The sequence below is a fragment of the Pseudomonas sp. Arb-4-2C genome (assembly GCF_055755015.1).
In genome coordinates this window covers 5,810,380-5,924,152 of sequence record NZ_CM146899.1, presented here as the reverse complement: position 1 = coordinate 5,924,152, position 113,773 = coordinate 5,810,380, and the positions used below count along the sequence as shown (strand labels likewise).

Genomic DNA, 113,773 nt, shown 5'->3' with positions numbered 1-113,773 from the left:
GAGGATGATCAGACCGGCCATGATTCGCGGGCTCATGCCGATGCGGCTGTACAGCGGCAGCATGGCGGCCACGCAGATCATGTAAGTGGTCGCGCCGTCACCATCCAGGGAAACGACGAGCGCCAGCACGGCGGTACCGACCGAAACTTTCAACGGGTCGCCTTTGACCAGTTTGAGGATCTTGCGCACGGCCGGGTCGAACAGGCCGGAGTCGATCATCAGGGCGAAGTACAGAATGGCGAACATCAGCATCACGCCGGTCGGCGCGAGCTTGGTGATGCCTTCGAGCATCATCGGGCCGATCTTCGGTGCAAAGCCACCGAACAGGGCGAACAGAATCGGGATGATGATCAGGGCGATCAGCGCAGACAGGCGCTTGGTCATGATCAGGAACATGAACGTGATGACCATGGCAAAGCCAAGGAAAGTCAGCATGGGAATACTCCAGGCGTAGCGCGGCGAGTGAAGTGAGCGGATCGGACGGGATCAGCGCAGAACGGGAAGCACGAGGCGTACGGGCGGAGTTGGAGCGAGGAGGCGGGTTACAGAGGACATCAGAATCACCATTGTTGTTGTTAATTGGGCCTGACGTGCGAGCAATCACACGCATCGGCCAACCGGTCTGTTGCCGGTAGTGGCGGCGATCCTAATCGGGCAACCTTTCAGCTACCTTTCGCTGAAGAAAGCGTGGGGCGAATGGTCAACCGGCCGTCGGATGCGGCTAGAGTCAATCAATTCGGGGACGGGAGGGCGCAGACATGGGTGAATTGCACAACGGTGGCTGCCACTGCGGACACATTCGCTATCAGTTCAGCGGGACTTTACGTGACATCGCCCACTGCCATTGTTCGATCTGCCGCAAGGTCAGCGGTGGCATCGTCACCACGTGGATCACGCTGCCAGCGGCCAGCTTCCACTGGCTGGCCGGGACGCCTTCGCGTTATGACTCGTCGAGCAGCTGCGCGCGTTACTTCTGTTCGCAGTGCGGCGCGCAGCTGGCGCTGGTGACCCTGCTCAGCCCCGAGAGCATCGATGTGACCATCGCCACGCTGGATCACCCGGAGCACGCAGCGGCCGAGCGGCATATCTGGACCGACAGCCAACTGCCGTGGCTGCACCTGGACGAGCATCTGCCGGGTGAACCGCAAGAAACCCTGTAGGTTTACAAAAGCCTGATCAAAAAACAGACAGGTCCAGCGGGCGTATCGCGCCCATCCAGATCGCATGCTCGGTGTGGTCGAGCAAATCATCGCCAGTGTCCGGGTGCAGGAACACCACCAGCCCCTTTCGATTGAGCGCCAGCCACGGCAGCACCTCGCCAATCAGCTCCGGGCCGAAGGCCAGTTGGCAGCTCCAGTCCGGGTGCGGGCCGACCGGGCGTTCGTGCATCCGGCCCATCTTCAAGGCAAATGTCTGCGCGGCCTGTTCGCACAGGGCCCGGGCCTGGGCGATGGTGCTGGCGTCGTAATAGATATGGGCGTGGTAGCCCTTGATCGTGTGCATGTTGCAAGCCTCTGAATCGATTCGAACCCTCGCCGTTTCCTGTGGGTCACACGCCATATGACAGGAACAGGAGCTCAGCCATGAAAAATGCCGAAACCCCGACGGTGAAAGTGGTGCTGTATGGTGCCATGGCCAGCCTCGGCGGCGCGTTGATGGCTGAATTGCTGCGCAGGCAGCACGAAGTCATCGCGATTCTCGACGATTTGAACGTGCTCGCGCCACGTCCCGGCCTGCGCACCAAAAGCGGCGATCTGTTCGACGCCGAGCGGGTCAAGCAAAGCGTCGCGGGCAGCTCGGCGGTGATTTGCCTGCTGGACGCGCCGGGCTTACCGTTCAGCAGCGACCATGTGGAGCGCTCCGTGGTGCTCGGACCAGTGGAACAGGTGCTGGCGGTCGATGCGTTGGTCGACGGCTTGCAGGCGGCCAACGTGCCACGGCTGTTTCTGGTGGGGAATTTTGCCGTCCTCGATGAACCGGATCTGGACGACGGCCTGCAACGCCACGCCGCCGAAGAAATCCACGAAGCCCTGCAAAGCAGCCCACTGCAATGGACACTGGTGAACGCGCCCCATGGTGTAGCGGGGCTGACCATTGAGCATTTCAGCCAGGTCGGCGGCAATCTTGAGCCGGGGCTGGCAGAGCCGCTGGAACGGTTGAACCGGGTCGCGGTGGGGATTGCCGATGAGCTGCGGCTGAATCTGCATGTGGGGCAGCATGTGAATTTTGTCGCCGCCTCGGGTACGTAAAAAGCCTCTCAAATCGCAATCGAAGGCAACGCCACGCTTGTCAGGGATTCGGCGCTGCTGGCCTGCTCGGCCATCAACCAGTCGACAAACTGTTGAATCAACGCACCACGGCGTTTGCGTTGCGGCAGCACCACGTAATAACCCAGACGCGACAGAGTGGTCTCGGCGATGGGCCGGCACAGCAACCCCTGAGTCAGCAAGTTATCCACAAGGTGACGCCAGCCGATGGCGACGCCCTGACCGCCAATCGCTGCTTGAATCAACAGCGTGTAATTGTCGAAACGCAATTGCCCCGGTGCCGGCGGGGTAGTGATGCCCAGTTCGCGAAACAGTCCGCTCCAGTCGAACCAGTTGCTGCTGTTTTCACCGCGCAGGTGCAGCAGCGGAAATTCCAGCAACGCCTGGGCGGGCAGGGGCAGCGGCCGGTTCTTGAGCAATTGCGGGCTGCACACAGGAAACACTTCCTCACTGAACAGCCAATGGCTTTCGCCCTGTTTGAAGCGCCCGTCGCCAAACAGCACCGCAACATCGATGTCGGTGCGCAGCATGTTGTGGTTGCGCTCGCTGGTCACCAGGCTGACATCGACCTGCGGATTGGCTTCATGAAAGCGGTGCAAGCGCGGCATCAGCCAATACGCGGCAAAGGCGAAGTCGGTGGCGACCTGCAATACCTCATGCTGTTGTTGTGTGCTGATTGCGCTCAATCCTGCATCGATATTCTGCAAACCGAGCTGAACCTGCTCGAACAGAATTGTCCCGCCCTCGGTCAGTTCAATGCCCCGGTAGATTCGGTCGAACAGCCGCGCGCCCAATTGCTCTTCCAGACGCTTGATCTGTTGGCTGATGGCCGGTTGCGTGGTGCCCAGTTCTACCGCCGCCGCAGTAAAACTGCGATGGCGCGCCGCCGCCTCGAAGGCGCGCAACAGGTCGAGCGACAGGTTTCCGAGGGCGTCATACATAAGCTGTGCTTATCCTAGTCATTGTCCGGCGCGGGCTTTACCGGACTGGGCATGGGCTCCATGCTCGATCGCAGCAATTTCGCATAAATATTCACTATGGAATGCCGCGATCACATGAAGCGCAAGAACATTCTTTTCATCATGGCCGATCAAATGGCCGCGCCAATGTTGCCGATCTACGGCCCGTCGCCGATCAAACTGCCGAATCTCTCGCGCCTCGCCGCCCAAGGCGTGGTGTTCGATGCTGCCTACTGCAACAGCCCGTTGTGCGCGCCGTCGCGTTTCACCCTGGTCAGCGGCCAGTTGCCGAGCAAGATCGGCGCCTACGACAACGCCGCCGATTTCCCCGCCGACATTCCCACCTACGCCCACTACCTGCGCCGCCTCGGCTATCGCACGGCGCTGTCGGGCAAGATGCATTTCTGCGGCCCGGATCAACTGCACGGTTATGAAGAACGCCTGACCAGCGACATCTACCCGGCCGACTACGGCTGGGCGGTGAACTGGGACGAACCGGACGTGCGCCCGAGCTGGTATCACAACATGTCCTCGGTGCTGCAGGCCGGGCCATGCGTGCGCACCAACCAGCTCGACTTCGATGAAGAGGTGGTGTTCAAGGCCCAGCAGTACCTGTTCGACCACATTCGCGAGGACGGCGACCAGCCGTTCTGTCTGACCGTGTCGATGACCCACCCCCACGACCCGTACACGATTCCCAAGGCGTTCTGGGATTTGTACGACGACAGCGACATCCCGTTGCCGACCACCCCGGATCAACATTCCCTCGATCCACACTCACAACGTCTGCTCAAGGTCTACGACCTGTGGGACAAGCCGCTGCCTGTGGCCAAGATCCGCGACGCACGCCGAGCGTACTTCGGGGCTTGCAGCTATATCGACGCCAACGTCGGCAAACTCCTGCAAACCCTCGAAGATACCGGGCTGATCGACGACACCATCATCGTCTTCTCCGGCGACCACGGCGACATGCTCGGCGAGAAAGGCCTTTGGTACAAAATGCACTGGTACGAAATGGCGGCCCGCGTGCCCCTGTTGATAAGTGCCCCAGGTCAGTTCGCTGCCGGGCGGATCAGTGCTGCCGTGTCCACCGCAGACCTGTTGCCGACCTTCGTCGAGCTGGCCGGCGGCAGCCTGGAACCGGGCCTGCCGCTGGATGGGCGTTCATTGGTGACGCATCTGCAAGGGCAGGGCGGCCACAACGAAGTGTTCGGCGAATACATGGCCGAAGGCACGGTCAGCCCGCTGATGATGATCCGTCGCGGCGCGTACAAATTTATCTACAGCGAAAGCGACCCTTGCCTACTCTTCGATGTGCACAACGATCCCCATGAGCTCGAAGAACTCAGCCAGTCGCCGCAACATCGCCAGCTGTTCGACGACTTTCTCGCCGAAGCACGGGCCAAGTGGGACATTCCGGCAATCCACCGCGATGTGCTCGCCAGCCAGCGCCGCCGCCGCTTCGTCGCCCAGGCGCTGACCCTCGGCAAGCTGAAGAGCTGGGACCACCAGCCGCTGGTAGACGCCAGTCAGCAGTACATGCGCAACCACATCGACCTCGACGATCTGGAGCGCAAGGCCCGTTATCCACAACCCTGCCAAAACCAATAATGTTAAGGGGAAGTCCATGCGCAAGTTATCCACAGCACTGACGATCGGCCTGTTGGCCCTGGGCAGTGCCTCGGCCTTCGCCGAGCAAAGCTGCGAAACGGTGAAGATGGCCGATCCGGGCTGGAGCGACATCGCCGCGACCAACGCCATCGCCGGTTTTTTGCTGGACGGCATGGGCTACAAGGCCAAGGTCGACACCCTCGCGGTACCGATTACCTTCGGCGGCTTGAAGGACGGCCAGGTGGATGTGTTCCTCGGTAACTGGATGCCGGCGCAGCAGGGCTTTTACGACAAGTTCGTCGCCACTGGCGACGTGACGCAACTGGCGAAGAACCTCGACGGCACCGAGTTCACTCTGGCGGTACCGGACTACGTGTGGGACGCCGGCGTGCACGATTTTGCCGACCTGAACAAATACGCCGATAAATTCGAGAAGAAGATCTACGGCATCGGCTCGGGTGCGCCAGCGAACATCTCGCTGCAGGAGATCATCAAGAAGAACGACTTCGACCTCGGACAATGGAAGCTGATCGAGTCCAGCGAACAGGCGATGCTCGCCGAAGTCTCGCGGGCCGTTAAGAAACAGAAATTCGTCACCTTCCTCGGCTGGACCCCACACCCGATGAACGTGCAGTTGAAGATGCATTACCTGAAGGGCGGCGAGAAATACTTTGGCGACACCGGCAGCGTGTTCACGTTAACGCGCAAAGGCTACGCCGAAGCCTGCCCGAATGTGGGCAAGTTGCTGAGCAATCTTGCGTTCACTCAGGAAATGGAGAACAGCATCATGGCTGAGGTGGTGAACAAAAAGGTCAGCAATGCCGATGCGGCGAAGGCGTGGATCAAGGCCAATCCGGCGGTGCTGGACAAGTGGCTGGACGGGGTGAAGACCGTGGATGGCAAGGATGCGTTGCCTGCGGTGAAGGCCAAGCTCTGATCCAGCAAAGAGGAGCGCCTCACAGATATCTCTGTGGAAGCGGGCTTGCTCCGGGCGGCGTTCCGAAGAATGCGGTGGATCATCAACATCACTGATGACTGATACACCGCATTCGCGAGCAAGCCCGCTCCCACAAGTTTTACCCTGTTAAGCTTTCGCAAAACTCAACCGCGAGGACCCATGGCCCTGCCCAGTCGCCGCTCACTCTTGCCCTTCCTGACCTGGCTACCCCGGCAAACCCGCGCCAGCGTCGGACGGGATCTTGTCGTTGGCCTCAGCGGTGCAATTCTCGCGTTACCGCAGTCGATCGCCTACGCGCTGATCGCCGGCCTGCCACCGGAATACGGCCTCTACGCCGCGATCATTCCGGTGTTGATCGCCTGCCTGTGGGGATCGTCGTGGCACCTGATCTGCGGCCCGACGGCGGCGATTTCGATTGTGCTCTACGCCAGCGTCAGCCCCTTGGCCGTGCCGGCCTCCCAGGATTACATCACCCTCATTCTGCTGCTGACCTTTCTTGCCGGGATCTTCCAGTGGCTGCTGGGGTTGCTGCGCTTCGGCGCCCTGGTGAATTTCGTCTCGCATTCAGTGGTGCTGGGGTTCACCCTCGGCGCGGCGGTGGTGATTGCCATCGGCCAGTTGCCCAATCTGCTGGGGCTGGATCTGCCAGCGAAAGCCACGGCACTGGCCAGCCTGATGGATCTGCTGCAACACCTGCGAGCTGTGGATAGACCTTCTTTGCTACTCGGCGTCGCGACGGTGGTGGTCGGTGTGGTATTGAGACGACTGCTGCCCCGCTGGCCGACCCTGTTGATAACCCTGGTGCTGGGCAGTGCGGTGGTGTGGTTATGGCCGTCGATGTTCGGCCACGTGCACCGGGTCAGCGCCTTTGTCGGGCGTTTGCCGCCGTTCAGTGGCTTGCCGCTGGATCTGGATCTGATTCTGCGTTTGCTGCCGAGCGCGGTGGCGGTGGGCATGCTCGGGCTGGTCACCAGCCTGTCGATTGCCCGCTCGATTGCAGCGCGTTCGCAGCAGTTGCTCGACGCCAATCAGGAGGTTCGCGCGCAGGGTTTATCGAATATCCTCGGGGCGTTCTTTTCCGGATCGCTGTCGGCCGGCTCGTTCACCCGTTCAGGCCTGAGTTATGAGGCAGGCGCCTGTTCGCCGCTGGCCGGGGTGTTTTCGGCGATCTGGGTCGCCTTATTCGCGATGTTCGGCGCCGGACTGATTGCGCACATCCCGATTCCGGCCATGGCCGGCAGCATTCTGTTGATCGCCTGGGGGTTGGTGGATCATCGCGGGATTCGCTCGTTGCTGCGGGTCAGCCGCGCCGAGTTCGTGGTCATGGCGCTGACGTGCCTCGCGACCCTGTTGCTGGAATTGCAGACGGCCATCTATGCCGGGGTGCTGGCATCGCTGTTCTTCTACCTCAAGCGTACTTCGCAACCACGGGTGCAACATTGGCGCGATGGCGAGGACGATGTGCTGCGGGTCGGCGGCTCGATCTTTTTCGGCGCCAGCCATTACCTGCAAGTGCGTTTGCAACGACTGCACGGCGCGCGGGTGGTGATCGAGGCGCAGCAGATCAACTTCATCGATTATTCGGGAGTGGAGATGCTGCACCAGGAGGCCCGGCGTCTGCTGCGCCAGGATCGCAGCCTGACCCTGCGCCGCGCACGGCCGCAGGTGGTGGAGGAGTTGAGGAAGCTGGAAGGGGCTGAGAAATGTCCGATCCGGTTTGAGGATTGATTCAACAAAACACTGCACAACCCGGTGGGAGCGAGCCTGCTCGCGAAAGCGGTCTGTCTGACACATCATTGCTGGATGTGCTGCCGTCTTCGCGAGCAGGCTCGCTCCCACAGGGCTATTTATTGGGCGAGTTGGCGACGTAGCTCGGCCAGTACCGGCGCCGTGTCCGGACGCACCGCGCGCCACAAAAAGAACGCCTCGGCCGCCTGCTCGGCCAGCATCCCCAAGCCGTCCATCGACACTGCCGCACCATGCTCACTGGCCCAGCGGCAGAACGCGGTCGGCTCTTTGCCGTACATCATGTCGTAGCACAGGGTCTGGCCCGGCTCGATCAGGCTCGGTGCAATCGGCGGCACCTCGCCGCTGAGGCTGGCGGAGGTGGCGTTGATGATCACGTCCACCGGTTCGCGCAGCCAGTCGAAACCACTGGCCGACACCGGCCCCAGATCGCAGAACAACTCGGCCAGCAGCTCGGCCTTGTCTACCGTGCGGTTGGCGATGATCACCGACGCCGGTTTTTCCGCCAGCAACGGCTCCAATGCCCCGCGCACCGCACCACCGGCACCGAGCAGGAGGATGCGTTTGCCGGTCAGGCTGAACCCGGCGTTCACCGTCAGGTCGCGCACCAGTCCGGCGCCGTCGGTGTTGTCACCGAGCAACGAACCGTCGGCCAGTTTGCTCAAGGTGTTCACCGCACCGGCCCGTTGCGCCCGGGCGGTCAGGCTGTTCGCCAGGCGGTAGGCGTCTTCCTTGAACGGCACGGTGACGTTGGCGCCGCGACCTTCCAGGAAGAACGCCGTGGCGCAGCCGGTAAAATCGTCGAGTGGCGCCAGCAGAGTGCTGTAGTCGAGGCTCTGCCCGGTTTGCTCGGCGAACAGTTTATGAATCATCGGCGACTTGCTGTGGCCAATCGGGTTACCGAAAACAACGTAACGATCCATCAACAGTCCTCAGGCCTGGGCCAGCCAGTCGCGGTCTTGCAGGAAATAGTCGGTCAGGCGCGCCTCTTCGCTGCCGGGCTCGGCTTTGAAGTCGTAGGCCCAGCGCACTTGTGGCGGCAGCGACATGAGGATCGACTCGGTACGCCCACCCGACTGCAGGCCGAACAATGTGCCACGGTCATAAACCAGGTTGAACTCGACGTAGCGGCCACGGCGGAACTCCTGGAATTCACGCTGCTTGGCGCTGAACGCATCATGCTTGCGGCGCTGCACGATGGGCAGGTACGCGTCGATGTAGGCGTCGCCGATGGCGCGCATGAAGGCGAAACTGGTGTCGAAGTCCCACTCGTTCAGGTCATCGAAGAACAGGCCGCCGATGCCGCGTGGTTCGTGGCGATGCTTGATGTGGAAGTAGGTGTCGCACCAGGCCTTGTAACGTGGGTAGACATCCGGCCCGAACGGCGCGCAGGCCTGCTCGGCGACGCGGTGCCAGTGGATGCAGTCTTCTTCGTTGCCGTAATACGGGGTCAGGTCGAAGCCACCGCCGAACCACCAGACCGGCTCTTCACCTTCCTTTTCGGCGATGAAAAAGCGCACGTTGGCGTGGGAGGTCGGCACGTGCGGGTTGTGCGGGTGAATCACCAGCGACACGCCAAGGGCTTCGAAGCCGCGTCCGGCCAGTTCCGGGCGATGGGCGCTGGCCGAGGGTGGCAGACCGCTGCCGAACACATGGGAAAAGTTGACGCCGCCCTTTTCGATCACCGTGCCGTTTTCGATCACGCGAGTGCGACCGCCACCGCCGGCAGGCCGGGCCCAGGCGTCTTCGACGAAGCGCGTGCCGCCGTCCTCGGTTTCCAGTGCGGCGCAGATGCGGTCTTGCAGGTCGAGCAGATAGGCCTTTACGGCGTCGGTGCGGGTCGTCATGGCTTCACCTTGGATCAGGGCATAGCTACGCGGGCGCCCCGCAGGCGGGGGTCGGCGCAAATGGGCGCGTAGCATAACACCGCAGACCCGAGCGCCGCAGTTGACGAAGATCAAGCAGGGGAGTTGGATAGGGGGCTCGCAAACGACCCAAGGAGAGCAGGCAGATGGCAAAGCGTATCCAGTTCCGCGCCCATGGCGGTCCCGAAGTGCTCGAGTATGTCGACTATCAACCCGCCGCGCCCGGCCCGAATCAGGTACGGGTGGCGAACAAGGCGATCGGCTTGAACTTCATCGACACCTATTTCCGCAGCGGTCTGTATGCCCCGCCAGCCTTGCCGTCCGGCCTGGGCGCTGAAGGCGCCGGCATCGTTGATGCGGTGGGCAGCGACGTCACCCGGTTCAAGGTCGGTGATCGCGTCGCGTACGGCAGTGGCCCGCTGGGCGCCTACAGCGAGTTGCACGTCCTGCCCGAGGCCAATCTGGTGAAGCTGCCAGACGAGATCAGCTGCGAAACCGCCGCCGGGGTCATGCTCAAGGGTCTGACCGTGCAATACCTGCTGCGCCAGACCTATGAACTCAAGGGTGGTGAAACCATTCTGTTCCACGCCGCTGCCGGGGGCGTCGGTTCGCTGGCCTGCCAATGGGCCAAGGCACTGGGCGTGAAACTGATCGGCACCGTCAGTTCCAAGGAAAAGGCCGATCTGGCCAAGGCCAACGGCGCTTGGGCAACCATCGACTACAGCCACGAAAACGTTGCGCAGCGGGTGCTGGAGCTGACCGACGGCAAGAAAGTCCCGGTGGTCTACGACGGCGTCGGCAAGGACACCTGGCTGACGTCCCTCGACAGCGTGTCGCCACGTGGTCTGGTGGTGAGCTTCGGCAATGCCTCCGGCGCAGTGGACGGGGTCAATCTGGGGATTCTCTCGGCCAAGGGTTCGCTGTACGTGACCCGGCCGACCCTGGCGACCTACGCCAACAACGCCGAAAATCTGCAACGCATGGCTGACGAGCTGTTCGAGATGATCATCAGCGGCAGGATCAAGGTCGACATCAGCCAGCGTTATCCGCTGGCTGATGCAGCGAAGGCGCAGACCGAATTGTCGGCGCGACGCACCACTGGCTCGACCATTCTGCTGCCCTGACACCTCGCTCGGCGTCTTGCCAGTCGGGTTTCAAACCACGGCTGGCAAGACTGTTGGAGCGCGTTCAGAACCTCTGCGGATGACACGCCAACGGTTTTTGCACCAAGTGGCCCGCATCCACCTGATCCGGTTGCTGAACCGCTGCAAGGATTTGCCGCCATTCGGCTGACAACGCCCAGTACTCACCGCGTGCGCGCTGTTCAATATGCAAGGGATTGGAAGCGATCGGCATCAGGCCAAAACGCTGGTAAAGGCGCAGCTGTGGCGACCTGCACAACGCGGTCACACCCTGGTAGCCGTGTTTTATCGCCCACTCGGCAGCGGCCGCCAGCAGGCCGTTGACCGCGATGGGCAGCTGGTTGTGCGATTGCGCGATCAAGCGGCTGAACTCGACATGGCGTGATAACGCCACCGTGGGCGAAACATGTTGCTGCGCCAGCGATGCCCATTCGAACGGTGCCGGAGTCGCCCTCAATACCGCCAGCAGTTGCTCATGCCGATACAACAGAAAGTGAGTGCTGCGTGACCTTGTCGTCAGTCGCGTTTCGAGCATCCGCGCCCTCGAGGTCAGCATGTAATGCTGCAGCCGCAGCCGAAATTGCCGATCGATAAACCGATCGAATTCCTGGGTATCCGACCCCGCTTCAAGCATCACGATGCGGCAGCCTTCATGATGACTTTTCAGCGTCACCTGAAGCGCCTGCAGGTAATCCGTGAGTTGCAAATCCGTAGTGTCCATTCTTTCTCCGCAGACCTGACTTATCGAAGTGTTTCTAGTGCAGGGAAAGGATGGTTGCTTTTGACGATAGCGCCACGGAACGTGGTCTGAGAATCAGGTGGGAAAAGTCAATGAATCCGAGCACTTGGCGACTTTTCCGACACGAGAAAAAGCGTTATTGCAGGAAAAATCGCAGGCACGCGTAGTACTCCTCGCCATCAAGCCGAGGAGTACTCACATTACCAACGTTTGAGGCCGAATCAGTCAGGACGAATGACGTTGCCGGTTGCCAGATCACGGATCACGCTGGGGTTCTTGCGCCCACCCAACTGCCCGCCGAGGATCAGATCGATCTGCCCACGGAAATACTGCTCGACGCGCAACCGCGTGCGCGCCGCCGGGCGCCCCTGCGGGTTGGCCGAAGTCGAGATCAACGGCCCGACCATCGAGCACAGATCCCGCACCTGCGGATGATCGCTGACCCGCAGTGCCACGGTGTCGTGCACGCCCGTCACCCACTCCGGCAACAGGTTCTGATGCGGCACCAGCCAGGTGTTCGGCCCCGGCCAGGTGCTGGCCATGCGGTCGATCCACTCTTGCGGGAAATCTTCGAACAGGAAGTCGAACTGGCGAATGTTGTCGGCGACCAGGATCAGGCCCTTGTCCACCGAACGGTTCTTGATCGCCAACAGCCGATCCACCGCCTCTTCGTTCCACGGGTCGCAACCCAGCCCCCAGACGGCTTCGGTTGGATAGGCAATCACCGCCCCGGCGCGAATCTCTCGTGCGGCTTGTTGCACACGCCAACTGTTGACCATGAAAAAACTCTCCGAAAACAGGTTTCGCGCAGTTTACCGATCTTCCCCGTAAAACCTAGCTCACCCGCGCAAACCAGCGGCCGTTTTCATTCACAGCCCGGCCCTCCATTTCCAGCTCGGTCAGTGCAGCCAGGACTTTGGGCAGCGCCCAGCCGCTGCTGTGGGCCAGCGCCTCAGTGGTCTGCGGCGCGGCATGCAGCAGGTCGAGCAAGGGCTGATCGGTGCTCGGCGTGTCTGTGGATAACGGCAGATGCTGCCAGCCGCGCAAGGCTTCGAGGATGTGTTCGATGGTTTCCACCAGCACCGCACCATCACGAATCAACTGGTGGCAGCCGCGCGCGCCGGGGTGATGAATCGAGCCGGGAATCGCATACACCTCGCGCCCCTGTTCCGCCGCCAGCCGTGCGGTGATCAGCGAACCGCTGGCAACGCTTGCCTCGACCACCAGCACCCCAAGGGACAAACCACTGATGATTCGGTTGCGCCGCGGGAAGTTGCTCGCACTCGGGCCGGCGTCCAGGGGAAACTCCGACAGCACCGCGCTGCCGGAGGCGATCATCGCGTCGGCCAGGCGTTGATTGCGCTGTGGATAAAATTTTTCCAGGCCGGTGCCGAGGACACCGACGGTTTGCCCGCCAACATCCAGCGCGGCCTGATGTGCAGCGGCATCAATGCCTAATGCCAGACCGCTGGTGATGACAAAACCGGCCCCGGCGAGGCTACGGGAAAATGCCGCAGCGGTGTCCATTCCCGGGCGCGAAGCGCGGCGACTGCCAACCATCGCCAACTGCGGTTTTTCCAGAATCAGCGGATCACCGGCCACGAACAGCAATGGCGGCGGGTCGGGAATTTGTGCCAGCAGCGCCGGATAATCCGCTTGATCCCACATCAGCAAATGCTGCTGCGGACGCTCTAGCCAGCGTAATGCATGGCTGGCGCCGTCGCGCACTTCAGGGCTGCGCCGCGCCTCGGCACACGCCGCCGGCAATCCCAGCGCACGCCAGGCACTGGCCGGCGCACTGATGGCTTTTGACGCCGATCCGAAGGCTTCGAGCAATTTGGCAAAGCGTTTCGGGCCGACATCCGGCAAACGGTGCAGGCGCAAACGCGCTTCCAGTTCCGCAGGGGAAACCGGCGTACAGGCAGACAGCATCATGGATCATCCTTGATCGTTATAAGTCCCGAACCATTCGGAACAAGCTGTGGATAACTCTGTTGGTAACTTGTTAAGCCTGCTAAGGGTTTCGCACCTTGTCGAGCACCGCCAGCGAGCGTGAAGCGTTGAGGACCAAGCCGTAACTGAGCTTGTCGTAGGTACGGAACACCATCAGCAGCCCGGCCCGTTCGTCCGGAATTTTCAGGGGCTGGCCAGTGATCCGGTCGCGCACGGTTTCCCCGGTTTTCATCACCACCAGCACATTGCCTTCGGCCAGGCCGTCGCGCTTGCCTTTGTTCAGGGTGACCACGTCCATCACGCCAATCTGCGTGACGCCGCGCGGCACGTCGATGATCAGGCCGTTGATGGTGCCAGCCGGGGCACTGGGCATGAACGTCGAGTTGATCGAGCGCTCTTCGCCGCTGAACAAGCGGTCGCCCAGCCGCACTTCCTGGGTGGTGCGTTGCAGGGCGAGGGTGGCGACGTCACCTTCGGTGGCGACGATTTCGCCGCCGCCGATGTCATCGGCGTTGATCCCCAGGAACTCCTTGGTCTGCGGGTCGGTGTAGACCTTGCCCTGGCGGAAGATGCCGTACACCGGCCGATTCGGGTCGAAGTGGCCACGGGCGAAGATCCGGTCGCCGGTGCCGCTGAGCACACGTTCGGCATCGCCGGCGACGATGTACGGCGCCTTGTCGAAATCCTCGACTTTGTCGACGATGCGGTTGCTCAACAGAAAACTGTTGATCGACTTGAGTGGAATGCTCGGAATCGCCTCGGCCACCGGGCTGGTGCGGATGCGCGGCGACAGTTTGATCGTGCCCCGTGACTCGCCACGGTTCAGGGTCAGTTGCGGCTGGCCGTTGACGTAGCTGAGCGTCAGCGTGTCGCCGGGGTAGATCAGGTTGGGGTTTTCGATCTGCGGGTTGGCCCGCCACAGCTGTGGCCACTGCCAGGGCTCGCGCAGGTATTTGCCGGAAATGTCCCAGAGGGTATCCCCCGAAACCACCGTGTATTGCTGTGGAAAACCATCCCTGAGTTGCACTTGCCCTTGTGCAGCACCGGCCGAGGCCAGAAGCAGCAGGGCGAGTAGTGTTTTCCTCATGCAGCGAATCCCTTTATCATGTGCGTTCGCGTGAACCGTCAGAGCCCCCGTGGCTCGCTACTGCAAACTGCATTAGCTACGCTTCACAACGGTAGCCTGCATCTTCGGACCTGCCAGGCCATCGACCCGACTTTACTCAATACGTGCAGCAATCAGCCTATGGCCATTTTAAACATCCTCGAATTCCCGGACCCGCGTCTGCGTACTATCGCCAAGCCTGTGGCTGTAGTGGACGACGAAGTGCGTCAGTTGGTCGATGACATGTTTGAAACAATGTATGAAGCGCCGGGCATCGGCCTCGCCGCGACCCAGGTCAACGTGCACCAACGTATCGTCGTGATGGACCTTTCCGAAGACCGCACCGAACCCCGGGTGTTCATCAACCCCGAGTTCGAATCGCTGACCGAAGAAATGGACCAGTATCAGGAAGGCTGCCTCTCGGTGCCGGGCTTCTACGAAAACGTCGACCGCCCGCAGAAGGTCAGGATCAAGGCGCTGGACCGCGACGGCCAACCTTACGAACTGATCGCCGAAGGCCTGCTCGCCGTGTGCATCCAGCACGAATGCGACCACCTCAACGGCAAGTTGTTCGTCGACTACCTGTCCACGCTCAAACGCGACCGGATCAAGAAGAAACTGGAAAAGCTCCATCGCCAGAACGCTTGATGCCCCTCTTCAAAGGCTTGCTGCGGCAAGCCTTTTTCTTTTTATGAGACTCCTTTCATGACTGAGCCACTGCGCATCGTTTTTGCCGGCACTCCGGAATTCGCCGCCGAACACCTCAAGGCCCTGCTGAACAGCCCTTACGAGATCGTTGCGGTCTACACCCAACCGGACCGTCCGGCCGGTCGTGGGCAAAAACTGATGCCGAGCCCGGTCAAACAGCTCGCGCTGGAAAATAATATCCAGGTGTTGCAGCCGCCGACTTTGCGCAACGCCGACGCCCAGTCCGAGCTGGCCGCACTGCAGCCGGATTTGCTGGTGGTGGTTGCCTATGGCCTGATCCTGCCGCAAGCGGTGCTGGATATTCCACGCCTGGGCTGCATCAACAGCCACGCCTCCCTGCTGCCACGCTGGCGCGGTGCGGCGCCGATCCAGCGCGCCGTGGAACACGGTGATGCCGAAAGCGGCGTGACCGTGATGCGCATGGAAGCGGGCCTGGATACCGGGCCGATGCTGCTCAAGGTCGTGACCCCGATCAGCGCCGACGACACCGGCGGCAGCCTGCACGACCGCCTCGCCGAAATGGGTCCGCCCGCCGTGGTCCAGGCGATTGCCGGCTTGGCTGCCGGGACCCTGGAAGGCGAAGTGCAGAACGACGAGCTCGCCACTTACGCGCACAAACTGAACAAGGACGAGGCACGCATCGACTGGAGCCGTCCGGCGGTCGAGCTGGAGCGACTGGTGCGCGCCTTCAACCCATGGCCAATCACCCACAGCACCCTCAACGGTGAAGCGCTGAAAGTACTGGCCGCGACACTCGCCGACGGTAAAGGCACGCCGGGTCAAATCCTCAGCGCCAGCAAGGACGGCCTGATCGTCGCTTGCGGCGAGCAGGCGCTGTGCTTGACCCGCCTGCAATTGCCCGGCGGCAAGGCGCTGAACTTCAGCGACCTGTTCAACAGCCGTCGTGAGAAATTCGCCGTCGGTACCGTGCTCGGCGCCGTGGTGGATGCGCAATGAACCCGCGTCTGGCCGCCGCCAAGGCACTCGCCGCCGTCCTCAGCGGCAAGGCTTCGCTGAACAGTTCGCTGCCGACACAACTGGACAAGGTCGAGGATCGCGATCGCGGTTTCACCCAGGATCTGGCGTTCGGCACCGCGCGCTGGCAGCCACGGCTGTCGGCACTGGCCGAAAAGCTCCTGCAAAAGCCGTTCAAGGCCGCGGACGCTGACGTCGAAGCGCTGCTGCTGGTCGGTCTCTACCAATTGCTTTACACCCGCGTACCGCCTCACGCCGCCATCGGCGAAACCGTCGGTTGCGCCGACAAGCTGAAAAAGCCGTGGGCCAAAGGCCTGCTCAATGCCGTGCTGCGCAATGCCCAGCGCGAAAGCGAAACGATTTTCGCCGAGCTGGAACGTGATCCAGTGGTGCGCACCGCTCACCCGCGCTGGCTGCAAAAGTCCCTGAAAGCCTTCTGGCCTGAGCAGTGGGAAGCCATTTGCGCGGCGAACAACGCGCACCCGCCGATGATCCTGCGGGTCAACCGCCGCCATCACAGCCGCGATGCCTATCTCGGTCTGCTGACTGAGGCGGGTATCGCTGCGACGCCATGCGTTTACAGCCGTGACGGTATCGTCCTCGACGCCGCCGCCGACGTGCGCAGCCTGCCGGGCTTCGCCGAAGGCTGGATCAGCGTGCAGGACGAAGCGGCACAACTGGCCGCCGATCTGCTCGATCTGGCCCCGGGCCAACGCGTGCTCGACGCCTGTTGCGCCCCGGGCGGCAAGACCTGCCACATCCTCGAAGCCGAACCGGCGTTGGCCGGCGTGGTCGCGGTGGATCTGGAAGCCAAGCGTCTGGTGCGGGTGAAGGAAAACCTCGAACGCCTCGGCCTCAACGCCGACCTGATCGCCGCCGATGGCCGTGACACCGCGACCTGGTGGGACGGCAAGCCGTTCCAGCGCATCCTGCTCGACGCGCCGTGCTCGGCTACCGGGGTGATCCGTCGTCACCCGGACATCAAACTGACCCGTCAGCCGGACGACATCGTTGCATTGGCGCAACTGCAAGGCGAACTGCTCGACGCCCTGTGGAAAACGCTCGAGGTGGGCGGCATTCTGCTTTACGCCACCTGCTCCACCTTGCCGACCGAGAACACCGAAGTCATCGCCGCGTTCCTTGAGCGCACGCCGGGGGCCCGTGAACTGGATCTGGCGACCACGGCCGGAATCAAACAGCCCCATGGTCGCCAATTGCTGGCCCAGCAGGGCGGGCATGACGGGTTCTACTACGCCAAGCTGATCAAGATCGCTGCCGCGCGCGGCTAAATGGATTCAACGGAGTGACTGGATGAAAATCATCATCCTCGGTGCGGGGCAGGTCGGCGGTTCGCTGGCTGAACACCTGGCGAGCGAAGCCAACGACATCACTGTGGTCGACACCGACGGCGAGCGCCTGCGCGATCTCGGCGACCGTCTCGACATCCGCACCATTCAGGGCCGTGGCTCGCTGCCGTCGGTGCTGCGCCAGGCCGGCGCCGACGATGCCGACATGCTGGTGGCGGTGACCAACAGCGACGAGACCAACATGGTCGCCTGCCAGGTCGCCCACACCCTGTTCCACACCCCGACCAAAATCGCCCGGGTGCGCGAAGCGTCCTATCTCAATCGCGAGGAACAGCTGTTCCAGAACGAAGCGATTCCGGTCGACGTGCTGATCAGCCCCGAGCAGGTGGTGACCAATTACATCAAGCGCCTGATCCAGCATCCCGGCGCCTTGCAGGTAATCGACTTCGCCGAAGGCCAGGCGCAACTGGTGGCGGTGCGCGCCTATTACGGCGGGCCGCTGGTGGGTCAGCAACTGCGCCAGTTGCGCGAGCACATGCCGAATGTCGAAACCCGCGTGGCTGCGATCTTCCGCCGAGACCGGCCGATCCTGCCGCAAGGTGACACGGTGATCGAGGCCGACGACGAAGTCTTCTTCATCGCCGCCCGTGAGAACATTCGCGCAGTGATGAGCGAAATGCGCCGTCTCGACGAAACCTACAAGCGCATCGTCATCGCCGGTGGCGGGCAGATCGGCGAGCGTCTGGCCGAGGCCATCGAAAGCCGCTATCAGGTGAAGATCATCGAGATGAACCCGGCGCGCTGCCGCTATCTCTCCGACACCCTCGACAGCACCGTGGTGCTGCAGGGCAGCGCGTCGGACCGCGACCTGCTGCTGGAAGAGAACATTGCCGACGCCGACATCTTCCTTGCGCTGACCAACGATGACGAAGCCAACATCATGTCGTCGCTGCTGGCCAAACGGCTGGGGGCGAAGAAAGTGATGACGATCATCAACAACCCGGCCTACGTCGACCTGATTCAAGGCGGCGACATCGACATCGCCATCAGCCCGCAACTGGCAACCATCGGCACGTTGCTGGCCCACGTACGGCGGGGCGATATCGTCAGCGTGCACTCACTGCGCCGCGGTGCAGCAGAGGCCATCGAGGCGATTGCCCACGGGGATGCGAAATCGAGCAAGGTCATCGGCCGGCCCATCGAGAAAATCGGCCTGCCGCCGGGCAGCACGATTGGCGCGATCATCCGCAACGAAGAAGTGATCATCGCCCACGACGATACCGTGATCGAAACGGGCGACCATGTGATTCTGTTCCTTGTGGATAAAAAGCATATTCGCGATGTGGAGAAGCTGTTTCATGTGGGCCTCAGCTTCTTCTGAGGTTTGCGCTGACGGCACATGCCCCTTCGCGAGCAGGCTCGCTCCCACATTCCCCTGTGGGAGCGAGCCTGCTCGCGAAGGCGGTATCCCTAAGAAATACACATCCCTGACACAACCCATTCAAGGAATCACCCATGCTCGAATCCCTGGAAAAAATGCTCGCCAAGGGTGTGGATAACTCGTTGCTGCGCTTTGGTCTGGGCAAGGGTTACCTGGATCTGGGCGAAAACGCCAAGGCTGCCGAGCATTTCCAGCGCTGCGTAGGCTTCGACCCAAAGTATTCGGCTGCCTGGAAACTCCTCGGCAAGGCGCATCTGGCACTGGGCGATCACGCCGCGGCACGTCAGGCATGGGAACAGGGTCTGAAAGCCGCCCGCGCCCACGGCGACAAGCAGGCCGAAAAGGAAATGACGGTGTTTCTGAAGAAGCTCGATCGTCAGGCGCAATAAGTCAGCGGGCGTCGCTCACAAATAGCGCAGGCCGATGCCTTCGGCGTCCACCGTCACCACTTCCATTCGCACCCGCGGCGCCCCTGTGGGCAAATCCTGCACCTGGCCATAAACCACCGCGCCCTTGGGCAATGACGCCAGGCGCGGGTGCTGGACATACACCCCGGTGGGCGACAGATTGCGCGTCTGGCCCAGGCATTCGCCAAAGCTGTCGTGGGTGATTTTGATGCGAAACGATTTGCGCTGTTCGGACATCTTCTTGCGCCCTTGAGTGAACGGTTGTGCATAACCTCGGCAGTGAGGTTATCCACAGATCATGCCAATCTCGTCAATCCAGCTCAGTACCAGCGCGCTTCGCCCGGCGGGCGCTTCTTGAAGCGCTTCATGCTCCACATGTACTGGCTCGGATACGCCGCCACATAACGCTCGACCACTTTACTCATGGCCGCGCAGGACTCAGTGGTATCGGTGCTGTACATGGCCTCTGGCGCCGCCTCGAGGATTACTTTGTAGCCGGAACCGTCCGGCAGGCGCAGGGCATGCAGGAACACGCCGACCGCTTTGCCACCGGCGAGCATGTTCGGCACGAATTTGCTGGTCAGTGCCTGCGTGGCGAAGAACGGCACGAAGATTCCGGCGGATTCGGCCGGTTCCGGGTCAGCGGGGATACCCACTGCACCACCTTTGCGCACTTCCTTGATCACGCTGAGGATGCCTTCCTTGGTCGAGGCGGCCACCTTGTTGCCCAACTGCACGCGCTGTTTGCGCAGCAATTCGTCCACAGCCTTGAGCTTCGGTGGACGGTAGAAAATGATTGGTTTGCACTGGCTGCAATAGAAGTGGTTGAGCACTTCCCAGTTGCCCAGGTGGCTGGTGATGCCGACCACGCCTTTGCCCGAGGCCAATGCGTCCTTGAGGATGTCGAGGCCTTCGACTTCACGTACCAGATCGATCGAGCGCTGGGCCGGCCAGATCCATGCACAGGCGCTTTCGGTCAGCGATTTGCCGATGTCTTTCAGGCTCTGGCCGACCAGACGCTCACGCTCGGCCGGGTCCATCTGTGGAAAACATTTGGCGAGGTTGATCCGCACCACGTCGCGGGAGCGGTTGGGGGTTTTCCACATGATCCAGCCGATCGTCGAACCCACGGCCTGCACGGCCCGCCATGGCAGCAGGGCAAACAGCCGCAGAGCGCCTACCAGCAAGGCGCCTTTAAACTTTTCCACAGGTCACTCCTGATCTTGTGCTGTGCGCGAGGCGGCCATTCTAACCGCCGTTTACCAGCTGCGCGTAGCGGTCGCAGTCCCGGGTGTGATCCATGACCATGCCCGAGGCTTGCATCAGCGCGTAGCAAATGGTCGGGCCGACGAACGTGAACCCGGCCTTTTTCAGGGCTTTGCTCATCGCCAGCGCTTCGGGGGTGATCGCCGGGACTTCGCTGCGATCCTTGAAATGATTGATGATCGGCTGGTTGCCGACGAACGACCAGAGGAACGCCACCGGGTCTTCCAGCGCCAGCCAGGCCTGAGCATTGCGCCGGGCGGCATTGAGTTTGAGGCGGTTGCGGATGATCCCCGGATCGAGCATCAATTCGGCTATTTCGGCGTCGCTCATCTGTGCCACGCGCTGCACGTCAAAGCCGAACAACACCTCACGATAACGCTCGCGTTTGCGCAGCACGGTGATCCAGGAAAGCCCGGCCTGGAACCCTTCGAGCAAAAGCAACTCGAACAAACCCTGCGCATCGCGTAGCGGCGTGCCCCACTCCTGATCGTGATAAGCCATGTACAGCGGATCTTCGGTACACCAAAAGCAGCGTGGCATAAGGCTCCAGGGGGTGGAGGTGCGACTGAATCGGGTATACTCCCGCTCTTTAAATCGCAGCCCAAGAAACAGGTGAATTTCGTGAGCCAGCCTACGCCAGCCGTGCGTACCTTCCAAGACTTGATCCTCGCGCTCCAGCAATACTGGGCCGAGCAAGGTTGTGTGGTACTTCAGCCCTACGATATGGAAGTAGGCGCCGGCACTTTCCACACCGCGACATTCCTGCGTGCCATCGGCCCGGAAACCTGGAACGCCGCTTACGTGCAGCCAAGCCGCCGTCCGACTGACGGCCGCTACGGTGAAAACCCGAACCGTCTGCAGCACTACTATCAGTTTCAGGTCGTCCTGAAGCCGAACCCGGACAACTTCCAGGAACTGTACCTGGGCTCCCTCAAGCACGTCGGCCTGGACCCGCTGGTCCACGACATCCGCTTCGTCGAAGACAACTGGGAATCGCCGACCCTCGGCGCCTGGGGTCTGGGCTGGGAAGTCTGGCTGAACGGTATGGAAGTGACCCAGTTCACTTACTTCCAGCAGGCTGGCGGCATCGAGTGCTACCCGGTAACCGGCGAGATCACTTACGGTCTCGAGCGTCTGGCCATGTACTTGCAAGGCGTGGACTCGGTCTACGACCTGGTCTGGGCTGACGGCCCGATGGGCAAAGTCACCTACGGCGACGTGTTCCACCAGAACGAAGTGGAGCAGTCGACCTACAACTTCGAACACGCCAACGTCGACAAACTGTTCGAACTGTTCGACTTCTATGAAAGCGAAGCCAAGCGCCTGATCGAACTCGACCAGCCGCTGCCGTTGCCGAGCTACGAAATGGTCCTGAAGGCTTCGCACACCTTCAACCTGCTGGATGCGCGCCGGGCAATCTCGGTGACCGCTCGTCAGCAATACATTCTGCGCGTACGCACCCTGGCGCGTTCCGTTGCGCAAGCCTACCTGCTGGCACGCGCCAAGCTGGGCTTCCCGATGGCGACCCCGGACCTGCGTGACGAAGTACTGGCCAAGCTGGAGGCAGCACAATGAGTGCGCAAGATTTTCTGGTTGAACTGGGCACCGAAGAACTGCCACCCAAAGCCCTGAACACCTTGGCTGAGGCGTTTCTCGCCGGTATCGACAAGGGCCTGCAAGCCGCCGGCCTGAACTACGAAAGCAAAACCGTCTACGCCGCGCCGCGTCGTCTGGCCGTGCTGATTACCGCGCTGGCGACCCAGCAGCCGGATCGCAGCATCAACCTCGACGGCCCGCCGCGTCAGGCTGCGTTCGATGCCGAAGGCAATCCGACCCAAGCGGCACTGGGTTTTGCCAAGAAGTGCGGCGTCGAGCTGAGCGAAATCGACCAGAGCGGTCCGAAACTGCGCTACAGCCAGAGCATCGCCGGCAAGCCGACCGCAAGTCTGCTGCCGACCATCGTCGAAGATTCGCTGAACGACCTGCCGATCCCGAAACGCATGCGTTGGGGTGCGCGCAAGGAAGAGTTCGTGCGTCCGACCCAGTGGCTGGTGATGTTGCTCGGTGACCAGGTCATCGACTGCACCATCCTTGCGCAGAAGGCTGGCCGTGACTCCCGTGGTCACCGCTTCCACCACCCGCAAAACGTGCGCATCGGTTCGCCGTCCAGCTACCTCGCTGACCTGCGTGCCGCTTATGTCCTGGCCGACGCCAATGAGCGTCGCGAGATCATCAGCAAGCGCACCGAAGAACTGGCAACCCGTCAGGAAGGCACCGCAATCGTGCCGCCGGCGCTGCTCGACGAAGTGACCGCGCTGGTCGAATGGCCGGTGCCGCTGGTGTGCTCGTTCGAGGAACGTTTCCTCGACGTGCCGCAGGAAGCACTGATCACCACCATGCAGGACAACCAGAAGTACTTCTGCCTGCTGGACGCCGACGGCAAGTTGCTGCCACGGTTCATCACCGTCGCCAACATCGAAAGCAAAGACCCGCAGCAGATCATCGACGGTAACGAGAAGGTGGTTCGCCCACGTCTGACCGACGCCGAGTTCTTCTTCAAGCAAGACAAGAAGCAGAAGCTCGAAGCGTTCAACGATCGCCTGCAGAACGTGGTGTTCCAGGAAAAGCTTGGCAGCGTCTACGACAAGGCCGAGCGCGTTTCGAAACTGGCGGCCTACATCGCTGCACGTATCGGCGGCAATGCTTCGTGGGCTGCCCGCGCAGGCCTGCTGTCCAAATGCGACCTGGCGACCGAAATGGTCGGCGAATTCCCGGAGATGCAAGGTGTCGCCGGTTACTACTACGCCCTCAATGATGGCGAGCCAGAAGACGTCGCGCTGGCGCTGAACGAGCAGTACATGCCGCGTGGTGCCGGTGCTGAACTGCCAGCGACCCTGACCGGTGCCGCTGTCGCGATCGCCGACAAGCTCGACACCCTGGTCGGCATCTTCGGTATCGGCATGCTGCCAACCGGCAGCAAGGACCCGTATGCCCTGCGTCGCGCGGCACTCGGTGTGCTGCGTATCCTGATCGAGAAGAAACTCGACCTCGATCTGAACGATGCTGTGGCTTTCGCCGTGGCCGCGTTCGGTACCAAGGTCAAGGCTGCCGGCCTGAATGATGCAGTGCTGGAATTCATCTTCGACCGTCTGCGTGCGCGTTACGAAGACGAAGGCGTGGATGTCGCGACCTACCTGTCGGTACGTGCCCTGAAGCCAGGTTCGGCGCTGGACTTCGACCAGCGTGTGCAAGCGGTTCAGGCCTTCCGCAAACTGCCGGAAGCGGCGGCACTGGCGGCGGTCAACAAGCGTGTGTCGAACCTGCTGAGCAAGGTGGAGGGCTCCGTGCCGACCGACGTTCAGGCCAAATACTTCGACAATGCCAACGAGTTCTCGCTGTACTCGGCGATCCAGCAAGCGGATCAGGCTGTACAGCCAATGGCCGCGGCGCGTCAGTACAACGAATCGCTGGCGCGCCTGGCTGCCTTGCGTGAGCCGGTGGACGCGTTCTTTGACGCAGTGATGGTCAATGCCGAAGACGCCAATGTACGGGCCAACCGCTACGCGCTGCTGGCGCGCCTGCGTGGCCTGTTCCTGGGTGTTGCCGACATTTCGCTGCTGGGTTGAGGGATTGCTGTTGAAACTGCTGATTCTCGATCGGGACGGAGTGATCAATTACGACTCCGACGCTTACATCAAGTCGGTGGAGGAGTGGATTCCGCTGCCCGGCTCGATCGAGGCGATTGCGCAGTTGAGCAAGGCCGGCTGGACGGTGGCGGTCGCCACCAACCAGTCGGGTATTGCTCGCGGCTACTACGACCTCGCCACCCTCGACGCCATGCACGCGCGCTTGCGCGAACTGGTAGCGGAGCAGGGCGGTGAAGTCGGGCTGATCGTTTATTGCCCGCATGGCCCGGACGAAGGTTGCGATTGCCGCAAGCCGAAACCGGGAATGTTGAAAACCATCGCCGGGCATTACAACGTGGCGCTTGCGAATGTCTGGTTCGTCGGCGACAGCCTTGGTGACCTGGAAGCGGCCAAAGCCGTCGATTCACAGCCAGTTTTGGTAAAGACCGGAAAAGGCGAAAAGACTCAGGGCAAAACCCTGCCGGTTGGCACTCTGATTTTTGACGATCTGGCGGCGATTGCCGCAGAACTTATCCACAACTAGAGTACTTCTGAAGTTCCTGACCAGGGATTGATCGGGAGTGCGCTTGAACAGCCGGGGATTGCCCCGTAACGGTAAACGTCACTATGTCGATACTGCGGGCCATCAGAATCTTTCTCTTTTACCTGCTGCTGGGCACCACCTCGCTGCTGTGGTGCAGTTTGAGTTTTTTTATCGCGCCCTTTTTGCCATTCAAGGCGCGTTATCGTTTCATCAACGTGTACTGGTGCCGTTGTGCCTTGTGGTTGACCAAGGTGTTTCTCGGTATCCGTTACGAAATCAAAGGCGCAGAAAATGTGCCGGATCGGCCCTGTGTGATTCAGTCGAACCACCAGAGTACTTGGGAGACATTCTTTCTCTCCGCTTATTTCTCGCCCTTGAGCCAGGTGCTCAAGCGTGAATTGCTTTACGTGCCGTTTTTCGGCTGGGCGATGGCCATGCTGCGGCCGATCGCGATCGACCGCGACAACCCGAAAGCCGCGCTCAAGCAAGTGGCAGCCAAAGGCGATGAGCTGCTCAAGGACAACGTTTGGGTACTGATCTTCCCTGAAGGCACCCGCGTTCCCTACGGCACCATTGGCAAGTTCTCCCGCAGTGGCAGCGCTTTGGCTGTGAATGCGGCGCTTCCGGTACTGCCGATTGCACACAATGCCGGCAAGTTCTGGCCGAAAATCGGCTGGGGCAAGAAGCAGGGCGTAATTACCGTGGTCATCGGTGAGCCGATGTACGCCGAGGGCACTGGCCCACGTGCCATCGCCGATCTGAACGACCGGGTCCAGGCCTGGAACGAGCAGGCTCAGCGCGAAATGGGTTCCCTGCCACCGGCCCCCCAGACACCGGCGGCAAATGATCAGATGGCTGTCTGAGATTTTGTGGATAACCTGTGTACGGTTTTGTTGAAAAAGCCTGAATATTGAAAGTAAATCATTGATTTACTTATATATTTCTCAAGCTCATAAAACACCGTAAAACGTGCATAAGTTTTTTTCGGAAGTAAAAAAACCGGCTGATATAGCCGGTTTTTTTGTGCCTGCTCACTCTGCAATCAGCGGTAACTGCAGCCGGAACGTTGTGCCCTGATCGATGACGCTGTGACATTCGATGCTGCCACCATGATGATCGACCACCGCCTTGACCATCGATAGCCCCAGGCCAACGCCATCAATGCCCTGCGCCGATGAAAAACGTCGGTATTGAGTGAACAGATCCGGCAGTTCTTCGGCGGCAATGCCTTTGCCCTGATCGGTCAGTTCACAACGCAGCCAGTCGCCCTGACAACTGGCGCTCAACTGAACCGTGGTGCCTGCCGGGCTGTACTTGATCGCGTTTTCCAGCAGATTGAACAAGGCGCGCGTCAGCAGCCCTTGGTCGGCCTGAATCAGTCGCTCCTGAGAGGGCTCATCCATCACGTGCAGCAGTTTGATGTTTTTCTGCTGGGCGATGGGCAGGGCCTGATCCAACACGTCCAGCACCAGCATCGCAAACAGGCTGGGCTGGAACTGGTAAGCCTCGGATTCCGCCCGCGCCAGCAATACGAAACCGTCGGTCAATTCCAGCGCGCGACGAACCTGGCGCTCGATCTGCTCGAACAACGGTGAATCCGCACCGGCCTGATGGCGATGCACATCGAGCAGGGCAAGGATCGCCGAATGTGGAGCACGCAGATCGTGGGAGAGAAAACGCAGCAATACACCGCGCTGTTCTTCAGCCGCGCGTTCGGCACTCAGGTCGGTGAGGCTCAGTAGCCAGCCGATGGGCGTGTCACCGTCCACCGGCAGCAATGCCGCACGCTCCAGGCGCAGGCTGCGTTCCTTGTAATCACGAAACTCCAGCAGCGCCAGCGCGGACAATGCCGGGTGGGGCGCTGTGGACAACTCCGGATAACCGAGACGGGCCAGTTGCTCCAGCACGTCGTCACCCACCAACGGGTGATCGAACAACACGCGGGCCTTGCGGTTGCCCAGCAGGATCTGCCCCTTGGGATCGCTGATCAGCGTCGCTACCGGCAGGTACTCCAGACCGTCGGCGATGAAACGCCGGGTATCGCGGGTGCGGCTCATGGCTTGTTCCAGGGCCATGATCTGCCCCTGCAACTGGTCAGCGCTGGTGAATTGCGCGCGGCGACGTTCCGGGAAGACTTTCGGCTCGCGGTCCAGCCGCGCCAATTCCCAGCCAAAGTACGTCAGCACCACACTCAGGCGTCGCCAGTTCCAGATCAGATAGCCGAACAACATGCCGAGCGCCGCCGGGGTCGGTGACCACCAGTGCCGGACTTGCGCCAGCCCGGCGCTGCTCAGCAACACGCACGCCACCCCGCCCAGCGTCACCCAGATCGCCCAGCGCGGGCGCCACAGCAGCAAACCGAGGACACACGCCACCAGCCCCACCGAGAGCAGCGCGCTCCAGCCCGGTACCGCGTCGTGCAGATTGATCTGGGCGCGATACGACAACAGCGCAGTCAGCGGCAACAGCACTAGACTTATCCACAACCACTCACGCACCAGCCGCCGAAACAGGCGCTGGACCTGACTCGGCTCGCGACTTTCACGGCGACGCGGGCTATTCATGGCAAACGGGGCGGTGGGCAGTGAATGGTTTCATGGGTCACAGGTCTGAAGACGTAGATCCGAAGAATCATAGCGGACGTCGACCGACGGCGGACGGCTTACTTTCACTGCACAGGCCAGGCCGTTAAGGTTGTCGGCCACTGCCCAAGCAACAAGGAACCCACGCGTATGCGCGTTGCGATACTGGACGATGAACCTGCCGAACTGCGCCGGGTCGAGCAAACCCTGCAGCAAATGGCGGTCGCGGGCGACCAGCCATGGTCACTGCACAGCTTTGAGCGGGGAGAGGACCTGTTGCGCCAACTGCGCCGGGACACTTTCGACCTGCTGATTCTCGACTGGCAACTGCCCGACCTGACCGGCCTGGCGCTGCTACGCTGGACCCGCGAACACATGGAGTCGCCGCCCGCCGCGATCATGCTGACCAGCCGTGACGGCGAAAGCGATATCGTCCAGGCCCTGAACGCCGGTGCCGACGATTACGTCAGCAAACCGTTCCGCCCCAACGAACTCAAAGCCCGAGTCGCTGCCGTACTGCGCCGGCACAGCCAGCAACGCAGTACCGCCTCCGAAGTGCTGAGCTTCAATGACCTGACCTTTGACGACGCCGAACTGACCGTCACCCGCGACCACAAACCCATCGTCATGACCGAACGCGAATATCGCCTCGCGCGCTGCCTGTTCAGCAATCTGGGCCGGCCGTTGTCACGCGAGTATCTTTACGAGCGGTTCTGGCCCCATGAAGAGGTGGTCTCGTCGCGACCGCTGGACACGCACATCTACCGTCTGCGCAACAAACTGGGGCTGACGGCGGATCGGGGTTGGCAACTGTTGACGATTTATGGGTATGGGTATCGGTTGGAGAGTGTGGCGGCAGCGTCCGAGTAAACACGCAAGTCGCCAAGACGACGTCGTTGTTTGTGCTCGCCCAAAAAAAAGGCCAACGCTAATGCGTTGGCCTTTTTTCGGGGGGTGTCGGCGGGGATCAGAAATCCAGGTTGGACACCGCCAGAGCGTTGCTCTCGATGAAGTCACGGCGAGGTTCGACCGCATCACCCATCAGGGTGTTGAAGATCTGGTCTGCGCCAATGGCGTCTTCGATGGTGACTTTCAGCATGCGACGCACACTTGGGTCCATCGTGGTTTCCCACAGCTGATCCGGGTTCATTTCGCCCAGACCTTTGTATCGCTGGATGGTGTGACGCTTGGTGCTTTCAGCCATCAGCCAGTCCAAAGCTTCCTTGAACTCGGTGACCGCTTTCTTGCGCTCGCCACGCTGGATGTACGCGCCTTCGTCGAGCAGGGTGCTCAGTTGAGCGCCAAGGGTGACGACAGTCTTGTAGTCGTTGCTGCCGAAGAAGTCGCGGTTGAAGGTGACGTAGTTCGACAGGCCGTGGGAGATCAGTTCGACCTCTGGCAGCCAAACGCCACGCTCACGGTCCTCACGCAGGCTGGCCTTGTAGACCAGGCCCGACTTCTCGACGGTGCGCAGACGGACTTCGTACTGGGCCAGCCAGTCCTGCATCTTGGCATGGTCGCCGAGCATTTCCAGGCTGACAGCCGGCAGGTAGATGAAGTGCTCGGTCAGCTCCTGCGGGTACAGGCGCGACAGACGCTTGAGGGTCTTCATCACCATGCGGAAGTCATTTACCAGACGCTCCAGGGCTTCACCGGAAATACCCGGGGCCTCTTCGTTCAGGTGCAGGCTCGCATCTTCCAGGGCCGACTGCGTCATGTACTCTTCCATGGCGTCGTCGTCTTTGATGTATTGCTCTTGCTTGCCTTTCTTGACCTTGTACAGCGGCGGCTGAGCGATGTAGATGTAGCCGCGCTCGATCAGCTCCGGCAACTGACGGAAGAAGAAGGTCAGCAGCAGGGTGCGGATGTGCGAACCGTCGACGTCAGCATCGGTCATGATGATGATGTTGTGATAACGCAGCTTGTCGATGTTGTACTCTTCGCGACCGATGCCGCAGCCCAGCGCGGTGATCAGCGTGCCCACTTCCTGGGACGAGATCATCTTGTCGAAACGGGCCTTTTCGACGTTGAGGATCTTGCCCTTCAACGGCAGGATCGCCTGGGTCTTGCGGTTACGTCCCTGCTTGGCAGAGCCGCCCGCGGAGTCACCTTCCACGAGGTACAGTTCAGACAGTGCCGGGTCTTTTTCCTGGCAGTCAGCGAGCTTGCCCGGCAGACCGGCGATGTCCAGCGCGCCTTTGCGGCGGGTCATCTCACGGGCTTTACGCGCCGCTTCACGGGCACGCGCAGCGTCGATCATCTTGCCGACGACCAGCTTCGCTTCGTTCGGGTTTTCCAGCAGGAAGTCGGAGAAGTACTTGCCCATTTCCTGTTCGACCGCTGTCTTCACTTCGGAGGACACCAGCTTGTCTTTGGTCTGCGAGCTGAACTTCGGATCCGGTACTTTCACCGAGATGATCGCGGTCAGGCCTTCACGGGCATCGTCACCGGTGGTGGCGACTTTGTGCTTCTTCGCCAGACCTTCCTGCTCGATGTAGTTGTTCAGGTTACGCGTCAGGGCCGAACGGAAGCCCACCAGGTGGGTGCCGCCGTCGCGCTGCGGAATGTTGTTGGTGAAGCACAACAGGTTCTCGTTGAAGCTGTCGTTCCACTGCAGGGCGATTTCCACGCCGATGCCGTCTTCACGCTGGATGTTGAAGTGGAACACCTGGTTGACCGCAGTCTTGTTGGTGTTCAGGTATTCAACGAACGCACGCAGGCCGCCTTCGTACTTGAACAGTTCTTCCTTGCCGCTGCGCTCGTCCTTGAGGACGATACCGACACCGGAGTTGAGGAAGGACAGTTCACGAATGCGCTTGGCCAGGATGTCCCAGCTGAAGTGAATGTTCTTGAAGGTTTCGCTGGAAGCCTTGAAGTGAATCTGGGTACCAGTGGTTTCGCTGTCGCCAACGATGGCCATCGGAGCCTGAGGTACGCCGTGGACGTAGGTCTGTTCCCAGATCTTGCCGCTGCGACGAACGGTCAGCACCAGCTCTTCGGACAGTGCGTTCACCACCGACACACCTACACCGTGCAGGCCGCCGGATACCTTGTAGGAGTTGTCGTCGAACTTACCGCCAGCGTGGAGGACGGTCATGATGACCTCGGCGGCGGAAACGCCTTCCTCTTTGTGCACGTCTACCGGGATGCCACGGCCGTTGTCTTTAACGGTGATGGACTCATCCGGGTGAATAATGATGCTGATGTCGTCGCAGTGGCCGGCGAGGGCTTCGTCGATCGAGTTGTCGACCACTTCGAACACCATGTGGTGCAGACCGCTGCCATCGTCGGTGTCACCAATGTACATACCGGGACGTTTGCGTACGGCATCCAGGCCTTTCAGCACTTTAATGCTCGTTGAGTCGTACGTATTTTCTTCGCTCAATGCCTTCACTCCCGATGGTCGTGGGTCTGGGTGATACGGCCCTGTTCCACGTGGAACAGAGCGACTGGCGTTTCCGTCTGCCAGCCTTCCCTCAATAATTCGTGATCTACACAGGTGATGAACACCTGGCAGCGTAAGTCTTCCAGCAAACGGCACAGCGCGCGACGGTGGCTCTCGTCCAGCTCGGACGGCAAGTCATCCACCAGATAAATACACTGACCGCGACGGGCCTGGCTCACCAGATGCCCTTGGGCAATACGCAGCGCACAGACCACCAGCTTCTGCTGACCTCGGGACAAGATGTCCGCGGCGTTGTGTGCGCCCAATCTAAGACGCAAATCAGCCCGTTGTGGCCCAGCCTGGGTATGACCCATTTGCTGATCCCGTTGCACGGAGCCAGCCAATACGGCGCTCAATTCCCGGTCTTTGTCCCAGCCTCGGTAATAGCTGAGCGTCAAACCTTCGAGCTCAACCAGTTCGCTCAAGGTTTGTTCAAAGACTGGTTTCAAGGCTTTGATGTAAGCGCGACGGTATTCATCGATTTCAGCGCTGGCCTGGCACAGTTCCCTGTCCCAAACCGCTTGCGAAACGGCGTCAAGTGTACCATGCCGCAGCCAGGAGTTTCTCTGGCGCAAGGCCTTCTGCAAACGCTGCCAGGTCGCCATGAACCGTGGTTCGACGTGGAAAACGCCCCAGTCGAGGAACTGCCGGCGAATCTTCGGCGCACCTTCAAGCAGGCGGAAGCTGTCGGGGTTGATCAACTGCAGCGGCAGGATTTCCGCCAGCTGCGCGGCGCTGCGGGCGTTCTGTCCGTCGATGCGGATCTGGAACTCGCCCTGACGGTCGCGAGATATCCCCAACGCACTGTGCCCACCCTCGGCCAACTCGACCTGACCGAACACGGTGCAGGCGAGTTGTTCGTACTGGATGACCGGCAACAGCCGCGTGCTACGAAACGAACGGGCAAGCCCCAGCAGATGAATGGCTTCCAGAACACTGGTTTTGCCGCTGCCGTTGGCGCCGTAAAGAATGTTGATGCGGGGGGAGGGGGAGAAGGTCACCGGATGCAGATTGCGCACCGCGGTGACCGAAACACGACTTAAGGACATCCAGGGTCAGCTGATTACAGACGCATCGGCATGACAACGTAAGCCGAGTCGTCATTGTCGGACTCTTGCACCAGCGCACTGCTGTTGGAGTCGGACAGGATCAGGCGAACCTGCTCGGTGGTCATCACGCCCAGCACGTCGAGCAAGTAGCTCACGTTGAAGCCGATTTCCAGCGAACCGCCGTTGTATTCAACGCCTACTTCTTCTTCCGCTTCTTCCTGCTCCGGGTTGTTGGCCTGGATCTTCAACTGCCCGCTGGCCAGTTGCAGACGGATACCACGGTACTTCTCGTTGGACAGAATCGCGGTACGGCTGAACGCTTCACGCAGTGCCTGACGGTCACCGAGCACCAGCTTGTCACCGCCTTTTGGCAGAACGCGCTCGTAGTCCGGGAATTTGCCGTCGACCAGCTTCGAGGTGAAGGTGAACTCACCGGTGGTGGCGCGGATGTGGTGCTGACCGAGGACGATGCTGACGTTGCCTTCCGGCTCGGTGAGCAGACGTGCCAGTTCAAGGATACCTTTACGCGGCACGATCACCTGATGGCGATCAGGCTGGCCGATATCGGCTTTCATCGAGCACATGGCCAGACGGTGACCGTCGGTGGCCACAGCACGGATGATGCCTTCGGATACTTCCAGCAACATGCCGTTGAGGTAATAACGCACGTCCTGCTGGGCCATGGCGAAGCTGGTGCGTTCGATCAGGCGACGCAGTTTGCTCTGCTCCAGGCTGCAGGTCAGCGAACCCGGGCCTTCTTCCACCGTCGGGAAATCATTGGCTGGCAGGGTCGACAGGGTGAAGCGGCTACGCCCGGCCTTCACCACCAGCTTCTGCTCGTCGACCTTGATGTCGATCAGCGCGTCGTTGGGCAGGCTCTTGCAGATGTCCATCAGCTTGCGCGCGGGCACGGTGATGGAACCTGTTTCGGCCGGCTCTTCAAGTTGCACGCGACCCACCAGCTCGACTTCCAGGTCGGTACCGGTCAGCGACAGTTGCTGGCCATCGACGACCAACAGCACGTTGGAGAGTACCGGCAAGGTCTGTCGGCGCTCGACGACGCCTGCGACCAGTTGCAGGGGTTTCAACAGGGCTTCGCGTTGAATGGTGAAATGCATGGTCTAGTCCCTTGCCTTAATAAGCTGCGCTGGTGTTCATCAAGTGGTCAGTGTACGCAGCAGGTTCTTGTAGTCCTCGCGGATGTCCGCGTCGGATTCCTTAAGTTCGTTGATCTTGCGGCAGGCGTGCAACACCGTCGTGTGATCGCGTCCGCCAAACACATCGCCGATTTCCGGCAGGCTGTGGTTGGTCAGCTCTTTGGACAATGCCATGGCCACCTGACGGGGACGAGCCACCGAGCGCGAACGGCGCTTGGACAGCAGGTCGGAGATCTTGATCTTGTAGTACTCGGCGACAGTGCGCTGAATGTTATCCACAGAGACCAGTTTGTCCTGCAACGCCAACAGGTCTTTCAGGGATTCGCGAATCAGCTCGATGGTGATGTCGCGGCCCATGAAGTGCGAGTGGGCGATCACGCGTTTCAGCGCACCTTCCAGCTCACGGACGTTGGAGCGAATTCGCTGGGCAATGAAGAACGCCGCATCGTGTGGCAACTCGACTTTGGCCTGGTCGGCCTTCTTCATCAAGATCGCCACGCGGGTTTCCAGTTCCGGAGGCTCGACGGCAACGGTCAGGCCCCAGCCGAAGCGGGATTTGAGTCGCTCTTCAAGGCCTTCGATTTCTTTCGGGTAGCGGTCACTGGTGAGAATGACCTGCTGGCCACCTTCAAGCAGGGCGTTGAAGGTGTGGAAAAACTCTTCCTGCGAGCGCTCCTTGCGGGCGAAGAACTGGATATCGTCGATCAGCAAAGCATCCACCGAACGGTAGAAGCGTTTGAACTCGTTGATCGCATTCAGTTGCAGCGCCTTGACCATGTCAGCCACGAAGCGCTCGGAATGCAGGTAGACGACCTTGGCATTCGGGTTCTTCTTTAACAGGTGGTTACCCACAGCATGCATCAAGTGGGTTTTACCCAGGCCGACGCCCCCATAAAGGAACAGCGGGTTGTAACCGTGCTTGGGATTATCCGCCACCTGCCAGGCCGCCGCACGGGCGAGCTGGTTGGACTTGCCTTCAACGAAGTTTTCGAAGGTGAAGGTGCGGTTCAGGTAACTGGTGTGCTTGAGCGCGCCTTCAACCTGAACAGTGCGCTGTTCGGCGCGAACCGGGGCCTGTTGCGAGGCCGCACCGGCCATCGGATCAAAGCTGTCGCGGGACGGCTCTTCACTGACTTCCTCGGCTTTGTGCGTCGAGCGCTTGCTGGGGGCAGCCGTCGGGGCTGGTGCCGGAGCACTGGCTGGCGCGGCATTGGCCTGAGCCTGAGACGCTTGCGCAGCAGCTAACGGTGCATTCGGCGCGGCACGCGGTGCCGAACTGCGTTTGCTGCCTATTAATAAGGAAAGCGCAGGCGCCATGCCGTTGCCGTGCTCATCCAGCAGTTCAAGGACGCGACCCAGGTACTTTTCGTTGACCCAGTCCAGCACAAAACGGTTCGGTGCGTAGACGCGCAACTCGTCGCCTTCGGCTTCGACCTGTAGTGGACGGATCCAGGTGTTGAATTGTTGGGCAGGCAGCTCCTCGCGCAAAAGCTCCACGCACTGCTGCCAAAGTTCCACTGACACGGATATCCCCTAAGTTGAAAGCCGGTGAGGCAAAAACAAGCGGCCATTGTAGCGGCGAGCGGCCCACTTATCCACATGCAGGTTGTGTGGTGGTCATGATTAATCAATGCGTTAACCGGTAAAAAGGCGACCAACGGTGTGTGAATAAGCTCTGTGGATAACCGCCTCTGAGGGTACTGGACAACTGGGGGTAGAACTCGGTGGATAACCAGCTTGTGGATAACTGCCGTTTCCACACACAGGTTATCCGACAGCGCAGCACAGGCTGAACACGGTTTTCCACTGTAGTTGTCATTCTCTGTACATCAAGCGGAATAAGGGCTCAAACCAGTTATCCACAGAAGATGGCCGCCCTAGCTTTTACAAGCTTTACAGAAAAGCTTTAAATAATTCCCTTCTTTATTTTTATATCTGGCAAACAGGATTTCGGTTCTGGAAGCTCCAGAGATCTATTTATAAGGAAACGCTGGTTGGAAATTGACCTGAAGGCTTGCTTTCTCTAGAATCCCCGGTCTCTTAAAACGGGGGCCATTCCGGCCCGTTGTGGACGAACCAGGTAACACGACATGAAACGTACTTTCCAACCAAGCACTATCAAACGCGCTCGTACCCACGGTTTCCGTGCTCGCATGGCTACCAAGAACGGTCGCGCTGTCCTGTCGCGTCGTCGCGCCAAAGGTCGTGCGCGTCTGGCAGTTTGATAATCCGGTACTGGAGGTGAGTCAGGACTTCAGTCGGGAAAAGCGTCTGCTTACCCCCCGGCATTTCAAGGCAGTCTTTGACTCCCCTACCGGCAAGGTTCCGGGGAAAAATCTCCTGCTCCTTGCGCGCAACAACGACCTTGATCACCCCCGTCTCGGGCTGGTTATCGGGAAAAAGAGCGTAAAGCTCTCCGTCGAGCGCAATCGTCTCAAACGTCTTATGCGCGAATCGTTTCGCCTGCACCAGGATTCACTGGTCGGCTGGGACATCGTTATCGTCGCGCGCAAAGGTTTGGGCGATGTAGAAAACCCCGAATTGATTCAGCATTTCGGCAAACTCTGGAAACGCCTGGCCCGTAACAAGCCAGTTCCAGCAGTCAAAACCGAAACTGTAGGGGTAGACAGTCCAGATGCGTAAACTGGCCCTCGTTCCGATCCAGTTTTATCGCTATGCCATTAGTCCCCTGATGGCTGACCACTGTCGTTTCTACCCCAGTTGTTCCTGCTACGCGTTAGAAGCCATCGAAAATCATGGCCTTCTGCGCGGTGGCTGGCTGACCTTTCGTCGTTTAGGTCGCTGTCATCCGTGGAATCCCGGTGGTTATGACCCGGTTCCACCTATCCCTACCTCCCGTTCTTCTTCGATGGCCGAGTAATCATGGATATCAAACGCACGATCCTGATCGTCGCCCTGGCAATCGTGTCCTACGTTATGGTTCTTAAATGGAACCAGGACTATGGCCAGGCTGCCCTGCCGACTCAGAATGTTGCTTCCAGTACGACTGCATCCGGTTTGCCGGACACCGTTCCTGGCAATAACGCTTCCGCCAGTGACGATATTCCGCGTGCCGCCAGCGATACCAGCGCACCTGTGGAAACTCCGGTCGCTGCCAGCAAGGATCTGATCCAGGTCAAAACCGACGTGCTCGATCTGGCGATCGATCCACAGGGCGGTGACGTTGCGCAACTGACCTTGCCACTGTATCCACGTCGCCAGGACCGTCCGGATGTTCCGTTCCAGCTGTTCGACAACGGCGGCGAGCGCACTTATCTGGCACAAAGCGGCCTGATCGGCACCAACGGTCCGGACGCAAGCCCGGCCGGTCGTCCGGTTTACTCTTCGGAGAAGAAAAGTTATCAACTGGCTGACGGTCAGGACCAACTGGTCGTCGACCTGAAGTTCAGCAAGGACGGTGTCAACTACATCAAGCGTTTCACCCTGAAACGCGGCCTGTATGACGTAACCGTGACCTATCTTGTGGATAACCAGAGCGCTCAGCCCTGGTCCGGTTCGATGTTCGCTCAGTTGAAGCGCGACGCCAGTGCCGACCCTTCGTCGACCACTGCTACAGGTACTGCGACTTATCTGGGCGCTGCTCTGTGGACAAGTTCCGAGCCGTACAAGAAAGTGTCCATGAAGGACATGGACAAAGGTCAGCTCAAGGAAACTGTCACCGGTGGCTGGGTAGCCTGGCTGCAACACTACTTCGTGACTGCATGGGTTGCGCCGAAAGGCGAAAACAACATCGTTCAGACGCGTAAGGACAGCAAAGGCAACTACATCATCGGTTACACCGGCCCTTCGCTGACCGCTGCACCGGGTGCAAAAGTTGAAACCAGCGCCATTCTGTACGCCGGTCCAAAAAGCCAGGCTGTACTGAAAGAGTTGTCCCCAGGTCTGGAACTGACGGTCGACTACGGCATTCTGTGGTTCATCGCTCAGCCGATCTTCTGGTTGCTGCAACACATCCACGCGATTGTGGGTAACTGGGGCTGGTCGATCATCTTCCTGACCATGCTGATCAAAGGGATCTTCTTCCCGCTGTCGGCTGCCAGCTACAAATCCATGGCGCGTATGCGTGCCGTTGCTCCGAAACTGGCTGCACTGAAAGAGCAACATGGCGATGACCGGCAGAAAATGTCGCAGGCCATGATGGAGCTGTACAAGAAAGAGAAGATCAATCCGCTGGGCGGCTGCTTGCCGATCCTCGTGCAGATGCCGGTTTTCCTTTCGCTGTACTGGGTTCTGCTGGAAAGCGTGGAAATGCGCCAGGCGCCGTTCATGCTGTGGATCACCGACCTGTCGATCAAGGATCCGTTCTTCATCCTGCCGATCATCATGGGCGCGACCATGTTCATTCAGCAGCGTCTGAACCCGACTCCGCCGGATCCGATGCAGGCGAAGGTCATGAAAATGATGCCAATCATCTTCACCTTCTTCTTCCTGTGGTTCCCTGCAGGTCTGGTGCTGTACTGGGTTGTGAACAACTGCCTGTCGATTGCCCAACAGTGGTACATCACGCGTAAGATCGAAGCGGCGACGAAAAAAGCCGAGGCGTAACTTACTCTGTGGATAACACCACTCAAAACGCCCCCTAGTGGGGCGTTTTGCTATCTGTCACTTTTGTCTGGATTCCGGTTTATGAGCGCACCTCGTGAAACCATCGCCGCTGTCGCTACCGCTCAAGGGCGTGGCGGTGTCGGCATCGTCCGTATTTCCGGGCCGTTGGCCAGTGTTGCAGCCAAAGCCATCAGCGGCCGCGAACTGAAACCGCGTTACGCTCATTACGGCCCGTTTTTCAGTGATGACCAACAAGTGCTGGACGAAGGTCTGGCCCTGTATTTCCCGGGACCGAACTCGTTCACCGGCGAAGACGTACTGGAACTGCAGGGCCACGGCGGCCCGATCGTTCTGGATATGTTGCTCAAACGTTGTCTGGAACTGGGCTGCCGGCTGGCGCGTCCTGGCGAATTCAGCGAACGTGCGTTCCTCAACGACAAACTCGACCTGGCTCAGGCCGAGGCGATTGCCGACTTGATCGAGGCCAGTTCTGCACAGGCTGCGCGCAATGCCCTGCGCTCGCTGCAGGGCGCGTTTTCCCTGCGTGTGCATCACCTCACCGAACAATTGATCGCTCTGCGCATCTATGTCGAAGCTGCCATCGACTTTCCGGAAGAGGAAATCGACTTTCTTGCCGATGGTCATGTGCTGAACATGCTCGACAACGTACGCGATGAACTGTCCACAGTGCTTCGCGAGGCCGGGCAGGGTGCCTTGTTGCGTGATGGTATGACTGTGGTGATTGCCGGTCGTCCGAATGCCGGCAAGTCCAGCCTGTTGAACGCCCTGGCCGGACGCGAAGCGGCGATCGTTACCGAGATTGCTGGCACCACCCGAGACATCCTGCGTGAACATATCCACATTGATGGCATGCCGTTGCACGTGGTGGATACCGCTGGTCTGCGCGATACCGACGATCAGGTGGAAAAGATCGGCGTTGAGCGCGCGTTGAAAGCAATCACTGAAGCGGATCGCGTGCTGTTAGTGGTCGATGCCACCGCTCCTGAAGCAGCAGATCCGTTTGCGCTGTGGCCGGAATTCCTCGACACCCGTCCAGATCCGGCCAAAGTCACCCTGATCCGCAACAAGGCCGACCTCACGGGTGAAGCGATTGCCCTGGAAGTCAGCGAAGATGGCCATGTCACCATCAGCCTGAGCGCCAAATCGGCCGGTGACGGTCTGGAATTGCTGCGTGAACACCTCAAGGCCTGCATGGGCTACGAGCAAACGTCGGAAAGCAGCTTCAGTGCCCGACGCCGGCATCTCGAGGCCCTGCGGCATGCCAGTGCGGCGCTGGAACATGGGCGCGCGCAGCTGACGTTGGCAGGCGCTGGTGAGCTGCTGGCAGAAGATTTGCGTCAGGCGCAGCAATCCCTGGGAGAAATCACCGGGGCATTCAGTTCCGATGACCTGCTCGGCCGGATCTTCTCCAGCTTCTGCATCGGTAAATAGTTCTTCTGCTGTACACAGGCAGGCCCGTTCGCGGCCTGCCTGCCCCCCCCCCTTTTTCTCCCTACCTTCTTCCAGTGCCGGGCAGATTCCTTCTCCCTGAGCGGATGTTTTGTGCCCGTGTGTTTCTCGCACAGACCTTTTCTGTGGATTAAGCCCTGTGAATAACTGGCAATGAGGTCAGTTGATAACAGGGCTTCAAAACTGGATATAACTGCCTCTGTGGATAACCACCCCATTCATCCACAGGCTTAAACCGGTTATCCAAGGGCCTCATTGGCACCTGATAACAGGGTTTTGAAACTCTGTACACATTGAATAACAAGGGTTGTAGCGATCTATCCACAGAAAGGTCGGTCAGTAAGAATAAACATAAAAACAAAGGTTTTATAAATTTCTCTCTTTTTTATTCTTTTAACTTCGAGTTCTCCACAGCTGGTTAAATTTTGTGCAAAGGGTTCTTTAGGAAGGGCGAAGTCCCTATACTTGTCGACCAGGTCCAGAAACCTGATCTCAAACTATTCCTGAATTACCTACTTAAGCAGGCACGAGGTGCGTGGTGGATTTCCCTTCCCGTTTTGAAGTGATCGTCATCGGCGGCGGTCATGCCGGTACCGAGGCAGCACTGGCCTCAGCACGTATGGGGGCAAAAACCCTGTTGCTGACGCATAACGTGGAAACCCTCGGTGCAATGAGCTGCAATCCGGCCATCGGTGGCATTGGCAAAAGCCATCTGGTCAAGGAAATCGATGCCCTCGGCGGCGCGATGGCCATCGCCACCGATTTGGGCGGCATCCAGTTTCGCGTGTTGAACAGCCGTAAAGGCCCGGCCGTGCGTGCCACCCGTGCGCAAGCCGACCGGATTCTGTACAAGGCCGCTGTCCGCGAAATTCTGGAGAACCAGCCGAACCTGTGGATATTTCAACAAGCCGCCGACGATCTGATCGTTGAGCAGGAACAGGTGCGCGGTGTTGTCACGCAAATGGGTCTGCGGTTCTTCGCTGATTCCGTGGTGTTGACCACGGGGACGTTCCTCGGCGGACTTATCCACATCGGCTTGCAGAATTTTTCCGGCGGTCGTGCCGGTGATCCGCCGTCGATCGCACTGGCTCACCGTCTGCGTGAACTGCCATTGCGTGTCGGTCGCCTGAAAACCGGTACGCCGCCGCGTATCGATGGCAAGTCTGTGGATTTCTCGGTGATGACCGAGCAACCAGGCGATACGCCGATCCCGGTGATGTCGTTCATGGGTAACAAAGAGCAGCATCCACGGCAGGTCAGTTGCTGGATCACCCACACCAACGCCCGCACTCACGAAATCATTGCCGCGAACCTTGATCGTTCGCCGATGTATTCCGCTGCCGGCGAAATCGAGGGCATCGGTCCGCGTTACTGCCCGTCGATCGAAGACAAGATCCACCGCTTTGCCGACAAGGAAAGCCATCAGGTGTTCATCGAACCGGAAGGTCTGACCACCCATGAGCTGTATCCAAACGGGATATCCACAAGCTTGCCGTTCGACGTGCAATTGCAGATTGTGCAATCGATCCGCGGCATGGAAAACGCGCACATCGTGCGTCCGGGTTATGCGATCGAGTACGACTACTTCGACCCGCGCGACCTGAAATACAGCCTGGAAACCAAAGTCATCGGCGGTCTGTTCTTCGCCGGGCAAATCAACGGCACCACCGGTTACGAAGAAGCTGGCGCCCAGGGTTTGCTGGCCGGGGCCAACGCCGCACTGCGCGCCAAGGGCAAAGAAGCCTGGTGCCCGCGTCGCGATGAAGCGTACATCGGCGTGTTGGTCGATGACCTGATCACCCTCGGTACCCAAGAGCCGTACCGCATGTTCACTTCCCGTGCCGAGTACCGCCTGATCCTGCGTGAGGACAACGCCGACCTGCGTCTGACCGAAAAAGGTCGCGAACTCGGCCTGGTCGATGACGCGCGTTGGGCGGCGTTCTGCAAGAAGCGCGAAAGCATCGAACTGGAAGAACAGCGCCTGAAAAGCACCTGGGTTCGCCCAAATACGCAGCAGGGCGATGCGATTGCCGAGAAATTCGGCACGCCGCTGACTCACGAATACAACTTGCTCAACCTCTTGAGTCGTCCGGAAATCGACTACGCTGGTCTGGTCGAAGTGACCGGCAACGGCGCCGAAGATCCCCAGGTCGCCGAGCAGGTCGAAATCAAGACCAAATACGCCGGTTACATCGACCGTCAGCAGGACGAAATCGCCCGTCTGCGCGCCAGTGAAGACACGAAGTTGCCTGTGGATATCGATTACACCAACATTTCCGGTCTCTCCAAGGAGATCCAGAGCAAGCTCGGTGCGACGCGTCCGGAGACGCTTGGCCAGGCTTCGCGGATCCCGGGCGTGACGCCGGCAGCGATTTCGCTGTTGATGATTCATTTGAAAAAACGCGGCGCGGGCCGTCAGTTGGAGCAAAGCGCTTGAGTTCTAAGGTCACTTCGCAACACGCCGAAGAGTTATCCACAGGAGCCCGCGAGCTCGGTGTCAATCTCAGCGCAACCCAGCACGAATTGCTGCTGGGTTACCTGGCCCTGTTGATCAAATGGAACCAGGCCTACAACCTGACAGCGGTGCGCGATCCTGACGAAATGGTCTCGCGTCATTTGCTCGATAGTCTGAGCGTGATGTCGTTCATCGAAAACGGCCGCTGGCTGGATGTCGGCAGCGGTGGCGGCATGCCGGGGATCCCTCTGGCGATCCTGTATCCGGACTCGCAAGTGACTTGCCTGGACAGCAACGGCAAGAAAACCCGCTTCCTGACCCAGGTCAAACTCGAACTCAAACTGGACAACCTGCAAGTTATCCACAGTCGCGTCGAAGCCTTCCAGCCTGCCCAACCGTTCAACGGGATCATTTCCCGGGCATTCAGCAGCATGGAGAACTTCACCAACTGGACTCGCCACCTCGGCGATGCCGATACGCGCTGGCTGGCAATGAAGGGCGTTCATCCGGCCGATGAGCTGGTAGCATTGCCGGCAGACTTCAAACTCGATAGCGAACACGCCCTGGCCGTACCCGGTTGCCAAGGCCAACGCCATCTGCTGATACTGCGCCGCACGGCATGATTGGGAACACAAGCAAGAATGGCTAAGGTATTCGCGATAGCGAACCAGAAAGGTGGTGTGGGCAAGACCACCACCTGCATCAACCTCGCAGCATCCCTGGTCGCGACCAAGCGCCGGGTGCTGTTGATCGATCTCGATCCACAGGGCAACGCCACCATGGGTAGCGGTGTGGATAAACATGGCCTGGAAAACTCGGTGTACGACCTGCTGATCGGCGAATGCGATCTGGCCCAGGCCATGCACTACTCCGAGCACGGCGGTTATCAACTGCTGCCGGCCAACCGCGACCTGACTGCTGCCGAAGTGGTCCTGCTGGAAATGCAGATGAAGGAAAGCCGTCTGCGCAGTGCGCTGGCGCCGATCCGTGAGAACTACGATTACATTTTGATCGACTGCCCACCCTCGCTGTCGATGCTCACGCTCAACGCACTGGTTGCCGCTGATGGGGTCATTATCCCCATGCAGTGCGAATACTTTGCGCTCGAAGGCTTGAGCGACCTTGTGGATAACATCAAGCGCATCGCTGAACTGTTGAACCCGAACCTGAAGGTCGAAGGTTTGCTGCGCACCATGTACGACCCGCGCCTGAGCCTGATGAACGACGTTTCGGCGCAGCTCAAGGAACACTTCGGCGAGCAACTCTACGACACAGTGATCCCGCGCAATATCCGCCTGGCCGAAGCGCCAAGCTACGGTATGCCGGCACTGGCCTACGACAAGCAATCGCGCGGCGCGCTGGCCTACCTGGCCCTGGCGGGCGAGATGGTTCGCCGTCAGCGCAAAAATTCACGTATCGCCGCTGCTCAGCCAACTTAAGGAATCCCCATGGCCGTCAAGAAACGAGGTCTCGGACGTGGACTGGATGCACTGCTGAGTGGTCCGACTGTCAGCGCGCTGGAAGAACAGGCTGCGCAGGCGGATACCCGTGAACTGCAACACTTGCCGCTGGACCTGCTGCAGCGTGGCAAATACCAGCCACGCCGCGACATGGATCCGCAGGCGCTCGAAGAGCTGGCGCAGTCGATCAAGTCTCAAGGTGTGATGCAGCCGATCGTGGTACGCCCGATTGGCGGTGGCCGCTTTGAAATCATCGCCGGTGAGCGCCGCTGGCGCGCGAGCCAACAGGCCGGTCAGGAAACCATCCCGGCCATGGTCCGCGATGTGCCGGATGAAACCGCGATCGCCATTGCGCTGATCGAGAACATCCAGCGTGAAGACCTGAACCCGATCGAAGAAGCGGTCGCCCTGCAGCGCCTGCAGCAGGAATTCCAGCTCACTCAGCAACAGGTTGCCGAGGCTGTGGGTAAGTCCCGCGTGACTGTGGCTAACCTGTTACGGCTTATTGCCCTGCCTGAAGTCATCAAGACCATGCTGTCCCACGGCGACCTGGAAATGGGCCACGCCCGTGCTTTGCTCGGCTTGCCGGACAATCAGCAGGTGGAAGGGGCGCGACATGTTGTCGCACGCGGCCTGACCGTGCGCCAGACTGAAGCACTGGTTCGCCAGTGGTTGAGCGGCAAACCGGAGCCTGTGGAAGCAGCCAAACCCGACCCGGATATCGCTCGCCTTGAGCAGCGTCTGGCCGAGCGCCTAGGCTCTGCGGTGCAGATTCGCCACGGAAAGAAGGGAAAGGGCCAGTTGGTCATCGGTTACAACTCCCTCGATGAGCTTCAGGGTGTGCTCGCACACATCCGCTGAAACATTTCCTCATGTAGCGCGCAGTCGGAAATCACTACCTGACAGTTGAATAGGGGCAGAACCGCCCCTATACTCTGCGCGCATTTTGTCGGCACAAATTATGCCAAGTTATTGAATTCTGGCAGCCGACCATTGGAGAGCAATCGTGATGGAAACCCGCAAGCCAAACCGCCTGCCGTTCCATCGCCTGGCGGTTTTTCCGGTGTTGATGGCTCAATTTGTCATTTTGCTCATTGCCGCTTTGGCGCTCTGGCAATGGCACGGAGTCGTTGCCGGATACTCGGGACTTTGCGGAGGCCTGATAGCCTTGCTGCCCAATGTTTATTTCGCTCACAAGGCATTTCGGTTTTCCGGCGCCCGAGCAGCCCAGTCCATCGTCCGGTCATTTTATGCCGGCGAGGCAGGCAAACTGATTTTGACGGCAGTGCTGTTTGCACTGGTGTTTGCAGGTGTGAAGCCATTGGCGCCGATCGCAGTATTCGGTGCCTTCGTGCTGACTCAGTCGGTCAGCTGGTTCGCTCCCCTGCTGATGAGAACAAGACTTTCGAGACCTTAGGGCGTTTGAGGCAACCATGGCAGAAACAACCGCTTCGGGCTATATCCAGCACCACTTGCAGAACCTGACCTTCGGTCAGCTACCTAACGGCGGCTGGGGCTTTGCCCATTCCGCAGCAGAAGCCAAGGAAATGGGCTTCTGGGCTTTCCACGTCGATACCCTCGGCTGGTCGGTCGCACTGGGCCTGATTTTCGTTTTCCTTTTCCGCATGGCGGCAAAGAAGGCGACTTCCGGTCAACCTGGTGCCCTGCAGAACTTCGTTGAAGTACTGGTCGAATTCGTCGATGGCAGCGTGAAAGACAGCTTCCATGGCCGTAGCCCGGTGATTGCACCGCTGGCACTGACCATCTTCGTCTGGGTGTTCCTGATGAACGCCGTCGACCTGGTACCGGTCGACTGGATTCCTCAGCTGGCCATCCTGATCACCGGCGACCACCACATCCCGTTCCGCGCCGTGTCGACTACCGACCCGAACGCGACCCTGGGCATGGCGTTCTCGGTTTTCGCTCTGATCATTTTCTATAGCATCAAGGTCAAGGGCCTCGGCGGCTTCATCGGCGAACTGACCCTGCACCCGTTCGGCAGCAAGAACATCTTCGTTCAAGCCTTGCTGATCCCGGTGAACTTCCTGCTGGAATTCGTGACCCTGATCGCCAAGCCGATCTCCCTGGCTCTGCGTCTGTTCGGCAACATGTATGCCGGCGAGCTGGTGTTCATTCTGATCGCTGTGATGTTCGGCAGCGGTCTGCTCTGGCTGAGCGGCCTGGGCGTTGTTCTGCAGTGGGCGTGGGCAGTGTTCCACATCCTGATCATCACCCTGCAGGCGTTCATCTTCATGATGCTGACCATCGTCTACCTGTCGATGGCGCACGAAGAAAACCATTAAGAGCAGCCTCGGCTGATCTGATGTCCCTCCCGGTCAAACGGGAGGGGGCTCTTAACCGGGCCTCTGAAACGATTTGTTTTACCGCTTTAATCTAAAAAACCTAAACCATACGACGTAAAAGTCGGGAGGAAAGATGGAAACTGTAGTTGGTCTAACCGCTATCGCTGTTGCACTGTTGATCGGCCTGGGCGCACTGGGTACCGCAATTGGTTTCGGCCTGCTGGGCGGCAAGTTCCTGGAAGGCGCAGCGCGTCAGCCAGAAATGGTTCCAATGCTGCAAGTTAAAATGTTCATCGTTGCCGGTCTGCTCGACGCCGTAACCATGATCGGTGTTGGTATCGCTCTGTTCTTCACCTTTGCGAACCCGTTCGTTGGTCAGATCGCTGGCTAATTACCCGGATTCTTCCGAGTAATTTGATGTGATGGACAACGTAACTGCGAGGTGTTGGCGTGAACATTAATGCGACCCTGATTGGCCAGTCCGTTGCGTTCCTGATTTTTGTACTGTTCTGCATGAAGTTCGTATGGCCTCCGGTCATCGCTGCTCTGCACGAACGTCAAAAGAAGATCGCTGATGGTCTGGACGCTGCCAGCCGTGCAGCTCGCGACCTGGAGTTGGCCCAAGAGAAAGCGGGTCAGCAACTGCGCGAAGCGAAAGCTCAGGCAGCTGAAATCATCGAGCAAGCCAAGAAACGCGGTAACCAGATTGTCGAAGAGGCCGTTGAAAAGGCCCGTGTCGATGCTGACCGTGTGAAGGTTCAGGCTCAAGCCGAGATCGAACAGGAACTGAACAGTGTCAAAGACAAGCTGCGCGCCCAAGTGGGCTTGCTGGCTGTCGGCGGCGCCGAGAAGATCCTGGGTGCCACAATCGATCAAAACGCGCACGCAGAGCTGGTTAACCAACTGGCTGCTGAAATCTAAGCGAGGGCGATCATGGCAGAACTGACCACGTTGGCCCGACCTTACGCTAAGGCGGCCTTCGAGCACGCTCAGGCCCACCAGCAACTGGCCAATTGGTCAGCCATGCTCGGCCTGGCTGCAGCGGTGTCACAAGATGACACCATGCAGCGCGTGCTCAAGGCCCCGCGACTGACGAGCGCAGAAAAGGCCGCCACGTTTATTGACGTGTGCGGCGACAAGTTTGATGCCAAGGCACAGAACTTCATCAATGTCGTTGCCGAAAACGACCGTCTCCCGCTTCTGCCGGAGATTGCCGCTCTTTTCGACCTGTACAAGGCCGAACAAGAGAAGTCGGTAGACGTTGAAGTGACCAGTGCATTTGCATTGAACCAAGAACAGCAAGACAAACTCGCCAAGGTTCTCAGTGCACGACTCAACCGGGAAGTGCGCCTGCAAGTTGCGGAGGATGCTGCCCTTATAGGTGGTGTCGTGATCCGCGCCGGCGACCTGGTTATCGATGGCTCGATTCGCGGCAAAATCGCGAAACTTGCCGAAGCATTGAAATCTTGAGTTTGAAGGGGCAGCAGAGCAATGCAGCAACTCAATCCTTCCGAAATAAGTGAAATTATCAAGGGCCGCATCGACAAGCTCGATGTGACCTCCCAAGCCCGTAACGAAGGCACTGTCGTCAGCGTATCTGACGGCATCGTGCGGATTCACGGTCTGGCCGACGTCATGTACGGCGAGATGATCGAGTTTCCGGGCGGCGTCTACGGTATGGCCCTCAACCTGGAGCAAGACTCCGTAGGTGCCGTTGTACTGGGCGCTTACCAGTCTCTGGCTGAAGGCATGAGCGCCAAGTGCACTGGCCGCATCCTCGAAGTTCCGGTGGGTAAGGAACTGCTGGGTCGCGTAGTCGACGCACTGGGTAACCCTGTTGACGGCAAAGGTCCACTGGGCAACACCGAGACCGACGCGGTCGAGAAAGTTGCACCGGGCGTGATCTGGCGTAAGTCGGTAGACCAGCCTGTACAGACTGGCTACAAGGCTGTCGATGCCATGATCCCTGTCGGCCGTGGCCAGCGTGAGCTGATCATCGGTGACCGTCAGATCGGTAAAACCGCTCTGGCGATCGACGCGATCATCAACCAGAAAGACAGCGGCATTTTCTGCGTCTACGTAGCAATCGGTCAGAAACAATCGACCATCGCCAACGTGGTTCGCAAGCTGGAAGAAAACGGCGCTCTGGCCAACACGATCATCGTGGCTGCCAGTGCTTCGGAATCTCCTGCGCTGCAATTCCTGGCACCGTACTCCGGTTGCACCATGGGTGAATTCTTCCGCGACCGCGGTGAAGACGCGCTGATCGTTTATGACGATCTGTCCAAGCAAGCAGTGGCTTACCGCCAGATTTCCCTGCTGCTGCGCCGTCCACCAGGCCGTGAAGCTTACCCAGGCGACGTGTTCTATCTCCACTCCCGTCTGCTGGAGCGCGCATCCCGCGTTTCGGAAGAATACGTAGAGAAGTTCACCAACGGCGCAGTGACCGGCAAAACCGGTTCCCTGACCGCACTGCCGATCATCGAAACCCAGGCTGGCGACGTTTCCGCGTTCGTTCCGACCAACGTGATTTCCATCACCGACGGTCAGATCTTCCTGGAATCGGCCATGTTCAACTCGGGCATCCGCCCTGCAGTGAACGCCGGTGTTTCGGTATCCCGTGTGGGTGGTGCCGCTCAGACCAAGATCATCAAGAAGCTGTCCGGTGGTATCCGTACCGCTCTGGCTCAGTACCGTGAACTGGCGGCATTCGCCCAGTTCGCTTCTGACCTGGACGAAGCGACCCGTAAGCAACTTGAGCATGGTCAGCGCGTTACCGAGCTGATGAAGCAGAAGCAATACGCACCTATGTCGATCGCTGACATGGCGCTGTCGCTGTATGCCGCTGAGCGTGGGTTCCTGACTGACATTGAAATCGCCAAGATCGGCAGCTTCGAACAAGCGCTGATTGCTTTCTTCAACCGCGATCACGCCGATTTGATGGCCAAGATCAACGTTAAAGGTGACTTCAATGACGAAATCGACGCTGGCATGAAAGCCGGTATCGAGAAGTTCAAGGCCACCCAAACCTGGTAAGCCGCAGCGGGAGCCGCGAGGCTCCCGCTTGCTAACCTGATAGGTGTTACATGGCAGGCGCAAAAGAGATTCGCAGTAAGATTGCGAGCATCAAAAGCACGCAAAAGATTACCAGCGCCATGGAAAAAGTGGCGGTCAGCAAAATGCGCAAGGCACAAATGCGCATGGCTGCTAGCCGTCCTTATGCGGAGCGTATCCGCCAGGTTATTGGGCATCTGGCCAACGCCAACCCGGAATACCGCCACCCGTTCATGATCGACCGCGCTATCAAGCGTGTGGGTTATGTCGTTGTGAGCAGTGACCGTGGTCTGTGCGGCGGCTTGAATACCAACCTGTTCAAGGCCCTGGTCAAGGACATGGCGGTAAACCGCGAAAACGGCGTCGAGATTGATCTGTGTGTTGTTGGTAGCAAGGGTGCGGCCTTTTTCCGCAACTTCGGCGGTAACGTCGTTGCAGCTATCAGCCACCTGGGTGAAGAGCCGTCGATCAATGATCTGATTGGCAGCGTCAAGGTGATGCTGGATGCCTACCTGGACGGCCGTATTGACCGCCTGTCCGTGGTGTCCAACAAATTCATCAACACCATGACGCAACAGCCTACCGTGGAGCAATTGATTCCACTGGTGGCAACCCCGGATCAGGATCTCAAGCACCACTGGGACTATCTCTACGAACCGGATGCCAAAGAGCTGCTTGACGGCTTGATGGTCCGCTACGTTGAGTCGCAGGTCTACCAGGCGGTGGTCGAGAACAACGCGGCTGAACAAGCTGCGCGGATGATCGCGATGAAGAACGCTACCGACAACGCCGGTGATTTGATCAGCGATTTGCAGCTGATCTACAACAAGGCGCGTCAGGCTGCGATCACCCAAGAGATCTCGGAAATCGTCGGCGGCGCTGCCGCGGTTTAACGGTTCAAATATTCAGAGGATCCAGCTATGAGTAGCGGACGTATCGTTCAAATCATCGGCGCCGTTATCGACGTGGAATTTCCACGCGACAGCGTACCGAGCATCTACAACGCGCTGACAGTTCAAAGCGCGGCCGCAACCACTCTGGAAGTTCAGCAGCAGCTGGGCGACGGCGTGGTTCGCACCATTGCGATGGGTTCCACCGAGGGCTTGAAGCGCGGTCTGGAAGTTACCGACTCTGGCGCAGCCATCTCCGTACCGGTCGGTAAAGCGACCCTGGGCCGGATCATGGACGTCCTCGGTAACCCGATCGACGAAGCGGGTCCGATCGACACCGAAGAGCGTTGGGGCATTCACCGTCCAGCGCCTTCGTTCGCTGAGCAAGCAGGCGGCAACGACCTGCTGGAAACCGGCATCAAGGTTATCGACCTGGTTTGCCCGTTTGCCAAAGGCGGTAAAGTCGGTCTGTTCGGTGGTGCCGGTGTAGGCAAAACCGTAAACATGATGGAACTGATCCGTAACATCGCCATCGAGCACAGCGGTTATTCCGTGTTCGCCGGTGTGGGTGAGCGTACTCGTGAGGGTAACGACTTCTACCACGAGATGAAGGACTCCAACGTTCTGGACAAAGTGGCACTGGTTTACGGTCAGATGAACGAGCCGCCGGGTAACCGTCTGCGCGTAGCACTGACCGGCCTGACCATGGCCGAGAAGTTCCGTGACGAAGGTAACGACGTTCTGCTGTTCGTCGACAACATCTATCGTTACACCCTGGCCGGTACTGAAGTATCCGCACTGCTGGGCCGTATGCCTTCGGCAGTAGGTTACCAGCCGACTCTGGCTGAAGAGATGGGCGTTCTGCAAGAACGTATCACTTCGACCAAAGAAGGTTCGATCACCTCGATCCAGGCGGTATACGTACCTGCGGACGACTTGACCGACCCGTCGCCAGCGACCACCTTCGCCCACTTGGACGCCACCGTCGTTCTGTCCCGTGACATCGCTTCCCTGGGTATCTACCCAGCGGTAGATCCACTGGATTCGACTTCGCGCCAGCTGGACCCGAACGTAATCGGCCAGGACCACTACGACACCGCTCGCGGCGTTCAGTACGTTCTGCAACGTTACAAAGAGCTGAAGGACATCATCGCGATCCTGGGTATGGACGAGCTGTCGGAAGCCGACAAGCAGTTGGTAAACCGTGCTCGTAAGATCCAGCGCTTCTTGTCGCAGCCGTTCTTCGTGGCTGAAGTCTTCACCGGTGCTTCGGGTAAATACGTTTCCCTGAAAGACACCATTGCTGGCTTCAAAGGCATCCTCAACGGTGACTACGACCACCTGCCAGAACAAGCGTTCTACATGGTTGGCGGCATCGAAGAAGCGATCGAGAAAGCCAAGAAACTGTAATCCCGGCGCCCGGCAACGGGCGCTAATTTAGGTTGAGGCAATCAGATGGCTATGACAGTCCATTGCGATATCGTCAGCGCGGAAGGGGAAATCTTTTCCGGCCTGGTCGAGATGGTGATTGCGCACGGTGCACTGGGTGATCTTGGTATCGCTCTGGGTCACGCGCCGCTGATCACTAATCTGAAGCCAGGTCCGATCCGCCTGATCAAGCAAGGCGGGGAAGCCGAGGTGTTCTACATCTCCGGTGGTTTCCTCGAGGTTCAGCCGAACATGGTCAAGGTGCTTGCCGATACCGTGCAACGTGCCGCCGACCTGGATGAAGCTCAGGCTCAAGCAGCTCTCAAGGCTGCCGAAGCTGCTCTGCATGAGAAGAGCGCAGATTTCGATTACGGAGCTGCGTCCGCACGTCTGGCCGAGGCTGCAGCTCAGCTGCGCACCGTCCAGCAGATCCGCAAGAAGTTTGGCGGTTAATCCGTCAGCCACTTGTTGTGCGATTGATAAAAAAGGGTAGCCTCGGCTACCCTTTTTTCTTTTCCGAATTCCCAAAACCCGGTCGCAGTAGCTGACCACCCAGGATTGGTAGCCAGTCATGTCTCTCGAAATCGTTATTCTCGCGGCCGGTCAAGGCACCCGTATGCGTTCGGCGCTGCCGAAGGTTTTGCACCCGGTTGCCGGCAATTCCATGCTTGGTCATGTTATCCACAGCGCACGCCAACTTGATCCGCAGCGTATCCATGTGGTCATTGGCCATGGTGCGGATGTGGTGCGCGAGCGCCTGGCTGCTGATGATCTGAATTTTGTACTGCAAGACAAGCAACTGGGTACCGGTCACGCCACCGCCCAGGCCGTGCCGTTCATCACCGCCGACACCGTGCTGATTCTCTACGGTGACGTGCCGCTGATCGAAGTTGAAACCCTGCAGCGCCTGCTCAAGCATGTTGTGCCGGGACAAATGGGGCTGTTGACCGTTGAGCTGGAAGACCCGACCGGTTATGGCCGTATCGTGCGCGACGCGGACGGCAAGGTTGCCGCGATTGTCGAGCACAAGGACGCCAGCGAAGCCCAGCGCGCAATCACCGAAGGTAACACCGGTATCCTCGCCGTCCCGGCCAATCATCTGGCCGACTGGATGAGTCGCCTGTCGAACAACAATGCACAGGGCGAGTACTACCTGACCGACGTGATTGAAATGGCGGTCAATGACGGCCTGGTGGTTGCCACCGAGCAACCGCATGACGCGATGGAAGTGCAGGGCGCCAACGATCGCAAGCAACTGTCGGAACTGGAGCGCCATTACCAGTTGCGCGCTGGTCGCCGGTTGATGGCACAGGGCGTGACCCTGCGTGACCCGGCGCGTTTCGATGTACGCGGCGAAGTGACCGTTGGTCGCGATGTGCTGATCGACGTCAACGTGATCTTCGAAGGCAACGTTGTTATCGAGGACGACGTGGTGATCGGTCCGAACTGCGTGATCAAGGACAGCACCCTGCGCAAAGGTGTGGTGATCAAGGCCAACAGCCACATTGAAGGGGCGATTCTCGGCGAGGGCAGCGATGCCGGTCCGTTCGCCCGTCTGCGTCCGGGCACCGTGCTCGAAGCGCGTGCGCATGTGGGTAACTTCGTCGAACTGAAAAACGCGCGCATGGGCGAGGGTGCCAAGGCCGGACACCTGACCTATCTGGGCGACGCCGAAATCGGTGCGCGCACCAACATCGGCGCCGGCACCATCACCTGCAATTACGATGGCGCCAACAAATGGAAAACCGTGTTGGGCGAAGATGTGTTCATCGGTTCCAACAATTCGTTGGTGGCGCCTGTGGATATCTCCGACGGTGCGACGACGGCAGCCGGTTCGACCATCACGCAGAATGTGGATAAAGCGCAGTTGGCCGTCGGTCGGGCGCGGCAGAAAAATATCGATGGCTGGAAGCGGCCGGAGAAGATCAAGAAGAGCTGAGTTATCCACAGCGCTTCAATCTGAAAGATCGCTGCCCACGGGCAGCGATTTTTTTTCATCGGTGGCTTGACGGTTTTGCTTCGATAGGTTTTGATTGCTTTCATTATCTTTCGAATCGAAACTTATCGCGCCATGTCGAAACGCAATACACCCCAACGTCGCCACAACATTCTGGCTCTGCTCTCCGAGCAGGGTGAAGTGAGTGTCGACGAACTCGCCAAGCGTTTCGAAACCTCGGAAGTGACGATTCGCAAGGATTTGGCCGCGTTGGAAAGTCACGGTCTGTTGCTGCGTCGGTATGGCGGGGCGATCACCATGCCTCAGGAATTGGTGGCCGACGTCAGTCAGAACGTTTCCAAATACAAACAGGCAATTGCCCGCGCTGCCGTCAAACGCATTCGCGAGCACGCCAGGATCATCATCGACAGCGGTAGCACTACCGCCGCCATGATCCCCGAACTTGGCCAGCAACCGGGTCTGGTGGTCATGACCAACTCCCTGCACGTTGCCAACGCCTTGAGCGAGCTCGAACACGAGCCGGTGCTGTTGATGACCGGCGGCACCTGGGATCCCCATTCGGAATCCTTTCAGGGCCAGGTCGCCGAGCAGGTACTACGCTCTTACGACTTCGATCAATTGTTCATCGGTGCCGACGGCATCGATCTGGTGCGTGGCACCACGACCTTCAATGAGTTGCTCGGCCTGAGCCGGGTGATGGCGGAAGTGGCGCGGGAAGTGATCGTGATGGTCGAGGCCGACAAGATCGGCCGCAAGATTCCAAACCTGGAGCTGCCGTGGAGCAGTGTCCATACCCTAATCACCGATGATCGCCTGCCGCAGGAGGCACGGGATCAGATTCAGGCTCGCGGTATCAATTTGATTTGCGCGACGGTCAGTCAGGAGAAATAAGCATGTGTGGAATTGTCGGCGCGGTAGCTGAACGTAATATCACCGCCATCCTGGTCGAAGGCCTCAAGCGCCTAGAATACCGGGGTTATGACAGTGCCGGTGTGGCGGTGTACACCAATGACGGCACGCTGGAACGCACCCGTCGCGTGGGTAAGGTCAGTGAACTGGACGCAGCCCTGGCTGAACATCCGCTGATTGGCCGTCTCGGTATCGCCCACACCCGTTGGGCAACTCACGGTGCGCCGAGCGAACGCAACGCCCACCCGCATTTCTCCGGCAACGTCGCGGTGGTGCACAACGGCATCATCGAAAACCATGATGCGCTGCGTGAGCAACTCAAGGCGCAGGGTTACGTGTTCTCTTCCGACACCGACACCGAAGTCATCGCCCACCTGCTGACCGAAAAACTCAAGGCGCTGCCGGACCTGTCCGACGCGCTGAAGGCAACCGTCAAGGAACTGCATGGCGCCTACGGTCTGGCGGTCATCCATGCGCTGCAACCGGATCGTCTGGTCGCGGCTCGCAGCGGCAGCCCGCTGGTGATCGGCCTGGGCCTGGGCGAAAACTTCCTCGCCTCCGATCAACTTGCCCTGCGTCAGGTCACTGACCGTTTCATGTACCTGGAAGAGGGCGATATCGCCGAAATCCAGCGTGACAAGGTGCAGATCTGGGACGTGACCGGCAAAGCCGTCGAGCGCCAGACCGTGCAGTACACCGACGGTGCCGAAGCCGCCGACAAAGGCGAGTTCCGCCACTACATGCTCAAGGAAATCCACGAGCAGCCTGCCGTGGTTCAACGCACCCTCGAAGGTCGTCTGAGCGAGAATCAGGTCTTGGTACAAGCCTTTGGTCCGCAGGCCGCCGAGCTGTTCGCCAAGGTGCGCAATGTGCAGATCGTCGCGTGCGGCACCAGTTATCACGCAGGCATGGTTGCCCGTTACTGGCTCGAAGAGCTGGCCGGTATTCCGTGTCAGGTCGAAGTCGCCAGCGAATTCCGCTACCGCAAGGTGGTGGTGCAGCCGGACACGCTGTTTGTCACCATCTCCCAGTCCGGCGAAACCGCTGACACCCTGGCGGCCCTGCGCAACGCCAAGGAGCTGGGCTTCCTCGGCAGCCTGGCAATCTGCAACGTCGGCATCAGTTCGCTGGTGCGTGAATCCGACCTGACCCTGTTGACCCAGGCCGGTCGCGAAATCGGCGTGGCCTCGACTAAGGCGTTCACCACGCAACTGGTCGGCCTGCTGCTGCTGACCCTGTCCCTGGGCCAGGTGCGTCGCACTCTGGAAAAAGGCGTTGAAGCCCGACTGGTCGAAGAACTGCGTCGCCTGCCAACTCGCTTGGGCGAAGCGCTGGCCATGGACAGCACCGTGGAAAAAATCGCCGAACTGTTCGCCGACAAGAACCACACCCTGTTCCTCGGTCGTGGTGCGCAATACCCGGTAGCGATGGAAGGGGCTTTGAAGCTCAAGGAAATCTCTTACATCCACGCCGAAGCCTACCCGGCCGGCGAACTGAAGCATGGCCCGCTGGCGCTTGTGGATAACGACATGCCAGTGGTGACCGTGGCGCCGAACAACGAACTGCTCGAGAAGCTCAAGTCCAACCTGCAGGAAGTCCGCGCCCGCGGCGGCGAACTGATCGTGTTCGCCGACGAGAAGGCCGGGATGACCAACGGCGAAGGCACCCACGTGGTGCAGATGCCGCACATCCACGACATCCTCTCGCCGATCCTCTACACCATTCCGTTGCAACTGCTGTCGTACTACGTCGCTGTGCTCAAGGGCACCGACGTGGATCAGCCGCGCAATCTGGCGAAGTCGGTGACGGTGGAATAATTTATCCACACGGGTAACCTGCAATAATCAGTCACAGCCTGGAGGCCCGTTGGGGTCTCCAGGCTGTGGCATGTTCCCCACTTTTTGTTACCGAACACCCCAGCGCGGCGCAACGCCACGCTTCTGTAACAGTCTCCCGCCGCTCAAAACACCCCCCGCAAAAAAACTGAAACACGCCAAAACCCTTGATTTTGTTGCTCTCCAGCCGTGTCCACGGTTCTTGTTGGAGGACTTCTCGGCAAGTTGGCCGTTCAATTGCATATGCTTGTATGTACAAGTAAAGACGTATGCATACGAGTCGAAAGAAACGCCGCATTACGTCCACTGATTCGCTTGTCGCGCCAAGGGGTGCACAAGCCGCTTGCCCACCGCCAGGGTTGGTTTGAATTGATCGCTGAGGAGTCTTTTTCGTGACTGACAATACCCAGAAACCTACGAAGTATCGTGACGTCGAAATTCGTGCATCGCGCGGCAACACGCTGACCGCCAAGAGCTGGCTGACCGAAGCGCCGCTGCGCATGCTGATGAACAACCTCGACCCGGAAGTGGCCGAGAACCCGAAAGAGCTGGTGGTTTACGGTGGTATCGGTCGCGCGGCGCGCAACTGGGAGTGCTACGACAAGATCGTCGAAAGCCTGACCCATCTGAACGACGACGAGACCCTGCTGGTGCAGTCCGGCAAGCCGGTCGGCGTGTTCAAGACCCACGCCAACGCCCCACGCGTGCTGATCGCCAACTCCAACCTGGTGCCGCACTGGGCGAGTTGGGAACACTTCAACGAACTCGACGCCAAAGGCCTGGCCATGTACGGCCAGATGACTGCCGGCAGCTGGATCTACATCGGCAGCCAGGGCATCGTCCAGGGCACCTATGAAACCTTCGTTGAAGCCGGTCGCCAGCACTACAACGACAACCTCACCGGCAAATGGGTGCTGACTGCCGGCCTCGGCGGCATGGGCGGCGCCCAGCCTCTGGCTGCAACATTGGCCGGTGCCTGCTCGCTGAACATCGAATGCCAGCAGGTGAGCATCGATTTCCGCCTGAAAAGCCGCTACGTCGACGAGCAGGCCAAAGACCTCGACGACGCCCTGGCGCGCATTGAGAAGTACACCCAAGAAGGCAAGGCGATCTCCATCGCGCTGCTGGGCAACGCTGCTGAAATCCTCCCGGAACTGGTCCGTCGCGGCGTGCGTCCGGACATGGTCACCGACCAGACCAGCGCCCACGACCCGCTCAACGGCTACCTGCCGGCGGGCTGGACCTGGGACGAATACCGCGCCCGCGCCAAGACCGAACCGGCCGCTGTGATCAAAGCCGCCAAGCAGTCGATGGCGGTGCACGTCAAAGCCATGCTGGCGTTCCAGAAACAAGGCATCCCGACCTTCGACTACGGCAACAACATCCGTCAGATGGCCCAGGAAGAGGGCGTCGAGAACGCTTTCGACTTCCCGGGTTTCGTCCCGGCCTACATCCGTCCGCTGTTCTGCCGTGGCATCGGCCCGTTCCGCTGGGCGGCGCTGTCGGGTGATCCGCAGGACATCTACAAGACCGACGCCAAGGTCAAGGAACTGATCCCGGACGACGCCCACCTGCACAACTGGCTGGACATGGCCCGCGAGCGCATCAGCTTCCAGGGTTTGCCGGCACGTATCTGCTGGGTCGGCTTGGGCCTGCGCGCCAAGCTCGGTCTGGCGTTCAACGAAATGGTCCGTAGCGGCGAGCTGTCGGCGCCGATCGTGATCGGTCGCGACCACCTCGACTCCGGCTCGGTCTCCAGCCCGAACCGCGAAACCGAATCGATGCAGGACGGCTCCGATGCCGTCTCCGACTGGCCACTGCTCAACGCCCTGCTGAACACCGCGAGCGGCGCGACCTGGGTCTCGCTGCACCACGGCGGTGGCGTGGGCATGGGTTTCTCCCAGCACTCGGGCATGGTGATCGTCTGCGACGGTACTGACGAAGCGGCCGAGCGTATTGCGCGCGTGCTGCACAACGACCCGGCCACTGGCGTCATGCGCCACGCCGATGCCGGTTACCAGATCGCCATCGACTGCGCCAAGGAGCAGGGCCTGAACCTGCCAATGATTACTTCGGTTAAAGGAGCCTGAACATGACTGCATTGAACCTGATCCCTGGCCAACTGAGCCTGTCCCAACTGCGTGACGTCTATCAGAACCCGGTCAAGCTGAGCCTCGACTACAGCGCCGCCGCGCAGATCGAAGCCAGCGTCGCCTGCGTCGAGCAGATCCTTGCCGAGAACCGTACCGCCTACGGCATCAACACCGGTTTCGGCCTGCTGGCCTCGACCCGCATCGCCAGTGAAGACCTGGAAAACCTCCAGCGTTCGCTGGTGCTGTCCCACGCTGCCGGCGTCGGCCAGCCGATCAGCGATGAGCTGGTGCGCCTGATCATGGTGCTCAAGGTCAACAGCCTCAGCCGTGGTTTCTCCGGCATTCGTCGCGTGGTGATCGACGCGCTGATCGCCCTGATCAATGCCGAGGTTTACCCGCACATTCCGTTGAAAGGTTCGGTCGGCGCGTCCGGTGACTTGGCACCGCTGGCGCACATGTCGCTGGTGCTGCTGGGCGAAGGCAAGGCGCGTTACAAGGGCGAGTGGATGGAAGCGACCGAAGCGCTGAAAGTCGCCGGTCTGACCCCGCTGACCCTCGCGGCGAAGGAAGGTCTGGCGCTGCTCAACGGCACGCAGGTGTCCACCGCATTCGCGCTGCGCGGTCTGTTCGAAGGTGAAGATCTGTTTGCCGGCGCGCTGGCGCTGGGCGGCCTGACCGTTGAAGCCGTTTTGGGCTCGCGCTCGCCGTTCGATGCGCGCATCCACGCCGCCCGTGGTCAGAAAGGCCAGATCGACACCGCTGCTGCCTATCGCGATCTGCTGGGTGAGCGCAGCGAAGTCTCCGATTCGCACCAGAACTGCGAAAAGGTCCAGGACCCGTACTCGCTGCGCTGCCAGCCGCAAGTCATGGGCGCCTGCCTGACCCAGTTCCGTCAGGCTGCCGAAGTGCTGGTGGTCGAAGCCAACGCCGTGTCGGATAACCCATTGGTATTCGCCGCTGAAGGCGATGTGATTTCCGGCGGCAACTTCCACGCCGAACCAGTGGCCATGGCCGCTGACAACATGGCGCTGGCCATCGCTGAAATCGGTTCCCTGAGCGAACGTCGTATCTCGCTGATGATGGACAAGCACATGTCGCAACTGCCGCCGTTCCTGGTGGCCAATGGCGGCGTGAACTCCGGTTTCATGATTGCCCAGGTGACCGCGGCGGCACTGGCCAGCGAGAACAAGGCACTGTCCCATCCGCATTCGGTGGACAGCCTGCCGACCTCGGCCAACCAGGAAGACCACGTGTCGATGGCCCCGGCGGCCGGCAAGCGGCTGTGGGAAATGGCCGAAAACACCCGCGGGATTCTCGCGGTGGAATGGCTGGCGGCGGCGCAAGGTCTGGACCTGCGCAACGGCCTGAAGACTTCGACCAAACTGGAACAGGCCCGGGCGATTCTGCGTCGCGAAGTGCCGTTCTACGAGAAGGACCGCTTCTTTGCCCCGGACATCAATGCGGCGACCGAGCTGCTGGCTTCGCGGTGTCTGAACGAGCTGGTTCCAGGCAAGCTTTTGCCTAGCCTGTAAGGGCCTCTTCGCGGGCAAGCCCGCTCCCACAGTAGGAATGTGTACCTCTGTGGGAGCGGGCTTGCCCGCGAATCGATTTTGCGTCGAATAAAAATAAATAAGGACGAAAAATGCAGCAGCCAGCAAAAGGTTTGAAACGCGGGCTTTCGGCCCGACATATTCGCTTCATGGCCCTGGGGTCGGCGATCGGTACCGGGCTGTTCTATGGTTCTGCCTCGGCCATCCAGATGGCCGGCCCTGCCGTTCTGCTCGCCTACCTGATCGGTGGCGCGGCGGTGTTCATGGTCATGCGCGCCCTTGGCGAGATGGCGGTGCACAACCCGGTCGCCGGTTCGTTCGGGCATTACGCAAGCACCTATCTCGGCCCCATGGCGGGCTTCATTCTCGGTTGGACCTACGCCTTCGAAATGGTCATCGTCGGCATGGCCGATGTGACGGCGTTCGGCATCTACATGGGCTTCTGGTTTCCGGAAGTCTCGCGCTGGATCTGGGTGCTCGGCATTGTTTCGGTGGTCGGCGGCCTGAACCTGTGCAACGTCAAAGTCTTCGGTGAAATGGAGTTCTGGCTGTCGTTGCTCAAGGTCGCGGCCATCGTCGCGATGATCCTCGGCGGCTTCGGCATCATGTTGTTCGGCATCAGCACCGCTCCCGGTCAGGCTACCGATATCAGCAACCTGTGGACCCAGGGCGGTTTCATGCCCAACGGCGTGGGCGGCCTGATCGCCTCGTTTGCGGTGGTGATGTTTGCCTTCGGCGGCATTGAAATCATCGGTGTGACCGCCGGTGAAGCCAAGGACCCGCACCGTGTGCTGCCCAAGGCGATCAACGCCGTGCCGCTGCGCATCCTGCTGTTCTATGTGCTGACGATGCTGGTGCTGATGTCGATCTTCCCGTGGCAGCAGATTGGCAGCCAGGGCAGCCCGTTCGTGCAGATTTTTGACCACTTGGGCATCAGTTCGGCGGCCACCATTCTGAACATTGTGGTGATCTCGGCGGCGGTCTCGGCGATCAACAGCGACATCTTCGGTGCGGGGCGCATGATGTACGGCCTGGCTCAACAAGGGCATGCACCCAAAGGTTTTGCTCAGCTGTCGCGCAATGGCGTGCCGTGGCTGACGGTGATTGTGATGAGCTGCGCGCTGCTGCTGGGTGTGTTGCTGAATTACCTGATCCCGGAAAACGTGTTCCTGCTGATCGCTTCCATCGCGACCTTCGCCACGGTGTGGGTCTGGCTGATGATTCTGTTCACCCAGGTGGCCATGCGTCGTTCCATGTCGGCCGAGCAGGTGGCGCAATTGAAATTCCCGGTACCGTTCTGGCCGTATGCACCGATGGCGGCGATTGCCTTCATGCTGTTCGTGTTCGGCGTGCTGGGTTATTTCCCGGACACCCAGGCAGCGTTGATTGTCGGCGTGGTCTGGATCGTGTTGCTGGTGCTGGCCTATCTGACGTGGGTCAAACCGGCGGCCGCACAGGCTGCGCGGGTGACCAGCGATCAGCCGGTTTCCCAGCCTTGATCTGATCGAAGGGGCGTCCGGGATTTCCGGCGTCCCCTTCACGCATCACTTCTTCGGCGTCTTGCTGCCATTGGGGATGTGCAGGTAAGACATCACGCTTTCGGTCAGCTCGGTCGCCAGTTTGACCGCTTCCTTGTTACGCGCCATCACCCCTGCGACCAGTCCTTCAATCAACGCCAGCATGGCGACGTTGGAGCTGGTCAACACCGGATGATCGCAAGGCGCAAACAGCACATGCTCGGCAATGCTGGTGAGCGGCGAGGCCGGTGAGTCGGTGATCGCCAGCACCGACGCGCCGCGTTCGTTGGCGAATCGGGCGAGTTGCAGCGTATCCAGGGAATAGCGCGGCAGGGAAATCGCCAGCAACACATCCTGATCGGTGATCGCGGCCAGTCGATACGCAGCATTTTCGTTGCCGCCCTCCATGCTGATGGCGGTGGCATCGGCGCAGAACGGCATCAGGGTCGAGGCGGCGAGGCCGGCGAAGTAGACACTGTTGCCGAAGCCGAGGATGTAGATCTTGCGCGCAGTGGTCAGCCGGGTGACGAACGCTTCGAACGCGGCCGCGTCGTTACTGGTCGCCGCGGTGGACAGGTTGCTGCTGGCGCTTTCGATCTGCTCATGCAAGCCGAAGGCTCCGCCCGGACGGTGCGCCAGTTCATTGCGCAGCTTGTCGACCGGCGACACCATCTGCTGCAGCGTTGCCATCAACTCAGCCTTCATGCCCATGTAGCCACCGAGATCCATCGCCTTTGCCAGACGGTTGACGGCGGCCGGCGAGGTCGATGTTTCGTGGGCCATTTCTTCGATGGTCAGCGTCGCGGCCTTGAGCGGATGACGCAGGATGAAGTCAGCCACCTTGCGCAGCGACGGCGGCAGCTCGGCAACGATTTCCGCCAGTTTGCGCATGACCGGCGCGGCATAGACCGTGGTGTCTTTCGATGGGCTGGGCATATCCGGATCAACAGTTCCTGAAAGTGAGAGAAGGGCTGCGCCTGACAAGGTTGGCTGGAGTGTATCCGAAGCCAACCGTTGCAGGACAACGCCGAGCGAGCCACCGGGCTTACTTCAGGCTCCCGGCCAGAAACTGCTGCAGGCGTTCGGACTGCGGATTGACCAGCACATCACGCGGGTCGCCGCGCTCCTCGACCTGCCCTTTGTGCAAGAACACCAATTGGTTGGACACCTCGCGGGCAAAGCCCATTTCGTGGGTCACGACCACCATGGTGCGGCCTTCTTGAGCGAGGTCCTGCATGACCTTGAGCACTTCGCCCACCAGTTCGGGGTCGAGTGCCGAGGTCGGCTCGTCGAACAGCATCACCTCCGGTTCCATCGCCAGTGCGCGGGCAATTGCCACCCGCTGCTGCTCGCCCCCTGACATGTGCGCCGGCCAGGCATCCTTGCGATGTGCCACGCCGACTTTGTTCAAATAGTGCTCGGCCTTTTCCCGGGCCTCTTTCTTGCCAACGCCCAGCACATGCACCGGGGCTTCCATGACGTTTTCCAGGGCGCTCATGTGCGACCACAGATTGAAGTGCTGAAACACCATCGACAACCGTGAGCGCATGCGTTGCAACTGTCGCGGTTCGGCTGCCTTGAGGCCGCCCAGTTTGTTGGTCACCAGTTTCAGCGGCTCGCCATTGAGCACAATGTTGCCGGCGTTGGGCTGCTCCAGCAGGTTGATGCAACGCAGGAAGGTGCTTTTGCCCGAGCCACTGGAGCCAATGATGCTGATCACGTCGCCGGCCCGGGCCTGCAGGGACACGCCCTTGAGTACCTGGTGGGCGCCGTAGCTTTTGTGCAGGTCCTGAATTTCAAGTTTGTACATGGTGTGAACTCTCTGGCATCAGTCGCTGAGCAAGCGGCCTTGGCGAATAGGGGTGAAGCCGGCGACCTTGGCCAGCCACAGACCGGGCTGGGCAAAGCGCAGGCGCTCGCGGGCATAGAGCACGCCGTCGGTGCTGGCGCGCACGATGCTGTGGCGGTCGTTCAGCGGATCGAGAACTTCGAACAGCGGGTCGCCGACCTTGACCCGTGCGCCCAGCGGTTGCAGGAAACTGACCACACCCGGATGCGGCGCGTAAGCATATTGCGCACCCGCAAATGGCATCGCCTCACAGTGACTGGGCGGCGCTGGCGGCCATTCACCGCGGATCAATCCCTGCTCGGCGAGGTAGCCAAGAATCGCCTGCGCGCTGTTAGCGCAGGGTTCGCGTTCAGTGTCGGCCATGCCGCGCAATTCGATGGTGGTGGCTGCACACGCCAGCGGAATGTTGGCCTCCGGGAACAGCTCGGTCAGGCGCAGCCACGGAATCGCGCAAGCCTCGTCGAACGCACTGCCGCCGGCATCTTCGGCCAGCAGCGTGACCTCGGCACCGAGGCGTGCGGCCAATGAGCGCAGGCGCCCCCAGTGCTGCGGCATGGTGTAGAGCAACATCACCGACTCGAAATCGCAGTGCAGATCGAGCACCACTTCGGCGTCGCAGGCATGTTGCAGCAACAGGCGACGCAGGCCATCGAGTTCCGAGGTCGGTGGCGGCATGTCGGCGAGGGTGTCAATCAACGCACGGCGGATCAGCGCGACGTTGGTGTCGGCGTCATCGCCCAACCGCCCCTTGAGCAACGGCGCCACGGCTTCAGCCAGCTCCGGAAAGTCGCGATTGAAATTCTTGCCGCTGGCGAATTCGAAGCGACCTTGATGCGTGGCCTGGAACATCTGGGCGATGCCAATCGGGTTGGCCATCGGCACCAGTTCGATCACACCGTTCAGGCGGCCTTGTGCTTCCAGTTCCAGCAGGCGGCGCTTGAGCTCGACGGCCACGCGCATGCCCGGCAGCTCGTCGGCATGCAACGACGCCTGGATATAAGCCTTGCGTGGGCCGGCGCCAAAACGGAACACCGAAAGTGTCCGTTCAGTGCCCGAAGCGCTCCACGGCAACGGGTATTGAATTTTTTCCATGTCAGCTCCTTAGTGCTTGCGCGGTGCCAGGTAGGCCAGCCAGTGGCGCTCGGCCAGCTTGAACAGGCGCACCAGAATGAAAGTCAGGGCGAGGTAGACGAGGCCCGCGGTGATGAACGCTTCGAACGGCATATAGAACCGCGAGCTGACGGTGCGCGCCGCGCCGGTGATATCCACCAGCGTGACGATCGAGGCCAGGCTGGTGGTTTGCAGCATCATCAACACTTCGTTGCTGTACTGCGGCAACGCCCGGCGCAACGCCGACGGCAGCAGAATGCGCCGGTACAGGGTCAGGCGGGACATGCCCATCGCCCTGGCGGCTTCGATCTCGCCGTGGGCCGTGGACTTCAGGCTGCCCGCCAGCAGCTCTGCGCTGTAGGCGCTGGTATTGATGGCAAACGCCAGGCAAGCACAGAACGTGGCGCTGGAGAGATAAGGCCAGAACATGCTTTGGCGCACCGCTTCGAACTGGGCCAGGCCGTAATAGATCAGGAACAGTTGCACCAGCATCGGTGTGCCGCGAATCACGTAGGTGTAGAGCCACGCCGGGAAGTTGATCAGCGGCGAGCGCGACACCCGCATCAGCGCCAGAGGCACCGCCAGGACCAGCCCCAGGCTCAGGGAAATGCACAGGACTTTGAGGGTCAACAAGGCGCCGTTCAAATACAGCGGCAGGTTTTCCCAGATCAGGTTGTAGTCGAGAATCATCGGCAGGTTCTCCTCACAACTCGGCGGCTTTGATGCCGACCGAATAGTGTTTTTCCAGAGCGCGCAGCACCAGCAGCGACAGGCTGGTGAGCATCAGGTACAGCGCCGCCACTGCAATGAAAAAGGTGAACGGCTCGTGGGTCGCGTCGGCGGCGTTCTTGGCCTTGAACATCATGTCTTGCAGGCCGATGACCGAAATCAGCGCGGTGGATTTGGTCAGCACCAGCCAGTTGTTGGTGAACCCCGGGATGGCGAAGCGAATCATCTGCGGCACCAGAATCCGCCAGAACACTTGCGTGCCGCGCATGCCATAGGCTGCACCGGCTTCCGCCTGACCTTTGGGGATGGCCATGAAGGCACCGCGAAAGGTTTCCGAGAGATAGGCACCAAAAATGAAGCCCATGGTGCAGACGCCAGCGATGAAGGGATTGATGTCGATGTAGCGGGTGTTACCGCACGCCAGTGCGATGCGGTTCACCAGATCCTGACCGCCATAGAAGATCAGCAGGATCAGTACCAGATCGGGAATGCCGCGAATCAGGGTGGTGTAGCCTTCCCCGAGCATGGCCAGCCATTTGAGCGGCGACAGGCGAAACGCCGCACCGATCAGGCCCAGGGCAATGGCCAGGGACATGGAAGTCAGGGCCAGGTTAATGGTCAGCCAGGCACCATCGAGAATGCTCGATCCGTAGCCGTGGAGCATGATGAAGTTCCTCAAGCGTGCGCCGCAAGGCGCGCAAGACAAGGCTGAAAGCGCCCGCAGCAGGCCGGCGCCGAGCGGAGGCGAAGGTTTATTCGCCGTAGATATCGAACGCGAAATACCGGGCCATCACTTGCTGGTACTTGCCGTTGGCGCGGATCGCATCGATCGCCGCATTCAGGCGCGCAACGTTGGCGACATCACCCTTGCGCACGGCAATCCCGGCACCGCGCCCGAAGTATTTCGGGTCGTTGATGTCCGGCCCGGTCAGCGCAAAACCCTGTCCGGCCGGTGTCTTGATGAAGCTTTCGTCGGTGTTGACGATGTCGGCGAGGGTGGCGTCCAGGCGACCCGAAGCGAGGTCGAGGAAGGCTTCGTTCTGTGAGCCGTAGCGCACCACGACGACACCGGCCTGTTCCAGTTGCTCGGTGGCGAACCGGTCATAGGTCGATGAGCGTTGCACGCCGAGTTTCTTGCCCTTGAGGTCTACCAACGGGTCGTTGATCACGTTGCCGGCCTTCATCGCGAACTTGCCCGGCGTGTGGTAGTACTTTTTGCTGAAATCGACCGACTTCATCCGGTCTTCAGTGATCGACATTGACGACAGCACGGCGTCGATCTTGCGCACCTTGAGCGACGGGATCATGCCGTCGAACTCCTGAATGACCCACTCGCACTTGACCTTCATTTCTTCGCACAAGGCGTTGCCGATGTCGTAGTCGAACCCGCTGACATTGCCCTCAGGTGTCTTGAAAGAGAAGGGTGGGTAGGCGGCTTCGATACCGATACGCAGGCTGTCTTCTTCGGCATGTGCCAAGAAGCTGAGCGCGCACAGCGCCAGAGCACCTAGAAGTTCTGTCTTGTTCATTTTGTTGACTCCTGGGAGGGCGTTAGGGAAACAGTTGCCCGCCATCCGCAGTGGCGCGCTGGATCATTCCTGTGATCGGCGAGGCTATAAATGACACGAAATAAATCATTCATCAATACAACTGAAAATAAAAATATCAATTCTGGATCGACGGTCGTTCACCCATACCCGACGCGGGATGGGTGCTGCCTATAATGGGCAGCGGTGTTGCAGTGGTTGTGGCACCGCGATGCTGGATGGCATCACGCAAGAAATCGCAGCCATTGCCGCTAATGCCGATCAGTAGCGCAGATCCTGGTGGGAGCGGGCTTGCTCGCGAAAGCGGTGGGGCAGTCAACATCAATGTTTGCTGGGCCGACGTCTTCGCGAGCAAGCCCGCTCCCACAAGTGATCTTCGTGGCTTTGAGCATTGAGTTCGCTTGACTGATCGGCAGTAGCCATTGCCGCGATGTTTTTATCCACTTCGGGGACACCATGGATCGCTTCCAGGAAATGCAGGTCTTCGCTGTCGTTGCTCAAGAGCAGGGCTTTGCCGTTGCGGCGCGGCGCCTTGGGTTGTCGGCCGCCAGCGTCACCCGCGCGGTCGCGGCGCTGGAGCAGCGCATTGGTACGCAATTGCTGATCCGTACCACGCGCAGCGTGCACCTGAGCGAGGCGGGCCAGCGTTACCTGGAAGACTGTCGGAGAATTCTCGCCGAGGTGCAGGAAGCGGAAGACTCCGCCGCGGGCAGTCACACCCAGCCCCGTGGGCAATTGACGGTGACGGCGCCGGTGCTGTTCGGCGAGCTGTTTGTCACGCCGGTGATGGCCGGTTATCTGACGCAATACCCGGACGTCTCGATCAATGCGCTGTTGGTCGATCGGGTGGTCAGCATGGTGGAGGAGGGCATCGATGTCGCAGTGCGCATCGGTGAGTTGCCGGACAGCAACCAGCACGCGATCCGCGTTGGCGAGGTGCGGCGGGTGATCTGTGGTTCACCCGACTATCTGGCAGAGCATGGTCGTCCCGCGCATCCACAGGCTCTGGCGGGTGCACCGGTGGTGGCGACCTCATCCATCGGCCAGTTACGGAGCTGGCCGTTTCTCGATCAAGGCGAAGTGATCAGCGTGCGGCCCGAGCCCAGGCTGGTGGTTACCGCCAATCAGGCGGCGATTGCCGCGGCCTGCCTGGGCTTGGGACTGACTAGGGTGTTGTCTTATCAGGTTGCTGGCAAGGTCGCGTCAGGCGAACTGGAAATCGTCCTCGCCGAATTCGAATTGCCGCCGCTGCCGATCCACGTGGTGTATCAGGGCGGGCGCAAGGCGCCGGCACGGGTGCGCAGTTTTGTCGACTACGCGGTGAAGGTGTTGCGCGAGCATCCAGCGCTGCAGAACGCAGCGTTATTTCATCAGACGAAATAATCGATTGCGATTGCTGGTGATTCTGTTGCTTTGAGGATAGGTGGAAGATGGCGTCCAGCGGCGCTGCCATCCCTAAGCGGCGCCACCTCCAGCGGAGTCGACCATGCAAGCGATCAAACTCTACAACTTCCCGCGTTCCGGCCACGCCCATCGGGTGGAGCTGATGTTGTCCCTGCTGCAATTGCCGAGCGAACTGATCCTGGTCGACTTGGCCAAGGGCGAACACAAGCAAGCGCCGTTTCTGGCGATCAACAGTTTTGGTCAGGTGCCGGCGATCGATGATGGCGGCGTGGTGCTGGCCGATTCCAACGCGATCCTGGTTTATCTGGCGCTCAAATACGGCAATGGCCGTTGGTTGCCGACCGATCCGCTGGGTGCTGCGCGGGTGCAACGCTGGTTGTCGGTGGCGGCGGGACCGATTGCCTTTGGGCCAGCTGCTGCACGCCTGGTCACCGTGTTCGGTGCGCAACTGAACGCTGAGGAACTCATCACCCGTGCCCACAACCTGCTCAAGGTGATGGAACTGGAACTGGGCAAGACCCCGTATCTGGCTGGCAGCGAGCCGACCATCGCCGACGTTTCCGCCTACAGCTACATCGCCCATGCGCCGGAAGGCAACGTGTCGCTGGACGACTACGCCAACGTGCGGGCCTGGCTGGCGCGGGTTGAAGCCTTGCCCGGTTTTGTCGGCATGCCACGTACCGTTGCTGGTCTGCAAAAGACTGCTTGAAGGCTCGGCCCGGTCTGACCGGGCCACCCTATTGCGCCAGCGGCGCGGGGAGAGGCGTGATGGAACGTTCACCGTGGCACGCTGGCGAGCAGCAATTGCAGGCCCATGTCGGCGTTGCCGAACGCATGGAGGCTTTTGGTCGCAAGGTCATTCGCGACTGGATGCCGGATCAGCACCGCGCGTTTTATGCGCAATTGCCGTTCATGCTGTACGGCGCGGTCGATGCCGACGGTCGTCCGTGGGCCAGTGTGCTCGAAGGGGCGCCGGGGTTTGCCGGTTCGCCTGACCCGCAGCGCCTGCAACTGTCCAGTCTGCCGGCCACCGATGACCCGGCGCAGTTGCACAACGGCGCGGCCATCGGTTTGCTGGGCATCGAACTGCACACCCGGCGACGCAACCGCCTCAACGGCCATGTGGACAATCTCGATGCCGGTGGTTTTGCGGTGACGGTGGATCAGTCGTTCGGCAACTGCCCGCAGTACATTCAGTTGCGCCAGTTCCAGCGCGTACCGCTGACCGATCCGCAGACACGCCCAGCTCTGCATCGCGACACGCTCGATGACGCAGCCAGAGCCATGATCGAAAGCGCCGATACCTTCTTTGTCGCCAGTTACGTCGATGTCGACGGGCAACGTGCGGTGGACGTTTCCCATCGCGGCGGCCAGGCCGGTTTCGTCCGGGTCGAGGGCAATCGCCTGACCATTCCGGATTTTGCCGGCAACCTGCACTTCAATACCCTCGGCAACCTGCTGCTCAACCCGCGTGCGGGGCTGCTGTTCATCGACTTTTCCACAGGCGATGTGCTGCAACTGAGCGGGCGTACCGAAATCATCCTTGAAGGGCCGCAGATCGAAGCGTTTCAAGGAGCCGAGCGCTTGTGGACGTTCGAGGTGGAGAAACTGCTGCGGCGTCCGGCGGCGCTGGCCTTGCGCTGGCGCTTCGACGGCATGTCGCCGACCAGCCTGCTGACCGGCACCTGGGCTCAGGCCGATGCACGTTTGCAGGCCAGGGCACTGGGCAACAGCTGGCGGCCATTGCGGGTGACCCGCATCGAACGGGAGAGCCAGCACATCCGCTCGATCTATCTGCAACCGGACGATGGCGCGGGGGTGCCGGTGTTTCAGGCCGGGCAACATCTGCCGCTGCGCTTCACCGTGGACGGTGAAACGCATATCCGTACCTACAGCCTGTCGAGTGCGCCCTCGGATGATTTCTTGCGCATCAGCGTGAAGCGCGAGGGCCTGGTTTCAACGCACCTGCACCGGCAGATTCGCGTCGGCGATGTGCTGGAGGCACGGGCGCCACAAGGGCACTTCACGGTGGCGCCGCTGGAGCAACGCCCGCTGGTGCTGCTGGCGGCGGGTGTCGGCATCACGCCGTTGCTGTCGATGCTGCGCGAGGTGGTGTATCAAGGCCAGCGCACCCGGCGGATTCGGCCGACGTGGTTGCTGCAGAGTTCGCGCAGCCTCGCCGATCAACCGTTTCGCCAGGAACTCGATCGTCTGCTGGACAACACGGGTGATGCGGTACGGGTAATGCGCCTGCTCAGCCAGCCGGAGGCCGACCTGGTTGAGGGCGAAGACTTCGACCTGCACGGGCGCATCGATGGGGCACTGCTGCGCGATCTGCTGGATATAGAGGATTACGACCAGATCGATTTTGTTGTCTGCGGCCCCGGCGGCTTCACCCAAGGCCTGTACGACAGCCTGCGCGATCTGGACATTCGCGATGCACGGATCCATGCCGAAACCTTCGGACCCTCGACGCTCAAGCGCCAGCCGGATCCGGATGCCGTTGTCATTGCGCAGCCACCGGCCGCCACGGAATCGGTACCGGTGATGTTCGAACGCTCTGCCAAAGAGGCCCGCTGGCAGCCGTACGGCGGCAGCCTGCTGGAGCTGGCGGAAAGCCGTGGGCTACGCCCCGAGTTCAGTTGTCGGGGTGGTTCTTGCGGCACCTGCAAGACACGCCTGATCAGCGGCGCGGTGAATTATCCACAGGCTCCGGCAGAGACGCCGGAAGAGGGCCAGGTGCTGATTTGTTGCGCAGTGCCGGCGCAGAGCGAGCAACTGCTGGTGCTGGATCTGTAACGCCGCTCACTTGAGATCTCCGCAACCCCCTGTGGGAGCAAGCCCGCTCCCGCAGGGTTAATCGTCAACTGAAGTCAGGCGTAGGACAGGTCTTTTTCCTCCAGCAACTCCTGATACAGCTCGGTCCACTTGCGGCCCATTTCATCGGCGGTGAACAACTGCCGGTAACGCGCCTCGGCCTTGACCCCCATGGCCGCCGCCCGCTCCGGGTTTTCCCACAACGTGCGCATCGCCTCGCGAAACGCCAATGGATTGCTCGGTGGCACCACCAGCCCGGTCTCGTTGTGGATATTGATGTAACTGGTGCCGGTACCGATTTCGCTGGAGATCATCGGCTTGCCGTACATCGCACCTTCGAGCAGCGAAATACCGAACGCTTCGGAACGCAGGTGCGAGGGGAACACAATGGCGTAGCTCAGTTGCAGCAGGGCGACCTTGTCTTCATCGCCCAGGCGTCCGAGGAAGTGGATATTGCGCAGACCCAGCGCAGCGGCCTGGGCGTGCAGTTCCAGTTCAAGTGGCCCGGCCCCGACGATCACCACCGGATAGTCCACGTCCTTCAAGGCGTCGAGCAGAATGTGCAGGCCCTTGTAGTAACGCATGACCCCGACGAACAGGAAAAACTTATCCCCAAGCTGCTGGCGCCAGCGGTTCATGCGCTCGTTATCGGCCTGTGGATAACCGGCCTTGTTCAAGCCGTACGGAATCACCCGAGTCTTGTCCTGGAACTGCTGCAACACGTCACTGGTGTGCAGGTAGTTCGGCGACGCCGCGACAATCCGGTCGGCGCTGGTGAGGAAGCGGTTCATCAATGGCCGATAGAGTTTGAGCAGATGCTTCTGGCGAATGATGTCCGAGTGGTAGGTGACCACACTCGGTTTGTTCATGCCGCTGGCGAAATGCACCAGGTCCATGAACGGCCACGGGAAGTGGTAGTTGATCACATCCGCTTCGGCGGCCAACTCGCGAAACTGTTTGAACACACTCCAGGAGAACCCGGTGGAGGCGAACTGAATGTCGAGCCTGGCGCGGTGCACTTCGTGCTGGCCCAGTTGCACCACGGGCGGTGTCGGGTCGGCGCTGAGGGTCAGGACCTGGCCCTCGATACCGTGATGCGCGCCGCTCTCGCACAGCTGGAAGATCACCTGCTCGATACCGCCGACCGAGTCAGGCAAGTAGGTTTTGAAAAAATGAAGAACTCGCATTCAGCCTCCCATGGCCTGGCGGTAGGCACCGGCTGTGGCCTGTGCGCAACGTTCCCAGGAAAAAAGCCGCGTCCGGTGCAATCCGGCTTCTCGGCAGGCCTGCCAATGCGCTTGATCGTCGATCAGACGATTGAGCGCATCGCGCAAGCCGTGTGCATCATCAGATTCAATGTAGTTGCCCGCCGGGCCGGCGACTTCCGGCATGGCTGAAGAACCGGTCAGGATCACCGGCGTGCCGCTGGCCATGGCTTCCAGTACCGGCAGGCCGAAACCTTCGTACAGCGACGGAAACACCAGCGCGCGGGCGCCGGCCAGCAGTTGCGCCACCTGTTCATCGGGCAGGTAGCCGAGCAGGCACACGTGCCCCGACGCCAGGGCCTGGCGCAGTTCGTCGCTGAACTGCGTCTGTTGCCAGCCGGCCATCCCGACGATCAACAGTGGAAAGCGCTGGCGCACGGCCTCCGGCAGCAGGGCATGGGCTCGCAGGGCCAGGCTCAGGTTCTTGCGCGGCTCCAGGGTGCCGACACACAGGAAATACTCGCGCGGGGCCACGGCATGCGCCTTGAGCACGGCCTCGATGGTGTGCGGTTCCCGTGGGTGAAAGCGCTCGGCCACACCCAGTGGCGCCACCACAAAGCGCTCGGCGGGCAGGCCGAAATAGGCCTGGGCCTCGTCGGCAATCGCCTGTGAGTCGGTCAAAATCCGCTGCGCCTGTTGCACCCCAGCGGCCAGGCGTCGCTCGATTTCCTTGAGGCGCGCCGCCGGTTGGGTGTCAGGGAAATGCAGATGTGTCAGGTCGTGCAGGGTGATCACGGTCGGGCCATCGAAGGCCAGCGGCCACAGGCTCGGTTCGTGATACAGGTCGAGGTCTTGCGTGTGGCCCTGATCGAAGCGTTTCTGTTCCAGCCAGCGCCGCGCCTGATAGGCGCCGGGGATCTGCCGCAGCAGCGGCGTCAGCCGTGAGTAGCCGGGCATGGCCGCCTCTGGCAGGGTCGAGCTCCAGCCCCAGCCGTGGAACAGCGCCACTTCGACATCGGTGGTGCTGCGCAAGGCGCGGACCAGTTCGGCGACGTAATGGCCGATGCCAGTGCGCGGCGCCTGAAGAATCCGCGCGTTAAGAGCAATGCGCATGCTGACTCTCGGGCGCGGGCAGTGAGCGGTTCAGGTTGCGCTCGATGCGCTGGACCAATTGCGCACTGGCTTCGCGCCAGCTCAGCCAGCGCCATTGGTCCAGGCTCATGGCTGCCGGAAACACCCCGGACTGCTCCATGGCGGTCACAAGGTCAGTGAGGCTTTGCGGGTTGTCCAGCGCGAAGTAAGCCATGTAATCGCCGCCGATCTCGCGGAACACCGGAATGTCGCTTGCCATCGCCGGCAGCCCGCGTTGCATGGCTTCCACCAGGGGCAGGCCGAAGCCCTCGACATGCGACGGGAACACCAGTGCGGTGGCGTGGGAATAGGCGTGTTCGAGGCTTTTGTCCGAGAGCGTGTTGAACATGAACAGACGACGGTTCAGTTGCGGGTGCTGGCGGATCCGCTCGATCAGCGCCTCGCACTTCCAGCCGATTTTCCCGGCAATGCACAACCGCGCCTTGGAACCAGCAGCCCAGGCCCGCTCGAAGGCATCGAGCAGATAGGCGTGGTTCTTTCGCGGCTCGATGGTGCTGACCATCAGGAACACCGGCTCCGGGCTCTTGAACATGTGCAGAAGGTTTCGATCGATTTCCGATGCGGTGTCAGTCAGGTCCAGCTCGGAACCGAGGTGGAAATAGTCGAACCAGCGCTGCTGAACCTGTTGCGTGCCGATCCGGCGCAACATTTCCTGGCGCACCTGATCGCGGATGGTGGTCGAGATCGCGACATAGCCGTCGGCTGTGCGCGCGATCCAGTCGAACCAGTCGTTGAACACCTTGACCAGGCCCGCGTCGCAAAACTGTGGATGGGTCAGCGGGATCAGGTCGTAGATCACCGACACGATGCCCACGCCATCGCGTTTGAGTTGTTCGGCCAAGGGGAAAAAGTTGGCGTGCCAGGACGAATCGAGCAGCACCAGTTGATCGCCGGCCCGATGTTGCAACGGCACGCAGCGTTCGGGCACGGGTTTGCCCTTGAGCAGGCGTGCGAGCACGCGCATCGGCAGGCTGAAACAGGCGAACGCCGTCAGCCGGCAAAGCACGTACAGCACCCGCCGGGCGAAATGCGACTGGCTGAAAGGGCGGCGTCGTTCGAGGGCGCGATGCCGCAACCAGAAGTTGTTGGCCCATTGCTCCAGCTTCACTCGCAGGCTGGTCAGATTGATTTTCGGCGTTTTGATCGGCGCCAGGCTTTTCACCTGATACAGGGCCCCGTCGAGCATCACCACCGGGATGCATTCGCGCTGAGCATCGGCGTCGGGCAACTGTTGAATGACGTTGCGCACAACCCGTTGGATGCCGGAATTGGCGGACGGGTGTTCGAAGACGTAAGTGCACTCCACCAACAGTCGTGTCATTGCGAGATTTCCCTATCAGGCAGTTGCTCGGTGTTTTCACTGGAGCGGCTGATTTCGGTCCGGGCTTGCAGCCACGAGCAGCCGACGAAGTCTTCCTGGCGATTATTGATGACATGGAAGACCAGGCCGTAATCGCGCCATTCGAAGTTGCGATCCAGGTGCGAATCCAGGCGCGACAGGCTCAGCGCTATCGAATAGCTGCCCTTGCCCAGGCGCATGTCGAAGGCGAAGCGGAAGGTCACCTGTTCACCGGCACTCAGGTCGGTGATCGCCATGTCCTGACGATGGGTATTGATGCCGTAGATCGCCTGGCCGAGGCGATCCTTGATCAGAAAGCCCAACACCAGGCGCTCGATGTCCTCGCGCACCTCGGCCTGTACTTCCAGCACCACTGGCTGGCCGACTTCCGCCACCTCCAGACTGCGGCCCTGAGCGTCGAGCAAGCGCACGCTGACAATCCCCGCCTCACCGGTGCCGGAAATGGTTTGCACCTGGCCGTTGGCGAGCATTTCCTGGCGCACGATCTGGCCTTCACGCTGAGCGAGCATGGCGTTGTAGTAGTCCATGACTTCTTCGGGTTTGCCGCGCATGGCCAGACGCCCGTTCTCCAGCAGGATCGCGGTGTCGCAGATCGACTGAATCGCCGAACGGTCATGGGACACAATCAGCAGGGTGGTGCCGGCCTTGCGGAAGTTGCGGATGCGCTCGAAGCTTTTGTGCTGGAAGTAGGCGTCACCCACCGACAGCGCTTCATCGACGATCAGGATGTCCGGACGGCGCGCGGTGGCGACGCTGAAGGCCAGGCGCATCTGCATGCCGCTGGAATAGGTGCGCACCGGGTGGTCGATGGCTTCGCCGATTTCGGCAAAGCTCTCGATTTGCGGCATCAGCGCTTCGATCTCTTCGACTTGCATGCCCAGCAACTGACCGGCCATGAAGGCGTTCTGGCGACCGGTGAAATCCGGGTGGAAACCCATGCCCAGTTCCAGCAGGGCGGCAACGCGGCCTTGCAGTTGTATGTGCCCGCAGCTGGGTTGCGTGGTGCCGGTAATCATCTTCAGCAGCGTGCTTTTGCCCGCGCCGTTGACTCCGACGATGCCGACGGCTTCACCGGGTTGAATCTCGAAATCGATGCCCTGCAGGACCCAGTGCAACTGATGACGGGTGCCCGAGAATGGCACCAGCCACTCGAACAACCGGCTCCAGCGATTGGGGTATTGCTTGTAGGCCTTGCCCAGGCCGCTGACGCGTATATGTCCCATCAGAGTTCATCCACCATTTCGCCGACACGTTGTCGGAACAGGCGCAGGGCCATGGCGCAGAACAGCAGGCCGATGATCAGCAGTGGCATCAGCGACGGCCAGTTCGGCCACTGGTTATAGAGGAACACGTTCTGGTAGCTGGTCATCAGCGGCGTCATCGGGTTGAGGCTGATCAGGTGCTGGATACCCGGCGGCAGGATCGACAGCGGGTAAACGATTGGCGTCAGCCAGAACCAGAACTGCAGGCAGATGCCGAACATCTGCCCGACATCGCGGAAGAACACGTTGAGGATGCCGAGGATCATCCCCAGCCCGGCGGCGAAGATCACCTGCACGATCAATAGCGGGATCAGCGCCAGCAAGGCCATGCCGGGCAGGCGTCCACTGATCAGCAGAAAACCGAAGAACAGCGCCAGGATAATCGCGAAGTTGATCCCGGCGTTGAACAGCGCAATCACTGGCAGGCAGATGCGCGGGAAGCTGATTTTCTTCAGCAGGTTGGCGTTTTCCAGAAACATGCTCTGGCTGCGCGAGGTGATTTCCGCAAACAGCCCCCAGGTCAGCAGGCCCGCGCACAGGTAAACGCTGTAGGCCAGGCCATCCTCCACACCCGGCAGGCGCGCTCGCATGATCTGGGAAAAGATCACCGTGTACACGACGATCATCGACAGCGGATTGAGCACGGTCCACAGCGCGCCGAACAGCGAATTGCGATAACGCGCCTGAAACTCCCGCTTGACGCTGCCGAGGACGAATCCGCGATAGCTGCGCAGCGAACGGTACAGGGAAAGCAGCATCAAACCGTCCTGCCGTATTGGTCTTCGAAGCGCACGATGTCGTCTTCACCCAGGTATTCGCCGCTTTGGACCTCGATGATCACCAGGTCGATCACGCCGGGGTTTTCCAGGCGATGGCGGTGTCCGGCGGCAATGAACGTCGATTCGTTCTTGGCCACCAGATGAGTGCCGGTGCCGTTGTTGGTGACCTTGGCCATGCCTTCGACCACCACCCAGTGTTCGTTGCGGTGATGGTGCATTTGCAGCGACAGCTTGCCGCCGGGCTTGACCACGATGCGCTTGATCTTGAAGCGCGGGCCTTCCTCGAGCACGGTGTAGGTGCCCCACGGGCGACTGACCGTACGGTGCAGGCGATAAGCTTCGTGGGATTTGTCCTTGAGCTGCTTGGCGACCCGCCGCACATCCTGGGCGCGGTCGGCGTGGGCGACCAGCACTGCGTCGGCGGTGTCGACGATGATCAGGTTATCCACACCCACAGTGGCCACCAGTCGGCCTTCGCTCTGCACGAAGTTGTTGTGGCTGTCGATGAAGATCGCTTCGCCGCTGGCGCGATTGTTGTCGGCATCGGCCGGCACCAGCGCCGCCACGGCACCCCATGAGCCGATGTCGCTCCAGTCGAAACCGGCGGGCACCACCACGACTTTTTCCGAGCGCTCCATCAACGCGTAATCGATGGAGATATCGGTGATTTCCGCAAAAAGTGCCGGTGACAGTTCCTGTTGCAGGCAGCCGACGGTTTCCACCGGGGCGCTGGCCTCCATGCAGGCACGGGTCTGTTCCAGCAACTGCGGGGCATGCAGTTGCAACTCGTTGATCAGGGTGGCAGTGGTGAAGCAGAACATGCCCGAGTTCCACAGGAAGTCGCCACTTTCCAGGTAATGGGTGGCGGTCTGCAGGTCGGGTTTCTCGACAAAGCGCTGCACTTTCGCCGCGCCTCTGGCGTCCAGCGGTGCGCCGGTCTCGATGTAGCCGAAGCCGGTTTCCGGAGTGCTCGGCACCACGCCGAAGGTCACCAGGTAACCGTCCTTCGCCAGATTGACGGCGTGTTCGACAGCGCTTTTGAGTGCTTCCTGGTTGACGATCAAATGGTCGGCGGGCATCACCACCATGATCGCATCGTCACCGTGCAACGCCTGCAGTGACAGGGCGGCGGCGGCGATTGCCGGGGCGGTGTTGCGCCCGGTCGGCTCCAGCAGGAAGTGCCCACGGTGGCGCGACACGTGAGCCGCGCAATAGTGATCTTTGCTCTGGAAGTAGTACTCGCGGTTGGTCACCGTGACGATGTCGCCCCAGCCATCGAGCAATGCGGCGGCACGCTGATAGGTCTTGCCGAGCAACGACTGGCCGTCGGGCAGGGTCATGAACGGCTTGGGATGGCCCTCGCGGGACACCGGCCACAAACGAGTGCCGGCACCGCCGGACAGAATCACGGGGATCAGCATGGCCTACTCCTTGGCGACGCGTTTCATGTCCGCATCCATCATCATGCGGATCAGGGTGTCGAGGTCGGTTTTCGGTTTCCAGCCCAGTACGCGCTGCGCCTTCGCCGGATTGCCGAGCAGCACTTCGACTTCGGCCGGGCGGAAGAACGCCGGGTCGATCTTCACGTAGTCGCGGTAGTTCAGACCGACGTGATCGAAGGCGATGCGGCACATCTCGCGCACGGTGGTAGTGACGCCAGTGGCGACCACGAAATCGTCAGGCTTGTCCTGTTGCAGCATCAGCCACATGGCTTCGACGTAGTCACCGGCAAAACCCCAGTCGCGCTTGGCGTCGATGTTGCCCAAGGCCAGTTCCTGCTGCTTGCCCTGCTTGATGCGGGCGGCGGCGTCGGTGACCTTGCGGGTGACGAACTCGATGCCGCGCAGCGGTGATTCGTGGTTGAAGAGGATGCCGCTGCTGGCATGCAGGTCGAAACTTTCGCGGTAGTTGACGGTGATCCAGTGACCATAGAGTTTGGCCACGCCGTAGGGGCTGCGTGGATAGAACGGGGTGTTCTCGTCTTGCTGTTCAGCCTGGATCAGGCCGAACATTTCGCTGGTGGACGCCTGATAGAAACGGGTGTGCGGACTGAACTGGCGGATCGCTTCGAGCAGGTGGGTCACGCCCAGGCCATCGACGATGCCCGTGGTCACCGGTTGATTCCAGGACGCGGCGACAAAGCTTTGCGCGGCCAGGTTATAGACCTCGTCCGGCGCCGACTGGATGACCGCACGCTGCACCGAGCAGGCGTCGGCCATGTCCCCGTCCAGATAGACGATGTCGGCTTCGACGCCCATCTCGCGCAGGCGCCAGCGCGAATCGCTGCTGCGCCGTGCGACCAGACCGTGAACCTTGTAACCCTTGTCGAGCAGCAGTCGGGCCAGATAGGCGCCGTCCTGGCCGGTGATCCCTGTGATCAGTGCACTTTTCATTCTTGTCGTACTCGCTGCTCCCAGTCGGACAGGATCGCCCGCAGGGATTGTTGTGTTGTGATTTCAGGCGTCCATCCCGTGGTCTGGGCCAGCCTTGCGTGACTGCCGTAAACGCGACGCTGATCTGCACGGCGCATGCGCGCCGGATCCTGGACCAGTTGCAGGTCGACCTCGGCGAGGTCGCCCATCTGCTCGATCAAACTACGGATACTGTGCTCGTGGCCCGAGCAGATGTTGTAGACCTGCCCCGGCGTGCCTTTCTCCAGCAGAGCGAAATACGCCGAGATCACATCGCCGACATCGAGGAAGTCCCGCGTGACGTCAATGTCGCCGACCTCCAGTTGCGGGGCTTGCAGGCCTTGTTTGATGCGGTTGATCTGGCGCGCAGCACTGGCGATGACAAAGTTGTCTTTCTGCCCGCTGCCGATGTGGTTGAACGGTCGCGCCACCAGCACCGGCCAGCCTTCGCTCAGGCCCCATTGCAGGCTGAGAAACTCCGCTGACAGCTTGCTCACCGCGTACGGATTGCGCGGGCAGGGCGGTTGGAGTTCGGTGATGGGCAGGGCGCGTTCGTCGACTTGTCCATAGACATCGCCGGAGCTGACATACAGGAAGGTCCCCTGAAAACCGCGTGCCTTGAGGGCTTGCAGCAGATTGAGGGTACCGAGCAGATTGATTTCGAGCGTGCGGGCCGGATCGCGAAAGGCTTCGGGAACGAAGGTCTGGCCGGCCAGGTGAATCACCGCGTCGGGCAATTGCGGCCACAGGTCGACGAGGCTTTGCGATGCCGTGAGATCGTAGGGTGCGGCGGCAGGCAGCAGTTCCCAAGTCGAATCAGGCTGCGCCAGACGCGACTGGAGATGTTGTCCCACGAATCCACTCAGTCCCGTGACGAACAAGCGCTTTTTCAAACAGCGACCCCTTGGTCTTTAACTTTCGCCACTTTCCCACAGGCTTTAAGGAGAAGTCTGTCAGGCCGGATGAAAAAGACCGACAAGACGACAGGCGAAGTCATTGTTGTAGTTGTTTGTTACCAATCTGTGCCAAATGCGCAGCAATTTCAACAGGGCAAACCGTGACCGGTCAGTTCTCGTCAGCGTAGCCTGATTTATTCTCGTCCGGCGGTTCCCGGATTTGCGAAGGATGTGTTTAGAATGGCCCTCGTCGCCATCTCCTCAGGTTAGCCGGGGGACATTGCGCAACAAGGTGAAACCAGCCACTAAAACAAGAACGAAGACGAGCTCCATGACGAAGGACGAGCAGCGGTGATCCCGACTCGATCCAGCGCTTGGCCGTCATAGCGTGAAGCTGCCGGGATGGTGGTTTCACCGTGGGATGCCATGAATTTCATTCTTTACTCGGACGTCAACGACCGCTCCATCAGCCAGAGTCTGGGCCGTCCGGAATATAGCTATTACTTCGTGCTCAAGGCCTACCGTCCTGTGCTGGAAAGCCTTGGGCAGGTGCACGTGGTGTCGTCGGCCGCCGAAGTCGACCCGTTGTATCGGCAGTTGCAACTGACCGGTCAGGACAGCCTCTTTCTTTCGTTTGCCCCTCCGCACAAAACCCCGACCGACCTGCAATGTCCGGTGGTCTGCGTGATCGCGTGGGAGTACGACTCGATCCCGGTCGACCCTCGCGAAGAACACGTCCACCATGACTGGAGCCGGATCCTCGCGCGCCATGGTCGGGCGATCACGTTGTCCAGCCACACGGCACAAGCCATTCGCCGGACCATGGGCGAGGACTTTCCTGTGCTGGTGTTGCCGACGCCGTTGTGGGAAGGCTTCGCCGCTGTGCGCCAGCAATACCCGGCTGTGCCGGTGAACCCGGGAGCCCTGTTGCAGATCAAGGGCTGCATTATCGACAGCCGCACTCTCGGCCTGTCCGCCGACGGGCTGATTGCACCGACGCCCAATGAGCCGGCATCGGAACCCGGCGAGCCGGGCGACGTCGCTGCGCCGTCCGAGCCTGCGCCGCCACCGGAACTGACCCTGCGCCGTCGTGCGTTCATCACCAAGCACTACTTGCGCGAAGGCTGGCGGGCAACGGCGACTTCCAACGAACACCAACCGTTATTTCTGCTCAAGCACAATCTGCTGCTGTGGTATCGCGAAGCCGTTCGCGATCTGCTGCCGATCGCCCTGCGCCGTCAGTTGTTCCGCTTGCGCGCACCTGCCGCCGAACCCTTGCCGCCGGGTCCTGGCGGCAGTGAAGTGCCTGTGCCCGCGGTGGCCGAGCATCCGCAGGCCAGTCTGCCGGATACCAGCGCCACGGTGCAGACCGAGGTCAGCGGCGTGGTGTTTGTGAGCGTCTTCAACCCCGAAGACGGGCGCAAGAACTGGCATCACCTGATCACTGCTTTCTGCTGGGCCATGCGCGACGTCGAAGATGCCACGCTGGTGCTGAAGATGACGCAGAACGATCTGGCGACCTATTACGTGCACCTGATCACCCTGTTGTCGCAGCTTTCACCGTTCGCCTGCCGGGTGGTGGTCATGCATGGTTACTTGCAGGACGAGGAGTTCGCCAGGCTTTACGGTGCCGCCAGTTTCTATGTCAACGCGTCCCGCTGTGAGGGCTTGTGCCTGCCGCTGATGGAGTTCATGTCCTGCGGCCGCCCGGTGATTGCGCCAGACCATACGGCGATGCACGACTACATCGACGAGCGTGTCGGCTTCATCGTCAAGTCCAGTCGTGAGCCGACGATCTGGCCGGATGACGTGCAGATCCTCTATCGCACCCTGCGCCATCGTCCGGATTGGGGGTCGTTGAAAACGGCCTACGAGGACAGCTACGCCATGGCCAGGCATGATCCGGCGGCCTATCAGGCGATGGCCCAGGCCGCGAACGAGCGCATGCGCGAATACTGCAGTTTTGCCCCGGTGCAGCAGCGTCTGGCGCAATTTTTTCAGCTGACGCCGAGTGCAACAACCCCACAGCTGATCGCCGAGGCGGGGACTGCATCATGCTGATCATCATTCATTCGGAAACCAACAAGAGCAATATCCAGCAGAACCTCGGGCGTCCCGAGTACAGCTACTACTTTGTGCTCAAGGAGTTCCGCCCGGTGCTCGAGCGTCTGGGGCAAGTGATTGAAGTGAGCAACCCGGACGAACTGGTCGATCGGCTGTACTTCGATTGCCTGAGTCGCGGTGAGGCGTGCGTGTTCCTGTCGTTCTCGCCGCCGCATCGCACGCCGATTCATTACGCCTGCCCGACCATTCCGGTGTTTGCCTGGGAGTTCAGCACTATTCCCACCGAGAGTTGGCACGGCGAGCCCCGTCATGACTGGCGCGTGGTGTTGAACGCCTGCGGCATGGCGATTACCCATTCGAGTTTCACGGTGAACGCTGTATGCGACGTGATGGGCGCGGACTACCCGATCTGTGCGATTGCTGCACCGGTGTGGGACCGCTTCGCCGCGCGCGGTGCGCAGTTACGCAAGCAGCCGGTGGTCGAGGCGGTGCAGTTGAAGCTGCGCGGCCTGTTGCTCGACAGCCGCACGGTAGACCTGCGCGCGTACGGTCCGCCGGGATTATGCGAAGGCACGCCGCTGTCGTTCGCCGAGCCGCCGCAGGACTGCCAGTTGCAACTGGACGGCGTGGTCTACACCTCGGTGTTCAACCCTTACGACGGGCGCAAGAACTGGCAGGACATGATCAGCGCGTTCTGCACCACGTTCCGTGACGTCGCCGATGCCACCCTGGTGCTGAAACTCACGCACCATGACATCGCCAATGCCCTGAGTGACATGCTGCATCACCTGTACAAGAACCAGTCCTACCAGTGCCGGATCGTGCTGATCCATGGGTATCTGGCGGACGCCGATTATGAAGCACTGGTGCAGGCCACCAGTTACGTGGTCAACAGTTCCTATGGCGAAGGGCAGTGCTTGCCGCTGATGGAGTTCATGTCCTGTGGCAAACCGGCGATTGCGCCGCTGAACACGGCGATGGCCGACTATGTCGACAGCGACAACGCCTTCATTGTCGACTCCACCGACGAGCTCACGGCCTGGCCCCATGACCCGCGTGCGGCCTACCGCACCTTGCGCTACATGACTGATTGGGACTCGTTGTGCGCGGCGTATCGCGCCAGTTATGAGGTGGCCAAAAACGATGTCGAGCGTTATGCGCGGATGTCCGAGCATGCCGTACACAACCTGCAGCGCTTCTGCAGCCAGGCAAGTGCAGAGGACCGCCTGCGAACGTTTTTTGCCCAGCACGCAGAGGCCATCAAGCCGTTGTCCGTGGAAGCCTCGGGCGCATGATCCGGCGCCTGCTTGCACGCTTGCGCCCGGCACCGTTGCCTGTCGCACCTGCACCTGAGCCGATCGGCCAGGCCTCGCCACGGGACGTGGGGTTGCATGACGCAATTCTCGATGGCTGGTTCTTGTCCGACAGTGGCGAGTTGCTCAAGGGCTTCGCCATCACGGCTGACGATACCTTGCTCGACGTCGGTTGCGGCGAGGGCGTGGCGACGCTGTTCGCCGTGCGACAGGGCGCCTCGGTGATTTTCACCGACAGCGAACATGACAAGGTCCGCGATCTGGCCCGGCAGGTTGAGGCGCAGAGCAACAAGACGAATCTGGGCCTGGTCAGCAACAGCCTGCCGTTGCCGCTGGCCGCCGGTTGTGCGAGCAAGGTGGTGTGCATGGAAGTGCTTGAGCACATCGATCAACCGGAACCGTTCATGGCCGAACTGGTGCGCATGGGGCGTCCCGGCGCGCAGTATCTGCTGAGTGTCCCGGCGCCGGTCGGCGAGCACCTGCAACAAGGCATTGCCCCCGCCGGTTATTACCAGACGCCGAACCACGTGCAGATTTTCACCGAGCAGCGCTTTGCCGAACTGGTGGAGAACGCCGGGCTGGTGATCGAGCATCGGCAGGCCAGCGGGTTCTTCTGGGTGATGGGCATGATCTTCTTCTGGGCCAGTGAGCGCGCCGCCGGCCGTGACCTCGGTGGCGCCGTGCGCGACCGGATTCAGGCCCCGTACCCGCCGTTGATGGAGAGCTGGTCGCGTACCTGGCAAGACCTGCTGGCGCAGCCGGATGGCCTGGCCATCAAGCAAATGCTCGACCGCTTCATGCCCAAGAGCCAGGTGATCATCGCCCGCAAGCCGCTGGCGGGCGAAACCCGCACCGGGAGCCAGCCATGAGCGCCAAGCGGATCATGGACATCGAGGTGCTGCGTGCCATCGCCGTCCTCGGCGTGTTGTTCCATCACTTGCAGGGCAGCCTGTTCACCGACACGGTGCCATTGCTGGAAAACATCCACGCCTGGGCGCAACCGTGGTGGGGCGTCGATCTGTTCTTCGCCATCTCCGGATTTGTTATCGCCCGCAGCCTGATCCCCGCGCTGCGCGCCTGCACGACGCGTCAGGAATATTGGCAACAGACGCGTAATTTCTGGCTGCGTCGGGTGTTTCGCCTGTTGCCCTCGGCCTGGCTATGGCTGGCGCTGATCCTGCTGGCGTGCGTGTTTCTCAACCGCTCCGGTGCCTTTGGCAGCCTGCACGCCAACCTGCAGGCGACGCTGGCGGGAGTGTTGCAGTACGCCAATTTGCGCTTTGCCGACAGCTTCTTTCAATACGAATACGGCAGCAGTTTCGTCTACTGGAGCCTGGCCCTGGAGGAGCAGTTTTACCTGCTGTTCCCACTGGTGATTGTGCTGTGCCGCAAGCATTTGGTCTGGGCCTTGCTGGCGCTGGTCGCGGTGCAACTGTTGACCCTGCGCACGCCGTTGCTGATGGTGGTGCGCACTGACGCGCTGGCGCTGGGCGTGCTGCTGGCGATGTGGAGCGCGCAACCTTCTTACCGGCGCTGGCAACCGACGTTTCTGCGGCGTCCGTGGGCCGGCCTGTCAGTGTTGATTGGCGTGGCGCTGCTGATGAGCTACATGGCCACCGACCGTTTCACTTTCGCGCCTTACCGCATCGGCTCGATTGCCGTGCTCGGCGCGCTGCTGGTGTGGATTGCCTCGTACAACCGCGATTACCTGCTGCCGGCCGGCCCTGTGCAACGGCTGATGGCGTGGATCGGCAGTCGTTCTTACGGCATTTACCTGATCCACATCCCGGCCTATCTGCTGGTGCGTGAATTGATATTCCGCTTGCAGACTGCGGGTTTGCCGAGCCCTGCCGGGCACCCGATTCTGACTGTGCTGATTGCCTTGGGTCTGATCGTGCTGCTCAGCGAGCTGAACTACCGATTCATCGAAATGCCGATGCGCAATCGCGGTGCCGCTTTGGTGCGGCGCCTTGATACGTCCCGACCTGCCGTTTCAACCTCCGGAGCCACCTCATGCTGAGCCTATTGAAAAAACTCACGGCGGCGTCGCCTGCACCGGCCCCCGCGCAACCTGTCGCGTCGGTGGCGGACAAGGTCGATCCGTACATGCTCGGCCTCTACGATGCCAAGCTCAGCGGCTGGTTCAACCAGGAGACCAACGAGCTGTTCAAGGGCTTCCCGGTGACCGCCGATGACACCTTGCTCGATGTCGGCTGTGGCGACGGTGGCAACGTGCATTTCTGCGGCATGCGTGGAGCGAAAATCATCATTGCCGACATCGACGCGACCAAGGTCGAGGCCACCCGTCAACGCCTGAGCGATACCCCGGCGCGCAGCGTCGAATGCCACGTCACCGACTGCGACCCGTTGCCGATTGCCGACGGTACCGCCACCCGCGTGGTGTCCACCGAAGTCATCGAGCACGTCGACGACCCGGCGCAGTTCCTTGCCGAACTGGTGCGGGTCGGCCAGTCGGGTGCGCTGTACCTGCTGAGCGTGCCGCACCCCAGTTCCGAAGACTTGCAGAAAGACATCGCGGCGCCGGAGTATTTCCAGAAGCCCAACCACATTCGCATCATCAGCGAAGAACAGTTCAAGGCGATGGTCAGCGAAGCCGGCCTCGAGATCATCAGCCACAGCCAGTACGGCTTTTACTGGTCGATGTGGATGCTGCTGTTCTGGGAAGCCAAGGTCGATTTCAGCAACCCGGATCACCCGTTGCTCAATCACTGGGCCGACACCTGGCAAGCGGTGCTCGATTCGCCCCGTGGCGCGCAGATCAAGCAGGCGCTGGATGCGGTGGTGGCAAAAAGTCAGGTGATCATTGCCCGCAAGCCATAAGTCGCTTTCCCTGTAGGAGTGAGCCTGCTCGCGATAGCGGCGTATCAGGCAACATCGATGTCGAACGTTACTGCGCTATCGCGAGCAGGCTCACTCCTACAGGGATTTGTGTACCCTGACTGTTTGTATCAGTAGGGAATAGGCCTTTCATGCGGTTCGGCTTTTCGATTTTGATCGCGGCAATGGGGTTGCTCGCTGCTTGCGAGCGGCATGACGCCCCCGCCCTCGATCAGCAACTCTATGTCTGGCAACGTCAATGGACGTCGGCGCATGACGCCGCGCTGGGCGACAGCCGCGAGAGCTTTTCGACATTGCGCGTGCTGGCCTTGCAGGCGTTTCCCAATGACGGCTGGCACCGCGCGCGAATCGATGCGCCATTGCTCAAGCACGATGGCCGGCCATTGATTGCGGTGATTCGCCTCGACGGCCAGCTCAAGGCGCTCGATCAGCAGCAGGTCACCGCACAGATTCTTCAGGTTGTCGCCGATTGGCAGGCGCAAGGGCTGACCCTGAGCGGCGTCGAGATCGACCATGATTCAGGCAACGCGCGCCTGACCGAATACATCGAGTTCCTGACGCATTTGCGTTCGGCATTGCCCGCGTCGTTGCCGCTGAGCATCACCGCGCTGCCGGCGTGGCTCGGCAGTTCACAGTTGCCTGCCTTGCTGGCCACGGTCGACAGCAGCGTGCTGCAGGTGCATGCCGTCAGTGATCCGCGACGCGGATTGTTCGAACCCGAGCAGGCGCGACGCTGGGCCAGTGACTGGGGGAAGATCACCGACAAGCCTTTCTATCTGGCGCTGCCAGCCTATGGCGTGGCGCTGCTGCCGGATGCTGGCGGTGCCCCGGTGGTGGAGAGCGAAGTACCGCTCGAGCGCGATGGGCAGCGCCGGGAACTGCTCGCCGATCCGTTGCAACTGAGCACGCTCGCCAAGTCCCTGCGCGAGGATCCGCCAGCGCATCTGGCCGGGCTGATCTGGTTTCGCCTGCCATTGCCCAATGACCGCCGGGCCTGGAGCCTGACCACGTTGCGCGCCGTGGCCAGCGGCGATGCGTTGAGCAGCCGGCTCGGCCTGACATTCAGTGAGCACGACGGCCTCTATGACATCCACCTCTCCAACCCGGGCAATCTCGATGCGGCCTGGCCTGCGCAGTTGCGAGTCAAGGCACGTGGCTGTGAAGGCGCCGACGCGCTCGCCGGTTACTCGTTGCAACAAAGCGCGGATCTGCTTACCTTCACCCGCCTGCGTGACGGCCGATTGCCGGCGGGCGGACAACGCGCCATCGGTTGGGCGCGCTGTGCATTTATTGATCAAGGAGGTTCGCATGTTGACCCGTAACTGGCCCCGCCATCTGCTCTGCCTGAGCCTCAGCCTGCCGCTGGGTTCGGCGCTGGCCTGCGGCCCGGACTTCCCGATGCGCCTGCTCGACAATCGCGGGCAAACCCTGGCCGAGCTGCCGGAGGGCAACTTCAACTTCGAGATCAGCCGCCTCGGTAAAACCATTGCCGGGCTGAAGAACGTCACCGCAGCGACGCACAATCCCAACGATATGTACGGTGACGAGAACGAACCGGCTGCCGTTCGCGAAAAAGCCGAGCAGGTCGGTCTGAGTGCCGAGCAACAAGCCTTGGTCAAGCAATTGCGCGGTCTGACCGATGCACGTCAGGTCGAGGCTCAGGGCGCCAGTCTGCCGCCGGAAATCCGCCTGTACGTGGCCGGCGCAGTGGCGTTTGCCACGGGCGATCATCCATTGGCCGTCGAGTACTTCAACAAGGTGCTGGCACTGCCGGCCGATCAGCGTCCGCTGCGCAGCACCTGGGCGGCGTATTCGCTGGGCCGAACCTGGTTTGCCATGAGTGCCGAGGCCGGCGATGCCGTCGAGGCGCTGGAGGACGCGCGCGATGCCTTCCGCCAGACCCGACAGATGAGCATCGACGGCTTCAGCGATCCGCTGGAGCTCGGGGTGGCCAGCCTCGGTGAAGAGGCGCGGGTGCTGCGAACCGCCGGCGACTGGGATGGCGCCATCGAACTGTATGAAGCGCAGAACCTGCACGGCTCGGCGGTGGGCAATACCTCGCTGAAACAACTGATGAATGAGCTGGCCGAACTGCCTGAGCCGGAACTGGCCAAGCTGCTGGAGCGCAAGGCCGTGCAGCAACTGGTCACTGCCTCGTTGATCAGCCGCATGGGCTGGTCATTCGACGAGCAACCGCCGAACGAAAAGAAACTCATCAAACTGTTGCAGAACAGCACCCGTGGCAGCCTGGAAAACGCTGATCGACTGGCGGCGATGAATTACCAACAGGGCGATTACGCCAGTGCCAAGGCCTTCCTCGAGAACGCCGGTGACGGTGGGCTGGCGTGGTGGCTGCGGGCCAAACTGGCGGTGCGTGACGGCGACAAGAATGCGGCCGCTGCTGCCTATGCCAAAGCCGCGCAGGCCTTCCCGCAGAACGAGGACTGGGGCTACCGACGCACCCCGGACTGGGACTTCGAAACCCTGCAGCCCAAATGCCGGGTCGAGGGCGAGAGCGCGATCCTCGCGTTGCAGCGCGGCGAATACCTGCAAGCGTTCGTGCAGTTGTATCGCAGCAACAGCATCTACTGGTTCGACGCCGCGACGGTGGCCGAGCGCGTACTGACGGTCGACGAGCTCAAACAATATGTCGATGACAACGTGCCGGCGCCTGCGGCGCTGACCCAGCAGCAGCGCGACAACTACGTGCCGCTGCCGGTCGCTGCCAGCCTGCGTAACCTGCTGGGACGGCGCTTGCTGCGCGAGGGGCATTACGAGCAGGCGGTCGGTTATTTCGACAATCCCGATCTGCAGCACAAGGCCCGCCTGTACGGTGAGCAACGCCTGAAGGCCGATGCCGCGTGGTGGCCGACCAAACGCGCCAGCGCCTTGTACAACGCGGCATGGACCGCGCGCGAATGGGGTATGGACATCCTCGGCTATGAGATGGCGCCGGACTACGCCACGCTTGGCGGCAACTACAGCCTGGAAAACACCGAGCTGAAAGTCGGGCCATTGGTGGCCGAAGCCGAAGTGCAGCGCCAGAAGGCCAGTCAGGCGCAGCCGGATGAGCGTTATCACTACCGCTTTGTCGCCACCGCACTGGCCGGCCGAGCTGCCGACAACTTGCCGCACACCAGCCAGGCGTTTGCGGCGGTGTTGTGCAATGCCGCCGGTTTCAACAGCAGTCTGCAAGAGCAGAGCGCGCTGTATCGACGCTACGTCAATGAAGGCCCGTACGTGCCTTGGGCGGTGGACTTCGGCAATCAGTGCCCGTACCCGGATTTCGAAAACGCCGACAAGCGTTACGTGACTCAGGTCACTGATGCCGTGCGCAATACGTTGCGCCCGTACAAGTGGCCTGTGGTCGGCGTCCTGGTGCTGATCAGTGCTGGCGCGTTGGCGTTGTTCAGCCGCCGCCGCAAGGCGCGCAAGCCCTAGGCCTGCTGGATAAACGTCAGACGCACGGCGAAGCCGATCAACAGGCTGCCGAACAGCCATTGCTGGACCCGCTGGGCGGTTGGACTGTGTTGCAGCCAACGGCCCAGCGCGGCACCGGTCAGGGCATAGGCGCTGTCGAACAGCAGCCCGACGCCCACCAGCAGCACGCCGAGGGTGGCAAATTGGCTCAGCACCGGTGCGCCATCATTGACGATGAACTGCGGCAACAGCACCGAGCAGAACAGCAAGGCCTTGGGGTTGAGCAGGTTGGTCAGCAAGCCGCGACGAATCGCTTCGCGCCATTGTCCGTGAGCGTCGGAGTCAGGGTGGGCATTGAGGTTTGGCAGCAACGTGCTGCGCAGGCACTGAATGCCGATCCACAGCAAATACGCCGCACCGGCCAGGCGCACCATATCGAACGTCCACGGCGCTGCCTTGAACAGCGCTGCCAGGCCCAGCGCCGCCAACGCCACGTGACAGCCCCGGGCAATCCCCAGGCCAACAGCGGTCGCCAGTGCCGCACCGCGACCCTGCCGCGCGCCGGTTTGCAGCAACAGGATCATGTCCGGGCCGGGCAACAGATAGACCACCGCCAATGCCAGAAAAAACAGCCAGAAACTCGCCATGTCGCAGCCCTTTCGTTGTCGATTCGGTGACCACAGTCTATGGCTGAAGGGTGGGGCAGGTGCTTGCGTAGTCAGCTTCAAAAACTCATTGGATTGGCATAACCTGCTTTCTTTTTGCGCCTTGACCATCAGGATCTGCCAACCATGAAACTTGACGCCTTTGATCGCAAGATTCTCGCCGCGCTGCAACGCAACGGACGGCTGAGCAACGTCGAGCTGGCGGACGAGATCGGGTTGTCGGCGTCACCGTGCCTGCGCCGGGTGCGGATGCTGGAAGAGGCCGGGGTGATTCGCGGCTATCAGGCCAATCTGGATCGCGACGAGGTGGGGCTGGGGCTGACGGTGTTTGTCGGGGTCAAGGTCGAGCGCCACAACGACGAACAGGCCGAGGCCTTTTATGCGGCGGTTACGGCGCTGCCGGAGGTGATCTCGGCGTTTCTGGTGTCGGGCGAATCGGACTTTCTGTTGCAGGTGGTGGTGCCGGACCTGCGCGCGTACGACCGCTTTCTCAGCGGTTGCCTGCTGAAGCTGCCGGGGGTCAGTGACATTCGCAGCAATTTTGCGATTCACACGGTGAAGACCCCGGGGGCATTGCCGTTGGGGCATCTACCGGATTGAGATCGAGCTGCTCCTTTCGCGAGCAGGCTCGCTCCCACATTCGAATGCGATCAAAGGTGGGAGTAAGCCTGCTCGCGATAGCGGTCACCCATAGCTTTGCTGACTACATCTGCGTCGCCATCCCCTCGACATTCATCGCCGCCTGGCGCAACGCTTCAGAGCGTGTCGGGTGCGGGTGGCAGGTCAGCGCGATGTCTTCGGCCGATGCGCTGAATTCCATGGCCACGCAGTATTCGCCGATCATTTCGCTGACGCTCGGGCCGACCAGGTGCACGCCGAGGATTTCGTCCGTGCGTTCGTCGGCGAGGACTTTGGCGAAGCCTTCGGTTTCGTGGTTGATCTTCGCCCGGCTGTTGGCGGTGAACGGGAACTTGCCGACTTTATAGGCGCGGCCCTCGGCCTTGAGCTGCTCTTCGGTCTTGCCGACGCTGGCCAGTTCCGGCCGGGTGTAGATGACGTTGGGAATCAACTCGTAATTGACCTCGCCGGCCTTGCCGACGATCTGTTCCACGCAGGCCATCGCCTCATCTTCGGCCTTGTGCGCGAGCATCGGCCCGGACGTCACGTCGCCGATCACCCAGACGCCAGGCGCTTCGGTGCGATGCTGGCGGTTGGCGAGCATGCCGCGCTTGTCGGTGGCCAAGCCCACGTTCTCCAGACCCAGGCCCTGGGTGTATGGACGCCGGCCGATCGCGACCAGCACGTAGTCGGCTTCCAGCAGCTCGGCACTGCCACCGGCGGCGGGTTCGACGCTGAGCTGCACACCGGTGGCCGAGGTCGTGGCGCTGGTGACTTTCGAACTCAACTTGAAACTGATGCCTTGTTTGCTCAGCGAGCGCTGCAGGGTCTTGCCGGCCTCGCCATCGACGCCGGGGCAGATGCGGTCGAGGTATTCGACCACGGTCACCTGGGCACCGAGACGGCGCCATACCGAGCCGAGTTCGAGGCCGATCACTCCGGCGCCAATCACCACCAGATGCTTGGGTACTTCACTCAGGGACAGTGCGCCTGTGGAGTCGAGGATGCGTTGGTTGTCGATCTCGACGCCGGGCAGAGGCGTGGGTTCGGAGCCGGTGGCGATGATGATGTCCTTGGCGTTCAGCCCGGTCTTGTTGCCTTGCCCATCGGTCACGCTGACTTTGCCCGGGCCATCGATGTGGCCCCAGCCCTTGATCCAGTCGACCTTGTTTTTGCGAAACAGAAACTCGATGCCTTTGGTCAGGCCGCTCACGCTCTCGTCTTTCTGTTTCATCATCTGCGCGAGGTTGAGCGTGGGTTTGACCTCGATGCCGAGGTTGGCGAATTCCGCACCCATGGCCGCGTCGTATAGCTCCGAGGCGTGGAGCAAGGCCTTGGACGGCATGCAGCCGACGTTCAGGCAGGTGCCGCCCAAGGTGGCGCGGCCTTCCACGCACGCGGCTTTCAGACCCAGTTGGCCGGCGCGGATCGCCGCGTTATAACCACCGGGGCCGCCGCCCAGAATTACCACGTCGTAGTGACTCATGCTCTTGCTCCTCGTTGACGGATGCGGATCGCTAAAAGTAGTGGGTCGATAAAATTACGAACGTAATATGTGCGTTTCCGGACATTTCGGTCAAGGCTTCAGGCAAGCGACAGGTTGCGCATCTTTAGATAAGCGTATTTGTGTACGAATATTTCACGCTTTTCGTTATATCGTAACGATAAGACGGGTGAATCAATGGCTTTGGGGTGATATGCAAGTCGATCTGGATCTCGATGGCACGCAAGTGACCGGGTTGCCGCGCTTTCAACAAGCAGCCGTGCAGGGGCGACGTTTGCGCCGCCTGGCCATTGGCCTTGGCGGGTTGGCCGGGGCAGGGTGGGTACTGGCGTTTTTTGTCGGGCTGTTTGCCGCGCAATCGTTATGGCCAGCATTGCTGGTGAATCTGAGTGCGGCATTGCTGGTGCTGGTCGCCGGGCTGCAGTCGGCGTGGTGGGTGACGCAGTGGCGCGCACGGGTGATGAACCCGCCGGCGCTGGTGGCGCCGACCGAGGAGGCTGAGCCCGCGACGCCTGACGGCTGGTATGAACGGCTGCTGGAGCGCCTGAGTCAACGCGGATTGCATCTGCTGGGTCAAATCGGCGCGGCCACGTTGTGGCTCGGCGGTTGGTCGGCGTTGGTGGTGCTGAGCATCGAGCAAGTGTGGAACCTTGCCTTGCCGGCCGGCGCGGTCGGCGTGTCTGCCACCGTCGGCGCGGTGCTGATGTTGCTGCTGGGCTTCGGCTTGCTGGTGCTGGAACGCCAACTGGCTCAGGAGCCTCCGGCGCAATGGCCGGAGGCCGGATCCCTTGCGCAATTGGCGCGGGTGGCGATCATCAGTCTGGTGCTTGGCGCCTTGTGTCTGTTGTTTGCCAACGACGCTTCGGTGTGGCCCGTCAGGGTCGCGGTGTTGATCGGGATCTTGCCGGGAATGGTCGCGATCGAGTTGCTACTGCGCGCGATTCTGTCGATATTCAGCCCGTATCGCGAACAACTGGAACCGACCCTGCTGGCGCGTAGTTTTGTCGCTGACATGCTGCGTTGGCCGCCTCAGCCGCTGCTCGCCTTGCAGCACGAATTGCACAACCGTTTCGGCATCGATCTGCGACAGATCTGGGCTTTCAGCTACATGCGTCGCGCCTTTATCCCGGTGCTGGCGCTGGTCGCTGCGGTCGGCTGGTTGCTGACCGGGATCCACGAAATTCCGCTGCAAGGGCGCGGCATCTACGAGCGTTTCGGCAAACCGGTGCAAGTGTTCGGCCCCGGCTTGCACGTCGGTTTGCCGTGGCCGCTGGGCCGTGTGCTGAGTGTCGAGAATGGCGTGGTGCACGAGTTGGCGACCAGCGTCGGTGATAGCGCCGCACCGGCGCAAGCCCCGACCCAGGCCGAGCCCGCCGAAGGGCCGGCGCCGATGACCGCCAACCGCTTGTGGGATGCCAGTCACGTCAACGATAAATCCCAGGTGATTGCCAGCAGCCGAGGCGATCAACAGAGCTTTCAGATCGTCAACATGGACGTGCGCTTCGTCTATCGCATCGGCCTGCGGGATCAGGATGCCTTGGCCGCCACCTACAACAATGCCGATGTGCCGACGCTGATTCGCAGTACCGCCAGCCGGATTCTGGTTCACGATTTTGCCTCGCGCACCCTCGACGGTCTGCTCGGTTCCGACCGGGTAGGGCTGGGAGAAGAAATCGGCCGCGCAGTGCAGGGCGATCTGCAGAAGCTCGACAGCGGTGTGGAGATTCTCGCCACCGTGGTCGAAGCCATTCATCCACCGGCCGGTGCCGCCAATGCCTATCACAGCGTGCAGGCAGCGCAGATCGGCGCGCAGGCGTTGATCTCCCGTGAGCGCGGGGCTGCAGCTGAAGCCAGTAACCAGGCGCAGTTGCAGGCCAGTCTTGTGCGGGATCAGGCCAGTGCCAGTGCGCGTGAAGTCAGCGCCACCGCGCAGGCGGCGGATCTGAAGTTCAAGGCTGAACAACAAGCCTATGCCAGCGCCGGCCAGGCGTTCGTGCTGGAGCAATATTTCAGTCAGCTCAGCCAAGGCCTGAGCAAGGCCAGGCTGCTGGTGCTCGACCACCGTTTAGGCGGTAGCAGCAATGCGCCGACCATCGACCTGCGTACGTTCACGCTGCCGGCTGACCCGACGCCCGCGCGCACCACCGCTCAACCAGGAGTTGCCCATTGAGCCAGTCGCACACTCACGATTCGCATGACCACAGCGGCCATGATCACGGCCACGCCGGGCATCACCATCATCATGGGCATCATCACCATCATCACGGTGCGCCGGAAGAGGCGGGACCGTTCCCGTGGCGGCGCATGGGCTGGGCGGTGTTATTGGTGGCGTTTGCCATCGCTGCGGCGAGCCTGGTGCAAGTGCGCTCGGGCGAGGCTACGGTCATCACCCGTTTCGGCAATCCGTCGCGGGTGTTGCTTGAGCCCGGTTTGAGCTGGCGCTGGCCGGCGCCGTTTGAAGCCGCGATCCCGGTGGATCTGCGCCTGCGCACCACCTCCAGCGGTTTGCAGGATGTCGGCACCCGCGATGGTTTGCGCATCATCGTTCAGGCTTACGTGGCGTGGCAGGTGCAGGGCGACCCGGATAACGTGCAGCGTTTCATGCGGGCGGTGCAAAACCAGCCGGATGAGGCGGCGCGGCAGATTCGCACGTTCGTCGGCTCGGCACTGGAAACCACCGCGAGCAGTTTCGACCTGGCGAACCTGGTCAACACCGATGCCAGTCAGGTGCGCATCGCCGACTTCGAAGCTCAATTGCGCAAGCAGATCGATCAACAACTGCTCGCGACTTATGGTGTGCGCGTGGTGCAGGTTGGCATCGAACGGCTGACCTTGCCTTCGGTAACGCTCACGGCCACGGTCGATAGAATGCGCGCCGAGCGTGAAACCATTGCCACCGAACGCACGGCCATTGGCAAGCGTGAAGCTGCGCAAATTCGCTCGGCTGCCGAGCGCGATGCGCGAATTGTGCAGGCGGATGCCACGGTGAAAGCCGCAGAAATCGAAGCGCAATCCCGGGTCGAAGCGGCTCAGATCTATGGCCGCGCCTACGCCGGGTCGCCGCAGCTGTACAACCTGCTGCGCTCGCTGGACACGCTCGGCACCATCGTTACACCGGACACCAAGCTGATCCTGCGCACCGACGCCGCGCCATTCCGCGTGTTGGTAGACGGTCCGCCGACTGTTGATAACAAATCCGGATCGCAGCCATGAGTGATGAAGTTCCACGTGGAACACATTCGTTGAGCAGTCCGTGGATTCAGGCCGGACGCCTGGCGTTTTTCGCTTTGTATGCGGTCACTGTTCTGGCCGCGTTGGCGTGGGTGTTTTCCAATGTACGGCAGATCGATCCGCAGAATCGCGCCGTGGTTTTGCACTTTGGTGCACTGGATCGCATCCAGAATGCCGGCCTGTTGCTGGCCTGGCCACAGCCCTTCGAACAGGTGGTGTTGCTGCCTGCAGCGGATCGGGTGATTGAGCGCCGAGTAGAAAACCTGCTGCGCAGCAGTGAGGCGATCAAGGCTGATCGCGTTGCGACCTTTGCCACTCCGCTGAGCGATGCGCTGGCCGGTTCCGGCTATTTGCTGACCGGCGACGCTGGTGTCGTTCAACTGGATGTGCGGGTGTTTTACAAGGTCACCGATCCGTATGACTTCGTATTGCAAGGTGATCATGTGCTGCCGGCATTGGATCGGCTGGTCACGCGCAGTGCGGTGGCTTTGACCGCCGCTCGTGATCTGGACACGATTCTGGTAGCCCGGCCAGAGTTGATCGGCGCCGACAATCAGGCGGCTGAGCGCCGCGAACGTTTGCGCGGTGATCTGGTGCAAGGCATCAACAAGCGCCTGGCAGAACTCAAGGCGAGCGGGCAGGGTATCGGTATCGAAGTGGCGCGAGTCGACGTTCAGTCGAGTCTCCCAGACCCGGCTGTCAGCGCCTTCAATGCTGTGTTGACTGCTAGCCAGCAAGCCGACAAAGCGGTCGCCAACGCACGCACCGAGGCGGAAAAACTTACCCAGACCGCCAACGAACAAGCCGACCGCATTCTGCAAGTGGCTCATGCGCAGGCCGGCGAACGGTTGGCGAAAGCCTCCGCCGACACCGCCACGGTAATGAGCCTGGCCAAGGCGCAACAGCAGGGCACCGATCCGCAGATGCTCCTGCGGTTGTATCGCGAACGTATGCCAAAAATTCTCGGCCAGGCCGGTTCCGTGACTACGGTCGATCCGAAAGACGATTCCCGCCTGATCATTCAGGGAGCCAGTAAATGACTGCGACCACTGCCGCACCGAGCCTGTTGTCCTCGGCCGAACAGCGCCGCGCCGCACGGCAATTGACCCTGGCCATGCTCGCCCTGGGCTTGCTTGGCCTCGGTCTGATCTGGCGCTGGCTGGTGCCGGAGCAAACCGGTGTCAGTCAGTTGCTGCTGGGTTTTGCTTCTTTATTGGTGGCGGTGCCGGTGATGCGTTCGGCGTGGTACAGCCTGCGTTATCCGAGCCTGCACGGCATCACTGATCAACTGATTGCACTGGCCATGCTCGGTGCGTGGGCGACCGGCGACCTGCTGACCGCCGCGTTGCTGCCGGTCATCATGATCTTCGGCCACGTGCTGGAGGAGCGCAGCGTGATCGGTTCGCAGGAAGCGATTCACGCCCTCGGTCAGTTGACCCGCAGCCACGCACGCAAGATTCAAGCGGACGGCTCGATCATCGAAGTGGATAACGGCACGCTCAAACCCGGAGACACCGTAGAGGTGCGCGCCGGTGATCGGGTGCCGGCGGATGGGCGGGTGCTGTTCGGCCAGGCCAGCCTCGACACGGCGTCGATCACCGGCGAGTCGGTCCCGGTTGAAACGGCAGTGGGCATGACGGTATTCGGTGGGGCGATCAACCTCGACGGCTTGCTGCGCATTGAAGTGACCCGTACCGGCGACCAATCGACGCTGGGCAAGGTCATTGCGCTGATGCAAAACGCCGAGCGCTCGAAGCCACCGATCACCCGTCTGCTCGAGCGGTATGCCGGCAGCTACATGGTGCTGGTGTTGCTGCTGGCGGCGGTGACCTGGTTCGTGACCAACGATGCGCAAGCGATGCTCGCGGTATTGGTCGCCGCCTGTCCTTGCGCGCTGGTGTTGTCGGCACCGGCCACGGCGATTGCCGGCGTCGCGGTGGCGGCGCGCCACGGCATTCTGATCCGCAGTTCGGCCTTCCTCGAAGAGCTGGCGGACCTGACCTCGCTGGTGGTCGACAAGACCGGCACCCTGACTTACGGCACCTTGCGTTTGCAATCGATCAGCAGCCCGCGACTGGATCAGGCCTCGGTGATGGCACTGGCCGCCAGTCTCGGCGCGGCCAGCAGCCACCCGGTCAGTCGTGCGCTGGCCGGGCTGGTCAGTCAGGAGCAGAGCCTGCCATTGACCGATATTCATGAGCGTCAGGGCCTCGGCGTGGTTGCCATGACCGCCCAAGGCGAGGCGGCGTTGGGGCGGCCCGAGTTGTTCGCGCAACTGGGCATTGTCACCACGCCTGTTCCCGAACATGACGGGCCGATTGCCGGCTTGGCCTTGAACGGTGAGTTTGTCGCCTGGTTATTGCTGGCGGACAGCGTCAAACCGGAAGCGCGCTTTGCCCTCGGCGAATTGCGCGAGCTGGGTCTGGGGCGCCAGTTGCTGCTGACCGGCGACCGCCAGAGTGTTGCGCAGAACCTGGCTCGCGAAGTGGGCCTGCAAGAGGTACAAGCGCAGGCGCTGCCCGAGGACAAACTCAACCGCGTGCTCAAGGAAATCGACAACGGTTTCCGGCCGATGGTGGTGGGTGACGGCATCAATGATTCGCTGGCACTCAAGGCCGGGGTGGTGGGGGTCGCAATGGGCGCCGGCGGTGCCGACATTGCGCTGGCCTCGGCGGACATCGTCTTGATCGGCAGCGACCTGCGCCGCCTCGGCACTTGTGTGCGGCTCAGTCGCCAATGCCGCCGGACCTTGCAGGTCAACGTCATCATCGGTCTGGGCTGGACCTTGGCGATCGTGGTGTTCGCAGCCTTCGGCTGGCTCGGCGCGGCGGGGGCGATGATCGCTGCGTTGCTGCATAACCTCAGCACGCTGCTGGTGCTGGGCAATGCCGGGCGTTTGCTGCGGTTTCAGGAGCCGCTGCTCAAGCTCAAGGACGATCGTTGAAATTATTTTTTGTACATCTGTAACGCCGTCGGGGCAGCCCTCTCTAGTGCTATGTCGGGACTGAACAACCTTCCAGCCGACACCCCTGACGCTTACCGAGGATTAAAAAAATGACTATCAAGACCGCTGCTGCTGGTGCCGCTCTCGCTTTGGCCGCTGCCACAATGTTTGCCGGTGTCGCTACCAATGCGATGGCAGCCGATGCCCAGGTTCACTGCTACGGTGTGAACGCCTGCAAAGGCCAGAACGACTGCAAGACCAAGGACCATGCGTGCAAAGGCATGGGTTCCTGCAAGGGGCAGGGCTTCAAGGCGATGACTCAGTCGGCTTGCGAAAAAGCCGGTGGCAAGGTCGGCGAGTAAGCCACCTGTGAGTGCTGCCGCAGCGGGTGATGCCGCTGCGGCCACTTTGCAAAGGAGTCCTGGCATGTCAGCTTCCGTTCCTTTCCTGGGCTATGGCCTAGGTTTGCGCAGCGCCTATTACCAGCAGATCCTCGAACAGTCGCCGGCCGTGGACTGGTTTGAAGTGGTCTCGGAAAACTTCATGGTGCAGGGCGGCAAAGCCTTGTACTTTCTCGACGCCATTGCCGAACGCTATCCCGTGGTGATGCATGGCGTGTCCCTATCCATCGGCGGGCCGCATGACCTCGATCCGGACTATCTCAAACAGCTCAAGCACTTGGCCGACCGGGTCAAACCGGCGTGGATCTCCGATCACCTGTGCTGGAGCCGCGGCAATGCCCATCAGTTGCATGACTTGCTGCCGCTGCCGTACACCGAAGAAAGCCTTGAGTACATCGCCGCACGCGTGACGCAGGTGCAGGACGTGTTGCAGCGGCCGTTGGTGCTGGAGAACGTTTCCAGTTACGTGCGCGCAGCCTGCGATGACTTCAGCGAATGGGAATTTCTGCAGGCACTGAGTCGCGTCAGCGGCTGCGAGTTGCTGCTGGACGTCAACAACGTCTACGTCAGCTCACGCAATCACGGCTTTGATCCGTGGACGTTCATTCAGAGTTTGCCCAAGGACAAGGTGCGCCAGCTGCATCTGGCCGGGCATAGCGATTACGGTGACTACGTGATCGACACTCACGATCATCCGGTCAGCGATCCGGTCTGGGCGTTGTATCAACGCACCCTGGAGCACTTCGGCCCGGTGGCGACGCTGCTGGAGCGCGATGATCATTTCCCGCCGCTTGAAGAACTGCTCGACGAACTGCACAAGGCCCGTGAACTGGGTGATCGGGTTTTGGCCGGGAGACAGCCATGCGCCTGAACGAATGGCAATTGGCATTTGAGGCCTTTCTGCTGGAGGACGCGACGACGTCGCCCCCGGCCTTGACTACCAGCCTGATCGGCGGCCCGACGCTGGATGTCGACACCGGGCTGGCGATCTATCACAACGCCTACAAGGCGCGTTTGCTGGAAGTGCTGCGTAACGACTTCCCGGCTATCCATCACTGGATGGGGGATGAGGAGTTCGATGGGCTCGCCAGTGCGTACATCCGCCGATACCCGTCGACGCACTACAGCCTGCGTTGGCTCGGTCGTGGTTTTGAAGCGTTTATCCGCGAGTATCTGATGCCGGAGCAGAGCGCGCCGTTGAGTGAACTGGCAGCGCTGGAGTGGGCGTTCACGCTGGCTTTTGATGCGCTGCCCGGTGTGCCGTTGACGATTGAGGCGATGGCGGCGCTGTCTGCCCAGGAATGGCCTGCACTTCAGCTCAAGCCGACGCCCTCGGTGCAATGGCTTGAGCAGCGATTCAACAGTCTGGCTGTGTGGCGTTCGGTCAAGGAAGCGACGGATTTCCCCGACAGCTCGGCACTTCAAGACCCGCAGGTATGCCTGGTCTGGCGCAATGATCTGCTGTGCAATTACCGCAGTCTGGAACCGGCCGAGGCCAATGCCCTGAACGGCCTGTTCAACGAGGGTTGGAATTTCGCCGAACTGTGCGCCGAGTTAGCAGTCATCTATGGTGAGGGCGCACCACTTCAGGCCGTGACCTGGTTAAAGCAGTGGGTGCATGACGGCCTGCTGGAGCGTCTGGAACGATAGGCTCGGCTTATCAAATCGATAGCCTGCTATTTTTCAAGGATGGTCTACCCTCAGATCTGACGTCTGAAACAAGGGGGATTTTCCATGCTCGCGCAACTTCCACCGGCCTTACAGAAACTGCAGCTTCCGCTTCGCCTGCGGCTCTGGGACGGCCATGAGTTCAATCTGGGGCCGGCGCCCAGCGTCACCATCGTGGTCAAGGACCCGCAGATGGTCACCCAGTTCACGCATCCAAGCCTCGACGCGCTGGGGGCGGCGTTTGTCGAAGGCAAGCTTGAACTGGAGGGCTCGATCAGCGAGGTCATCCGGGTCTGCGACGAATTGAGCAGCGCCTTGCTCGATGAAGACGACGGTGCCCAGCCAGTGCGTGCAGTGCACGACAAGGAAACCGACGCCAAAGCCATTTCCTATCACTACGACTTGTCCAACGCGTTCTACCAGCTGTGGCTGGACAGTGACATGGCGTATTCCTGCGCCTATTTCGAAACCGGCAGTGAAACCCTGGAGCAGGCGCAACAGGCCAAATTCCGTCACCTGTGTCGCAAGCTGCGTTTGCAGCCGGGCGACTATCTGCTGGATGTCGGTTGTGGCTGGGGAGGCCTGGCGCGTTATGCCGCGCGGGAATTCGGGGCCAAGGTGTTCGGCATCACCCTGAGCAAGGAACAGCTGGAACTGGCCCGGGAGCGGGTCAAGGCCGAGGGCCTGGAAGACCAGGTCGAACTGCAACTGCTCGACTACCGCGACCTGCCTCAGGACAGTCGCTTCGACAAGGTGGTCAGCGTCGGTATGTTCGAACATGTCGGCCATGCCAACCTCGCCGAATACTGCAAGGTCCTGTTCGGCGCGGTGAAGGAGGGCGGTCTGGTGATGAACCACGGCATCACCGCCAAGCACACTGATGGCCGTCCGGTGGGACGCGGTGCGGGTGACTTCATCGAAAAATATGTATTCCCCAACGGTGAGCTGCCGCACCTGTCGATGATTTCGGCCGAGATCAGCGAAGCCGGGTTGGAGATTGTCGACGTCGAAAGCCTGCGCCTGCATTACGCGCGCACGCTTGATCACTGGAGCGAGCGTCTGGAGGACAACCTCGAAGCCGCCGGGAAACTGGTGCCGGATCAGGCATTGCGCATCTGGCGCCTGTATCTGGCCGGTTGCGCCTACGCTTTCGCACGTGGCTGGATCAATCTGCACCAGATTCTCGCGGTGAAGGCGCATCCGGACGGCAGCCATGAACTGCCCTGGACCCGCGACGACATCTATCACCCTTGAGGCCTGAACCATCCCCCTCTCTCGTCGAGAGGGGATGAGCCTCTCAGAGAATCGGTGAGATAAGCCGGGCGATCCGCATGCCGAGCTGTTGCAGGCGGTGGACCTCCCGGCTTTCTTCTTTGGCGATTTCGTAAGCCTGGTCGAAGTCCTCGTTGAGCATGTGTTCCACGCTGGCGGCGAACTCGCTGTCGACGGTCAGTAGCATCACTTCAAAATTCAGCCGGAATGAACGGTTATCCAGATTGGCGCTGCCGATGGCGCTGATTTCGCTGTCGATCAACACCACTTTCTGATGCAGGAATCCGGGTTCGTAGCGGAATACCCGCACGCCGGCGCGCACCGCTTCGAACGCGTAGAGGCTGGACGCGGCGTAGACGATGCGGTGATCCGGGCGCGAAGGCAGCAGCAGGCGCACGTCGACGCCGCGCAGCACTGCCAGGCGCAATGCGGCGAATACCGCCTCATCGGGAATGAAATACGGGCTGGTGATCCACACCCGTTCCGTCGCGGCATGGATTGCTTCGACGAAGAACAGCGAACAGGTTTCGTAGGCGTCGGCCGGACCGCTCGCGAGCAACTGGCAGAGCACGCCGTCCTCCGGGTAGACATCCGGCAGGATCAGTGGCGGCAACGTGCGCGCGGCCCAGAACCAGTCCTCGGCAAACGACTCCTGCATGCAGGCCACCACTGGGCCACGGACCTGGACATGGGTATCGCGCCATGGCGCCAGTGGCGGCTTCTCGCCCAGGTATTCATCACCGACGTTATGCCCGCCGACAAAGCCGAGCACGCCATCGACCACGACGATTTTGCGGTGGTTGCGGAAATTCACCTGAAAGCGATTGAGCCAGCCGCTGCGCGTGGCAAAGGCTTTGACCTCGACACCACCATCGCGCAACGCCTGCACGTAACTGTGGGGCAAGGCGTGACTGCCGATCCGGTCGTAGAGCAGATGAATCGCCACGCCTTCGGCGGCTTTTTTCAGCAACAGGTCGCGCAGGCTTTGACCAAGACGGTCGTCATGGATGATGAAGAACTGAATCAGTACGGCTTCACGCGCTTGATCGATCGCCTGGAAAATCGCCGAAAAGGTCGCGTGGCCATTCACCAACAGTTGCACTTCGTTGTTCGCCAGACACGGCATGCGCCCCAACTTGGGCATGGCGCGCAGGGAGGCGTAGGCATTCGAGGCGCGGGCGGTGAGGGCTTCTTCCACCCACGGTCGCCAGTTCAACTCGGAAATTGCCTGACGCATCTGTTCGTTGGCCTGGCGCCGCGCCTTGATGTAACCGTCGAAGGTGCTACGGCCGAACACCAGATAGGGGATGAGCGTCAGGTAGGGAATGAAAATAAGCGACAATGCCCAGGCGATCGAGCCTTGGGCGGTGCGAACGGTCAGCACCGCGTGGATCGCGGCGATCAAGCCGAGGCTGTGTATCAGGGCGATCAGATAACCGAAAATGTGCGGTCCAAAATAATCCATGGGGCAGCCTTGCTCCTGAAGATTCAATGCGTAACAGACCATGTTCCAGCGCGATTGTCGCTATTTAATTGGCCCATGAACCGAAGCCATCGGCCGACGTCTAACGGCCACTACTGATCAGGAGTTTTTCGATGAACGTTCGTCTGCTGGGTTTGGCGCTGGGCCTGGGTTTGGCAATGCCGTTGGTGGCGCAGGCGCAGATGCTGCAGCCGGGGCTGTGGGAGATGACCTCGAGCAACGTCAAGGTCGATGACCAGCCAATGGATGTGCAATCGATCCTCGGCCAGCTTCAAGGTCAGATGACCCCGCAACAACGGGCAGCGCTGGAGAAGAACGGGATCAATATTGGCGGCAAGGGCATCCGTGCGTGCCTCACGCCGCAGCAGGTCGCGACCAACGATATCCCGCTGGCCGATCCGCAGTCGGGCTGTAAACAGCAGATCACCGAGCGCACCGGCAATCAATGGAAGTTCCGTTTCAGTTGCCCGAAAGCGCAGGGGACTGGCGTCGCCACGTTCCTCAGTGATCGGGAGTTCACCACCGTGGCCAACGGCACGTTCAATGCCATCGGCATTAACCAGAAGGGCAGCCTGGAAACCCGCGCGGTGTGGTTGGGTCAGGATTGCGGCACTGTTAAGCCAAGAACGTAAAAGCTTCGCGAGCAAGCCCGCTCCCACAGTTGGAATGCATTTCCCTGTGGGGGCGAGCCTGCTCGCGAAAGCGTTTGATGATCAGCGCATATACCGCAACGGTAGGCCCTGACACCCTTCATTGATCCGTCCGCCATCCCACGCAATTTGCCCCGACACCAACGTAGTATTCACCCGGTGCCGGAAGGTTCTGTTGGCAAACGGCGTCCAACCGCACTGCGACAGAATCGGTTGCCGAGACACTTCCAGAGCCGTCGGTTCAACCAGCACCAGATCCGCCCAATAGCCCTCACGCAAATAACCCCGATCGGGAATCGCAAACAGATCTGCCACCCGGTGACTGGTCTTCGCCACCAGCGTGGTGATCGGCAACACGCCGTCGGCCACCAGTTCCAGCAGCGCCGGCAAAGCCTGTTGCACCAGCGGCAAACCGCAAGGTGCCTCGGCGTACGGGCGCTGCTTTTCCTCCCAAGTGTGCGGTGCGTGATCGCTGCCGATCACATCCAGTCGATTAGTCAGTAACGCCGCGCGCAAGGCATCTCGGTCGGCCCGGGTCTTGATCGCCGGGTTGCATTTGATCAGGTTGCCCAGGGCCGGGTAGTCGCGGTCATCGAACAGCAGATGATGCAGGCAGACTTCAGCCGTGATGTGTTTCTGCACGAGCGGCTTGTCCGCGAACAACTCGAGTTCGCGAGCGGTGGTCAGGTGCAAGACGTGCAGACGGGTGCCGTGCCGTTTCGCCAGTTCCACCGCCAGTGAAGATGAGCGGTAGCAAGCCTCGGCATCGCGCACCCGCGCATGAATATTGGCCGGCAAGTGTTCGCCAAGGCGTTCGCGCAGTCGGGCTGCGTTGGCCTCGATGCTCGGCGTGTGTTCGCAATGGGCCAACAGAATCGTTGGCACTTCGGCGAACAGGCGCTCGAGAATCTTCGGGTCATCCACCAGCATGTTGCCGGTGGAGGCACCCATGAACACTTTGACCCCGGCGACTTCGCAGGGATTCAGCGCGGCGACCGTGTCGAGGTTGTTCTGGCTCACGCCGAAGTGGAAGCCGTAATTGGCCACAGAGTTGATCGCCGCCCGACGCTTTTTGTCGGCCAGCGCTTCGAGGGTGAGGGTGGCCGGCTGGGTATTGGGCATGTCCATGAAGCTGGTGATGCCACCGGCTACCGCCGCTCGGGACTCGGTGTGAATGCAGCCCTTTGCCGGTGCTCCCGGTTCGCGGAAATGCACTTGGTCATCGATCATGCCCGGCATCAGCCACTGGCCACGAGCGTCGATCTCCACCCGTGCATTTTCGCCGTCGATAGTGCGCGCGATCTTGACGATGCGGCCATGGCTGACCAACAGATCCCCATCGAATTCGCGTCCTTCGTTGACCAGTCTTGCGTTGCGAATCAGCACGCTGCTCATGGTTCAGAACTCGTTCTGCAAGGCTTTGTACCCGCGCACCAGATCGACGTTGGTGCGCGCCACGTCTTCGGAAAACTCCGAGGCGCTGACACTCACCGGCGGGAACTGCGAGAGGTCGGTGTTGGGGCCGATGCGGGTGGTGGAGGGCACGTAAAACGCGTCCGGCAAATCGCGGCCATCGACCACCGAGTTGTGCCGCACCACGCAGCCGTCACCGACCACGCAATTGAACAGCACACTGTTGAAACCGATGAATACCCGGTCGCCGACCACGCAGGGGCCATGCACGATCGAGCGGTGAGCGATCGAGGTGAATTCGCCGATGGTCACGGCGGCGCCGGATTTGGAGTGGATTACCACGCCGTCCTGGATGTTCGAATTGGCACCGATGGTAATCGGCTCCATCGCGCCTGAGGCGTCCACCTCATCCGCGCGAATCACGGCGTAGGGGCCGACGAACACGTTTTCGCCGATGACCACCTTGCCGCAGATGATCGCGGTTTTGTCGACGTAGGCCGACTCGGCAATCTGCGGCAGATCACCTGAAGGATTCTTGCGGATCATGGTTGGCTCAGTGCGTTGTAAAGGGTGTTGAGGTTGTATTCGAAAAGCCCGGCAAAGGTGCTGGCCGGACCACTGGCGGCGAGGGCATCGGAGTACAACGTGCCGCCGATGTGCGCGCCGCTTTCGTCAGCGATCTGCTTGAGCAGGCGCGCGTCCTTGATGTTTTCCATGAACACCGCTTTGACTTTGGCCTGGCGGATCTGTGTGATCAGTGCGGCCACTTCGGCAGCCGAAGGTTCACGCTCAGTGGAGAGACCTTGCGGGGCCATGAAGTCGATACCGTACGCCTGACCGAGATAACCGAACGCATCGTGGCTGGTGACGATCTTGCGATTGCCCGGCGGTAGCGAACCGAGCTTGGCCTTGGCTTCGGCAAGCAGGGCATAGATCTGTTTCAGGTAGGTCTGGCTGTTGCGTTGGTAGTCGGCCTTGTTCGCCGGGTCGGCAGCGATCAGCGCCTTGGTGATGTTGGCGATGTACAACTCGGTGTTGGCCAGGTTGTGCCAGGCATGCGGGTCGGGAATGGTCTCGCCGTCTTCATCGAGCGAACGCGGAATCACACCGTGGCTGGCGCTGATGAGCGGAGCCTGGGTGCCGGTGCTGGTTACCAGGCGATCGAGCCATGGTTCGAAGCCGAGCCCGTTTTTGATGATCAACTTGGCCTTGAGCAGCGCTTTGGCGTCGTCCGGTGTCGGCTCATAGGTGTGTGCATCGGCGTCCGGGCCGACCATGTTGGTGATCTGAATATGCTCGCCACCGACCTGATGCACCATGTCGGCAAGGATGCTGAAGCTGGTGACCACCGGCAATTTTTCCGCCGCCGACAACGACATCGACAGCAGCAAGCTGAACAGCACGAGTAGAACGCGCATCGGAAAACACCTCATTGGGATGTAAGCGAAGGTGGGCGGCGCAGCAGACCGTGGACCGGCCCGAACACCACGGACAGCAGATAAGCGCCACCGGCGACCAGGACGATGGCCGGCCCGCTGGGCAGCGAGTAGTCGAACGACAGCAGCAATCCGAGCCACACCGACAGGCAACCGATCAGCGCCGCAATGGCGATCAGCACTGGCAGGCGTCGGCTCCAGAAACGGGCCGCGGCGGCTGGCAACATCATCAGGCCGACCACCATCAAGGCACCAATGGCCTGGAAACCGATCACCAGATTGAGCACGACGAGGGTCAGGAACACGCCGTGGGCGAGGGGGCCGAGACGGCTGACGGTTTGCAGGAATAAGGGATCGAGGGTGTCGAGCAGCAGCGGTTTGTAGATGACTGCCATGGCGATCAGGCTGAGTGCCGAGACCCATAACATGCCGTGAAGTGTAGGGCCGTCGACCGCGAGTGCCGAGCCGAACAACAGGTGCAGCAAGTCGAGGCGTTTGCCGGCGATGCCGAGAATCAACACACCGCTGGCGAGTGAGATCGGGTAGATGGCGGCGAGACTGGCGTCTTCGCGCAGGCCAGTGCGTCGGGTGATCCAGGCGGCAAGCCCTGCCATGCTCAGGCCGGCACCCAGACCACCCAGGGTCAACGCGGGCAGACTCAGGCCGGCGAACCAGAAGCCCAATGCTGCACCGGGCAGAATGCCGTGGGCGACCGCGTCGCCGATCAGACTCATACGCCGCAGGATCAGGAACACGCCAAGTGGCGCCGTGCTGCAGGCCAGCAGCAATCCACCCAACAGCGCTCGGCGCATGAATACGAACTCGCTGAACGGTTGCCAGAAATGGCTGACGGCGAGCATCAGGCCACCTGCGTGCTGGGTGTTTGCTGGATCAGTTCGGCGCTGGCGCCGAACGCGCATTCCCGGTTTTTGATTAACAGCGTCTGCGGGATATGTTGGCGAACGGCCGCAAGGTCGTGGCAGACCACCAGCAATGTTCGACCTTCGGCGTGCCAGGCGTGGATGTGTTGCCAAAGCAATTGCTGACCCAGTTCATCGAGTGCGGCGTGGGGTTCGTCGAGAAGCAGTAACGGCGCGTCAGCCAGGCTTAAACGGGCGAGCAACGCGCGTTGCAGTTCGCCGCCGGAGAGGGCCATCAGTGGGCGCTTTTCGAGCCCGTTCAAGTGCCAGTGTTCGAGTGCGTTGGTCAGGCGTTGTGCGCGCAGTTGTGTCGATAGCCGGCGGCCCCAGAAACCAGCGGCCACCAGTTCCTCAAGACTGATGGGGAACTGTCGGTCGAGGTGTTGCTGTTGCGGCAGGAACGACAGTCCACCTTGGCGTGGAACGCCTAGCGCGACTTTTCCGGATAACGGTTTCTGCAATCCCGCGATGACTTTCAGCAGGCTGCTTTTGCCGCAGCCGTTAGCGCCGACGATAGCGCTCAGGCTGCCGCTTTCCAGCGCGATGGTGAGTGGGGAGGTCAGCGGTTGGCCCGGGGCGCCCCAGCTCAGGGTATGGCAGCGGATCATGCAAGCTCCCGGTGCCAATGACTTTCGGCGACGGCATCGTGGGCGTGCAGGCTTTCAGCATGAATCACTCGCAGGTGGAATCCGCTGACGCCGGGCGAGCGGCGCAGGGCCAGATTGAGTCGCCGCGCGGCGTCTTCGCAGAACATCAGGTTTTGCCCATTGGCCAGAGCGAAAGCTTGTTCGTCGGCGCGTTTAACTGCGGTTTGCACGGCGGTACCGAGCGCGGCTTCGGCGTCGTTGATGATTACGCTCAAAGGCAGTTCGTCGATGAACTCCTCCAGGTCCATGTGCAATTGCGCGGTGCTGCGTTGGCTATGCGGCGTGGCAACGATGCCGTGGCTTGATCCAAGCCACGCCAGAACCTCTGCGTGCTGAAGTGGCTTGTTGGCAAAATCATCGATGAATTGCTGCTGGATCAACTGCCGCGCTAGTGCTGCCGAGCACGGGCAAGTTGAGGAGTAGGGCACTTCGATTTTCAGTTCCACGTGGAACACTTTGTTTTTCAAGCTGGCACAAATGCTCACTGGATAGCTTTTCCAGCCGGCCAATGGGCTGACGAGCGCCGGCCTTTTCAACAGAACTTCGCTATGGATACTCAGGTAGGCGTTACTGGATAAACCATGGTGACTATCCAGGAAATCCTCGAGTACCTGACGCAAAACCCGTGGAGAAAGGTTCTGCCGCTCAAGCGTCGCCAGGGCCAGATACAACCGTGACATGTGAATGCCGCGTGCCTCGCCATCATCGAGACTAACGCCCGCATCAGCCTTCGCGCTCAGGCGTTGGCCCTCGAATAAAACGGGCAAGGCAATGCCGCGCATTCCCACCCACTCAAGCGGTAGTGCTTGGCGAGCGGCTTGAGTGGCGATATCCGGAAGTGTCAGCGAATTCATGTTCGGGACCATCGTGTTGATTGAATTGAATGTTACATTATAACAATTCAAATCACGATGCCTTTTTCATGAACGGGTTTTCATATGCACAGACGCCATTTGCTCAATTTGTTCCTGGCCAGCGCTGCCTTCGCCTTGCCGTTCAGTGTGTCAGCTGCTCAGGTACGCAACGCGCGGCTCTGGCGTTCTGATGAAAAGCTGCGATTGGTCTTCGATTTAAGCGGCCCCATCCGCTACAAAACCTTCTCCCTGAGTGCCCCGGAACGCTTGATCATTGATCTGTCCGGGGCAAGTTTGAGTGGTGATTTCAGTCAATTGGTGTTGGCGAACACGGCTATTCGCGCCATCCGCTCCGGGCACTTTGGTCAGGGAGATACCCGTATCGTTCTCGATCTGAACAATCCAGTGCTGTTGAACAGCTTTCTTTTGGCGCCGCAGGACGGCCAGGGTCACCGCTTGGTGCTGGATCTGGTGAGCGCCAAGCAGGCCCCGAACACGGCAATGGTTCCACGTGAAACACCCACCAATAAGCCTCACGCCAAGCGCGACATCATTGTTGTGGTCGATCCTGGACACGGCGGAAAAGACCCAGGCGCGGTCGGTGCCAAGGGCGAGCGAGAAAAAGACGTCGTACTTTCCATCGCGCAATTGCTCGCCAAACGGCTGAAAAAAGAGAGAGGTTTCGACGTCAAACTGGTGCGTAATGACGATTTTTTTGTGCCACTTCGCAAGCGTGTGGATATCGCTCGTCAGCACAAGGCCGACATGTTTATCTCCGTGCATGCCGATGCAGCACCGCGTCTGACGGCCTCGGGAGCTTCGGTGTATTGCCTGTCCGAAGGTGGCGCGACGTCAGCGACAGCACGCTTCATGGCGCAGCGCGAAAATGGCGCGGACCTGCTCGGCGCTACCAGTCTGCTCAATCTCAAAGATAAGGATCCGATGCTCGCCGGCGTGATCCTCGACATGTCGATGAACGCCACCATCGCCGCCAGCCTGCAACTCGGCAGCACTGTACTCGGCAGTCTGCAAGGCATCACCACGCTGCATCAGAAGCGCGTGGAACAGGCGGGATTTGCTGTCTTGAAGTCGCCGGATGTGCCGTCGATTCTGGTGGAAACCGGCTTCATTTCCAACGCGCGTGATAGCCAGCGGCTGGTGACGACCCGACACCAACAGGCTATCGCTGACGGTTTGTTCGAAGGATTGCAGCGTTATTTTCAGAAGAACCCGCCAATCGACAGCTACATCGCCTGGCAGTTGGATCAGCGAAAAGCGCAGGTCTAGCAGCCAGTGATCCGGCTGCAGGTGAATTTCGCACTGCTGCCTCCCGAGCTGGAAAAGCGATTGATCGTCGTCCAGCCGACTCGACGGGTGTAGCCGACCCAGGCTTCTCCGTCAGAGGCGATTCCGGTGAAAAACGTCAGTTGGCCAAAACGACTGTTGGTCTGCGCCCAGTAGCGTTTGCCGTCCTTTTCAAAGCCCCGCAGGTAAATCGTACTGCCCACGGTATTCACACTGTAAGCATTGCCTTGCGCATCGACACAGGCCAGCAGATTGGCGCTGCGTGTGCAGTTGGCGAGCATTGGGGTTTGTCCCCAGGCGTTCGCACCCGACAGCAATGCAAGGCTCAACAGTGAGCATTTCAGGGCTTTTTTCATCACGGTTCCGGACGGGCAGATTGCGTGCAGCTTCCTGCTCTTTGTCGGTTTGAGCAAGAGCGGGTCTGGCTTATTCATATTGTTATACTATAACATTAAATTTGAATTGAGCCTGAGCTCGCCGATTTAAAGCGTCTGCTTCTGCCACAACGCTGTTTTGAAGCCAGAGAACGCGGTGCGTTACGCCATTTCCCGGCATAAGCGCCCATCGGCCACCACCTGATGAGGATTATCCAATGTCATCTCCGCTTCCCGTGACCGTTCTTTCAGGCTTTCTTGGCGCCGGAAAAAGTACACTTTTGAATTACGTACTACGTAATCGAGACGGCTTGCGTGTCGCTGTCATCGTTAACGATATGAGCGAAATCAATATTGATGGCAGCGAAGTCCAGCGCGATGTCAGCCTGAACCGCGCTGAAGAAAAACTTGTAGAGATGAGCAACGGCTGTATCTGCTGTACGTTACGCGAGGACCTGCTTGAAGAGGTCAGCAAACTCGCCCGCGAAGGTCGTTTTGATTATCTGCTCATCGAATCCACCGGAATTTCCGAACCGCTGCCTGTCGCCGAGACGTTTACCTTCCGCGATGAGCAGGGCCAGAGCCTCGCCGACGTTGCGCGACTCGACACCATGGTTACGGTAGTCGACGGCATGAATTTCCTCATCGATTACCAGGCTGCAGAGAGTCTCGCTTCCCGTGGCGAAACATTGGGGGAGGAAGACGAACGCTCGATCACCGATCTGTTGATCGAGCAAATCGAGTTCGCCGACGTCCTGCTGATCAGCAAGATCGACCTTATCAGCCGCCAGGCGCGCGACGAGTTGACGGCAATCCTCAAACGCCTCAACGCCCAAGCGCAAATCATCCCGATGGTGATGGGCGAGGTGCCGCTGGAGCAGATCCTCAACACCGGGCGTTTCGATTTCGAAAAAGCCGCCCAGGCCCCGGGTTGGTTACAGGAATTGCGCGGTGAACATGTGCCGGAAACCACCGAGTACGGCATTGCCTCCACCGCTTACCGGGCGCGTCGCCCGTTTCATCCGCAGCGCTTCTACAACTTCATTGACCGTCCGTGGACGAACGGTAAATTGCTGCGCTCCAAAGGCTTCTTCTGGCTCGCCAGTAAAGCCACCGATGCGGGCAGTTGGTCGCAGGCGGGCGGCCTGATGCGCCACGGTTTTGCCGGACGCTGGTGGCGTTTTGTACCCAAAAACCAATGGCCGCAGGATCAGGAAAGCACCGCTGCAATCATGAAAAACTGGACGCCGAGTGTCGGCGATTGCCGTCAGGAGTTGGTGTTCATTGGTCAGAACATCGATTTTCCACAGCTCTCTGCTGAACTCGACGCCTGCTTGCTGACGGATCAGGAAATGGCCGATGGTGCCGAAGGTTGGCGCCTGCTGCCGGATCCGTTCGGCCCTTGGCACGACGAGGCTGCCTGATGCTTGCGCTCAAACTGCAACAGAACCGGGCGCGCTGCCAGCATCAGGGGGCGACGCCGAAAACCCTAACGCGAATCCTTGAAAATGACGTCAATCTCGCGGTCTGGCAGCGCCAAATGCCGCTGCATATCGCCGATTTCGCAGCGTTGCTGCTGTCGCTCAACGAGCCTTTGGCGGAGTCGCTCTGCATCGAATTGCCGGACGAAGACGCTGACCCCGATCTCAGCGGACTGGCAGCCGGGTTCCGTGATCTGGAAGGCCACGAAGGTTTTATCGCTGATCTGCAATGGCTGGTCAGTGCCTTCGCCTGCTTGCTGGTTGCACGCCGTGTCGGCCTGCGCCTGCGGGTGCTGGACAAGGCCATGTGCCCGCGCTTCCATGTCGATCATGTGCCGGTGCGCCTGATCACCACGTACGCGGGAATCGGCAGTCAGTGGCTCAAGGAAGGGGTGATGGATCGCGAGCAGTTGGGCCAGGCGAACGCCGAGCCGCAGGACATGGCGCAGATCCAGCAACTGCAGAGCGGGGACGTGGCGCTATTGAAAGGCGAGAAGTGGCATGGCAATGAAGGCTTCGGCCTGATTCATCGTTCCCCGCAACCGGCACTGGGTGAACGACGGCTGCTGCTGACCCTCGACTGGCTCGCTTGACGGCTCAAGGCTTGAGCCACTTGCCCTGACTTTGGCCTTCGCAGTACGGCTTTAAATACGCCGCGTCGGAGGCAACACCGTAATAGTGGATATCCTGGCGATAGGGCATATTGGCGACTTGCGCGTTGCTGCACACGCCGAACGCGCCGCTCGGGCACTGGTCGACGTACTGCACCTCGACTTTTTGCCCGGCCAGGGTCGGTTGGCAGAAACCATCGCTGAACAATTTCTCGGGAATATTGCGGTTCTGCTGACAGACCTTGACGTCGAGCCGCTCACCCTGGCTGTGCACAACGCAGGCTTGAGCCAAGGCTTCGCTCGACACCAGCATCAACAGCAACGACCATCCCATCCAACGCATGTCCAGTCCTCTCAGAAAACGCCCAGCCATGTTGCAGAACATTCCCACCCATGTCATCGCCGGCCCGTTGGGCGCCGGCAAGACCAGCCTGATTCGCCAACTGATGGCGCAACGGCCGGACGACGAGCGCTGGGCTGTACTGATCAATGAATTCGGCCAGATCGGTCTCGATGCCGCGCTGCTGACCCGCGACGCCGATGGTATCGCACTGGGTGAAGTCGCCGGGGGCTGTTTGTGTTGCGTCAACGGCGCGCCGTTTCAGATCGGCCTCGGCCGTTTACTGCGCAAGGCCAGGCCGGATCGGCTGTTCATCGAACCGTCCGGTCTGGGGCATCCGGCGCAATTGCTCAAGCAATTGAGCGAGGCGCCATGGCGGGGTGTGCTCGCAGTGCAGCCCTGTGTGTTGGTGCTGGATGCACAGGCGCTAGCTGCCGGGAAAACCTTGCCGTCCGCTCAGCAGGAGGCGCTGGCCTGCGCCGGTTTGCTGTTACTGAACAAAGCCGAAAGTCTGGATGAAGCCATGCGGCAGACCATCGCCGAGCGTTTGCCGCGGGTCAGGCTGATCTGGACACAACAGGCGCAACTGCCTTTGCTTGAGCTACCGGGTGTGACTGCGCAAGCCGTAGCGGGTGTGGATAACTTCGCCGTACCCAAGGGGGCAGGGCCGATCCCGGCGCTCTGGAGCGATCCGGCAGTGCCGATTTGCCTTAGCCAGGCGCAGGAGGGCGGCTGGAGCATCGGCTGGCGTTGGCATCCGGGCCAGACGTTCGATACGCAACGCATGAGCGCATGGCTACAGGCCCTGAACTGGCGGCGGGCCAAGCTGGTTATCCACAGCGATGAGGGCTGGGTTTCGGCCAATGCTCTGGATAACGCTGAGCTCAACTGGCAGCCGAGCGAATGGCGCCGGGATTCGCGTATCGAACTGATCTTCGCCGATTCGCAGCATATCGATGCTTTGCAGGCAGGCCTGGCGCGATGCCGGGTTCGGGCGGATTAGTTTACGGCTTCCACTTGTTGTGTTCCTGGCGCCACTGACTCAGCTCGATCACTTCGGCCCGTGGGCGGGTGACTTCGACCACCGGCGGCGTGTCGTCGAACGGCGCCGGGTAGGGCGCCAGTTCGATCTGCGCGCTGTGCGCGCCAAACTGGGTGATGGTGCCGTTGTGCCGGGTTTCGCCGGTCACGGTGAACTCGAAGTTGTAGACCCGGGCCAGGCGCCGCCGACCGCTGGCATCCTTGATCAAACCGATTTTCTTCAACGCCACGTTGCCGTCCAGCAGCTCGACGCCGACGTTGATGCAATGCTGCTTGACCCGCTCCAGCGCCCGCTCGCGCAAGCCGTGGTTGTGCCATAGCCATGCGCCGGCAGCGGCGAACAGCATCAGCACGAAGATGTTTTCAAGGGTCAGCATCAACAGGAAACTCCAAAAGATA

Annotated in this window: 107 protein-coding genes (1 of these 107 cut by a window edge); 64 read left to right on the top strand and 43 right to left on the bottom strand. The window is 60.7% G+C overall.

Annotated elements, in window-relative coordinates:
- Positions 1-435, bottom strand: partial view of a CitMHS family transporter gene (locus AC0J41_RS26900; RefSeq protein WP_007954069.1) — the beginning only. Its footprint begins 873 nt before the window's first position; only the first 435 of its 1,308 coding nucleotides appear in the window; it begins with the start codon at positions 433-435; the stop codon falls past the left edge of the window.
- A gap of 323 nt (positions 436-758) precedes the next feature.
- Here AC0J41_RS26900 and AC0J41_RS26895 point away from each other — a divergent pair, with 323 nt between their 5' ends.
- On the top strand, positions 759-1,160 hold the full coding sequence (locus tag AC0J41_RS26895; protein WP_473014042.1) for a GFA family protein: 402 nt from the start codon (positions 759-761) through the stop codon (positions 1,158-1,160).
- Positions 1,161-1,176: 16 nt separating this feature from the next.
- Here AC0J41_RS26895 and AC0J41_RS26890 read toward each other — a convergent pair whose 3' ends face one another.
- Positions 1,177-1,503: a DOPA 4,5-dioxygenase family protein gene (locus tag AC0J41_RS26890; protein WP_473014041.1), complete on the bottom strand. Its 327-nt coding sequence runs from the start codon at positions 1,501-1,503 to the stop codon at positions 1,177-1,179.
- 80 nt (positions 1,504-1,583) lie between these two features.
- Between AC0J41_RS26890 and AC0J41_RS26885 the strand changes: the two genes are divergently transcribed.
- Entirely contained in the window at positions 1,584-2,249 is a 666-nt protein-coding gene (locus AC0J41_RS26885; RefSeq protein ID WP_025112280.1) for an NAD(P)-dependent oxidoreductase, read from the top strand.
- A gap of 8 nt (positions 2,250-2,257) precedes the next feature.
- Here the strand turns inward: AC0J41_RS26885 and AC0J41_RS26880 are convergent, their stop codons facing one another.
- On the bottom strand, positions 2,258-3,208 hold the full coding sequence (locus AC0J41_RS26880; protein ID WP_473014040.1) for a choline sulfate utilization transcriptional regulator: 951 nt from the start codon (positions 3,206-3,208) through the stop codon (positions 2,258-2,260).
- Between the two features lie 114 nt (positions 3,209-3,322).
- On the opposite strand from AC0J41_RS26880, the gene betC reads away from it, so the two are divergent.
- The 3 genes from betC to AC0J41_RS26865 all read left to right on the top strand — a co-directional run bounded on the left by betC (position 3,323) and on the right by AC0J41_RS26865 (position 7,523).
- A complete protein-coding gene (gene betC / locus AC0J41_RS26875; RefSeq protein WP_473014039.1) occupies positions 3,323-4,837 on the top strand; it encodes a choline-sulfatase in 1,515 nt (504 codons plus the stop codon).
- Between the two features lie 16 nt (positions 4,838-4,853).
- Complete coding sequence (gene choX, locus AC0J41_RS26870) at positions 4,854-5,774, top strand: choline ABC transporter substrate-binding protein (RefSeq protein WP_025112277.1); 921 nt, start codon at positions 4,854-4,856, stop codon at positions 5,772-5,774.
- 180 nt (positions 5,775-5,954) lie between these two features.
- Positions 5,955-7,523: a SulP family inorganic anion transporter gene (locus AC0J41_RS26865; protein ID WP_473014038.1), complete on the top strand. Its 1,569-nt coding sequence runs from the start codon at positions 5,955-5,957 to the stop codon at positions 7,521-7,523.
- A gap of 119 nt (positions 7,524-7,642) precedes the next feature.
- On the opposite strand, the gene aroE is transcribed toward AC0J41_RS26865, so the two are convergent.
- On the bottom strand, positions 7,643-8,464 hold the full coding sequence (gene aroE, locus AC0J41_RS26860; RefSeq protein ID WP_473014037.1) for a shikimate dehydrogenase: 822 nt from the start codon (positions 8,462-8,464) through the stop codon (positions 7,643-7,645).
- Positions 8,465-8,473: 9 nt separating this feature from the next.
- On the bottom strand, positions 8,474-9,388 hold the full coding sequence (hemF, locus tag AC0J41_RS26855; protein ID WP_025112274.1) for an oxygen-dependent coproporphyrinogen oxidase: 915 nt from the start codon (positions 9,386-9,388) through the stop codon (positions 8,474-8,476).
- A gap of 164 nt (positions 9,389-9,552) precedes the next feature.
- Between hemF and AC0J41_RS26850 the strand changes: the two genes are divergently transcribed.
- The gene (locus tag AC0J41_RS26850; RefSeq protein ID WP_473014036.1) at positions 9,553-10,530 is read left to right on the top strand and encodes an NADPH:quinone reductase; all 978 of its coding nucleotides are present in this window, start codon (positions 9,553-9,555) and stop codon (positions 10,528-10,530) included.
- Between the two features lie 64 nt (positions 10,531-10,594).
- Here AC0J41_RS26850 and AC0J41_RS26845 read toward each other — a convergent pair whose 3' ends face one another.
- The 4 genes from AC0J41_RS26845 to AC0J41_RS26830 all read right to left on the bottom strand — a co-directional run bounded on the left by AC0J41_RS26845 (position 10,595) and on the right by AC0J41_RS26830 (position 14,327).
- Positions 10,595-11,269 (bottom strand): hypothetical protein, encoded by a 675-nt coding sequence (locus tag AC0J41_RS26845; protein ID WP_473014035.1) that lies wholly within the window; start codon positions 11,267-11,269, stop codon positions 10,595-10,597.
- Positions 11,270-11,508: 239 nt separating this feature from the next.
- Positions 11,509-12,066: an L-threonylcarbamoyladenylate synthase type 1 TsaC gene (tsaC, locus tag AC0J41_RS26840; RefSeq protein WP_025112271.1), complete on the bottom strand. Its 558-nt coding sequence runs from the start codon at positions 12,064-12,066 to the stop codon at positions 11,509-11,511.
- A 55-nt stretch (positions 12,067-12,121) separates the two neighbouring features.
- Positions 12,122-13,222: a DNA-processing protein DprA gene (gene dprA / locus AC0J41_RS26835; RefSeq protein WP_473014034.1), complete on the bottom strand. Its 1,101-nt coding sequence runs from the start codon at positions 13,220-13,222 to the stop codon at positions 12,122-12,124.
- Positions 13,223-13,301: 79 nt separating this feature from the next.
- On the bottom strand, positions 13,302-14,327 hold the full coding sequence (locus AC0J41_RS26830; protein WP_025112269.1) for a LysM peptidoglycan-binding domain-containing protein: 1,026 nt from the start codon (positions 14,325-14,327) through the stop codon (positions 13,302-13,304).
- A 159-nt stretch (positions 14,328-14,486) separates the two neighbouring features.
- On the opposite strand from AC0J41_RS26830, the gene def reads away from it, so the two are divergent.
- The 5 genes from def (at position 14,487) to AC0J41_RS26805 (ending at position 19,165) form a co-directional block, all read left to right on the top strand.
- Complete coding sequence (gene def / locus AC0J41_RS26825; RefSeq protein WP_025112268.1) at positions 14,487-14,993, top strand: peptide deformylase; 507 nt, start codon at positions 14,487-14,489, stop codon at positions 14,991-14,993.
- 57 nt (positions 14,994-15,050) lie between these two features.
- Complete coding sequence (fmt, locus tag AC0J41_RS26820; protein ID WP_473014033.1) at positions 15,051-16,010, top strand: methionyl-tRNA formyltransferase; 960 nt, start codon at positions 15,051-15,053, stop codon at positions 16,008-16,010.
- Positions 16,007-17,317, top strand: a complete 1,311-nt coding sequence (gene rsmB, locus AC0J41_RS26815; protein ID WP_473014032.1) for a 16S rRNA (cytosine(967)-C(5))-methyltransferase RsmB — start codon at positions 16,007-16,009, stop codon at positions 17,315-17,317. The genes fmt and rsmB overlap by 4 nt, the downstream gene beginning before the upstream one ends.
- Positions 17,318-17,339: 22 nt before the next feature.
- Positions 17,340-18,716 (top strand): Trk system potassium transporter TrkA, encoded by a 1,377-nt coding sequence (gene trkA / locus AC0J41_RS26810; protein ID WP_003220233.1) that lies wholly within the window; start codon positions 17,340-17,342, stop codon positions 18,714-18,716.
- A gap of 134 nt (positions 18,717-18,850) precedes the next feature.
- Complete coding sequence (locus tag AC0J41_RS26805) at positions 18,851-19,165, top strand: tetratricopeptide repeat protein (RefSeq protein WP_473014031.1); 315 nt, start codon at positions 18,851-18,853, stop codon at positions 19,163-19,165.
- 15 nt (positions 19,166-19,180) lie between these two features.
- On the opposite strand, the gene AC0J41_RS26800 is transcribed toward AC0J41_RS26805, so the two are convergent.
- The 3 genes from AC0J41_RS26800 to tag form a co-directional block, all read right to left on the bottom strand.
- Entirely contained in the window at positions 19,181-19,420 is a 240-nt protein-coding gene (locus tag AC0J41_RS26800) for a PilZ domain-containing protein (RefSeq protein ID WP_025112264.1), read from the bottom strand.
- Between the two features lie 83 nt (positions 19,421-19,503).
- On the bottom strand, positions 19,504-20,391 hold the full coding sequence (locus tag AC0J41_RS26795) for a lysophospholipid acyltransferase (RefSeq protein ID WP_025112263.1): 888 nt from the start codon (positions 20,389-20,391) through the stop codon (positions 19,504-19,506).
- Between the two features lie 40 nt (positions 20,392-20,431).
- On the bottom strand, positions 20,432-20,989 hold the full coding sequence (tag, locus tag AC0J41_RS26790; protein ID WP_025112262.1) for a DNA-3-methyladenine glycosylase I: 558 nt from the start codon (positions 20,987-20,989) through the stop codon (positions 20,432-20,434).
- 81 nt (positions 20,990-21,070) lie between these two features.
- Between tag and glyQ the strand changes: the two genes are divergently transcribed.
- The 4 genes from glyQ (at position 21,071) to AC0J41_RS26770 (ending at position 25,482) form a co-directional block, all read left to right on the top strand.
- Positions 21,071-22,024 (top strand): glycine--tRNA ligase subunit alpha, encoded by a 954-nt coding sequence (gene glyQ / locus AC0J41_RS26785; protein WP_025112261.1) that lies wholly within the window; start codon positions 21,071-21,073, stop codon positions 22,022-22,024.
- Positions 22,021-24,075 carry a glycine--tRNA ligase subunit beta gene (gene glyS / locus AC0J41_RS26780; protein WP_025112260.1) on the top strand — a complete coding sequence of 685 codons (2,055 nt, stop codon included), beginning with the start codon at positions 22,021-22,023 and terminating at the stop codon, positions 24,073-24,075. Before glyQ ends, glyS begins: the two co-directional genes overlap by 4 nt.
- Before the next feature lie 4 nt (positions 24,076-24,079).
- Complete coding sequence (gmhB, locus tag AC0J41_RS26775; RefSeq protein ID WP_177327360.1) at positions 24,080-24,619, top strand: D-glycero-beta-D-manno-heptose 1,7-bisphosphate 7-phosphatase; 540 nt, start codon at positions 24,080-24,082, stop codon at positions 24,617-24,619.
- A gap of 83 nt (positions 24,620-24,702) precedes the next feature.
- Complete coding sequence (locus AC0J41_RS26770) at positions 24,703-25,482, top strand: lysophospholipid acyltransferase family protein (RefSeq protein WP_473014030.1); 780 nt, start codon at positions 24,703-24,705, stop codon at positions 25,480-25,482.
- Between the two features lie 168 nt (positions 25,483-25,650).
- Here AC0J41_RS26770 and AC0J41_RS26765 read toward each other — a convergent pair whose 3' ends face one another.
- The gene (locus AC0J41_RS26765; RefSeq protein ID WP_025112257.1) at positions 25,651-27,183 is read right to left on the bottom strand and encodes a sensor histidine kinase; all 1,533 of its coding nucleotides are present in this window, start codon (positions 27,181-27,183) and stop codon (positions 25,651-25,653) included.
- Positions 27,184-27,351: 168 nt separating this feature from the next.
- On the opposite strand from AC0J41_RS26765, the gene AC0J41_RS26760 reads away from it, so the two are divergent.
- Positions 27,352-28,071: a response regulator transcription factor gene (locus AC0J41_RS26760; protein ID WP_025112256.1), complete on the top strand. Its 720-nt coding sequence runs from the start codon at positions 27,352-27,354 to the stop codon at positions 28,069-28,071.
- A 97-nt stretch (positions 28,072-28,168) separates the two neighbouring features.
- On the opposite strand, the gene gyrB is transcribed toward AC0J41_RS26760, so the two are convergent.
- From gyrB to dnaA, 4 genes are read right to left on the bottom strand one after another with little or no spacing between them, the layout of a single operon-like run.
- The gene (gene gyrB / locus AC0J41_RS26755) at positions 28,169-30,586 is read right to left on the bottom strand and encodes a DNA topoisomerase (ATP-hydrolyzing) subunit B (protein WP_007960764.1); all 2,418 of its coding nucleotides are present in this window, start codon (positions 30,584-30,586) and stop codon (positions 28,169-28,171) included.
- 5 nt (positions 30,587-30,591) lie between these two features.
- Positions 30,592-31,695, bottom strand: a complete 1,104-nt coding sequence (recF, locus tag AC0J41_RS26750; protein WP_003220208.1) for a DNA replication/repair protein RecF — start codon at positions 31,693-31,695, stop codon at positions 30,592-30,594.
- Positions 31,696-31,709: 14 nt separating this feature from the next.
- Positions 31,710-32,813, bottom strand: a complete 1,104-nt coding sequence (gene dnaN, locus AC0J41_RS26745) for a DNA polymerase III subunit beta (RefSeq protein ID WP_025112254.1) — start codon at positions 32,811-32,813, stop codon at positions 31,710-31,712.
- A gap of 39 nt (positions 32,814-32,852) precedes the next feature.
- A complete protein-coding gene (gene dnaA, locus AC0J41_RS26740; RefSeq protein ID WP_473014029.1) occupies positions 32,853-34,376 on the bottom strand; it encodes a chromosomal replication initiator protein DnaA in 1,524 nt (507 codons plus the stop codon).
- A gap of 566 nt (positions 34,377-34,942) precedes the next feature.
- Between dnaA and rpmH the strand changes: the two genes are divergently transcribed.
- From rpmH to AC0J41_RS26620, 24 genes are all read left to right on the top strand, one after another.
- Positions 34,943-35,077 carry a 50S ribosomal protein L34 gene (rpmH, locus tag AC0J41_RS26735; RefSeq protein ID WP_003213577.1) on the top strand — a complete coding sequence of 45 codons (135 nt, stop codon included), beginning with the start codon at positions 34,943-34,945 and terminating at the stop codon, positions 35,075-35,077.
- A gap of 16 nt (positions 35,078-35,093) precedes the next feature.
- Positions 35,094-35,495: a ribonuclease P protein component gene (rnpA, locus tag AC0J41_RS26730; RefSeq protein ID WP_011336726.1), complete on the top strand. Its 402-nt coding sequence runs from the start codon at positions 35,094-35,096 to the stop codon at positions 35,493-35,495.
- Positions 35,488-35,733 (top strand): membrane protein insertion efficiency factor YidD, encoded by a 246-nt coding sequence (gene yidD, locus AC0J41_RS26725; protein WP_010565858.1) that lies wholly within the window; start codon positions 35,488-35,490, stop codon positions 35,731-35,733. The genes rnpA and yidD overlap by 8 nt, the downstream gene beginning before the upstream one ends.
- A gap of 2 nt (positions 35,734-35,735) precedes the next feature.
- Positions 35,736-37,418, top strand: a complete 1,683-nt coding sequence (gene yidC, locus AC0J41_RS26720; protein ID WP_025112252.1) for a membrane protein insertase YidC — start codon at positions 35,736-35,738, stop codon at positions 37,416-37,418.
- A gap of 81 nt (positions 37,419-37,499) precedes the next feature.
- Positions 37,500-38,870 carry a tRNA uridine-5-carboxymethylaminomethyl(34) synthesis GTPase MnmE gene (gene mnmE / locus AC0J41_RS26715; RefSeq protein ID WP_473014028.1) on the top strand — a complete coding sequence of 457 codons (1,371 nt, stop codon included), beginning with the start codon at positions 37,500-37,502 and terminating at the stop codon, positions 38,868-38,870.
- A 556-nt stretch (positions 38,871-39,426) separates the two neighbouring features.
- Positions 39,427-41,325 (top strand): tRNA uridine-5-carboxymethylaminomethyl(34) synthesis enzyme MnmG, encoded by a 1,899-nt coding sequence (mnmG, locus tag AC0J41_RS26710; RefSeq protein ID WP_025112250.1) that lies wholly within the window; start codon positions 39,427-39,429, stop codon positions 41,323-41,325.
- Entirely contained in the window at positions 41,322-41,966 is a 645-nt protein-coding gene (rsmG, locus tag AC0J41_RS26705) for a 16S rRNA (guanine(527)-N(7))-methyltransferase RsmG (protein ID WP_473014027.1), read from the top strand. The genes mnmG and rsmG overlap by 4 nt, the downstream gene beginning before the upstream one ends.
- A gap of 18 nt (positions 41,967-41,984) precedes the next feature.
- The gene (locus tag AC0J41_RS26700; RefSeq protein WP_003229787.1) at positions 41,985-42,782 is read left to right on the top strand and encodes a ParA family protein; all 798 of its coding nucleotides are present in this window, start codon (positions 41,985-41,987) and stop codon (positions 42,780-42,782) included.
- Between the two features lie 9 nt (positions 42,783-42,791).
- Entirely contained in the window at positions 42,792-43,664 is an 873-nt protein-coding gene (locus tag AC0J41_RS26695) for a ParB/RepB/Spo0J family partition protein (RefSeq protein ID WP_003229785.1), read from the top strand.
- A gap of 148 nt (positions 43,665-43,812) precedes the next feature.
- Positions 43,813-44,220: a F0F1 ATP synthase subunit I gene (locus tag AC0J41_RS26690; RefSeq protein ID WP_003229783.1), complete on the top strand. Its 408-nt coding sequence runs from the start codon at positions 43,813-43,815 to the stop codon at positions 44,218-44,220.
- Between the two features lie 16 nt (positions 44,221-44,236).
- On the top strand, positions 44,237-45,106 hold the full coding sequence (gene atpB, locus AC0J41_RS26685; protein WP_025112248.1) for a F0F1 ATP synthase subunit A: 870 nt from the start codon (positions 44,237-44,239) through the stop codon (positions 45,104-45,106).
- Between the two features lie 133 nt (positions 45,107-45,239).
- Positions 45,240-45,497 carry a F0F1 ATP synthase subunit C gene (atpE, locus tag AC0J41_RS26680; RefSeq protein ID WP_003097235.1) on the top strand — a complete coding sequence of 86 codons (258 nt, stop codon included), beginning with the start codon at positions 45,240-45,242 and terminating at the stop codon, positions 45,495-45,497.
- 59 nt (positions 45,498-45,556) lie between these two features.
- On the top strand, positions 45,557-46,027 hold the full coding sequence (locus tag AC0J41_RS26675; RefSeq protein ID WP_007954149.1) for a F0F1 ATP synthase subunit B: 471 nt from the start codon (positions 45,557-45,559) through the stop codon (positions 46,025-46,027).
- Between the two features lie 12 nt (positions 46,028-46,039).
- The gene (locus tag AC0J41_RS26670; RefSeq protein WP_007911956.1) at positions 46,040-46,576 is read left to right on the top strand and encodes a F0F1 ATP synthase subunit delta; all 537 of its coding nucleotides are present in this window, start codon (positions 46,040-46,042) and stop codon (positions 46,574-46,576) included.
- A 21-nt stretch (positions 46,577-46,597) separates the two neighbouring features.
- Positions 46,598-48,142: a F0F1 ATP synthase subunit alpha gene (gene atpA, locus AC0J41_RS26665; protein WP_016984064.1), complete on the top strand. Its 1,545-nt coding sequence runs from the start codon at positions 46,598-46,600 to the stop codon at positions 48,140-48,142.
- A gap of 50 nt (positions 48,143-48,192) precedes the next feature.
- Entirely contained in the window at positions 48,193-49,053 is an 861-nt protein-coding gene (atpG, locus tag AC0J41_RS26660; protein ID WP_008084419.1) for a F0F1 ATP synthase subunit gamma, read from the top strand.
- A gap of 27 nt (positions 49,054-49,080) precedes the next feature.
- Positions 49,081-50,460, top strand: coding sequence for a F0F1 ATP synthase subunit beta (atpD, locus tag AC0J41_RS26655; protein ID WP_025112247.1), 1,380 nt, complete (start codon positions 49,081-49,083; stop codon positions 50,458-50,460).
- A gap of 45 nt (positions 50,461-50,505) precedes the next feature.
- On the top strand, positions 50,506-50,931 hold the full coding sequence (locus tag AC0J41_RS26650; RefSeq protein ID WP_007954164.1) for a F0F1 ATP synthase subunit epsilon: 426 nt from the start codon (positions 50,506-50,508) through the stop codon (positions 50,929-50,931).
- Positions 50,932-51,049: 118 nt separating this feature from the next.
- Positions 51,050-52,417 (top strand): bifunctional UDP-N-acetylglucosamine diphosphorylase/glucosamine-1-phosphate N-acetyltransferase GlmU, encoded by a 1,368-nt coding sequence (glmU, locus tag AC0J41_RS26645; RefSeq protein WP_473014026.1) that lies wholly within the window; start codon positions 51,050-51,052, stop codon positions 52,415-52,417.
- 132 nt (positions 52,418-52,549) lie between these two features.
- Positions 52,550-53,326 (top strand): DeoR/GlpR family DNA-binding transcription regulator, encoded by a 777-nt coding sequence (locus AC0J41_RS26640; protein ID WP_025112245.1) that lies wholly within the window; start codon positions 52,550-52,552, stop codon positions 53,324-53,326.
- A gap of 2 nt (positions 53,327-53,328) precedes the next feature.
- Positions 53,329-55,161, top strand: coding sequence for a glutamine--fructose-6-phosphate transaminase (isomerizing) (gene glmS, locus AC0J41_RS26635; RefSeq protein ID WP_473014025.1), 1,833 nt, complete (start codon positions 53,329-53,331; stop codon positions 55,159-55,161).
- A 410-nt stretch (positions 55,162-55,571) separates the two neighbouring features.
- Positions 55,572-57,269 carry a urocanate hydratase gene (hutU, locus tag AC0J41_RS26630; RefSeq protein WP_473014024.1) on the top strand — a complete coding sequence of 566 codons (1,698 nt, stop codon included), beginning with the start codon at positions 55,572-55,574 and terminating at the stop codon, positions 57,267-57,269.
- 2 nt (positions 57,270-57,271) lie between these two features.
- Positions 57,272-58,804 carry a histidine ammonia-lyase gene (gene hutH, locus AC0J41_RS26625; RefSeq protein WP_473014023.1) on the top strand — a complete coding sequence of 511 codons (1,533 nt, stop codon included), beginning with the start codon at positions 57,272-57,274 and terminating at the stop codon, positions 58,802-58,804.
- 110 nt (positions 58,805-58,914) lie between these two features.
- Complete coding sequence (locus AC0J41_RS26620) at positions 58,915-60,321, top strand: amino acid permease (RefSeq protein ID WP_102359130.1); 1,407 nt, start codon at positions 58,915-58,917, stop codon at positions 60,319-60,321.
- Positions 60,322-60,366: 45 nt separating this feature from the next.
- Here AC0J41_RS26620 and AC0J41_RS26615 read toward each other — a convergent pair whose 3' ends face one another.
- The 6 genes from AC0J41_RS26615 to AC0J41_RS26590 all read right to left on the bottom strand — a co-directional run bounded on the left by AC0J41_RS26615 (position 60,367) and on the right by AC0J41_RS26590 (position 65,556).
- Positions 60,367-61,275, bottom strand: a complete 909-nt coding sequence (locus AC0J41_RS26615; protein ID WP_025112580.1) for a MurR/RpiR family transcriptional regulator — start codon at positions 61,273-61,275, stop codon at positions 60,367-60,369.
- Between the two features lie 109 nt (positions 61,276-61,384).
- Complete coding sequence (locus AC0J41_RS26610; RefSeq protein WP_473014022.1) at positions 61,385-62,149, bottom strand: ABC transporter ATP-binding protein; 765 nt, start codon at positions 62,147-62,149, stop codon at positions 61,385-61,387.
- Positions 62,150-62,167: 18 nt separating this feature from the next.
- Complete coding sequence (locus AC0J41_RS26605; protein ID WP_473014021.1) at positions 62,168-63,280, bottom strand: succinylglutamate desuccinylase/aspartoacylase family protein; 1,113 nt, start codon at positions 63,278-63,280, stop codon at positions 62,168-62,170.
- A gap of 9 nt (positions 63,281-63,289) precedes the next feature.
- Positions 63,290-63,988, bottom strand: a complete 699-nt coding sequence (locus AC0J41_RS26600; RefSeq protein WP_025112583.1) for an ABC transporter permease — start codon at positions 63,986-63,988, stop codon at positions 63,290-63,292.
- 13 nt (positions 63,989-64,001) lie between these two features.
- Positions 64,002-64,691: an ABC transporter permease gene (locus AC0J41_RS26595; RefSeq protein WP_473014020.1), complete on the bottom strand. Its 690-nt coding sequence runs from the start codon at positions 64,689-64,691 to the stop codon at positions 64,002-64,004.
- Positions 64,692-64,779: 88 nt separating this feature from the next.
- Positions 64,780-65,556, bottom strand: a complete 777-nt coding sequence (locus AC0J41_RS26590) for an ABC transporter substrate-binding protein (RefSeq protein ID WP_473014019.1) — start codon at positions 65,554-65,556, stop codon at positions 64,780-64,782.
- 474 nt (positions 65,557-66,030) lie between these two features.
- Between AC0J41_RS26590 and AC0J41_RS26585 the strand changes: the two genes are divergently transcribed.
- From AC0J41_RS26585 to AC0J41_RS26575, 3 genes are all read left to right on the top strand, one after another.
- Complete coding sequence (locus AC0J41_RS26585; RefSeq protein WP_473014018.1) at positions 66,031-66,957, top strand: LysR family transcriptional regulator; 927 nt, start codon at positions 66,031-66,033, stop codon at positions 66,955-66,957.
- A gap of 103 nt (positions 66,958-67,060) precedes the next feature.
- The gene (locus tag AC0J41_RS26580) at positions 67,061-67,687 is read left to right on the top strand and encodes a glutathione S-transferase family protein (protein WP_473014017.1); all 627 of its coding nucleotides are present in this window, start codon (positions 67,061-67,063) and stop codon (positions 67,685-67,687) included.
- A gap of 59 nt (positions 67,688-67,746) precedes the next feature.
- Complete coding sequence (locus tag AC0J41_RS26575; protein WP_473014016.1) at positions 67,747-69,777, top strand: pyridoxamine 5'-phosphate oxidase family protein; 2,031 nt, start codon at positions 67,747-67,749, stop codon at positions 69,775-69,777.
- 74 nt (positions 69,778-69,851) lie between these two features.
- Here AC0J41_RS26575 and AC0J41_RS26570 read toward each other — a convergent pair whose 3' ends face one another.
- Genes AC0J41_RS26570 through AC0J41_RS26535 form a run of 8 tightly spaced genes read right to left on the bottom strand, consistent with a single transcriptional unit; the run spans position 69,852 to position 78,857 of the window.
- Positions 69,852-70,982, bottom strand: coding sequence for a glycosyltransferase family 4 protein (locus AC0J41_RS26570; protein ID WP_473014015.1), 1,131 nt, complete (start codon positions 70,980-70,982; stop codon positions 69,852-69,854).
- Positions 70,983-72,113, bottom strand: a complete 1,131-nt coding sequence (locus AC0J41_RS26565) for a glycosyltransferase family 4 protein (RefSeq protein WP_473014014.1) — start codon at positions 72,111-72,113, stop codon at positions 70,983-70,985.
- On the bottom strand, positions 72,097-73,473 hold the full coding sequence (locus AC0J41_RS26560; protein WP_473014013.1) for a glycosyltransferase family 4 protein: 1,377 nt from the start codon (positions 73,471-73,473) through the stop codon (positions 72,097-72,099). Before AC0J41_RS26560 ends, AC0J41_RS26565 begins: the two co-directional genes overlap by 17 nt.
- Positions 73,470-74,735, bottom strand: a complete 1,266-nt coding sequence (locus AC0J41_RS26555) for an ABC transporter ATP-binding protein (protein ID WP_473014012.1) — start codon at positions 74,733-74,735, stop codon at positions 73,470-73,472. The genes AC0J41_RS26560 and AC0J41_RS26555 overlap by 4 nt, the downstream gene beginning before the upstream one ends.
- The gene (locus AC0J41_RS26550; protein ID WP_025112593.1) at positions 74,735-75,532 is read right to left on the bottom strand and encodes an ABC transporter permease; all 798 of its coding nucleotides are present in this window, start codon (positions 75,530-75,532) and stop codon (positions 74,735-74,737) included. Before AC0J41_RS26550 ends, AC0J41_RS26555 begins: the two co-directional genes overlap by 1 nt.
- On the bottom strand, positions 75,532-76,974 hold the full coding sequence (locus AC0J41_RS26545; RefSeq protein ID WP_473014011.1) for a mannose-1-phosphate guanylyltransferase/mannose-6-phosphate isomerase: 1,443 nt from the start codon (positions 76,972-76,974) through the stop codon (positions 75,532-75,534). The genes AC0J41_RS26550 and AC0J41_RS26545 overlap by 1 nt, the downstream gene beginning before the upstream one ends.
- Before the next feature lie 3 nt (positions 76,975-76,977).
- A complete protein-coding gene (gene gmd, locus AC0J41_RS26540) occupies positions 76,978-77,946 on the bottom strand; it encodes a GDP-mannose 4,6-dehydratase (protein WP_025112595.1) in 969 nt (322 codons plus the stop codon).
- Positions 77,943-78,857, bottom strand: a complete 915-nt coding sequence (locus tag AC0J41_RS26535; protein ID WP_473014010.1) for a GDP-mannose 4,6-dehydratase — start codon at positions 78,855-78,857, stop codon at positions 77,943-77,945. The genes gmd and AC0J41_RS26535 overlap by 4 nt, the downstream gene beginning before the upstream one ends.
- Before the next feature lie 429 nt (positions 78,858-79,286).
- On the opposite strand from AC0J41_RS26535, the gene AC0J41_RS26530 reads away from it, so the two are divergent.
- The 7 genes from AC0J41_RS26530 (at position 79,287) to AC0J41_RS26500 (ending at position 88,537) form a co-directional block, all read left to right on the top strand.
- The gene (locus AC0J41_RS26530; protein ID WP_473014009.1) at positions 79,287-80,921 is read left to right on the top strand and encodes a glycosyltransferase; all 1,635 of its coding nucleotides are present in this window, start codon (positions 79,287-79,289) and stop codon (positions 80,919-80,921) included.
- Positions 80,915-82,219, top strand: a complete 1,305-nt coding sequence (locus tag AC0J41_RS26525) for a glycosyltransferase (RefSeq protein ID WP_473014008.1) — start codon at positions 80,915-80,917, stop codon at positions 82,217-82,219. Before AC0J41_RS26530 ends, AC0J41_RS26525 begins: the two co-directional genes overlap by 7 nt.
- Entirely contained in the window at positions 82,216-83,106 is an 891-nt protein-coding gene (locus AC0J41_RS26520) for a class I SAM-dependent methyltransferase (RefSeq protein ID WP_473014007.1), read from the top strand. Before AC0J41_RS26525 ends, AC0J41_RS26520 begins: the two co-directional genes overlap by 4 nt.
- Complete coding sequence (locus tag AC0J41_RS26515; protein WP_473014006.1) at positions 83,103-84,257, top strand: acyltransferase family protein; 1,155 nt, start codon at positions 83,103-83,105, stop codon at positions 84,255-84,257. Before AC0J41_RS26520 ends, AC0J41_RS26515 begins: the two co-directional genes overlap by 4 nt.
- The gene (locus AC0J41_RS26510; protein ID WP_473014005.1) at positions 84,251-85,078 is read left to right on the top strand and encodes a class I SAM-dependent methyltransferase; all 828 of its coding nucleotides are present in this window, start codon (positions 84,251-84,253) and stop codon (positions 85,076-85,078) included. The genes AC0J41_RS26515 and AC0J41_RS26510 overlap by 7 nt, the downstream gene beginning before the upstream one ends.
- Positions 85,079-85,227: 149 nt before the next feature.
- Entirely contained in the window at positions 85,228-86,418 is a 1,191-nt protein-coding gene (locus AC0J41_RS26505; RefSeq protein ID WP_473014004.1) for a DUF3142 domain-containing protein, read from the top strand.
- The gene (locus tag AC0J41_RS26500; protein ID WP_473014003.1) at positions 86,405-88,537 is read left to right on the top strand and encodes a hypothetical protein; all 2,133 of its coding nucleotides are present in this window, start codon (positions 86,405-86,407) and stop codon (positions 88,535-88,537) included. Before AC0J41_RS26505 ends, AC0J41_RS26500 begins: the two co-directional genes overlap by 14 nt.
- On the opposite strand, the gene AC0J41_RS26495 is transcribed toward AC0J41_RS26500, so the two are convergent.
- Positions 88,534-89,163: a LysE family translocator gene (locus AC0J41_RS26495; RefSeq protein ID WP_473014002.1), complete on the bottom strand. Its 630-nt coding sequence runs from the start codon at positions 89,161-89,163 to the stop codon at positions 88,534-88,536. The two genes, AC0J41_RS26500 and AC0J41_RS26495, sit on opposite strands and share 4 nt — an antisense overlap.
- Positions 89,164-89,307: 144 nt before the next feature.
- Between AC0J41_RS26495 and AC0J41_RS26490 the strand changes: the two genes are divergently transcribed.
- Positions 89,308-89,781, top strand: coding sequence for an Lrp/AsnC family transcriptional regulator (locus AC0J41_RS26490; protein WP_025112605.1), 474 nt, complete (start codon positions 89,308-89,310; stop codon positions 89,779-89,781).
- A gap of 103 nt (positions 89,782-89,884) precedes the next feature.
- Here the strand turns inward: AC0J41_RS26490 and lpdA are convergent, their stop codons facing one another.
- Positions 89,885-91,285: a dihydrolipoyl dehydrogenase gene (lpdA, locus tag AC0J41_RS26485; RefSeq protein ID WP_473014001.1), complete on the bottom strand. Its 1,401-nt coding sequence runs from the start codon at positions 91,283-91,285 to the stop codon at positions 89,885-89,887.
- Between the two features lie 211 nt (positions 91,286-91,496).
- Here lpdA and hflK (AC0J41_RS26480) point away from each other — a divergent pair, with 211 nt between their 5' ends.
- The 8 genes from hflK (AC0J41_RS26480) (at position 91,497) to cfaB (ending at position 100,801) form a co-directional block, all read left to right on the top strand.
- On the top strand, positions 91,497-93,473 hold the full coding sequence (gene hflK, locus AC0J41_RS26480) for a protease modulator HflK (protein WP_473016038.1): 1,977 nt from the start codon (positions 91,497-91,499) through the stop codon (positions 93,471-93,473).
- Positions 93,470-94,516 (top strand): protease modulator HflC, encoded by a 1,047-nt coding sequence (gene hflC, locus AC0J41_RS26475; RefSeq protein ID WP_473014000.1) that lies wholly within the window; start codon positions 93,470-93,472, stop codon positions 94,514-94,516. The genes hflK (AC0J41_RS26480) and hflC overlap by 4 nt, the downstream gene beginning before the upstream one ends.
- Positions 94,513-95,574, top strand: coding sequence for a protease modulator HflK (hflK, locus tag AC0J41_RS26470; RefSeq protein ID WP_473013999.1), 1,062 nt, complete (start codon positions 94,513-94,515; stop codon positions 95,572-95,574). The genes hflC and hflK (AC0J41_RS26470) overlap by 4 nt, the downstream gene beginning before the upstream one ends.
- Positions 95,571-97,478 (top strand): heavy metal translocating P-type ATPase, encoded by a 1,908-nt coding sequence (locus tag AC0J41_RS26465; protein WP_473013998.1) that lies wholly within the window; start codon positions 95,571-95,573, stop codon positions 97,476-97,478. The genes hflK (AC0J41_RS26470) and AC0J41_RS26465 overlap by 4 nt, the downstream gene beginning before the upstream one ends.
- 110 nt (positions 97,479-97,588) lie before the next feature.
- Positions 97,589-97,840 (top strand): BufA2 family periplasmic bufferin-type metallophore, encoded by a 252-nt coding sequence (gene bufA2, locus AC0J41_RS26460; RefSeq protein ID WP_025112611.1) that lies wholly within the window; start codon positions 97,589-97,591, stop codon positions 97,838-97,840.
- A gap of 64 nt (positions 97,841-97,904) precedes the next feature.
- Positions 97,905-98,750 carry an MNIO family bufferin maturase gene (gene bufB / locus AC0J41_RS26455; RefSeq protein ID WP_473013997.1) on the top strand — a complete coding sequence of 282 codons (846 nt, stop codon included), beginning with the start codon at positions 97,905-97,907 and terminating at the stop codon, positions 98,748-98,750.
- Positions 98,741-99,529: an HvfC/BufC family peptide modification chaperone gene (locus AC0J41_RS26450; protein ID WP_473013996.1), complete on the top strand. Its 789-nt coding sequence runs from the start codon at positions 98,741-98,743 to the stop codon at positions 99,527-99,529. Before bufB ends, AC0J41_RS26450 begins: the two co-directional genes overlap by 10 nt.
- Positions 99,530-99,613: 84 nt before the next feature.
- Positions 99,614-100,801 carry a C17 cyclopropane fatty acid synthase CfaB gene (gene cfaB, locus AC0J41_RS26445; protein WP_473013995.1) on the top strand — a complete coding sequence of 396 codons (1,188 nt, stop codon included), beginning with the start codon at positions 99,614-99,616 and terminating at the stop codon, positions 100,799-100,801.
- 43 nt (positions 100,802-100,844) lie between these two features.
- On the opposite strand, the gene cls is transcribed toward cfaB, so the two are convergent.
- A complete protein-coding gene (gene cls / locus AC0J41_RS26440) occupies positions 100,845-102,284 on the bottom strand; it encodes a cardiolipin synthase (RefSeq protein WP_473013994.1) in 1,440 nt (479 codons plus the stop codon).
- 131 nt (positions 102,285-102,415) lie between these two features.
- Between cls and AC0J41_RS26435 the strand changes: the two genes are divergently transcribed.
- Positions 102,416-102,934, top strand: a complete 519-nt coding sequence (locus AC0J41_RS26435; RefSeq protein WP_025112615.1) for a DUF3617 domain-containing protein — start codon at positions 102,416-102,418, stop codon at positions 102,932-102,934.
- A gap of 81 nt (positions 102,935-103,015) precedes the next feature.
- On the opposite strand, the gene AC0J41_RS26430 is transcribed toward AC0J41_RS26435, so the two are convergent.
- The 6 genes from AC0J41_RS26430 to folE2 are packed head-to-tail and all read right to left on the bottom strand — an operon-like array spanning position 103,016 to position 108,222.
- Positions 103,016-104,347 (bottom strand): dihydroorotase, encoded by a 1,332-nt coding sequence (locus AC0J41_RS26430; RefSeq protein WP_473013993.1) that lies wholly within the window; start codon positions 104,345-104,347, stop codon positions 103,016-103,018.
- 3 nt (positions 104,348-104,350) lie between these two features.
- The gene (locus AC0J41_RS26425) at positions 104,351-104,911 is read right to left on the bottom strand and encodes a gamma carbonic anhydrase family protein (RefSeq protein ID WP_025112617.1); all 561 of its coding nucleotides are present in this window, start codon (positions 104,909-104,911) and stop codon (positions 104,351-104,353) included.
- On the bottom strand, positions 104,908-105,783 hold the full coding sequence (locus AC0J41_RS26420) for a metal ABC transporter substrate-binding protein (RefSeq protein WP_473013992.1): 876 nt from the start codon (positions 105,781-105,783) through the stop codon (positions 104,908-104,910). Before AC0J41_RS26420 ends, AC0J41_RS26425 begins: the two co-directional genes overlap by 4 nt.
- A gap of 11 nt (positions 105,784-105,794) precedes the next feature.
- Positions 105,795-106,661: a metal ABC transporter permease gene (locus AC0J41_RS26415; protein ID WP_025112619.1), complete on the bottom strand. Its 867-nt coding sequence runs from the start codon at positions 106,659-106,661 to the stop codon at positions 105,795-105,797.
- Entirely contained in the window at positions 106,661-107,329 is a 669-nt protein-coding gene (locus AC0J41_RS26410; protein WP_473013991.1) for a metal ABC transporter ATP-binding protein, read from the bottom strand. The genes AC0J41_RS26415 and AC0J41_RS26410 overlap by 1 nt, the downstream gene beginning before the upstream one ends.
- Positions 107,326-108,222 (bottom strand): GTP cyclohydrolase FolE2, encoded by an 897-nt coding sequence (folE2, locus tag AC0J41_RS26405; RefSeq protein WP_473013990.1) that lies wholly within the window; start codon positions 108,220-108,222, stop codon positions 107,326-107,328. The genes AC0J41_RS26410 and folE2 overlap by 4 nt, the downstream gene beginning before the upstream one ends.
- 84 nt (positions 108,223-108,306) lie before the next feature.
- Between folE2 and AC0J41_RS26400 the strand changes: the two genes are divergently transcribed.
- Complete coding sequence (locus AC0J41_RS26400; protein WP_473013989.1) at positions 108,307-109,509, top strand: N-acetylmuramoyl-L-alanine amidase; 1,203 nt, start codon at positions 108,307-108,309, stop codon at positions 109,507-109,509.
- On the opposite strand, the gene AC0J41_RS26395 is transcribed toward AC0J41_RS26400, so the two are convergent.
- Positions 109,506-109,883, bottom strand: coding sequence for a glutamine synthetase (locus tag AC0J41_RS26395; protein ID WP_473013988.1), 378 nt, complete (start codon positions 109,881-109,883; stop codon positions 109,506-109,508). The genes AC0J41_RS26400 and AC0J41_RS26395 overlap by 4 nt on opposite strands.
- A gap of 236 nt (positions 109,884-110,119) precedes the next feature.
- On the opposite strand from AC0J41_RS26395, the gene zigA reads away from it, so the two are divergent.
- Both zigA and AC0J41_RS26385 read left to right on the top strand, forming a co-directional pair.
- Positions 110,120-111,325, top strand: a complete 1,206-nt coding sequence (zigA, locus tag AC0J41_RS26390) for a zinc metallochaperone GTPase ZigA (protein ID WP_473013987.1) — start codon at positions 110,120-110,122, stop codon at positions 111,323-111,325.
- Positions 111,325-111,975 (top strand): DUF1826 domain-containing protein, encoded by a 651-nt coding sequence (locus AC0J41_RS26385; RefSeq protein ID WP_473013986.1) that lies wholly within the window; start codon positions 111,325-111,327, stop codon positions 111,973-111,975. Before zigA ends, AC0J41_RS26385 begins: the two co-directional genes overlap by 1 nt.
- A gap of 4 nt (positions 111,976-111,979) precedes the next feature.
- Here AC0J41_RS26385 and AC0J41_RS26380 read toward each other — a convergent pair whose 3' ends face one another.
- Entirely contained in the window at positions 111,980-112,336 is a 357-nt protein-coding gene (locus tag AC0J41_RS26380) for an NADH:ubiquinone oxidoreductase (protein ID WP_473013985.1), read from the bottom strand.
- Between the two features lie 28 nt (positions 112,337-112,364).
- Here AC0J41_RS26380 and AC0J41_RS26375 point away from each other — a divergent pair, with 28 nt between their 5' ends.
- Positions 112,365-113,336 carry a CobW family GTP-binding protein gene (locus AC0J41_RS26375; RefSeq protein ID WP_473013984.1) on the top strand — a complete coding sequence of 324 codons (972 nt, stop codon included), beginning with the start codon at positions 112,365-112,367 and terminating at the stop codon, positions 113,334-113,336.
- Position 113,337: 1 nt separating this feature from the next.
- Here AC0J41_RS26375 and AC0J41_RS26370 read toward each other — a convergent pair whose 3' ends face one another.
- Positions 113,338-113,751: a DUF3301 domain-containing protein gene (locus tag AC0J41_RS26370; RefSeq protein ID WP_025112628.1), complete on the bottom strand. Its 414-nt coding sequence runs from the start codon at positions 113,749-113,751 to the stop codon at positions 113,338-113,340.
- Positions 113,752-113,773: the final 22 nt, after the last annotated feature.

Excerpts from the sequence above, each read along its gene's own strand:
- AC0J41_RS26895 (WP_473014042.1), top strand. The coding sequence starts at position 759 with ATGGGTGAATTGCACAACGGTGGCTGCCACTGCGGACACATTCGCTAT.
- AC0J41_RS26890 (WP_473014041.1), bottom strand. The coding sequence starts at position 1,503 with ATGCACACGATCAAGGGCTACCACGCCCATATCTATTACGACGCCAGC.
- AC0J41_RS26885 (WP_025112280.1), top strand. The coding sequence starts at position 1,584 with ATGAAAAATGCCGAAACCCCGACGGTGAAAGTGGTGCTGTATGGTGCC.
- AC0J41_RS26880 (WP_473014040.1), bottom strand. The coding sequence starts at position 3,208 with ATGTATGACGCCCTCGGAAACCTGTCGCTCGACCTGTTGCGCGCCTTC.
- betC (WP_473014039.1), top strand. The coding sequence starts at position 3,323 with ATGAAGCGCAAGAACATTCTTTTCATCATGGCCGATCAAATGGCCGCG.
- choX (WP_025112277.1), top strand. The coding sequence starts at position 4,854 with ATGCGCAAGTTATCCACAGCACTGACGATCGGCCTGTTGGCCCTGGGC.
- AC0J41_RS26865 (WP_473014038.1), top strand. The coding sequence starts at position 5,955 with ATGGCCCTGCCCAGTCGCCGCTCACTCTTGCCCTTCCTGACCTGGCTA.
- aroE (WP_473014037.1), bottom strand. The coding sequence starts at position 8,464 with ATGGATCGTTACGTTGTTTTCGGTAACCCGATTGGCCACAGCAAGTCG.
- hemF (WP_025112274.1), bottom strand. The coding sequence starts at position 9,388 with ATGACGACCCGCACCGACGCCGTAAAGGCCTATCTGCTCGACCTGCAA.
- AC0J41_RS26850 (WP_473014036.1), top strand. The coding sequence starts at position 9,553 with ATGGCAAAGCGTATCCAGTTCCGCGCCCATGGCGGTCCCGAAGTGCTC.
- AC0J41_RS26845 (WP_473014035.1), bottom strand. The coding sequence starts at position 11,269 with ATGGACACTACGGATTTGCAACTCACGGATTACCTGCAGGCGCTTCAG.
- tsaC (WP_025112271.1), bottom strand. The coding sequence starts at position 12,066 with ATGGTCAACAGTTGGCGTGTGCAACAAGCCGCACGAGAGATTCGCGCC.
- dprA (WP_473014034.1), bottom strand. The coding sequence starts at position 13,222 with ATGATGCTGTCTGCCTGTACGCCGGTTTCCCCTGCGGAACTGGAAGCG.
- AC0J41_RS26830 (WP_025112269.1), bottom strand. The coding sequence starts at position 14,327 with ATGAGGAAAACACTACTCGCCCTGCTGCTTCTGGCCTCGGCCGGTGCT.
- def (WP_025112268.1), top strand. The coding sequence starts at position 14,487 with ATGGCCATTTTAAACATCCTCGAATTCCCGGACCCGCGTCTGCGTACT.
- fmt (WP_473014033.1), top strand. The coding sequence starts at position 15,051 with ATGACTGAGCCACTGCGCATCGTTTTTGCCGGCACTCCGGAATTCGCC.
- rsmB (WP_473014032.1), top strand. The coding sequence starts at position 16,007 with ATGAACCCGCGTCTGGCCGCCGCCAAGGCACTCGCCGCCGTCCTCAGC.
- trkA (WP_003220233.1), top strand. The coding sequence starts at position 17,340 with ATGAAAATCATCATCCTCGGTGCGGGGCAGGTCGGCGGTTCGCTGGCT.
- AC0J41_RS26805 (WP_473014031.1), top strand. The coding sequence starts at position 18,851 with ATGCTCGAATCCCTGGAAAAAATGCTCGCCAAGGGTGTGGATAACTCG.
- AC0J41_RS26800 (WP_025112264.1), bottom strand. The coding sequence starts at position 19,420 with ATGTCCGAACAGCGCAAATCGTTTCGCATCAAAATCACCCACGACAGC.
- tag (WP_025112262.1), bottom strand. The coding sequence starts at position 20,989 with ATGCCACGCTGCTTTTGGTGTACCGAAGATCCGCTGTACATGGCTTAT.
- glyS (WP_025112260.1), top strand. The coding sequence starts at position 22,021 with ATGAGTGCGCAAGATTTTCTGGTTGAACTGGGCACCGAAGAACTGCCA.
- AC0J41_RS26770 (WP_473014030.1), top strand. The coding sequence starts at position 24,703 with ATGTCGATACTGCGGGCCATCAGAATCTTTCTCTTTTACCTGCTGCTG.
- AC0J41_RS26765 (WP_025112257.1), bottom strand. The coding sequence starts at position 27,183 with ATGAATAGCCCGCGTCGCCGTGAAAGTCGCGAGCCGAGTCAGGTCCAG.
- AC0J41_RS26760 (WP_025112256.1), top strand. The coding sequence starts at position 27,352 with ATGCGCGTTGCGATACTGGACGATGAACCTGCCGAACTGCGCCGGGTC.
- recF (WP_003220208.1), bottom strand. The coding sequence starts at position 31,695 with ATGTCCTTAAGTCGTGTTTCGGTCACCGCGGTGCGCAATCTGCATCCG.
- dnaN (WP_025112254.1), bottom strand. The coding sequence starts at position 32,813 with ATGCATTTCACCATTCAACGCGAAGCCCTGTTGAAACCCCTGCAACTG.
- rpmH (WP_003213577.1), top strand. The coding sequence starts at position 34,943 with ATGAAACGTACTTTCCAACCAAGCACTATCAAACGCGCTCGTACCCAC.
- yidD (WP_010565858.1), top strand. The coding sequence starts at position 35,488 with ATGCGTAAACTGGCCCTCGTTCCGATCCAGTTTTATCGCTATGCCATT.
- yidC (WP_025112252.1), top strand. The coding sequence starts at position 35,736 with ATGGATATCAAACGCACGATCCTGATCGTCGCCCTGGCAATCGTGTCC.
- mnmE (WP_473014028.1), top strand. The coding sequence starts at position 37,500 with ATGAGCGCACCTCGTGAAACCATCGCCGCTGTCGCTACCGCTCAAGGG.
- AC0J41_RS26700 (WP_003229787.1), top strand. The coding sequence starts at position 41,985 with ATGGCTAAGGTATTCGCGATAGCGAACCAGAAAGGTGGTGTGGGCAAG.
- AC0J41_RS26695 (WP_003229785.1), top strand. The coding sequence starts at position 42,792 with ATGGCCGTCAAGAAACGAGGTCTCGGACGTGGACTGGATGCACTGCTG.
- AC0J41_RS26690 (WP_003229783.1), top strand. The coding sequence starts at position 43,813 with ATGGAAACCCGCAAGCCAAACCGCCTGCCGTTCCATCGCCTGGCGGTT.
- atpB (WP_025112248.1), top strand. The coding sequence starts at position 44,237 with ATGGCAGAAACAACCGCTTCGGGCTATATCCAGCACCACTTGCAGAAC.
- atpE (WP_003097235.1), top strand. The coding sequence starts at position 45,240 with ATGGAAACTGTAGTTGGTCTAACCGCTATCGCTGTTGCACTGTTGATC.
- AC0J41_RS26670 (WP_007911956.1), top strand. The coding sequence starts at position 46,040 with ATGGCAGAACTGACCACGTTGGCCCGACCTTACGCTAAGGCGGCCTTC.
- atpA (WP_016984064.1), top strand. The coding sequence starts at position 46,598 with ATGCAGCAACTCAATCCTTCCGAAATAAGTGAAATTATCAAGGGCCGC.
- atpG (WP_008084419.1), top strand. The coding sequence starts at position 48,193 with ATGGCAGGCGCAAAAGAGATTCGCAGTAAGATTGCGAGCATCAAAAGC.
- atpD (WP_025112247.1), top strand. The coding sequence starts at position 49,081 with ATGAGTAGCGGACGTATCGTTCAAATCATCGGCGCCGTTATCGACGTG.
- AC0J41_RS26650 (WP_007954164.1), top strand. The coding sequence starts at position 50,506 with ATGGCTATGACAGTCCATTGCGATATCGTCAGCGCGGAAGGGGAAATC.
- glmU (WP_473014026.1), top strand. The coding sequence starts at position 51,050 with ATGTCTCTCGAAATCGTTATTCTCGCGGCCGGTCAAGGCACCCGTATG.
- AC0J41_RS26640 (WP_025112245.1), top strand. The coding sequence starts at position 52,550 with ATGTCGAAACGCAATACACCCCAACGTCGCCACAACATTCTGGCTCTG.
- glmS (WP_473014025.1), top strand. The coding sequence starts at position 53,329 with ATGTGTGGAATTGTCGGCGCGGTAGCTGAACGTAATATCACCGCCATC.
- hutH (WP_473014023.1), top strand. The coding sequence starts at position 57,272 with ATGACTGCATTGAACCTGATCCCTGGCCAACTGAGCCTGTCCCAACTG.
- AC0J41_RS26620 (WP_102359130.1), top strand. The coding sequence starts at position 58,915 with ATGCAGCAGCCAGCAAAAGGTTTGAAACGCGGGCTTTCGGCCCGACAT.
- AC0J41_RS26615 (WP_025112580.1), bottom strand. The coding sequence starts at position 61,275 with ATGCCCAGCCCATCGAAAGACACCACGGTCTATGCCGCGCCGGTCATG.
- AC0J41_RS26610 (WP_473014022.1), bottom strand. The coding sequence starts at position 62,149 with ATGTACAAACTTGAAATTCAGGACCTGCACAAAAGCTACGGCGCCCAC.
- AC0J41_RS26605 (WP_473014021.1), bottom strand. The coding sequence starts at position 63,280 with ATGGAAAAAATTCAATACCCGTTGCCGTGGAGCGCTTCGGGCACTGAA.
- AC0J41_RS26600 (WP_025112583.1), bottom strand. The coding sequence starts at position 63,988 with ATGATTCTCGACTACAACCTGATCTGGGAAAACCTGCCGCTGTATTTG.
- AC0J41_RS26595 (WP_473014020.1), bottom strand. The coding sequence starts at position 64,691 with ATGCTCCACGGCTACGGATCGAGCATTCTCGATGGTGCCTGGCTGACC.
- AC0J41_RS26590 (WP_473014019.1), bottom strand. The coding sequence starts at position 65,556 with ATGAACAAGACAGAACTTCTAGGTGCTCTGGCGCTGTGCGCGCTCAGC.
- AC0J41_RS26585 (WP_473014018.1), top strand. The coding sequence starts at position 66,031 with ATGGATCGCTTCCAGGAAATGCAGGTCTTCGCTGTCGTTGCTCAAGAG.
- AC0J41_RS26580 (WP_473014017.1), top strand. The coding sequence starts at position 67,061 with ATGCAAGCGATCAAACTCTACAACTTCCCGCGTTCCGGCCACGCCCAT.
- AC0J41_RS26575 (WP_473014016.1), top strand. The coding sequence starts at position 67,747 with ATGGAACGTTCACCGTGGCACGCTGGCGAGCAGCAATTGCAGGCCCAT.
- AC0J41_RS26570 (WP_473014015.1), bottom strand. The coding sequence starts at position 70,982 with ATGCGAGTTCTTCATTTTTTCAAAACCTACTTGCCTGACTCGGTCGGC.
- AC0J41_RS26565 (WP_473014014.1), bottom strand. The coding sequence starts at position 72,113 with ATGCGCATTGCTCTTAACGCGCGGATTCTTCAGGCGCCGCGCACTGGC.
- AC0J41_RS26560 (WP_473014013.1), bottom strand. The coding sequence starts at position 73,473 with ATGACACGACTGTTGGTGGAGTGCACTTACGTCTTCGAACACCCGTCC.
- AC0J41_RS26555 (WP_473014012.1), bottom strand. The coding sequence starts at position 74,735 with ATGGGACATATACGCGTCAGCGGCCTGGGCAAGGCCTACAAGCAATAC.
- AC0J41_RS26550 (WP_025112593.1), bottom strand. The coding sequence starts at position 75,532 with ATGCTGCTTTCCCTGTACCGTTCGCTGCGCAGCTATCGCGGATTCGTC.
- AC0J41_RS26545 (WP_473014011.1), bottom strand. The coding sequence starts at position 76,974 with ATGCTGATCCCCGTGATTCTGTCCGGCGGTGCCGGCACTCGTTTGTGG.
- gmd (WP_025112595.1), bottom strand. The coding sequence starts at position 77,946 with ATGAAAAGTGCACTGATCACAGGGATCACCGGCCAGGACGGCGCCTAT.
- AC0J41_RS26530 (WP_473014009.1), top strand. The coding sequence starts at position 79,287 with ATGAATTTCATTCTTTACTCGGACGTCAACGACCGCTCCATCAGCCAG.
- AC0J41_RS26525 (WP_473014008.1), top strand. The coding sequence starts at position 80,915 with ATGCTGATCATCATTCATTCGGAAACCAACAAGAGCAATATCCAGCAG.
- AC0J41_RS26520 (WP_473014007.1), top strand. The coding sequence starts at position 82,216 with ATGATCCGGCGCCTGCTTGCACGCTTGCGCCCGGCACCGTTGCCTGTC.
- AC0J41_RS26515 (WP_473014006.1), top strand. The coding sequence starts at position 83,103 with ATGAGCGCCAAGCGGATCATGGACATCGAGGTGCTGCGTGCCATCGCC.
- AC0J41_RS26510 (WP_473014005.1), top strand. The coding sequence starts at position 84,251 with ATGCTGAGCCTATTGAAAAAACTCACGGCGGCGTCGCCTGCACCGGCC.
- AC0J41_RS26505 (WP_473014004.1), top strand. The coding sequence starts at position 85,228 with ATGCGGTTCGGCTTTTCGATTTTGATCGCGGCAATGGGGTTGCTCGCT.
- AC0J41_RS26500 (WP_473014003.1), top strand. The coding sequence starts at position 86,405 with ATGTTGACCCGTAACTGGCCCCGCCATCTGCTCTGCCTGAGCCTCAGC.
- AC0J41_RS26495 (WP_473014002.1), bottom strand. The coding sequence starts at position 89,163 with ATGGCGAGTTTCTGGCTGTTTTTTCTGGCATTGGCGGTGGTCTATCTG.
- AC0J41_RS26490 (WP_025112605.1), top strand. The coding sequence starts at position 89,308 with ATGAAACTTGACGCCTTTGATCGCAAGATTCTCGCCGCGCTGCAACGC.
- lpdA (WP_473014001.1), bottom strand. The coding sequence starts at position 91,285 with ATGAGTCACTACGACGTGGTAATTCTGGGCGGCGGCCCCGGTGGTTAT.
- hflK (WP_473016038.1), top strand. The coding sequence starts at position 91,497 with ATGCAAGTCGATCTGGATCTCGATGGCACGCAAGTGACCGGGTTGCCG.
- hflK (WP_473013999.1), top strand. The coding sequence starts at position 94,513 with ATGAGTGATGAAGTTCCACGTGGAACACATTCGTTGAGCAGTCCGTGG.
- AC0J41_RS26465 (WP_473013998.1), top strand. The coding sequence starts at position 95,571 with ATGACTGCGACCACTGCCGCACCGAGCCTGTTGTCCTCGGCCGAACAG.
- bufA2 (WP_025112611.1), top strand. The coding sequence starts at position 97,589 with ATGACTATCAAGACCGCTGCTGCTGGTGCCGCTCTCGCTTTGGCCGCT.
- bufB (WP_473013997.1), top strand. The coding sequence starts at position 97,905 with ATGTCAGCTTCCGTTCCTTTCCTGGGCTATGGCCTAGGTTTGCGCAGC.
- AC0J41_RS26450 (WP_473013996.1), top strand. The coding sequence starts at position 98,741 with ATGCGCCTGAACGAATGGCAATTGGCATTTGAGGCCTTTCTGCTGGAG.
- cfaB (WP_473013995.1), top strand. The coding sequence starts at position 99,614 with ATGCTCGCGCAACTTCCACCGGCCTTACAGAAACTGCAGCTTCCGCTT.
- cls (WP_473013994.1), bottom strand. The coding sequence starts at position 102,284 with ATGGATTATTTTGGACCGCACATTTTCGGTTATCTGATCGCCCTGATA.
- AC0J41_RS26435 (WP_025112615.1), top strand. The coding sequence starts at position 102,416 with ATGAACGTTCGTCTGCTGGGTTTGGCGCTGGGCCTGGGTTTGGCAATG.
- AC0J41_RS26430 (WP_473013993.1), bottom strand. The coding sequence starts at position 104,347 with ATGAGCAGCGTGCTGATTCGCAACGCAAGACTGGTCAACGAAGGACGC.
- AC0J41_RS26425 (WP_025112617.1), bottom strand. The coding sequence starts at position 104,911 with ATGATCCGCAAGAATCCTTCAGGTGATCTGCCGCAGATTGCCGAGTCG.
- AC0J41_RS26420 (WP_473013992.1), bottom strand. The coding sequence starts at position 105,783 with ATGCGCGTTCTACTCGTGCTGTTCAGCTTGCTGCTGTCGATGTCGTTG.
- AC0J41_RS26415 (WP_025112619.1), bottom strand. The coding sequence starts at position 106,661 with ATGCTCGCCGTCAGCCATTTCTGGCAACCGTTCAGCGAGTTCGTATTC.
- AC0J41_RS26410 (WP_473013991.1), bottom strand. The coding sequence starts at position 107,329 with ATGATCCGCTGCCATACCCTGAGCTGGGGCGCCCCGGGCCAACCGCTG.
- folE2 (WP_473013990.1), bottom strand. The coding sequence starts at position 108,222 with ATGAATTCGCTGACACTTCCGGATATCGCCACTCAAGCCGCTCGCCAA.
- AC0J41_RS26400 (WP_473013989.1), top strand. The coding sequence starts at position 108,307 with ATGCACAGACGCCATTTGCTCAATTTGTTCCTGGCCAGCGCTGCCTTC.
- AC0J41_RS26395 (WP_473013988.1), bottom strand. The coding sequence starts at position 109,883 with ATGAAAAAAGCCCTGAAATGCTCACTGTTGAGCCTTGCATTGCTGTCG.
- zigA (WP_473013987.1), top strand. The coding sequence starts at position 110,120 with ATGTCATCTCCGCTTCCCGTGACCGTTCTTTCAGGCTTTCTTGGCGCC.
- AC0J41_RS26385 (WP_473013986.1), top strand. The coding sequence starts at position 111,325 with ATGCTTGCGCTCAAACTGCAACAGAACCGGGCGCGCTGCCAGCATCAG.
- AC0J41_RS26380 (WP_473013985.1), bottom strand. The coding sequence starts at position 112,336 with ATGCGTTGGATGGGATGGTCGTTGCTGTTGATGCTGGTGTCGAGCGAA.
- AC0J41_RS26375 (WP_473013984.1), top strand. The coding sequence starts at position 112,365 with ATGTTGCAGAACATTCCCACCCATGTCATCGCCGGCCCGTTGGGCGCC.
- AC0J41_RS26370 (WP_025112628.1), bottom strand. The coding sequence starts at position 113,751 with ATGCTGACCCTTGAAAACATCTTCGTGCTGATGCTGTTCGCCGCTGCC.